Below are 115343 nucleotides of genomic sequence, written 5' to 3'. Positions count from 1 at the left end.
ATCTTTCGTTGTAAGCGGCCCGACCCAATCTTGCTGTTAGGCGCCGCAGCTCTTCGGAAAGCACACCGTCCGCTCGGAACCACCCCGTTTACGCGCCGCTTACACCGCCATTTACCGTTACGTACTTACGCCCGCGCGCATAAAGCGAAAGGCTCCCCTCGCGTCGGCTGACGACGATCGAGATCCGGCGGCATCGGCCGCCCGGCACAAGGGAGACCGCAATGTTGAACGATCCATCGGTGAGGAGCGCGTCATGACGAACTCACTCCCCAAGAAACTGTTTTCGGCAACGGTCGCGGTCGCGATGGCGCTGACGTCGACCACGTTCCTATCTCCGGCCAGAGCCCAGCAGGCAGCGCCGGCAGCCCCTGCTCCAACGACAGAGTCGGCTGCCACGCAGGACACATCCAAGCCCAACATTCTCGTCATCTTCGGCGACGATATCGGCCAGACCAATATCAGCGCCTACTCCTTCGGCTTGGTGGGTTACAAGACGCCGAATATCGACCGCATCGCCAAGGAAGGCATGATGTTCACGGACTATTACGCCGAGAACAGCTGCACAGCGGGGCGTTCGACCTTCATCACCGGGCAGGTTTGCCTGCGCACCGGCCTTTGCAAGGTCGGCATCCCCGGCGCGACGGTCGGCCTGCAGCCGCGTGACATCACCATCGCGCAGGCGCTCAAGCCGCTCGGCTACGCCACCGGCCAGTTCGGCAAGAACCATCTCGGCGACCGCGACGAGTTCCTGCCGACGAAACACGGCTTCGACGAATTCTACGGCAACCTCTATCACCTGAATGCCGAGGAGGAGCCGGAGCGACCCTACTATCCGAAGGGTGACGAGGAATTCGTGCGGTCCAATGCGCCACGCGGCGTCCTGAAGGCGTCGGCGGACGGCAAGATCGAGGATACGGGTGCGCTCACCACCAAGCGCATGGAAACCATCGACGACGAGACGACGTCTGCGGCCATCGATTTCATGGACCGGCAGGTCAAGGCCGGCAAGCCCTTCTTCACCTGGATGAACACGACCCGCATGCATGTCTTCACGCACGTCAGAGACTCGATGAAGGGCCAGAGCGGCATGCCGGGCAACGAGTATGCCGATGGCATGGTCGAGCATGACGGCGACGTGGGCAAGCTGCTGCAGGCGCTCGACGACCTGAAGGTCGCCGACAACACGATCGTCGTCTACACGACCGATAACGGCCCCAACCAGTTCTCCTGGCCGGATGCGGCAACCACCGCCTTCCGCAGCGAGAAGGACACGAACTGGGAAGGCGCCTTCCGTGTTCCCGCGATGATCCGCTGGCCCGGCAAGATCAAGGCCGGCGAAGTGTCGAACGAGATGATGTCGGGTCTCGACTGGTTCCCGACCCTGCTCGCGGCTGCCGGCGATGGCGACATCAAGGAGAAGCTTGCAAAAGGCACCTCGATCAGCGGCAACCAGTTCAAGGTCCATCTCGACGGCTTCAACCAGCTTCCCTACCTCAAGGGAGAGCAACCGAAGTCCGCGCGTGACGAGTTCTTCTACTTCAACGACGATGGCGAACTCGTCGCCTATCGCTACGACAATTGGAAGATCGTCTTCTGCGAACAGCGGCAGCCGGGCGGCTTCGTGGTATGGGCGAACCCGTTCACCTGCCTGCGTGTGCCGAAGGTGTTCAACCTCAGGATGGACCCCTACGAACGCGCGGATGTCGTGTCGGATCAATATTACGATTGGGTGATGAAGAACGCCTATCTCGTGCAGTACGGCGTCTACAAGGTCGCTCCGTTCCTGCAGACGTTCCGCGAATACCCACCGAGCCAACGGCCGGCAAGCTTCAGCGTCGACCAGATGATTTCGGCGTTGATGAACTCGATCGACCAGGGTCCGGGCGCGAAATAGCGGAAAGCCGAAATTGCCGGGCGCGGGAAAATCGCGCCCGGTACATCCCGCCTCTCGCGCGCATTTACGGCCCCACAGCGTAAACGCGACCGACATTTACCGTTGCGTACTTACCTCGCGCGCGCGCCTGCGCGATGCTGTGCCCTCACAATCGGGAGACAGCGATGGCGCTTGCGTTCGAGAAGATCGGAACTTCGGAAGCAGCACCGGAAGGAATGCGCTGGATCGAGGGCGGCACTTTCACCATGGGCTCGGACCAGCACTATCCCGAGGAAGCGCCGGCGCATCCGGTGACGGTGGATGGCTTCTGGATCGATGAAACGCCTGTCACCAACCGCAAGTTCATGGAGTTCGTCAAGGCGACCGGCCATGTGACGATGGCGGAGAAGGCGCCGGACGCGCGCGACTATCCCGGCGCGCTGCCGCACATGCTGCGCGCCGGCTCCCTGCTCTTCACGCAGCCGAAGACGGTCAATGGCACCGACATCTCGCAGTGGTGGAGCTTCAAGTTCGGCGCCAACTGGCGGCGCCCGCTCGGCGGCATCAGCGACCTGCGCGGCAGGCTCGACCACCCCGTCGTCCACGTGGCATGGTCGGATGCGAAAGCCTACGCCGACTGGGCGGGCCTCGAGCTTGCGACCGAAGCCGAGTGGGAGTTCGCCGCGCGCGGTGGATCGGAGAGCGAATATGCCTGGGGCGACGAACTCTCGCCCGATGGCAAGGCGATGGCGAATACCTGGCAGGGCATCTTCCCGACACAGACGACCAAGCCGAAGGGCGAGGAGCGGACATCGGCGGTCCGCTCCTTCCCGCCCAACGGCTACGGCCTGTACGACATGATCGGCAATGTCTGGGAGTGGACATCGGACTACTGGACGACACGCCATCCGGAGCCCGCCAGGCATTCCTGCTGCATCCCTAGCAACCCGCGCGGCGGCGATGCGGAGGCGAGCTACGATCCGCGCCTGCCCGATATCCGCATTCCGCGTCGCGTGCTGAAGGGCGGCTCGCATCTCTGCGCCCCCAATTACTGCCGCCGCTACCGCCCCGCCGCCCGCCATGCCGAGCCCGAGGACACATCGACGAGCCATGTCGGCTTCCGCTGTATCAAGAGAGTTGGCCGCAAGGGAGACGCGCGATGACCGCGATGGGACAATTGCTGACCGCCGCCCGCACCTGCCTGCTCGCCATCACCTTGCTCGCCGCACCTGCGGTCGCGCTTGCGCAGGAGCCCTTGGCCTCGTGGAACGACACCCCTGCCCGGCAACGGATCATCGACTTCGTCAAAGCCACGACGACCGAGGGCGGCGACGGCTTCGTTGCTCCGGATGATCGCATCGCCGTCTTCGACAATGACGGCACGCTGTGGACCGAACAGCCCTTCTATATCCAGCTCGGCTTCATGCTCGATCGGGTGAAGACGCTGGCGCCGGAGCATCCCGAATGGAAGACCAAGGAGCCCTTTGCCAGCATCCTGAACGGCGACGTCAAGGGCATCGCCAAGGGCGGCGAGATGGGGATGGTCGAGCTCGGCATGGCAACGCATGCCGGGATGACGACGGACGAGTTCGAAAAGATCGTGACCGATTGGTTCGCGACCGCGAAACACCCGAAATCCGGCCGCCCCTATACCGAGATGACCTTTGTGCCGATGCGCGAGCTTCTGGACTATCTGCGCGCCAACGGCTTCACCACCTATATCGTCTCCGGCGGCGGCGTCGAATTCATGCGGCCGGTGACGGAAAAGCTCTATGGCATCCCGCCGCAACAGGTCGTCGGCAGCACCATCGCCACCCAATACGCGATCGTCGACGATGTGCCGGTATTGAAGCGCCTGCCGAAGATCGATTTCATAGATGACGGCCCCGGCAAGCCTACCGGGATCAACAAGTTCATCGGTCGCAAGCCGATCTTCGTGGCCGGCAATTCCGATGGCGACTATGAGATGCTGCGCTGGGTCACGGCCAGGAAGCCCGGCTTCGCGCTCATCGTCCACCACACCGATGGCGCGCGCGAATATGCCTATGACCGCCAATCCGCCTTCGGCAAGCTCGACAAGGCCTTGGACGAGGCCGAACGCCGCAACTGGCTTGTCGTCGACATGAAGAACGACTGGAAGAAGGTCTTCGCCTTCGACCAGTGAGCCAGATAGTGTCGCGCGGTCTACTGCACCGCCACCGGCTTGGTGATCGACAGCGGCATCGAGATCGTCAGAAACACCGAGTCTCCTTCTGCGCGGTTCTCGGCGGCGAACTCGTGGTAATATTTGATCCGCGCCGAGATTGGCAACTCGCCGGCCTTGAAGTTCCAGCCGATCGTCGCACCGATCGCCGCAACCCGTCCCTTGAACGGACCGAATGCGCCCTCGCCGCTATCTCCCGTCAGCTGGTCGTAATAGTAGCCGACCAGACCGGCGTCGAACTGCTCGTTGAAATGCTGCACTGCAGCCCATTCGAAGTGAAACTCGGTGCCGGTGCGATAGTTCGTGTCGGGGTTCTCGCCGTTGAAGGTCACGCCGATCGCCGCCGAGAGGTCGAGGCCGATTTCCGGATCGAGCCATGTTCCGGCAGCGCTGACATCGGCACCCCAGCGGTGAAACGCGATGTTCGAGATCTCGCCATCCTGATAATCGCCGATCGGGACGTTGACGAGAACGCCCGTGGTCCAGTGGAAATTGCCGGCATCCCAGCCGAGCGTGCCGCTGACGAGCGGATCGCCGACGGTGAAGATCGTGTCCTTGGTGGCGCCGGACAGCACGCCGCCGCGAGGACCTGAGAGCGTCAGGTCGGCGATCGTCTCTTGCCAGCCGACAGGGATCGTCGCGCCAAGCCCGAGCCGGCCGCCCATCACTTCCTCAGGAATGACCCACATGACGGTCGGCGCCGCGAGCGCCGCCTTGCCCTCGACGCCGACGGCGACGCGGCCACCGGTCGGAAGCTGCGTGCCACCGCCGAGATCGCCCTTGTAGAGCCAGATATCGTTTTGAAGGTAGACGCCCGGTGGCGGAAGGATACCCGCAGCCGGCCCTTTCGAACCGAGCAGATAGAAGCCGGCGCCGCGTTCGGCGGCGGCAGCCATGTGCGCGCAGGCAAGCATCGATGCGCCGGCAAGAAGCGCTCCGGTCAGAAATCTCAGTTTCATGCTCTTCCCCTCATTCGTCCCATGGCCCTGCCTTTCGGCTGCCCCGGACCTGCAACAAACCTTCAGTCCCCCCATTCGCCGTCGCAAGTACGCAACGGTAAATGCACCCGTAAATCACTGCCCCGAAATGCTCGCGACGGCCTCGAAGCTCGCGCCCGCTTTCCCAAGCCCCGTCTCCAGGCTTGTGACGAGCTCCGGCCGAAGTTGCGCCATTTTCGCCGCCTGCCGGAAAGCAGCAACGAACGCCGCCCGATCCGGCGCTGCCTCGCCAAGACGCTGCCCAGCGCTCTCCGCCCCGAGTTCGCCAAGAGCTGCCACGCGAATGGCGCGCGTCAGGATGTCGTTGCCGACGGCCTGCTCGGCAGCAAGCGACGCCGCCGACCACCGGCCGTTCCGGTAGGCATCAAGCGCCAGCACCAGCGAGGCATCGCGCGGCGGCGTTTCCTCCATCGCGACGGCTTCCTGGGCCAGATCGTTCGCCGCCTTGAAATAGCCGGCGGCAAACAGCACGAGGCTGAGCGACGCGGCATTCGCCGAATTGTTGGGATTGAGCGCCATCGCCCTGTTTCCGGCATCGATTGCCGCGTCCAGCCGTCCGCTGGCGAAACGCGTCACCATCAGCGCGCCCTGCGCGCGATCGGAAAGGGGTGCGATGGACGTCGCGGCCTTTGCGAGCTCCAGTCCCTGCGGAATGGTCGCGACATCGCGGGCGTAGAGCCGCGCCAGCATCGCGGACGTGTCGGGATCATCGGGGTCACCCGCCAGCGTCCGTTCCAAACATCCTAGAAGACCCTGCCCGCCGCCGCTCTCGCTGCCATCGAGCATGACTTCAGCCCTGGCAACGCAGGCATTTCCCAAGGCATCGGCAGGCGCCTCCCTCGCCTCAAGTGCGTTGATCACGCCACGCGACGATGCGATCTGACGCGCTACCGCGCCGGCAATCTCGAGCCGGATCGTCGTCGGCTCCTTGCCTTCGGTCTCGATCCGCTCCAGCCCCGACTTGAGCAATGCTCCGCTTGCGGTATCGACAACCTGCCACCACACAGAGCGATCGTCGCTGTCGGCATAATATTTGAGGTCGACCTCGTAGCCCCGGCGGGCCGGCTGCGTCGGCGACCCCGGCCTCGTGACCACGATCGTGTCGAAGGCGGAGAGCGCGGTCAGCAGTGTGTCACGGGCCACACTCGCCTCACCCGCCATGTCAGGCGAGGCGGCGCTCATCAGGATCGTCACGGCAGGCTTCAGTGTAACCACGGGACGATCGATCGCTTTCCACCCCGCCATGCCCGCGAGCGCGAGCAGCCCGACGCAAAGCGCCGCCGGCATCCATCGCGACATTCGCGATGGTAGCGCCGCCACCGGCGTCACCGCGCCATCCGGTGCGGCATCCGCCAGCGCGGAGTTCGGACGATGCGTTAGCAGCGACGGCGCAACCTGAGCGCTGGCGCTCACATCGGCCTGCGGAAACAGCGCGACGTAACTGCCCTTCGGAATATGAACGGAGACGCCCAGTTCGGCGCCGAACGCGGCATAATAGCCGTCGAGCGCGGCTCTGAGACGGCTGATCTCGATCCGCACGATCGGATCGATGGAGGCATCGAAATTGCTGGAGCGCCCAAGCACGTCGAGCGCGATGGGATAGGCTTTCACACCCTCGGTGCATCCGGCGAACCGGCGCTCGGCAAGGTAGCGCAATATGTCCCGCTGCCGGTCCGACACCCGGAAGCGTCCATCCGCAAGGAGCCGTTCCAGCTCCGCCTCGGCCTCTTCGAGGCTGACTTCACATGCCCTCTCACCGTGTACTTCAGCACTCATGGGCTGCCCCCCGATACGCACTGATCACTAAAGCAGAACATGCAAACTATCGCGCACTTAACATTAAGTTGCAATACGAAACGCTAACAAGTCCAATAAATGATACAGTTCGCGGCAAATCCGTCTCATTTCGGCATATGCGAATTCGTGCGTAGGATGTGCTGGGTTACATCCTCCTCGATGCCGGAACAGAGCCCTTCATATTCGCTGGTGCGCGCGAGGTCCCCGCTTCTGCGAAATGTCTCGAGCGCCACGGCGGCGATTTCGTAGGCTTCGAAGAGCTCATCGAGATCATGCGAAAGCGATGCGACAGCCTGCAGCCCCGCACGCAAGCCGGGCAGCTTCAACATCAGGCGCGCGAGGCCCCGCCGCGCCGTGTCGCTGGTCGTTCCGCCTGTCCCTCCCTGCCTGCTCATCGTCGTGAAGGCCTCCCCGCAAGGGTAATCGAGCCAGACTAGAGACAGTGCCGCGGCGTCGGAAGTACGCAACGGTAAACAACGCGACGTTACGCCAGGACGAGCGCGTTTACGCCGCCGTTTACCGTTGCGTACTCCCGCGCACGCGGCCCGCATGCTTCGATGGAGGCTCATTTCGGGAGAACGGCATGAGAAGCTTGATCGTCACCGCCCTCGTGCTCGCTGCGGGCGCCGCATTCGCGCAGGAACACCAGGAGGTCAACGACGCCAACAATCCGCTGACGCCGAAAGTCACGCTCAATCTCCACGACTATTACATCCCGAGCTTCATCGACACGCCGGGCAACCCCCACTCCAACCAGTTCCTGCTGCGCGGCCTGATCCCATCCGACATGTTCGGCCTCCCGGAGCTGTTTCGCTTCACGCTGCCGATCGCCACCGCGCCCGATATACCGAGCGGTTATGTCACGGGGCTCGGCGACCTGACGCTGATGGATATCTTCATCCTGCCCAAGCACGGCGATGTCACCCTCGGCGCCGGCCCGCTTGTGGTACTGCCGACCGCGACCGACACCTCGCTCGGTGCGGGCAAATGGCAGGTGGGTGCCGCGGGCGTTGTTGTCGCGCCACAGGATTGGGGCCTCCTCGGCGGCCTCCTCACTTACCAGACGTCGTTTGCCGGCGTCAGCGACCGCCCGGATGTCAGCCTTCTGACCCTGCAGCCGATCGTCAATCTCAACCTGTCGGATGGCTGGTACCTGCGGTCGTCGGCGACCTGGAACTTCAATCTCGAAAACGGCGCCAAATACATCCCCGTCGGCTTCGGCGTCGGTAAGGTGATCCCGCTCGAAAAGGGCATCACCATGAACGCCTTCATCGAACCGCAATACACCGTCTGGCACGACGGGCCCGGCGCGCCGCGCTGGCAGATCTTTGCGGGCATGAACTTCCAGTTCCCGATCAGGAAGCCGACGGAGTAAGTCCTGTCGGCCTGATGCATCCATCCGCGGATTCCGCGTCGCTCAGTCGCTATCGGGAAACTCCGCCTTCCAGAAATCCGTCGCCTGGAAGGTCCACTCGAACGTCGGCGTAAACCTTTTATCCGGCGTGCTCGCGACCGCCTCGATCAGCCGTTCGGCATCGCGAAGCTTGAGGTTGACGGCATGCTGGCGCAGCTGCGCCAGCACCGCCTCTGCACGCACGCCATCGCCTAGCGCCTTTCGCACGACAGACCGGCAGGTGCGGTTCTTGAAGAACATGTCGCGCGCCGCCGCCTGCAACAGATCGTGCTCCTCGGCGGTGATCAGCGACAGATCCAGGCACCGCGCAAGCGTCGCGCGGACGTTGACGAGCGGCTCGCTCAATGGACGAAAGCCCATCTCCGCCGGCGCGTGCGATTGCGCGACATCCGAATCATCCTCCAGCGCGCCCGAGGCATAGCCCTCGTAGATTTCGCCGATCCCCACCATGCCGAAGGTTGCACACTCGGCTGCCCGCAAGGCGCCCATGCTCGCGGCTCCGTAGATGTGCACGCCGTGCGAAAGGCCGAACAGTATCTCCTTGTGCCATATGGCCGGAACATGTTCGTAGATGCCGTCGATCAGCCCAACGACATTGGCGCCTTGCAGTACGGCCCGATAGAGATCGCCCTGCCGCGCCGGCGGGCGCAGTTCGTAGTCCCCGCTTCGTGGCAGATCCGCACTAAAGAGCGTCGGTCCGGCAAAGATCACTCGCATCTCGATCCCGATCTCATGTTGCACGCCCGAAAGACCATACGTTGTTTCGCGCATTCACTTGCAACCGCCGGCGTGTGACAAGCTGTAGGCGAACGCTTCCGAGCGCGAGGATATTGCAACCTTTGCGTCTCGCAAGTGCGAATGCAGCTGTTGAATGTCGGCGCGCATCGTGACAAACTGCTTGTTGGGACGAGGCGGCGCCCAATAAAAACGGGCTGATCAGGGGTGAAATGACGTTCGTTCTGGAGACCTTTGGAAAGCTGCGGTTGGCCGGCGAGGATGGCAATCCCATCGCCTTGCCCGAGAAGGGGCTTTTGCTGCTTGCCTACCTGCTGACCCTCGACGAGGGATCGGCATATCGAACCACGATTGCCCGCTTTCTATGGGGCGAAACGGATAACGGCGCTTCCGACACGACCTTGCGAAAGCTGCTGTCGCGGTTGAAGGCCTACCAGAGCGAGCTCGGTTCCAGCTTCGTGTCCTTCGAGGGCAGCACGATCGCGATCGACCGTGCTGTGCTGACGTCGGACATCCAGCTTGTCCGGGAAGACGAGGCCGCGGCGCCATTCGCGCGGCTGCGGCGGCTGGTCAAGCTGCTCGATCAGCCCTTCCTAGGCCCGGTCAAGATCCAGAGCCGGGAGTTCAAGAGCTGGGTCGTCGACGAGGGAAACCGGCATGTCGAGCTTCTCGAACGGACGCTGAGGGCAGCCCATGGCGATGCGCAGACCCGCGACGACGCGGAAGTGCTGCGCAAGGCAGCGGTCATTCTCTTCCGTTCCGAGCCGCAGGATCCGGAGACGCTGCAGCTATTGCTGAAGATCTTCAACGCCGAGCAAGACGTTGAATCGCTTCAAAATTATTTCGCGAAACGACGTGGCTCGATCGAGCGCGGCGCCAAATTCTCGGCATCCGACAAGGGTAACGGCGCCACGAAGGTCGCGGCCGAAGCGAAAGCGCCTTCCCGCAATGGTGCGGCCGCCGGCTTGGCCGCCGAAGCGGGCAGCATCGCCCGTGCGATCCCGCGTCTCGTGCTGCTTCCACCGAGCAACCAGACGGTGAGCCCGGATGCGGGCCTCATCGCCTCGTCGCTGATCGAGGACATCACCATCGGCTTTTGCGCCTTCAACAGCCTGCGAGTGATCGCGCCCTACTCCGCGGTCCAGGTCGGCCACAATGTAGAAACGCAGGCCGCCTTCTTCGAGCGCCAAGCTGTCAACTATGTGCTGGAGACGCGCATCAGCGGCAGCGGCGACGACGTGACGCTGTTTGCCCAGCTGATCTTCGTCGACGACGCGCAGGTTCTGTGGGCCGAACGCTTCGGGCTGCGCCGTCTCGATCTGCTGCGCGACAAGCGTGCGATCTCGCGACAGATCGCGCTCTCCGTCTCGCGCGAAATCGCCCGCCATGAAGAGCAGCGCGCCGATATCGAACTCAATCCCGCGGCCTATCACCGCTATCTCGCCGGCAAACGCGACATGGCCAGGATGACGCTTCCCAATCTCCGGCGCGCGCGCAAGGAGATGAAGGCAGCGCTTGCCGCGAGCCCCGATTTCGCGCCGGCGCTGAGCGCCATGGGACGCACCTATTCCAAGGAGTGGCTGCTCACCGCGCGCGGCGATATCGAGCTCCTGAAGCAGGCGGAGAACCTCTCCCGGCAGGCGATCGAGAAGCGCTCGGACTTCGCCGATGGCTACCGCGAATTCGGGGTCGCCAAGCTGCTGCAGGGCGACTTCGACGAGAGCGCCGAGGCGATGGAAGTCGCCGAAGCGCTGGCGCCGCATTATGCCGACGTCATCGCCGACCACGCCGACACGCTGGTACACTGCTCGCGACCCAGCATGGCGCTGCAGAAGATCGAGCGGGCGATCGAGCTGAACCCGCTGACCCCTGACATGTATCTCTGGACGGCGGCCGGCGCCAACTACGCGCTCGGTGAATTCGGCTCGTCGATCGACTACATCGGCCAGATGTCCGACCCGAGCCTGGCGGATCGCCTGGCGGCAGCCAGCTGGGCGATGATGGGGCATGCCGACAAGGCACGCATTCTCGTGCGCCGCGTGCGCGAGGCAAACCCGAATTTCGACGTCGATACCTGGCTGGCGGCAGTCCCCAGCAAGGAGCAATGGCATAAGGACCTCTACCGAGAGGGCCTCAAGAAGGCAGGCTTTTAACAGTTCATCTTAGAGGGAAAGAGAACATGAGCGCAGTCGTTGTCATCAGCATCACCGGCGAAGAAGGTCTTTGGGTCGCCGATCTCCGCGCGGGAACCGTCACCCCGCTCGATCCGCCGGCGGGCAGCAAGCTCAAGGAGGTCGCCGATCTCCGCAAGAGCGGCACGTCGATCACGAAGGACGTCAATTTTGCCGTCGTCGTGAAGTCCGCCAAGGAAGCCGCGTCCGGGCATTACGAAGGCTAATCCGGGCAGGAATATCCAAGTTCGCCAGTTGGTCGGCGCCTTGTCTTGCGCAAGGCGTCGGCTTTGTCGTGCGCGTTGTTTGCGGGGGTGCTCCGTCCCGTTTCCGGCAATCCGTCATCCTGAATCGCCGCCGTTTCCGCTTAGCCAAATCGAGGCCATTGGCTTAGTCATATCAAAATAAGCGCATATCCTCTCGGATTAGATCATTTGATCTAACTTCAGCCAATTCTGCCTAAAATCAGGTGAGTTTGCTCGGCCCGTTCCAGATTACAATCCACGTCGCCATCCCCAGCAAGGAGAACGCCCGTGGAAACCCCTCGCCTCGCCCCATCGCAGACAGCGACAGCATTGTCGAAATTCCGCGACGGTCTCGGAGGCGCCGATGTCATCGCCGCTCTTCGCGACGGGCTGGTCGGAGCGAAAGCGAAGATATCCGGTCCCTACGGCGATAAGAACCTCGTCTACGCCGACTATGTCGCGTCGGGCCGGGCGTTGCACCAGGTCGAGCGTTTCGTTCTCGAAGAGGTTCTCCCCTATTACGCCAACAGCCACACCGAGGCCTCCTATTGCGGTGGCTTCATGACCCGCATGCGGCGCGAAGCCCGCGGATTGATCGGCGGGTTCTGCGGCGCAAGTGCTGATCATGCCGTCATCTTCACGGGCTCCGGCGCGACAGCGGGGATCAATCGGCTGGTCTCGCTGTTCGGCGTGACGGACGCGATTGCGGCGGGCAAGTCCGTTCGCGTCGTGATCGGCCCCTACGAGCATCACTCCAACATCCTGCCCTGGCGCGAGAGCGGCGCGGAGGTCGTCGAGATCGCCGAGCAGGCATCGGGCGGCCCTGACATTGCTCTGCTCGAAGCAGCACTACGCGATGGCGACGCGGATATCACGATCTGCACCCTCTCCGCTGCCTCCAACATCACCGGCATCACCAGCGACGTCGCGAAGATCACCGGCATCGTCAAGGCCGCCGGCGCCAGGATGATCTGGGACTACGCCGGCGCCGGCCCCTATGTGCCGATCGCCATGTCACCGGCGCCTGATGCTGAGATCGACGCCATCGTCGTCTCACCACACAAGTTCATCGGCGGCCCCGGCGCTTCCGGTATCCTGATCGTGCGGCGGGACGCTGTCTCGGCGACCAAGCCATCATGGCCGGGTGGTGGCACGGTGAAGTTCGTGTCGCCCACGACGCATGACTATAGCGACAGCCTCGAGGCCCGCGAGGAAGCCGGCACGCCGAATGTCGTCGGCGACATCAGGGCGGCACTCGCCTTCATCGTCAAGGACGCAATCGGCACGCAGGCGATGGCCGAGCGCAATAATGCGCTTGCGGCGCGTGCTTTCAGCGCCTGGAGAGATATCGAGCGACTGGAAATCCTTGGCCTGCCAGGCCCGGACCGTCTGCCCATCTTCTCGTTCCGCGTTAAGGACGGCAAGGGCGGCTATGTCCATCAGCAGCTGATCACGCGCATGCTGAGCGACCGCTTCGGCATCCAGGCGCGCGGCGGCTGCGCCTGCGCCGGGCCTTATGTCCACCGGCTGCTCTCGATCGACGATCAGCAGTCGGAGGCGATCCGGCAGGCCATTCTGTCCGGCGACGAGATCATGAAGCCCGGCTTCATCAGGTTGAATTTCAGCGTCCTGCTCGATGACGTGAAGGTCCGTTTCATTCTCGATTCCGTCGCCCAGATCGCCGCTGACGCGACCGCTTTCGCAGCGGATTACGATTTCGATCCGAGCCGGGCGATCTTCTTCCCGCGCGCGGCGGCCACGGAGAGCACGGTCTATGCAGCAGCCTGAGGTCGCCGGCTTTCACGATGTGCGCACGGGCAGCATCCAGTATGTGGTGTCCTGCCCGACCACACGCAAATGCGCCATCATCGACCCCGTGCTCGATTTCGACGAGAAGTCGGGCTCGACGGCAACAACGAATGCCGACCGCCTGCTTGATCATATCGCGCGCCATGACCTGACGCTTGAGTGGATCCTCGACACGCATCCGCATGCCGACCATTTCTCCGCCGCCTCCTACCTCAAGAAACGCACCGGCGTACCGACGGCGATCGGCGAGCATGTCGTGCAGGTGCAGAAGATCTGGAGGGAGATTTACAACTGGCCCGACCTCGCCTGCGACGGATCGCAATGGGACCGGCTGTTTTCTGAAGGCGACACCTTCAGGATCGGCGATCTCGAAGCCCGCGTGATGCATTCGCCCGGTCACACGCTGGCGTCGATCAGCTATATCATCGGCGACGCCGCCTTTATCCACGACACGCTCTTCATGCCCGATAGCGGCTCGGCGCGGGCGGATTTTCCAGGCGGCAGCGCCGATAGCCTGTGGACGTCGATCGAGCGCATCCTGGTTCTCCCCGACCAGACCCGGCTTTTCACCGGCCACGACTACATGCCCGGCGGACGCGCGGCCTTGTGGGAAAGCTCGGTGGCCGAACAGAAGCAAAAGAACCCGCATGTCGCCGGTCGTTCGCGCGCCGCGTTCATCGAGATCCGGGAGGCCCGCGACAGAACCCTGCCGATGCCGAAGCTCATCTTGCATGCGCTGCAGGTCAATATCCGCGGCGGCGCGCTGCCGGAGCCCGAGGCCGACGGCCGGCGCTATCTGAAGATCCCGCTCGACGCCCTGCCCGGATCGGTCTGGGGGAGATGACGCCGTGGATGGATCGCTCCAGCATGTCCTTTTCGCGCTCGGCTCCGGCTCGCTGGTCGGCTGCACGCTGGGCCTGATCGGCGGCGGCGGATCGATCCTCGCCACCCCGCTTCTGATGTATGCCGTCGGCCTGCGCGACGTGCACACCGCGATCGGAACCGGCGCGCTTGCCGTCTCCGCCAATGCCTATCTCAACCTCGCCGGCCACGCCGCCAAGGGCCACGTCTGGTGGCGCTGCGCGCTGATTTTCGCGGCCGCCGGCGCGCTCGGCGCCTATCTGGGGTCGAGCCTCGGCAAGCTCGTCGACGGCCAGAGACTGCTCTTCATGTTCGGCTTGCTGATGATGTTCGTCAGCTTCGCCATGCGCAAGACCCGCACCGCTTCCGAGGTCACCGCCCACTCGCTGACCATGGCGGTGCATGGCAAGACGACCGCCATCGCGTTGCTGACGGGCATGTTTTCAGGTTTCTTCGGGATCGGCGGCGGCTTCCTGATCGTGCCGGCGCTGCTGCTCGCAACAGGCATGCCGCTCATCAACGCCGTCGGCACCTCGCTTATGGCCGTCGGCACCTTCGGTCTGACCACCGCCGCCAACTACGCCACATCAGGTTTGGTCGATTGGGCGACCGCCGGCTATTTTATCGCGGGCGGCATTGGCGGCGGTATCATCGGGACGATCGCCGCGACGCGGCTTGCCGACCGGCGCAACACGCTGGCGACGATCTTCCGCGGCGTGATCTTCGCCGTCAGCCTTTATGTGCTGTGGCGCAGCTACATGGCACTTTAGCCGTTCAGGGCCGCTCGGCGATCCCCGAGCCGGAGGCCGGATTGTTCTTTGACTGCGCGCGGTGCTCCCGCCACATGGTGAAGAGACCGGCGCCGACGACGATCGCCGAGCCGAGCAGCATGTTCCAGCTCAACGTCTCCCCGAAGAACATCACCGCGATCACCGCGCCCACCACGAGCTGAAGATAGGCGAGCGGCTGCACCTCGGAGGCCTGCAAAGAGTCATAGGCGCGGATCAGGCAATAGTGGCTGACCGTGCCGCAAACGCAGAGTGCTGCGACCATCGGCCAGTCCGAGACGGCGATCGGCGTCCAGTAGAAAGGACCGAGCAGCGAGATCGCGACCGCGCCACCGACGGCGGTATAGGCGAGGCTCGTGAAAGTCGAATCGTTGCTGCTGACTGCTCTCGTCGCCACGCTATAGGCCGCGAACATGGTGGCGCAGGCGAGCGGCAGCAGAAGATAGAGGCTGAAGGCGCCACCGGTCGGGTTGATGATCATCAGCACGCCGAACAGCCCGGCGACAACGGCAAGCCACCGCCGCCAGCCGACATGCTCGCCCAGAAACGGGATCGACAGGATGGTCACGATCAACGGCGTCGACTGGAAGATCGCCTGGGTGATCGCAAGCCCGGTATGCGCCAGGCCGAACACGAACAGCGCGATCTCCGCGACCAGCAGCACGCCGCGCATCACCTGCATCAGCGGATGCTTCGTGACGAAAGCGCCACGCACGCCGCCGGGCTTGCGCATCGCCAGCAGCATCACGAAGGCCGCGAAAGCCCAGAAGCGGATCATCGTGATCAGGATCGGCGAATAGCGTTCGCCGAGATATTTCGAGAAGCTGTCCTGGACGGCGAAGATGAAAACCGCAGCCAAGGTGAATAGGTAACCCTGCAGCTTGGGGCTGCTACTTTTAATGTTCATCGTCTCCGGCACCGCGTCTGCTCGCTATGGCCCTGGACTAGTCCAGCCCGTGCCGTCGCTCAAGCCACGAAACCCGCCAAATCGGGCACATGTTCATGTTTATTTTGCACTGCGGCATGGCCAGACAAACACTCACCGCACGAAGGTCGAAGATGGCGGCAAGAGGCGTTGATGACCTGCGGGTTCAATGACATAGTGCGGCCCACGCATCCATTTTCCGAGCAAAGACATTAGCATGACCAATCCCTCCGCCTCGCCTTCCCAAAAAACATCGCAGCCCTCTCGCCCACTGGCGAAGATCAGCCTGAAATGGTCGATGATCGAGGAGGACAGCCTGTCCATTCTCGAAAAATTCCAGCTGCTGCGCGACCTTGGCTTCGATGGCGTCGAGCTCGATTCCCCCAACGACTTGCCGTCCCGCGAAGTGCTGGATGCACGCGACAAGACCGGCGTCGCCATTCCGGGTCTCGTCAACTCCATGCACTGGAAGAGCCCGCTGACCGATGCCGATCCCGCTGTCCGTCAGGCCTGCGTGGACTCGATGATCACGGCGCTTGATGATGCCAAGCTCTACGGCGCCGATACCGTGCTCTTGGTGCCCGGCGTCGTTCGCAACAGCCCGACGACCTACAAAACGGCCTATAGCCGCGCGCTGGAGGAAATCGCCAAGATCACCCCTTACGCAGAAAAGACGGGGGTCTCCATCGCGCTCGAAAACGTGTGGAACGACTTCCTGCTCAGCCCGCTCGAAGCCGCCGCTTTCGTCGACGCCTGCGACCATCCGAAAATCGGCTGGTATTTCGATGTCGGCAATGTGCTCCGCTATGGCCGCCCCGCCGATTGGATCGAGGCGCTGGGTCACCGCATCCTGAAGATCGACGTCAAGGAATACAGCCTCGACAAGATGAACAGCGAGGGTCCGTGGAAGGGCTTCGAGGTCGAGATCGGCGATGGCGACTGCGATTGGGCGGCGGTCAACCGCGCGCTCGCCGAAGTCGGCTATTCCGGCTGGGCCTCCATCGAAGTGCCCGGCGGCGATCGCCACCGGCTGGCCGCGATCAAGGAGCGGGTCGATCGCATATCCACGTTGATGGCATCGGCCTAATTTTGCTAGCGCTTGGCGAAAGCCACCCGGCCCCTCTTCATCGTCTCATGAAGCTTGGCCTTAATCAGATCGAAGAGTTCAGGCGGGATCATTCCATAATGATAGCGGTTGGGATCGGACGGTAGCGTCCTGAGATGGATGCCAGGCCACTCGAACCGATTGACCTCGCTGACGCGAATCCAGTTGGCGTCGTCATCGAGGCCGAGTTGGCTGCGCAGGTCCGCCGGAACCTCGATCGAGAGGTCTTCCTCGCCAAGTTCGGGTGGCGAATGCGTGATCGGCACGACAATCGTGTCATTGGTCCGGGAGTGATACACGACAATGGCACAAGGCCGATCCTTGCTACCCAAAGCGAAGCCTTCGCTCTTTTCCTTGTCCCACAGATAATTGTATCGGATGACAAGGCCCGCAACCGGCGTCGGGTAACTCACTCGGAAACTTTTCCGTATTCGGAGTTCATGATCAACGCCATGGTTTCGTCATCCATGTCGCTGACCCGTATCACCTCGCGCTCACGCCTTATCATGTCGTGATAGTGGCTAAGTTCCGCGGCGGACAGAAAGCCTCCGATCGTGCGGTCATGAGCGGTGATCTCAATGACCCCCTCCGACTGCACGCGCTCCCTGAAGGTCGTGAATTTGCGAGCGAATTCCGTCGCAGACACTTTCAAAGCTTGAGTCATGACACATCGGCCTCCATGCAAATGTGTAAAATACGTATTTTACACATTTCGTCAAGAAGGCCGCCGATCGCAGCCCGCAATCTCAGCCCTTGAGTTCGGCAAACAACCTGCGAGCGTTGGCAAGGCCAGTCTGGCAGCCATAGAGCGTTGGCTCGTTCCCTTCATATTCCAGCGAGACGAAGCCGTCGTAACCCGAATCTACCACGCTCTTCAGAAGCGACTTCACCGGCACGTCGCCGAAGCCGAAGACGGAGCCGCGGATAAACTGCCCGTTCAGCGTCTCCAGCCAGCCCGGCCCCGGGCTCTCGGCGCGCACGTAGAAATCCTTGATGTGCACGAAGCTCGCATGCGCGATCGACGCGCGCGTGCCGGTCACCGGGTTTTCGTCGACGCAGAGGAAGTTGCCGACATCGAGCGTCATCTTGAAGTTCGGACTGTCGACGGCGTTCAGCAGGCGCTTGACGCGCTCGCTGGAGTTCATGAAGAAACCGTGGTCCTCGACGCTGGCGATGACGCCAAGGCGCTCCGCATGGTCGGCCACCTCGCGGCAGGCATCGACAATCATTGGGAAGGCCGTCTCGAACTGCGCGGCATTCGTCGCCCGCAGCGACCACGGCACGACATCGTGGCGCAGGAAGCGGACGTCGAGGCGGTCGCAAAGCTCGACATAGCGCTTCACCCGGTCGATCTGCGCCCGTCGGTCGTCGCCGATGAAGTTTCCGGCGATGCAGAGGCCGGAGAGCGGAATGCCGGTCTCGGCGGATGCCTTGCGCAGGCGCTCGATGCTCTCGTCATCCTTGATCAGCTCGTAGTTCAGGTCGTCGCCACCTGGCGCGATCGACAGCGTCGCCAGCTCGAGGTGCTCGCCGCCATTGTCCCTGAGCCAGGTGAACAGGTCCTCGATCTGCATCGAACCATCCAACATCAGCGGGCGGAAACTGTAGGAACTCAAACCGAACTTCATGGGGACTCCTCGCGATCTGTGGCGTCACCATCGGAAACGCGGTTGAGACTGTCAATATCGAGATTGACAATCACCGCGATACATCCTTGTTTGTTATCAAAGAGATGAAGTGCATGGAGCATGCGGGAATGGCAATAAAGTCTGCAGACGTCGTCATTGTGGGAACCGGTCCGACTGGCTCGGCCTATGCCCGGGTCATTCGTAACGAGTGGCCCGAAGCGCGCATCGTGATGGTGGAGGCCGGGCCTCAGATCCTGCCGAAGACAGGCGCACATCTCGACAACGTCGCCGATCTCGACGAGCGCGGCGCGCTTGAGGTTCTCGCCCAGGGCGGCGACCGCAGCCCGCGCATGCCGATTAACAAGGAAGAATGGGAAGCCCGCCGCGCCGGTGGTTTCGACGGCTCGCTGCTGCGCCGCTCTGGCCTGTTCATCGCCAATGACGGTGACCCGCAGGACGAAAACCTGTTCGCCGGCTTCTCGGCCGCCAATGTCGGCGGCATGGGCACAAAATGGTCGACCGGCACGCCGGTGCCGTCCGAGATCGAGCTCGTACCCTTCATCCCAGCCGGCGAGATGCAGGCGGCGCTAGCGACTTCCGCCAAGCTTCTCGGCACCAACACCGATCCGAATGCCGGCGACCCTGCCGCCATTGCACTGCGCGAACGGCTCGGCGCCGTCTTCAATGCGGGCCGCACGCCCGACCGCTTCGTTCAGCCGATGCCGCTCGCGGCCACGCCCGGCCCCGACGGCCTGCATTATCACGGCACCGACGTCGTCCTCGGCGATCTCGTCGATGAGCCGGCCGAGCGCTTCTCCATCCTGAAGGAGACCGCCTGCCGCCGCGTCATCCATGATGGCAAGACCGTCACCGGCGTCGAGCTTGCCGGCACGGGTTCCGGCGACACTTTCGTGGTCAACGCCGGCACCGTCGTCGTCGCCTGCGATGCGCTCCATTCTCCTCAGCTTCTCTATGCATCCGGCATCCGCCCGGAAGCGCTCGGCCGCAACATCAACGACCACTACATCGTCTCGCAAATTTCCGAGATGGACACCGATGTGCCGATGAAGGCGATGAACTGGATTCCGGCCACCAAGGAGCTCCCCTACTCGGTGACAATCGCGCCAGCCAGCCTGCACAGCATGCCGCGTTCGGGCGATATTCTGGGACAGCCGATCGGAATGGGCGTCTTCGTCTCTTCCGATATCAGCCCCGACAACCGCGTCACCTTCGACGACACCCGCACCGATTGGCTCGGCCTGCCCGCCATATCGATCCAGTGGCGTCAGTCGGAAGGCGACAAGGCGCGCCTCGAAGACGCGAAGAGCCTCGCGGTGAAGATTTCCAACATCATCGGCCGGCCCGCTCCTGGCTTTGCCACCTTCGTGCAGCCGGTGGGCTCGTCGCTCCACTTCCAGGGCACCATCCGCATGGGTGAGGCCGACGATGACACCAGCGTCTGCGACAAGACGTCGAAGGTCTGGGGCTTCGATAACCTCTATGTCGCCGGCAACGGCGTCATCCCCACCGCAACCGCGACCAATCCCACCCTGTTCTCGGTCGCCCTTGCCAGCATCGGCGCCCGCGCGATTGCCGAAGCGCGCCGGACGGCGGCCTGATAAACGAGGCGAATGTCATGACAAATCCAAAGCTTAAAGTCCTTGTGGTCGGCCTCGGCCAGATGGGCAAGAGCCACGCGCTCGCTTACCACGCGCATCCCGGCTTCGAGATCGTCGGCCTCGTCAACCGCTCAACGCCGACGCTACCGGAAGAGCTCTCCGGCTATCCGCTGCGTAACGACTATGCCGCCGCGCTCGCCGAGTTCTCGCCAGACGTCGTCTCCGTCGCCACGCATACTAACACACATGCCGACATGGCGGTCGCAGCCCTTGAAAGCGGCGCCCACGTATTCGTCGAAAAGCCGCTGGCCGCCAATGTCGCGGATGCGGAGCGCGTCGCCGCCGCCGCCAAGGCCAATAGCCGCAAGCTCGTCATCGGCTATATCCTGCGTCACCATCCATCGTGGATGCGCATGATCGCCGAATCGCGCAGCCTCGGCGGTCCCTACGTGTTCCGCATGAACCTCAATCAGCAATCGAGCGGCGCTGCATGGGACATTCACCGTTCCATCATGCAGACGACCTCGCCGATCGTCGATTGCGGCGTGCATTATGTCGACGTCATGTGCCAGATCACCGATTCCAAGCCGGTAGAAGTGCGCGGCATGGGCGTCGGTCTGGCGCAGGGCCTTCCCAAGGGCATGTATAATTACGGTCACTTCCAGGTGCTGTTCGAGGATGGCAGCGTCGGCTGGTACGAGGCGGGCTGGGGACCGATGATGTCGGAGACGGCCTTCTTCGTCAAAGACGTGATCTCGCCCAACGGCTCGGTCTCGATCGTCATGGACGAAGGCGCAAGCTCCGCCAGCCTGGACGCCCACACCAAGACGTCGCGCCTGCGCGTCCACCACGCGGGAACCGATGCTGCGGGGGCGTTCACCCGATCGGACGACTGGCTCGACATGCACGACGAGCCCGATCACCAGATGCTGTGCGACCGCGAGCAGGATTTCGTCTATCGCGCCATCACGGAAGATCTCGACCTCGCCCGCCATATGGACGACGCCGTCACCTCGCTGAAGATCTGCCTTGCGGCCGATGAAAGCGTGCGCACCGGCCAGGCCATCAAGCTCTGACGCCTTAGAGCCTTTCCTGGTTAGACGGACGGCCGGCTCACATAGTTTTGACTTGATGAACCGGCCAGAAGGCCCGATGCGGTGGTGGGGAATAAACACGCCAGACACCGGATCGTCTCAATGGTCATCAGCCGCCGTCACTTGCTGCAACTCGCGGGCGTGAGCTCGCTCGCAGCCGCATTCAATCATGCCGTCAAGGCCGAAGCGGGCGCGATGCCGGCGTCAGCCGACTTGCCTTATGGCGTGACCACCGCCGCGCATATCAAGAGCGCAGCACTTCGCGTGCGCGACCTCCCCGGCATGAGCCGTTTTTATCAAGACACGCTGCGCCTCAAGGTGCTCGCAGAAAGCGCCGACGAGATCATGCTCGGCGTGGAGAACGAACCGCTGCTCTACCTGACCAGCGTGCCGGACGCCGGCTTCGAGGATCCGACCTCCGCCGGCCTCTTCCACATCGCCTATCTCATGCCGACGCGGCTCGATCTCGCGCGCTGGCTGGTGCATGCCGCTTTCGCCAAGATCCCGCTCGACGGCTTCGCCGATCACAGCGTCAGCGAGGCGATCTACCTGACCGACCCTGAAGGCAATGGCATCGAGGTCTATTCGGACCGGCCGCGAGACAAGTGGCAATGGAAAGACGGTATCGTCACCATGGGCACCAACGAGCTCGATATCGATGCGATCGCCGCGCTGACCGATATGTCGAAGGACACATATGACGCGGCACCCGAGGGGCTGCGCATCGGCCACATCCATCTGCGCGTCGGCGACGTTGACGAGGCAAACGGCTTCTACCGGGATCTGCTCTGCCTTGACACCACCAGCGCCGAGCGCGACAACGCCGCCTTCCTCTCGTCGGGCGGCTATCACCATCACGTGGCGGTCAACACATGGCGCAGCGCCGGCGCCGGCGGCCGCGACAGCTCCAAGACCGGCCTCAGCTGGTTTTCGCTGACGGTGTCGGAACCCCTGCTCTATGAAAAGCAGATCAAGCGCTTCAACACGGCCGGCATCGGCGGCCATGTTCCCGGCGGCTATATCGCAACGGATCCCTGGGGAACCGAGGTCCGGCTGATCAAGGCCTGACGCCGCTTCGCTGCGGCGCGTCTACCTGATCGCCTCAGCCGGCCATCAGGTGTTCGTAGAGAATGGTCGAGCCGAGAATGATCAGCGCGACGCCGGCCACACCCTCGGCATAACGACCGAAACGCTCGCCGATCAGGCGTCCGACCAGCATCCCGCCCGACGCCATCAGGAAAGTGGCGGCGCCGATCGCCACCGCGATGACAAGAATGTTGACCTCCAGGAAGGCCAGCGAGACGCCCACGGCCATGGCATCGAGGCTGGTGCCGATCGCGGTTGCGATCAGCATCGCAAAGGACATGCCTGGCTTCTTTTCTTCTTCCTGCTCCTTGCTCATCGCGGCCCGAAGCATGTTGATGCCGACCGCGGCAAGCAGGCCGAAGGCGATCCAGTGGTCGACCGCCGTCACGAAGCGGGCAGCGGCGACACCCGCCGCCCACCCGATCAACGGCGTGATCGCCTCGACGACACCGAAGACGACGCCGGTGCGCAGCGTCTCGCTGAAGCGCGGGCGACCAAGCGCTGCACCCCGGCCGACGGAGACGGCGAACGCGTCCATGGACATGCTGAACGCCAGCACGATGATCGATAGCAATGACATGGTTGAACCCTTCAGGAGATTCGTAGCTGAGCCAATTCACCCTGTTTTGGCCAGGTGATGTCCGCCACGGTCTTGCCGAGCCGATCTCGTCGGCCGAACGCGCCACGTGCTCTCGCACGAGTATGTTGACACGCTCCCGCCCTCAGGCGGTGGCTACTCCCCGATGACCGCTGGGTAGGCGACCCGCCTCTTTCTGTCAACAATCAAAGCGGAAAAGAAAACAGAAAAAATCGCTGCTTAACAATGACTTGCAAGTGCATCTTCCAGTTTTTAATGCAGTTGCGAAGCATTCGCAGAATGGGTGCGTTCATCTGCATAGTGGCGGCAGCCCAGACAGGGGCAGCTCACCGCTCGGGCAGGCCAGCCTTGCGCAATCCCTCAGCCATCTCATCCGCCCACCTTGGCACAGCGCGAAAGACCGGCCGGGTGAGATAGCGCTCGATCGTGAAATCCGGCTCTGCAATCAGCAACTTCGCAGCCGCCCAGCGCGCCGTCTCCTCATCCCCCTGCATCGACGCCCAGGCCGTCATCATCCGGTACGGCCACGTCACATCGGGATGCCTGGTGACGACCTCCCGGGCGATCGACACCGCTTCGGAGAGAGAGCCTGCAAGAGCCAGCGCCAGCGCGAAGCCCATCCGCATGTTGAAGGCAAGCGGATCGGCCGGGCTAAGCGTCATCGCGCGCTCGAAGCGCTCCTTGGCGCGATCGGGCTCTCCCCTGTAGCTTGCGACCCAGCCAAATCTCGCCCACGCCCAGGAGTTATTCGGATCGAGCGACAGCGCCCTCTCCAGATAGACCGCCGCGCGCGGCTGATCGCCACAATGGCTGATTGCTCCGCCGACCGCGGTCAGGGCCGTCGGGTCATCGTCGATCGCGCGCGACGCGGCATCGATGGCGGCAAGCGAGAGCGCGAGCTCCCGTTCCGGGTCATCGGTCCAGATGTAGCCGAGGTTCTGGGCGTGACACCATGCCAGAAACGCGTGCGCGCGACCGTAGGCCGGATCGACCGCGATGGCATCCCGAAGAAGCGGAATGGCACGCGCGATGCCGTCCTTGTTGTGGCCCCAGAGGTAGGGACAGGCGCGCATGACAAGGTCGTAGGCACGCAGGCTGCTCGGTGGCTTGCGCTTCGCCAGCTCGATTTCAGCGCTGCGGATGGCCGGATGGATCGCGCCCGCGACTTGCGCCGCAATCCGGTCCTGGAACTCGAAGAGGTCCTTGGTCATGCCCTCGTAGCGCTCCGACCAGAGCTGGGTCCGCCTTTCTGCATCGACCAGCTGGACGGAAATGCGCAACCGGTCTCCGCCGCGGCGAACCGTGCCCTCGACAACGTAGGCGACCCCGAGCTCCCTTCCGACATCACGGACATCGATGAACTTGCCCTTGTAGGTGAAGGCGGACTGGCGGGCGATGACGAAGAAGTCCCGGACACGCGATAGCGCCGCCGTGATCTCCTCAACGACGCCATCCACGAAGTATCCGTCGCTTGGCCCGCTGAGATTGTCGAAGGGCATGACAACAAGCGACGGCTGATCTTTGTCGAGGCGATTGGCGGACCAGGCCGAAGCCACGACCTGATCGTCGCCGGCCTCTTGCGACCAGTCCACGCGAAAGACGGAAATCGGCCGCGGTATGTTCTTCAGGACACGCTCGCCGAGGCTGGCAAGCGCAAACGGAACCTTGCCGTCGAGATGCTCGCGAACGGAGCCGGAGATTGAGATGCCCGACGGGCCGGCTATCTCCTGCAGGCGCGCCGCGATATTGACGCCGTCGCCGAGGAGATCGTCGCCTGCAACCACCACGTCGCCGAGGTTGATCCCGATGCGGAACTCGAGGCGCCGATCGGCAGGCAGGCCTTCGAAATGGCGGTGAAGCTGGCGCTGGATTTCCACCGCGCACCTTGTGGCTTGAACCGCGCTGGGGAACTCCGCGACCAGCCCATCGCCGGCGCTGCCGAAGACGCGTCCGCCGTGCTCGACTACCAAGTCCGCGATATGCCCATGGCACACATGGAGCGACTGGAGGGTGCGCTCCTCGTCAAGCGCGGCAAGCCTGCTGAAGCCGACGACGTCGGTGCACAGGATGGCTGCAAGCTTTCGATCCATCGCGACGGCCGCTCCTGCAAGGACAAGATTGTTGCATGGATATGCGCGCATTCCCTGCAACAACCCTACATCCGCTCGCAGCCGAAATCCATCGTGGCGCCTTGGAGGCCGGCGGCGCGTCCCCCCAGCCGTCTTCTTGCCGCTCAGTAGTCCGCCAGCAGATACTCCGCATCCGGGCTTCCGAAGCGTGGCGCGACGCCGAGCAGTGGCCCGGCGCGGCCGATGATGGACTTGATCATCGGGGCGGCCGTCGAGGCCGCCGTCCGGCCGCCATGCTCGCCCGTCTCAGGCGCATCGATAATCGTCAGCACGATGTATTTCGGCCGGTCCATCGGAAATGCGGCGACGAACGCGTTGAAGTTCTTGTCGCTCGCGTATCGACCATCGACGACCTTGTCGGCCGTGCCCGTCTTGCCGCCAATGTTGAAGCCTTCGACCTGCGCGCTGCGGCCGGAGCCCTTGATGCCGTTCCAGGTGTAGAGGTAGCGCATATCCTGGCTCGTCTTGTCGCTCAGAACGAGCTTGGCAATGTCGCCCGCCTGCTGGTAGCTGCGCGGCAGGAAGGTCGGGGGGAGAAGCTTGCCGCCGTTGATCAGCGAGGCGGCGGCGACGGCCGTCTGAAGCGGCGTCGTCGCGACACCGTGGCCGAAAGAGATCGTCACCGAGTTGATCTTCTTCCAGGTTCGCGGCTGCGTCGGCGTCGCAACGCCCGGCATTTCCGTCTCCATCTTGGAGAGGAGCCCCAGCTTGGTCAGGAACTCCCGGTGCCGGTCGATACCGACCATGTCGGCAACGGCGGCGGTGCCGATGTTCGAGGAATACTGGAAGACCTCGGGGATCGAGAGAACGCGGTTCTTGCCCTTGAAGTCCTTGATGATGAAGCCGCCCATGCGGATCGGCCGGGTGGCGTCGACCATCGAGTTCAGGTTGATCTTGCCTTCATCCAGGCCCATCGCCAGCGTGAAGCTCTTGAAGGTCGAGCCCATCTCGAATGTCGCGTTGCTGATGCGGTTGAACCAGCCCTTCTCGTATTCCTTGTCGACCTTGCCGTTCGCAAGCGTTCGCGACGGCTGGTTGGGATCGAAATCGGGAACCGACGCCATCGCCAGAACCTCGCCCGTCTCCACGTCGAGAATGACGGCGCCGGCGGCCTCGGCCCGGTATTTGACCATGGCTTCGGCGGCCACCTCGCGCACGATGTTCTGCACCCGCAGGTCGATGGAGAGCTTCACCGGCTCCAGCGGCATGTCGCTCGTCAGCCCGGCGGCGCGAAGGTCGAGCAGCCCCTGCTGGTCGAGATATCGTTCCATCCCCGCAACACCACGATTGTCGATATCGACATAGCCGAGAACGTGGGCGGCCGTATTCCCACCCGGATAGAACCGCTTCTTCTCCGGTCGGAATCCGACACCCGGGATGCCCAGCTCGAGGATCTGGCTCTGCTGGCGCGGCGTGATCTGCCGGCGCAGCCATGCAAACCGTGACGATTTCACGGAAAGCTTGGCATAGGTCCCCCGCCGATCGAGATCGGGAAAGATCGTGGCGAGCTTTTCCACGGCATCATCGACATCGACGATCTTGTTGGGCTCGGCGAACATCGAGACGGTGCGAACGTCGGTTGCCAGCAATTGCCCGTGCCGGTCGAGAATGTCGGGCCGCGAGGCCAGCAGCTTGTCGGATGGCAGGATGCCGGATGTCGCCTCTGGATCGCGAGCCCCGTATTCGACGAGCCGAGCGGCACTGGCCGTAAAGCCCATGACGAGCGCCAGCGCGACCAGAAGAACGCGCGTCTTGCCCTGCCTGTAGAGATCGACCTTCTTACGGCGTCCCTTGTTGAGCGCCGAGACGTTGAGATGGCCGCGGCGTTTCGCGAGGATGATTTTCGATACGAGGGTCATCGTGCGCGCGCTCCTGGTATCCGGAGATATCGCGGCGAGGCAGACAGGCTCTTGGGTGCGTTGACGGCTAACAACATCGGGGCTCTCTCTCGAGCAGCCCTGATATCGTCAGGAGATCGTCAGGCTGCTCTGGCTAGTGAATCGGGACGGGAAAGAGCGCCGCCGGCGATCGGCGGCCGATACATGGGATCGAGCGTCCGGCCTTCGAGATGGATCGGGAGATTGGGGTGGTAGCTTATGTCGGCGAGTTCCCAGGCGCTGGGCCAGGCATCGACAGGCGGCCGCCGCGTCCAGTGCTCGGCGTCATGGATATGGCTGACGTCGCGGCTGTCGTCACCGGAGAGCGCATCGCCTTCGGTGATGACTTCGGTCTGACAGGGTGCTGCGAAGGAAGCGCTCGGAAGGCAAAGCTGCGCACTGCCGATCGTGGTCAGCATGATCATCACCACAATGAGGATGCGCCGAATCATCTTCTACCGAGTAAGGCTTCGTTAACGCTAACAAGCCTAGCGCCAGAACCTTACCCAATTCTCAATATTTCAGACGACGCGCATGCAGTCGGGGCCAGTCGTTGGCAGTCGGGGTCGGCAAATCGATGCCGACCCCGTTCATTTTATTCCTGCAGGCTCTCGCGCAGCTTGGCGACATCGCTTTCGGAAACCGCCGGAGCGGCGTTACCCCAGTCGTTTCGGACATAGGTCACGACGTTGGCGATATCCTTGTCGGATAGGTTCCACGCGAAGGATGGCATGGAAGGCCCGGTCGGAGCCGCATGCGTCCCGCCCGACTGGCTGCCGGCCAGTACGGCCCGAATAAGGTTGGTCGCGTCGTCGCCATTGACGAGCGGCGCCTTGGCAAGCTGCGGGAACAGCTTCGGTATGCCCGCCCCATTAGGCGTGTGGCATGCTGAGCAACGGTCGGCATAGATCGCGGCGCCCGCGACCATCCGTCCGTCCGTGGCCGGGATAGGCTGCGGCACGGCCGCCGACTTCGCATCGGTGTCCTTCAGATAGTTCGCCACGGCCTTCAGGTCGGCATCGGTCCAATGCTGGCTCGATTTCTCGACTTCCTCTGCCATCGGCCCGGATGCGATGTCGAAGCGGTTGGCGCCGGTCTTCAGATAAGCGACGATGTCGTCTTCCGACCACGAGCCGATACCCTTGTGGTTATCCGCCGTGATATCCGGCGCATACCAGTTGTCGAGGACACCGCCCTTCAGGAACTCACCGCCATTGTCGCCACCAAGCATGTTCTTCGGCGTGTGGCAGGTGCCGCAATGCGCCAGACCCTGAACGATATAGGCGCCACGGTTCCATTCCTCGGACTTGGACGCGTCTGGCTTGTAGACGCCCTTGTCGAAATTCATCGCGTTCCAGACCGAAAGGCTTGCGCGAACGTTGAACGGGAACGGCAGGAGATTGGTCTCGACCTTGTTATGGACCGGTTCCAGGCTCTGAAGATAGGCGAAGATCGCCTCGTTGTCCTCTTTCGTCACCTTCGTATAGGCCGTGTAGGGCATGGCTCCGTAAAGGTGATAGCCACCCCTGCCCTCGCCTTCGGACATCACCTTCTGGAACTCCTCGGGCGTCATCCGTCCGATACCCGTATCAGGGTCAGGCGTGATGTTGGCGCCGACAAGATCCCCAAACGGGGTCTTCAGCGTCACGCCCCCGGCAAAAGGCTTGCCTCCGGGAGCGGTATGACAGGCGGAACAGTCTCCGAGCGTCGCGAGGTAGCGGCCCTTCTGGATCTGCTCGAAGGAATCTTCGCGGGGGGACTGCGCCCCGGCGGATTGGGCGGCAAGTGTCAGAGCACTTGCTGCAATCAGAAGAACTTTTCTCATGCTTGCACCAGGGGGCCAGGGTTTTTCAGATACTGGTTGCGGATGGCATCGGCCGCCTTGAAGGCGAGCGCGCCGACCGTACCGGTCGGGTTGTAGCCGGGGTTCTGCGGGAATGCGGATGCACCGACGACGAAGAGGTTCGGGACGTCCCATGTCTGCAGGTACTTGTTGACCGAACTGGTCTTCGGATCCGCCCCCATGACGAAGCCGCCGACGACGTGCGACGACTGGTACGGCGCCGTGTTCCAATGTCCCTTCATCGGGTTTTTGACGATCTGCTTGGCACCCATCGCCTGCGCGATCTCGCCGACCTTGTCCGTGCAGTAAGCCGCCATCTTCAGGTCATTCTCGGGGAAGTCGAAGGTGATGCGCAGCAGTGGTCGGCCGAGATGGTCGGTATAGGTCGGATCGAGCGACAGGTAGTTGTTGCGCGTCGTGTAACTCGATGCCTCGCAGCCGACGCCGGCCGTCGAAAGATAGTTGTCGACGGTCGCCTTCTTCCATTCCGAGCCCCATTTCGGCGTGCCTGGTGGCGTTGGACGGTAGCCGATGGGAGCCGCTCCGATCGGCGTGATGCGGATGCTGCCGCCGCCGAAGAAGCCGAGGCCCGAGTGGTCGAAGTTGTCGTTGTTGAACTCGTCGATCCCCATGCCGACGGCGCCGCCGCCGATGAAGGGATTGAAGTTCTTGTCGTCGAAGAACATCTGGACGCCGTTCGCCGTCTGGTAGGCATAGTTGCGGCCGGTGGTCCCGACATTGGTGTTCGGATCATAGGGCGTGCCGACGCCCGAAAGCAGCATCAGACGAACGTTCTCGAAGGTGAAGGCCGTGACGACCACCAGATCGGCCGGCTGTTCCCACTCTTCGCCGGACGAATCCACGAAGACGACGCCCGTCGCCTTCTTGCCCGTCGAATCGAGCGTGATCTTCAGCACCTCGGAATTGGTGCGCGCCGTGAAGTTGGACTTGCGCACCAGGGCCGGAAGGATGGTGGTGATCGCGCTCGCCTTGGAATAGTTGGCGCAGCCGTAGTTCGTGCAGAAGCCGCAGAAGGTGCACGGACCCATCGTGACACCGAGCGGGTTGGTATAGGCCTCGGAGATCAGCGCGGAGGGTACCGGGAACGGATTATAGCCGAGTTCCTTCGCCGCCTTGGCGAACAGCGTCGGGCCATAGGGCTGCCGCATCGGTCCGGTCGGATACTCGTTGGAACGCGGCCCCTCGAACGGATTGCCGCCCTCCTTGATCTCGCCGCGCAGATTTCCGGCTTTTCCGGAGATGCCGGCGATCTTGTCGAAGGCGTCGTAGAACGGCTCCATTTCGTCCCAGTCGGTACCCCAGTCCTGGAGAACCAGTTCTTCGGGTATGGCGTTCGCGCCGTATTTCTCCGTCAGGTGGCTCTTCAGCCGGAATTCGTCGGGCTGGAAGCGGAAGGTGATGCCTGCCCAGTGGTTGCCGGCGCCGCCAGTGCCGTTGCCGGGGTGAAAGGATCCCCAGTTGCGCATCGGCAGCGCCGTCTGCGAGGGATTGTTGCGCGCAGTGATGGTGTTCTGCGCCGTGCGCAGCATCAGTTCCTGACGCTGTGCGTAGCGAAGTTCGTCGGCAACCGACGCGACATTGAAGTCGGCCGCGGTGTCGCGCCATGGGCCACGTTCGAGCGCCACGACCTCGAGGCCCTGGTCGGTCAGTTCGTTGGCGATGATCGCGCCGGCCCAGCCGAGACCGATGACCACGACATCTGTGGAAGGAAGTTTGCGAGCCATGTTCTAGTTCCTTGCTGTCCATTCCGGCCGTCCAGCAATGCTGAGCGGCGGCAGGTCGATCTTCTCGTTGTGACGTTCGACATAGTCGCGATAGTCGTAGCGGGCGCCGGGGAAGCCGATCATCCGCCAGGAAACCATGTCGCGATTGCCGCCGTAGATCGGATCGCCAAAGAAACCTTCCATGGTGTTGGACAAGAGCTGGCCGAAGAACATCTTGGAATCGATACCGTCGAGCTTGATCTCGCCGCTCTCTAGGCCCTTGAGAACGGCGTCCTGGTCGGCCTCGCTGAGCTCAGCAAAGGCCTTCCCATTCGCGCTTCGACAGTGTGCGTTGATTGCCGCGAGACCGATCCGGTAGCGCTGCTGCGGCACGAGTTCGGACTGATCGCCCTGCTCCGGCGTTCCCGCCATGAACGGACCCTTCATGTAGAGGCGCTCAAACGTGCCGTAGGAGCCAGCCAGCTGCCGATCGATGAACACCGCACAGCCCGCATCCTTGCCGGAAACGCTCAAGTTGTCGGCGGGGATGATGCGCGACACCATCGCTTCGACGGCGGTCGCTTCTTCGGCCGTGAAGAAATACCAGCCGCCCGGTCCGAGCGTCTCGGGCGGATTGTAGTCAAAGGGCTTGAAGGGCGCCGCGCCGCGAATGATGGTTGCCCCCGCAGTGCCCGCCGCCGCGACGAAGAACGCCGCCGCGCTGCTTAATAGGAGCTTCCGGCGGCTAATTCCGGTGTGAGCCTTGTCAGTCATCGAACGACCTCTCTGTTACAAATTCAGGCGTGAATTGACAGGATCTGCGTGCAGACCCTGGAGATATGGCGTTCGCGCGCGCGGGGTCGATAGGTCGCGCAGGTGCCACCGGTCGAGATGCGCGCGCGGGCGCACTATTCAGAAAAGGATGATGAGCGGAGGGGAGCCGGCGAAGGCTCTCGCGCTTTTGCGAGGGTTTGTCGCGTCACATTTGCCTTTCAAATTGAAAGATAGTTTGCTAGCTGAATTTCAGCTATGACAGCATTTGAGTAATGTCAACTTCTGGGAGGATGAAGAATGACAATTTCCTACGAGGACATCCGTGAAGCGCCGGGCTTCCTGATCCGTCGATGCCACCAGATTTCAAACGCGATCTTCCTTGAAGAGATTGGCGCAGCAGACCTTTCGCCGACACAATTCTCGGCGCTCGCCACCATCAACTCATCGCCCGGCATCGACCAGACGACGCTCGGCGACGCGATCGCGCTCGATCGGTCGTCCGTGACAAAATGCGTGGAAAGGCTTCAGAAGCGCGGCCTGATTCGGCGCACCGTCAACAAGTCCGACAGACGAGCCCGGAAACTCTCTTCGACTCAAGAGGGCGCAAGCCTTATCCAGCAAGCCGGACCTGCCGCCATACGCGCTGGTGATCGTCTCCTTACGGCGCTGGATCCGGAGAAGGCGGCGATACTGTTGTCGCTGCTGAAGGAGTTGAGCGACAAGCTCAACGCTTCGAGCAGGTCGCCGCTCGACCAGGCATGACACGCTCCGATCGCGCGACCATCTCATCTGCCACTGGGACGAAAGACGTATGCGCAACTTGGGATCGCGCGGCCATTGGTCCTTCTTCTGCTTAGGCGGAAAGATCGATATGCTACCGCGATGAATGTCGTTTCAGTCAAACCGCCCCGTAGGATGTTGCGCCAAAGGCTTACTTTGGCGTGGCAATTCGGCATTGCGGGTGGTCTGGTGCTGGTGCTCGGCATGACGCTCATCGGATTATGGGTGACAAGCCGCATCGAAAGCGCGGCGGTGCGCAACACCGCCAACGCCACAGCACTCTATGTCGACAGCATCATCGCACCCCTCACGCAGGAACTCGCCTCGGGCACCTCGCTCGGCGAGGGCGCCAAGCTGGCGCTGACCGAGACACTGCAGCAGGGTGTGCTGCGCGGCAGGCTCTATTCGTTCAAGATTTGGCGGCCCGATGGGACGGTGCTTTTCAGCAGCGAGCCCAGCCTTGTCGGCAAGCACTTCGAGATGACCGAGGGGCTCGCGACGGCGCTCGCCGGCTCGGTGCATGCCGAGTTCGACGACCTCAGGGGCGAGGAAAACAAGCTCGAGCAAAAAAGCGGCCAGCCGCTTCTAGAAATCTACAGCCCGATCCGCGAGCCCTGGTCGGGCGACATCATTGCTGTTGCCGAATTCTACGAGATCGCCAGCGACCTGCGCTCCGAACTCGCCGTCGCCCGGCTGCAGAGCTGGCTCGTCGTCGGCACCGTCACGGCCGGCATGCTCGCGCTGCTCTTCATCATCGTCGCTCGAGGTAGCCACCTGATCGACGTCCAGCGGCGGTCGCTCGACGCACAGGTCATCGAGCTGTCGCGGATGCTCGACCTAAACCGGGCGCTGCGCCAGCGCGCCGACAAGGCCAACCAGCGCACGGCGACGCTGAACGAGCGCTATCTCCGCCGCATCTCCGCCGAACTGCACGACGGCCCCGCACAGCTGCTCGGCTTTGCCGCGTTGAGATTGGAGGCGATCGCCAAGGGTACGGCCAAGGGCGACGATGAATCGTTGGTCAGCAGTTCGATCACCGAGGCCATCCAGGAAATCCGCAACATCTGCCGCGGCCTCACGCTGCCGGAGCTGGAACAGCTCTCGGGCGACGATGTCGTTCGCCGCGCCATCCAGGCGCACGAGACGCATTCGCGCAGCAAGATCGTCTCGAATGTCGGGCCGCTCGATATCCCGGCGCAGGCCGCCAAGATTTGCGCCTACCGCTTTATCCAGGAGGCGCTGAGCAACGCCACCCGGCATGCCGGCGCGTCGAAAATCTCGGTGACGGCATCCGAGGACGACCACCATGTCACGATCACGGTCGAGGACAACGGAACCGGCTTTGTCAGGTCTGGAGACGAACATGGACTTGGGCTTGCCGGGCTGGAGGAACGGCTGGCCGGGCTCGGCGGGCGCCTCGACATCACGTCGGACGCCAGCGCCGGAACCACTTTGCGGATGATGCTACCGAGGAGACCATCGGAATGACTGCGAACACGCTGAGAGTGGCGATCGTCGACGACCACCCGATCTTCCGTAATGGCCTGGCACGAAGCCTTTCCGACGAGCCGGGTTTCGAAGTGGTCGGCGAAGGCGCCAGCGCTGCCGATGCGATAGCGCTGTTCAGCCAGCATCGGCCCGATGCGCTGCTTCTCGATCTCTCGATGCCCGGCGGCGGGCATCATGCCCTGCGCGCGATCATCAAGGATGACGCGGCCGCGACCGTCATCGTGCTGACGGCTTCCGAGGAGGACAGCGATCTCTTCGACGCGCTCAAGGAGGGCGCGAAGGGTTACATCCTCAAGGGGGTCAACGCCTCCACGCTGGTATCGGCGGTCCGCAACGTGGTGGCGGGCGAAAGCTATGTGTCTCCGAGCCTTGCCGCGCGCATCCTGACGGAAATGAAGGGCGATGGCGCCCAGCCTCACCCAGCCCCGGCGCGCAATCCGCAAGAGGATGCCTTGGCCTTGCTGACGCCACGCGAGGAGCAGATTCTTGGATTGGTCGCCGACGGCAACAGCAACAAGGAGGTTGCCCGCCAGCTCAGCCTCCAGGAAAAGACGATCAAGCACAACATGACGCGCATCCTTCAGAAGCTGAAGGCGCGCAATCGCACGGAAGCCGCGATGTTCCTGCGCGACGCGCGATCACGGTCCTGATCAGTCCCGGTTACAATTAGCGGAAACGGTCGATATCGGTTTTCTTGGCGTCGCGACGGATGACGAGGCGGCCTTCGGGATCGAACAGCTCATAGCGGCCGTTCCTTATGCGCTCGCGCCAGCCGCCATCGAAGGCGCGATCCTCGCGCGGGGATATAGAGCCGGTGCGATCATCCCGGCCGCCATGCCGGCCACTTCCCGAGCGGCTGCCGCCATCGTCGTCCGACGAGTGAGATCCGGATGAGCCTGAGCCCGAGGAGCCGGAAGACCCCGAACCGGAGGATCCGGAATGGTCGGAACCGGACGATCCTGAACCGGATCCCGATCCGCCGCCGCCCGAGCTGCCGCTGCCACTACCGCCCGAGCTCCCGCTTCCGCCCGAACCACCGCCACCGCTTCCCTTGTCCGCCCATGCGGAGACCGGGCCCGCCACGACTGAAATCGTGCAGAGAATGACGGTACAGGCGATTTTCGGCCAGGTGTTCACGATCGATCTCCTTGAGCGGTAGCCCCGGCCCTCAAAGGACCGGGACATGACTGACATCGCGATCAGCGGCGTCCGCCATGATCGTCGCTACCGCCACCGCCGTGGTGATCTCCACCGTGGTCGTCGCCGCCATGATGCTCGTGGCTTGCGGAATCATCCGAGCCGCGTCCACGGGATGAGGAAGAGGATGCCGACGACGCGGACGAGCTGTGGCGGACGTGGTCGGGGCCGTCATCGAGCCCGCGACCGTGGCGCTTGTGCTTGACGAGATCGTCGGCGCCCTGCCGCACGAGTATTGCCACCGGCGGATTGAGCGCGGTGATGCCGGCATTCGGCGACAGAGGTGCGGCGCCGGCCGAGCCAAGCGCCAGAAGTAGCGATCCGGCGGTAACGCAAGTGTGAACGATGATCTTCTTCATGCCTACTCTCCCATGTTTTCCGGCCGGAACGGTTGCGATCTCGTGAAATGCTGCCGGTCGGGTCCCACCAATTCTTACTGATTTCGCGGCCTTTCCTAGCGGCCCCGGCCCTCTACGGCGGCCAATAGGGACTTTAGTCCCCATGGTCAGGACCAACGGCACACGATAAGTGGAGTACGTCAGAATAGTTTTAGCCGGAAGCGCCGGCCGGAGCATTCAGACGCATTGCTAACCAATTCATAGCGACCGAAAACTTGAGCCGATCCGGGCCTGGTTTCGCTCCAATCAGGAGTTTGACATGAAGAAATCCATCAGCCTGAAGCTGGCTTCCGCCGCCGCGCTTCTCGCCGCGACAGCCTTCGTAAACGGCGCGTTCGCGCAGGATGCCGAAGGCATCGTCGTGTACAACGCCCAGCACGAGGGCCTCGGCACTGAGTGGGCCGAAGGCTTCACCAAGGATACCGGCATCAAGGTCACCGTCCGCAAGGGCAGCGACATGCAGTTCGCCAACCAGATCGTACAGGAAGGCGACGCGTCGCCGGCCGACGTGTTCCTGACCGAAAACTCCCCGGCCATGGCGCTGGTCGCCTCCGCCGGCCTCTTCGCACCGGTCGACAAGGAAACGCTGGCCCAGGTTCCCTCGCAGTTCCACCCGGCCGACGGCACCTGGACGGGCATCGCCGCTCGCTCGACCGTTTTCGCCTACGACAAGACCAAGCTCACGGAAGACAAGCTGCCGAAGTCGATGATGGATCTCGCCGATCCGGCCTGGAAGGGTCGTTGGGGCGCATCTCCTGGTGGCGCTGACTTCCAGGCCATCGTTGGCGCGCTGCTGCAGCTGAAGGGCGAGGAAGCGACCGCTTCCTGGCTGAAGGCCATGAAGGAAAACGCAACGCCTTATAAGGGCAACAGCGTTGCCATGAAGGCCGTCAATGCCGGCGAAGTCGAAGGCGCGATCATCTATCACTACTACTACTTCGGTGATCAAGCCAAGACCGGCGAAAACAGCAAGAACGTCAACCTCCACTACTTCAAGAACGAAGATCCGGGCGCGTTCCTCAGCGTTTCCGGCGGTGGCGTGCTGAAGTCCAGCAAGCATCCGAAGGAAGCCCAGGCTCTGCTGAAGTGGATCACGTCCAAGGCTGGCCAGGACGTTCTCAAGAACGGCGATTCCTTTGAATACTCGGTTGCCGGCGATTCCAACGCCAAGCTGGTTCCGATCGCCGACCTGAAGGCACCGAAGGTCGAAGCCTCCAAGCTCGACAACAAGAAGGTCGTCGAACTGATGACCGCAGCCGGCCTGCTCTAAGGTTTTTGAGCCTCCCAAGGCTTTAGAGCCGCGCGTCGAAAGGCGCGCGGCTTTTTCGTGTCTTTGCGTCGCGTGTATTCGTCAAATCAACGGCTTACGCGAATCTTCCGCTTCAGTTTTCCCCGCTCGAAAAACCTTGACCTAGAATGGCGTCGTCCCGTCATCGGATACACCGGCAGGCGTGCCGGCGAGGCGGGATCGGCGCGGAGCGTGAGGGTAAGACGCAAAACCTCATGACCCGGGTCTGCGGAAAATGGTCTCCCTCCGGTGACGGCGGTTTCCCTCGCAAGAGGGTGCCGAGTTGAGCCCGGACGTGCCTGTGAGGCACACATGGTTCCGCCACGAAGTTGGGCGGAAAGGCAGAGAGGTCGAAGTCGCGGATAAAAACCGCCGAACGGGGCGCTGGGAAGCGCCATATTCTACTTACTCAATCGAGGTGATTTCCAGCGCCCCGTCCGAGTGAAGTGCATGGTTGAGACACGGGTGAGAGCCGCGTGGGGATTTGGTGTGTCGGCGGGATACGAGGTTATGGTCGAAAGGTTTTGCCGTGTGTTACCCCCCTCTGCCCTGCCGGGCATCTCCCCCACAGGTGGGGAGATTGGCTGGGCGCAGCCGCTCGCTCCTACCTCGATGTTTGATTGGGGAGCAAGCCGCGAGTCGATCTCCCCCCTTGTGGGGGAGATGTCCGGCAGGACAGAGGGGGGTATCACACGGCAAGACGTCCAAGGGTCATCCAACTACGCCCCCACCGAGCGCTCAAGACGCCGGCGTAAACCGCGCCAACAACGCATGCTTGTCGCCGGGATAGGTAAATCGCACATGGGTAACCGGGCCGACATTGCTCCAGGTCCGACGCTCGACCACGAGGCAAGCCGTATTCCGGGGAATATCGAGCAACGTCGCCGCTTCACTTCCGGCTGCGACCGCGTGGATCCGGTGCTCGGCGCTCGACCAGGGGATCTGATTGATCAGCCAACTGCCCGGCGGAACCGTCGAAAAGTCGGCGTCCTCCACCTCGGGCACGGTGGCAAGGCTGATCAGGCGCTCCTCGAGACAGAAGGGCCGACCGCCGGCCAAATGGATGCAGACCACCTCGATGACCGACGAACCCGGCTGCAGCTCGAGGCGCCTGTTATCGTCGGCATCCGCCTTGCGCCTGGCGCGTCTCGCGACCGAAAACGAATAGGCGAGGTTCAGCGATTTCACCTCGGCGGCGATGTCGTGAATTTCCAACACAGCGGACTGCGCCTGCGGTTGGGTGACGAAGCTGCCGGACTTCTTGCGGCGCTCGATCAGGCCCGCCTTGGCGAGTTGGGTCAGCGCCTTGTTCACCGTCATCCGCGAGCAGTCGTATTCCTTGGTGAGCTCGAGCTCGAACGGAATGCGATGACCCGGCGGCCACTCGCCCGAGACGATGCGGCCTTCGATGTCGTTCACGATCCGCTGATGCAAGGTGATGTCCCTGCCCTGATCCATCGTCGCGCTCCGCTTTTCTCTCGGTCTACCGGCAATACCCGAGTCGGGAAAGGCCGTCAGGCCGCCAGCAATTCGTTCATCGCCTTGAGGAAGCGCCGGTTGATCGCCTCGCGGCCGACATGCCGGCCACTCTCGACCGTCTTCTCGCCCAGCGCCCAGACGCTGTCGACCGCAACACCGCCGGCAAACATCCAGTGGTCGAGCAGCTGGTCGCCTGCGAGATAGGGAACGGCCGATATGTCGAGCGCGACGATATCGGCGTGATGCCCGACCGCCAGCCCGCCCGGCGCCTTCAGCGCCGCGCCGCCGCCCGTGATCGCATGGTCGAAGAGGCTGCGCGCCGTCGAGCCGCCCGATGCGGCAATGACGTTGCGGGCTCGAAGCGCCAGACGCTGAGAATATTCGAGCTGCCGTAGCTCGCCGGGCAGCGAGATCAGCACGTTGGAATCGGAGCCGACGCCATAACGCCCACCCTCTTCGAGAAACAGCGGCGCCGGGAAGGTGCCGTCGCCGAGATTGGCCTCGGTGATCGGGCAGAGACCGGCAATCGCGCCACGCCGCGCCATCTCGCGTGTCTCGCTGTCGGTCATGTGGGTGGCGTGGATCAGGCACCAGCGACCATCGACATCGGCATTGTCGAGCAGCCATTCGACCGGCCGGGCGCCAGACCAAGCGATGCAATCCTCGACTTCCTTCACCTGCTCGGCGACGTGGATATGAACCGGCCCCTCGCCCGCCATCGGCACGACCTTGATGAGCTCTTCCGGCGTCGCCGCCCGCAGGCTGTGTGGCGCGAGCCCGAGCTCGGCGCCGCTGAGTTGCGACGTCACCGTGCGGCAGCCGTCCATCAACGCCGCGAAGCTGTCGAGCGAATTGATGAACCGGCGCTGCCCCTCGATCGGCTCGGCGCCGCCGAAGCCGGAATGGGCGTAGAAGACAGGCAGCAGGGTCAGCCCGATGCCAGCAGTGGCACTCGCCGCGCCAATTCGCTCGGCCAGCTCCGCGATATTGGCATAAGGCCGCCCGTCCTTGTCATGGTGCAGATAGTGGAACTCGCCGACGCGGGAGAAGCCGGCCTCCAGCATCTCCATGTAGAGCTGCGCGGCCACGGCCTCGACATGTTCAGGCGTCATCGACAGGGCGAACTTGTACATGACGGTGCGCCAGCTCCAGAAGCTGTCATTAGCCGGGCCTCTCACCTCGGCAAGACCCGCCATGGCGCGCTGGAAAGCATGGCTGTGAAGGTTCCCCATGGCCGGAACGAGCGTATGATGACGTTCGTCGGCAGGTTCTGCCTGAACCGATGTCTCGATGCGCGATATGCGTCCGCCCGCGAGCGTCAGCCGGACATTCTCCCGCCAACCCTCAGGCAGAAGTGCTGCGCGTGCGTGGAGTGTCGTCGCAACGGTTTGTGCCATGACCGATTTCTCTCCTTCTGGCGGAAGCGTCTCTTTCTTTTCCAGAGATACGCCCAAATTTTCCCTTGTCACCCGTTTATTATGTATATACATGTTGAGGCATAAGGAAAGGCGCAAAGCTGATGAACGGGAACAATTTTTCAGACGAGCAAGCCTCTGCAGAGGTCCGCCCGCACCTGTGGCGCAACGCCCGCCTGGCAACGCTCGACCCGAGCAAGGCCGGCCTCGGCGTCATCGAAAAGGGTGCTGTTGTCGTCGATTCCGGCCGCATCACCTATGTCGGCCCGGAAAGCGAATTGCCGGTTCTGGCGATCGAGCGCGCCGAGATCACCGATCTCGAAGGCCGCTGGGTGACACCAGGGCTCGTCGATTGCCACACCCACATCGTCTATGGCGGCAACCGCGCCCGCGAGTTCGAGATGCGCCTGGAAGGCGCCACCTATGAAGAGGTCGCTCGCGCCGGCGGGGGCATCGTCTCCTCGGTCAAGGCCACCAACGCACTTTCCGTCGACGGCCTCGTCGCCGCCTCGCTTCCACGTCTCGACACGCTGCTGTCGGAGGGGATGACGACGATCGAGATCAAGTCCGGCTATGGGCTCAACATCGAAGCCGAGCTGAAGATGCTGCGCGCCGCCCGCGCGCTGGGCAATATTCGCCCGGTCCGCGTCGTCACGTCCTATCTCGGCGCCCATGCCACGCCGGTCGAGTACAAGGGCCGCAACGGCGATTACATCACCGATGTCGTGCTGCCGGGCCTCGAACAGGCGCATGCCGAAGGTCTGGTCGATGCCGTCGACGGCTTCTGCGAGGGCATTGCGTTTTCCGTCGAGGAGATGCGCCGCGTCTTCGATCGAGCCCAGCAGTTGGGCCTCCCGGTCAAGCTCCACGCCGAGCAACTCTCCAACCTCGGCGGCGCCCGCTTCGCGGCATCCTATCTGGCGCTCTCGGCCGACCATCTCGAATACCTCACCGCCGACGATGCCGTCGTCATGGCCGCGGCCGGCACCGTCGCCGTGCTCCTGCCCGGCGCCTTCTACGCCATCAACGAAAAGCAGAAGCCGCCGGTCAAGGCGCTGCGCGAGGCCGGCGCCCGCATCGCCATCGCCACCGATTGCAACCCCGGCACCTCGCCGCTGACGTCGCTGCTCTTGACCATGAACATGTCCGCCACCCTGTTCGGCCTCACCGTCGAGGAATGCATTGCCGGCGCCACCCGTGAAGGTGCTCGCGCCCTGGGCCTCGTCGACGAAACCGGCACACTCGAAGCCGGCAAGTCGGCCGACTTCGCGATCTGGGATGTCGAGAGCCTCGCCGAACTCGTCTACCGCATCGGCTTCAACCCGCTTCACGCACACGTCTTCAAGGGCGAAAGGATCGACCGTTGACCATCACTCTTCATCCCGGCTCCGTATCGCTGAAGCATCTGGAAACGATCTACTGGACCGGCGAACCTGCTGTGCTCGACCGCTCCTTCGACGCCGGCATCAACAAGGCCGCCGCGCGCATCGCGGAGATTGCCGCCGGCAATGCGCCCGTCTATGGCATTAACACCGGCTTCGGAAAGCTTGCCTCGATCAAGATCGACAGCGCCGATGTGGCGACGCTGCAGCGCAATCTCATCCTGTCGCATTGCTGCGGCGTCGGCGCGCCGCTGCCTGAAAACATCGTCCGCCTCATCATGGCGCTAAAACTCGTCTCGCTCGGCCGCGGCGCCTCCGGCGTGCGGCTTGAGCTGGTGCGGCTGATCGAGGGCATGCTGGAAAAGGGTGTCATCCCCGTCATTCCGGAAAAGGGCTCCGTCGGCGCCTCCGGCGACCTCGCGCCGCTGGCGCATATGGCGGCCGTGATGATGGGCGAGGCCGAAGCCTTCTATAAGGGCGAGCGCCTGACCGGCGCCGCAGCGCTCGACAAGGCTGGCCTGACACCCGTCGTACTGGCCGCCAAGGAAGGCCTGGCGCTGATCAACGGCACGCAGACCTCCACCGCGCTGGCGCTCGCCGGCCTCTTCCGCGCTCATCGTGCAGCACAGGCAGCGCTGATCACCGGCGCCATGTCGACCGACGCCGCCATGGGCTCGTCCGCTCCGTTCCATCCCGACATTCACACGCTGCGCGGCCACAAGGGCCAGATCGACACGGCGGCTGCGCTGCGCGCACTTCTCGACAACTCCGTCATCCGCCAGAGCCATATCGAGGGCGACGAGCGCGTCCAGGACCCCTACTGCATCCGCTGCCAGCCGCAGGTGGATGGCGCCTGCCTCGACCTGTTGCGTTCGGTCGCCCGCACGCTGGAGATCGAAGCCAACGCGGTCACCGACAACCCGCTGGTGCTGTCTGACAATTCCGTCGTCTCCGGCGGCAATTTCCACGCTGAACCGGTGGCATTCGCCGCCGACCAGATCGCCATCGCGGTCTGCGAGATCGGCGCCATCTCGCAACGCCGCATCGCCCTGCTTGTCGATCCCGCCCTCTCCTACGGCCTGCCCGCCTTCCTCGCCAAGAAGCCCGGCCTCAACTCCGGCCTGATGATCGCGGAAGTGACCTCCGCGGCGCTGATGTCGGAAAACAAGCAGATGTCGCACCCGGCCTCGGTCGACTCGACGCCGACCTCGGCCAACCAGGAAGACCACGTCTCCATGGCCTGCCACGGCGCCCGCCGCCTGTTGCAGATGACCGACAACCTGTTCTCGATCATCGGCATCGAGGCGCTGACGGCAGCCCAGGGCGTCGAATTCCGCGCCCCGCTCGCGACCAGCCCGGAACTTTCGAGCGCGATCGCGGCAATCCGCGCCGTGGTGCCGACGCTGGAGGTCGACCGCTACATGGCGGGTGATCTGCAAGCGGCCAACGATCTGGTGGCCTCGGGTGGGCTCAATGCGGCGGTGTCTTCGGGCATTCTGCCTGGGTTGGAGGGGTGATGGTGATGTCGGCACTCGTTGCGTCCCCCTCTGCCCTGCCGGGAATCTCCCCCACAGGTGGGGAGATTGGCTGGACTTACCCGCTCGCTCCAAAGTCAACCGTTCTGCAAGGCGACAACAAAGAGTCGACTTCCCCCCTTGTGGGGGAGATGTCCGGCAGGACAGAGGGGGGTAACTCACCCGCAACCCGTGGAGCATTCAACCCATGACCACCCACGAAACCCGCCAGGGCACATCCGCCCTTATCCTCGGCCTCCCCCACACCGGCACCGACGTGCCGCCTGCCATCTGGGGCCGCCTGAACGACAACGGCAAGCTGCTCGCCGACACCGACTGGCACATCCACAATCTCTATGACGGCCTCATCGATGGCGCGACCACCGTACGCGCCACCTTCCACCGTTACGTCATCGACGCCAACCGCGATCCATCCGGCACCAGCCTTTACCCCGGCCAGAACACCACCGGCCTCGTGCCTGAAACGGATTTCGACGGCCTGTCGATCTGGAAGGATGGCGCCGCACCCAACGAAGCCGATATCGCCGAGCGACTGCGCGATTTCCACGCTCCCTATCACGCGGCGCTTGCAGCTGAGATCGAGCGGGTGAAGGCGATCCATGGCGTCGCCATCCTCTACGACTGCCACTCGATCCGCTCGCACATCCCCTTCCTCTTCGAAGGCAAGCTGCCGGACTTCAATATCGGCACCGACATGGGCAAGACCTGCGACGGCGCCATCGAGCAAGCGGTTGTCGCCGCGACTGCCTCGGCCACCGGTTACGACAGCATCCTCAACGGTCGCTTCAAGGGCGGCTGGACGACGCGGCATTACGGACGGCCAGAGACCGGCGTGCATGCGATCCAGATGGAGCTCGCGCAATCCACGCATCTTCAGACCGAAAAGCCGCCCTTTGCCTACGACACCGCCAAGGCCTACCGCCTGCGCGTCCATCTGAAAGACATCCTGGAGCGCATCGCCGCGATCGCGCCGAACCTCAAGAAATAAGCCTGAAACAACAAGCCATCCAACCCGGATAAGGGGAACCGCAATGACCAGCAATCCACGCCACAACATTCGCGATATCAGAAGCCCTGTTGGCCCCGAGCTCAACGCCAAGAGCTGGATGACCGAAGCGCCTCTGCGCATGCTGATGAACAATCTCGACCCAGACGTCGCCGAAAACCCACACGAGCTGGTGGTTTATGGCGGCATCGGCCGCGCTGCCCGCACCTGGGCCGATTTCGACCAGATCGTCGCGACGCTGAAGACGCTGACGGAAGAAGAGACGCTGCTGGTCCAATCCGGCAAGCCGGTCGGCGTGTTCCGCACCCACAAGGATGCGCCGCGCGTCTTGATCGCCAATTCCAACCTCGTGCCGCACTGGGCGACCTGGGATCATTTCAACGAGCTGGATAAGAAGGGTCTTGCCATGTACGGCCAGATGACCGCCGGCTCGTGGATCTACATCGGCACGCAGGGCATCGTGCAGGGCACCTACGAGACCTTCGTCGAAGCCGGCCGCCAGCACTATAATGGCGACCTCAAGGGCAAGTGGATCCTCACCGGCGGCCTCGGCGGCATGGGCGGCGCGCAGCCGTTGGCGGCCGTCATGGCCGGCGCCTGCTGCCTCGCGGTCGAAAGCGACGAAACCCGCATCGATTTCCGCCTGCGCACCCGCTATGTCGACGCCAAGGCCAAGTCGCTGGATGAAGCGCTTGCCATGATCGCCGAGTGGACGGCGAAGGGCGAAGCCAAGTCGGTCGGCCTGCTCGGCAACGCCGCCGAAATCTTCCCGGAACTCGTGGCCCGCATGAAATCAGGCGGCCCGTGTCCCGATATCGTCACCGACCAGACCTCGGCTCACGATCCGCTCAACGGTTATCTCCCGATCGGCTGGACCGTTGCCGAACACAAGGCCAAGCGCGAGAGCGATCCGAAGGCCGTCGAGGCTGCCGCCCGCGCCTCGATGAAGAAGCACGTTGAAGCCATGGTCGCTTTCTGGGATGCCGGCGTGCCGACGCTCGACTACGGCAACAACATCCGCCAGGTCGCCAAGGATGAGGGCCTGGAAAACGCCTTCGCCTTCCCGGGCTTCGTGCCGGCCTATATCCGCCCGCTGTTTTGCCGCGGCATCGGCCCGTTCCGCTGGGCGGCCCTCTCCGGCGATCCCGAGGATATCTACAAGACCGACGCCAAGGTGAAGGAGCTGCTGCCTGACAACAAGCACCTGCACAATTGGCTCGACATGGCCCGCGAGCGCATCTCCTTCCAGGGCCTGCCGGCGCGTATCTGCTGGGTCGGCTTGGGCGATCGCCACCGCCTGGCGCTGGCCTTCAACGAGATGGTCAAGAACGGCGAACTCTCGGCGCCCGTCGTTATTGGCCGCGACCACCTCGACAGCGGCTCGGTCGCCTCGCCGAACCGCGAGACGGAAGCGATGAAGGACGGCTCGGACGCCGTGTCCGACTGGCCGCTCCTCAACGCGCTCCTCAACACCGCATCCGGCGCCACCTGGGTGTCGCTACATCACGGCGGCGGCGTCGGCATGGGCTTCAGCCAGCACTCTGGCGTGGTCATCTGCGCCGACGGCTCCGACGATGCGGCCAAGCGCCTGGAACGCGTGCTCTGGAACGACCCGGCCACCGGCGTCATGCGCCATGCCGATGCGGGTTATGACATCGCGCTGGACTGCGCCAAGGAGAAGGGCCTGCGCCTGCCGGGGATTTTGGGGAACTGATAGAGCGAGACACCGGGCCTCAGAATGGTATGAGGCCCGGATATTGAAGGATGGTCGAGAGGCGACGATCGGCGTCGCCTCGAACGTCCCCGCTCATTCCTTGTCTGTTACGATCGGCTTGTCATCGAACGGCGTTCCACTCCCCTCCCATTTGCAACCTCCGAAGATCCCATGTCCCGCGCCACAATCCTGACCGCCAACAGCTACCGCCGCATGCCGTGGAAGAACGGTGGTGGGGAGACGGTGGAGATTGCGATTTCGCCGGAGGGGGCGGCACTTTCTGAGTTCGATTGGCGGATCAGCATGGCGACGGTCGCAACCGATGGGCCGTTCTCGATTTTCCCCGGCATCGACCGGACCTTGTCGATCCTCGACGGCGAAGGCATGTCGCTTGCGATCGACGGCCGCGCGCCCTTGCTGTTGACGCAGGAAAGTGCGCCCCTCGCCTTCCCCGCTGACGTTGCGGTGTCCGCGGCGCTCAAATCCGGGCCGATCACCGACCTTAACGTCATGACGCGTCGCGGTGGGCTGTGGCACCGGGTCGAGCGCGTCGTGGTCGATGGCGAGGTGACGTTCGGCGGCGCGGCCGGCACGCTGCTGGTGTTCTGCCATCGCGGCACGCTTAATCTAACCTGGGCGGACGGCCAGGCGTCGCTTGGCGAAGGCGATACGTTGTTGCTGCAGGACGCGGCAGGCATCTCGCTCGAGATGGATGGCCAGGCGCTCTGCTACCTCATCACCATGGATGCCGCCTGACGCGGCAACCACCGACAAGCCGCAATTGTCCGCCCGGCAAATCAGACGCAAAACAATATTGTCGCTATACTCTATAAAATAGATAGTTTTATCTGTGTGCCGCCCATGGCCCGCCGTAGTGTTTTCCCGTCGAAACAAGTTGAGCCGACGCACAAGCGCGGCATTCGGGGGCGAAACATGAATATCAAGGGCATTATCGCAGGACTTACACTTGGCGTGGCAGCCGTGGCAGCGCCGTTCTTGGCGAAGGCAGCCGACAAGAAGGTCGTCGTTGCCTACCAGACGGATGCACTGCCGTCTTCGGTGGCGATCGCAAATGGTGAGTTCGCCAAGGCGACGGGCTACGACATCGATTTCCGCAAGTTCAATTCCGGCGCCGAGATCTTCGCGGCGATCGCCTCGGGCGACGTGCAGGTCGGCTATGTCGGCTCCAGCCCGTTTGCGGCGGCCACCTCGCGCGGGCTTGCCGTCAAGGCCTTCTACCTCTCCTCAATCTCGGGCATCGACGAGGCACTTGTCGTCCGCGACGGTTCGGGCATCAACTCGCTCAACGACCTCAAGGGCAAGAAGCTGGCGGCAGCGCCCGTCTCCACCGATCATTACCAGCTCCTGGCGCTGATCAAGTCGCTCGGCCTCAGCGAGAAGGACGTGCAGGTCTTCGCGATCCCGCAGCCTGAAATCGTCGCCAGCTACAATCGCGGCGATATCGACGGTGGCTTCGTCTGGGATCCGGCGCTGACGGAACTGAAGAAGAAGGGCAAGGTGCTCGTCACCTCGAAGGATGTCGCCGACAAGGGCGCGCCGACCTTCTCCGCCTGGGTCGCAGCCTCGAAATTCGCCGATGAAAACCCTGAATTCCTGAAGGGCTTTGCCGGTGTCATCAACACCTATTACGCCTCCTTCGCCAAGGACAAGAAGGCCTGGGAAGCCGATAGCGAGAACGCCAAGCTGCTCGCCAAGACGCTGGGCGGCACGCCCGAACAGCAGGCGGCGGCGCTGAAGAACCTGACGCTTCTGACGCCCGACGTCCAGGCTTCCGATGCATGGCTCGGCGGCGACGAAAAGGCAGGTGCTGCCAAGATCCTCAAGGACACCGCCACCTTCCTGAAGGAGCAGGGCAAGGTCAGCGAAGTGCTGCCGAGCTACGCCGCCTTCGTCACCGCTGACGCGCTGACCAATCCAAGCAACTAAACCAACTTCGGCAGAAACGCTGGCGCGACACCGCGCCAGCGTCCTCATTTTCAAAGAGACCTGACATGCTCAAAGTCGACCACGCGAGCGTCTATTTCCAGACACGAGACGGCCGAACGGTCCATGCGCTCGACCGCGTCTCGCTCGCCATTCCCGAAAACAGCTTCGTCGTCGCGCTCGGCGCTTCCGGCTGCGGCAAGTCCACCCTGCTCAACGCCATCGCCGGCTTCCTGCCGTTGTCGGAAGGCGCGATCACGCTGGACGGGCGGCCCGTTGCCTCGCCGGGTGCGGATCGCGGCGTCGTGTTCCAGAAGGACACGCTGCTGCCCTGGAAGACCGTGATCGACAACGTCGCCCTCGGCCTGAAGTTCGCCGGCGTGCCGAAAAGCGCCCGCCGCGAGCGCGCCGAACGATTGCTGCACGTAGTCGGCCTCAAGGATTTCGCAGCCGCCTTCCCGTATGAACTCTCCGGCGGCATGCGCCAGCGCGTCGGCATCGCCAGGGCGCTCGCCACCGAACCGGCCGTTCTGCTGATGGATGAGCCCTTCGGCGCGCTCGACAGCCTCACCCGAGAGCAGATGCAGGAGCTGCTGGTCTCGATCTGGAAGGAGACGCATACCCGCATCTTCTTCATCACCCACTCGATCGAGGAAGCGCTGTTTCTCGGCACGCAGGTCGTGGTGATGTCGCCGCGCCCGGGCCGTATCGTCGCCCGCTTCGACCTCGATTTCGTCCGCCGCTTCGCCGAGACGGGGGACGCCAGGGCGGTGAAGACATCGCCTGAATTCGCCAATCTGCGTGAGGAAATCCGCGACATCCTGCATGGATCGGAAGAGCTGAGGAGTGCCGCCGAATGAGCGATTTCACCGAAACCGGCCGCGTCGTCATCGGCTCGCCCGCAGAACAGCCGAAGCTCGTCAAGATGAAGGGCTTCGGCGCCGGCGAAAAGCCGACCGTTCTGATCAGCATCGCGACAGCACTCGTGCTTCTCACCGCCTGGTGGCTGGTCGCAAAACTGGCGCTGGTGCCGCATCTCTTCCTGCCAACGCCGCAGGAGGTCTGGACGCAGGTGGGCGCGATCTACAATGACGGCTACGCCGGCGCCTCGCTCTATGAGCACGTTTCCGCGAGCCTGTTCCGCATCGTCACCGCCGCCGCGATTGCCACAGTCGTCGGCATTCCGGTCGGGCTGCTGATGGGGCTGAACCGCTGGGTCAAGGGCGTGCTCGATACGCCCATCGAATTCTACTGGCCGCTGCCGCCGCTCGCCTATCTGCCGCTGATGATCATCTGGCTCGGCATCGGCGAGACCTCGAAGGTGACGCTCCTGGTGCTCGCCATGTTCGCGCCTATCTGCCTTTCGGCGCAGGCCGGCGTCCGCTCGCTGCCGATCGAACGCGTCAATGCCGCACGCTCGCTTGGCGCCCGGCCCTGGCAAATCCTCGTCAGCATCGTGCTCCCCTCGGCGCTGCCGGAGATCCTGACCGGTCTCAGGATCGCGCTCGGCATCGGCTGGGGCACGCTGGTCGCCGCCGAGCTGATCGCCTCGACGCGAGGGATCGGCTACATGATCATGTCGGCGTCGCAGTTCCTGGCGACCGACGTGGTCTTCGTCGGCATCGGCATCATTGCCGCCTGCGCCTTCTCCTTCAGCGCCGCCATCCGCATCCTGGAAGCCGTGCTGGTGCCGTGGAAGGGGAAGAGCTAGCATCTGCAACAGTTCATCCCCCCTTCGCGGGGATCGGGTACTCTACCCGTGAGCAAGCCTCGGCCGCCGTTGCCAGACGGCCGGCCGATGCCTAGATTGCGATGCCGCAGAACAGACCGAATGGACCGCAGATCGTGAATGTCGACGATACTTTCCCCTCCCCGGCGGAACTGAGCGGCGCTCGCCGCCGGCCGCTGGTTGCCATTATCGGCGGCGGCATTTCGGGCGCGGGGGTTGCCTATCACCTGGCGCTCGCGGGGCGGGATCGACCGCCTGCCATCACCGTCTTCGAGCCGCGCGCCGAGCTTGGCCGTGGCCTCGCCTACGACACGAACGACCCCGCCCACCGTATCAATGTGCCGGCAGCCAGAATGAGCCTTCTGCCGGAGCATCCCGGAGATTTCCTCGAATGGATCGAGCTCAACGATGCGATCGCCGACGACCTCGCCGCACGCCGCGCAGGCGGGGCGATCTTTCCGCGCCGTGAGCTGTTCGGCCGATACGTGGCATCAGCGCTGCGGCCGCTGGTCGAGACCGGGTCCGTTAGGCACCGGCGTGCAATCGTTACCGATGTCGAGCGCGACGGCGCCTTCTGGCGGATCTCAGACAGCCAGGGCGGCCAGACCTTTGCCGACTATCTCGTCATCGCGACAAGCCACCCCTCGCCCTCCCCGCCTTCAGCGTTGATGGCGCTCGCCGGTCATCCGAAGTTCGTTGCTGATTCCACCGTGCCGGGCGCGCTCGACGCCATCAGCCCAGACGATCGTCTCCTCGTCGTCGGCAACGGGCTGACGGCCGCCGATGTCGTGGCGTCGCTCGATAGCACCGGACATCGCGGCCCGGTGACGTCGATCTCTCGACGTGGCTTGAGATCGCGGGGCCATCCGGCGGTCGTGCAGGATTCGTTTGGCGCGTTCGAGACGGTGCCGGTCGAGAGCGCCACCCAGCTCTTGCGCCTTGTCCGCCGTACCATCCGCGAGGCAGAACAAGCGGGGCTCACATGGCATGCGGTGCTGGATCAGGTGCGCGGTCACGGGCATGCGATCTGGCGGGCGCTGCCTGTGTCGGAGCGCCGCCGCATCGTCCGCCACCTTCGCCCCTTCTGGGACGTGCATCGCTTCCGCATCGCGCCGCAGGTGGAGGAGGTTCTGGACCGCGCGGTCGCCAACGGCCGCATGGAAGTGCTGGCCGCCTCCGTTGTGAGCATCAGGCGCGAGGGCGATGACATCAGGGTCTTGCTGCGACAGCGCAACGGCGGGCTGCTGGAACGGGCCTACGATGCGGTAGTCGTAACGACCGGCCCGGCCCATGGCGGCATCCTGAACAGTCAGCCGTGGCTCGCAAAGCTACGCGATCTCGGCCACCTGCAGCTGGACCCGACCGGGCTGGGCATCGCCTGCAATCTCTCATCCGAAGCCCTTGCCGGCGATGGGCGACCGGATCCGACATTGCTGATCTCGGGCCCCTTGGCGCGCGGCACGTTCGGTGAGCTGATGGGCCTGCCACAGATCACCGAACACGCGGTCTTCGTTGCGAGTGAGCTCGATCGAAAAGTCGAGAAAGATCTCGAACAGGATTGATATCGCTTGATAAACGATATCTCCGCTATCGAGCGGCGCCCTCGGCGAATGCCTCAAGCTCCGGATCGAAATCGATCTCGACGACATTGTTGAAGACGGCGGTCGCGATCATGATGCCGGCGAAGGCGACAAGATCGACCAGCGTCTTGGCATCGTAGCGTTGCTTCAACCCGACCCAGATCTCACTCGGGATGGCGTTGGAATCAGCGACGATCGCCTTGCCGAACGCGTCGAGCAGCACCTCCTCCTCGGAGAGCTCAAGCGCATCCGGATCGAAGCCGTTGTTGATCAGCGCGCGGCGGAAGAAGGTGATAGCGATCTTCGATTTGCAGGCTTTCGAAATCGCGTGAGAGAAGATCCAGATCGGCCGGTCGCTAATCGCGGCCAGCTCGGCGCGCAGCGTGAACCATTCCGCATAGATGCGATGCGCCTGAGGCGAATGCAGCAGCGTCCGCTTCATGTTGGTCATCCGACCGCGAACCCTGACTTCCTCGTCGTGGGCCGAGCGGATCCCCTCGGAAGCGGTGTCGTAGTCAATCTGCGGAATATGGCTCATGTCTCGGTGCTCGTTTGATCATGTCGGTGCCAAGCTGTTAGCCCAAAAGCGCATGCCGTGGAAAGCGACAAGCAGCCGCGCATGATCACACATTCAGGAGAAAATTGCCCGTGCCCTAAGCCGCGTGGGTCTGCGACGCAAACGACGGATGCGCTACGCTGAAGCGGTTGCGGCCTCCGCTCTTGGCGGCGTAGAGCGCGCCGTCGGCGGCCGCGAAGATGTCCTTCGGCGCAAGATAGCCGGCGGCTAGCGCCACGCCGACCGAGCCGCCGATGCCGATATGGCGACCATCCTCGTCGCAGGATGCCGCAAGCGCGCTGACGATGGAACTGGCGATGCGGGCCGCCTCGTCGCTCGACCCACAGCGATGGAGCACCGCGAATTCGTCGCCACCGATGCGCGCCACGAGTTCAGCCCCTCCGAGCACGGAGCGCAGGCAATTGGCCGCCACGCGCAGGCATTGGTCTCCGGCCTGGTGGCCGAGCCGGTCGTTGACCTGCTTGAAGCCATCGAGATCGATGAGGAACAGGGCCACGCTCTGTTTCGAGACTTCGGTCGTGCACAGCCTCTCGAAGGTGGATTGGAACTGGACGCGGTTCGGCAGGCTGGTCAGGAGATCGAATTCGGCGAGATAGCGGATCTCGTCGAAGAGCTTCTTCTCGGCCGTGATGTCCTGCTTCATTCCGAAGATGCGGACCGGCTGGTCGCCCTCGCATTCGACCGTGGCGGTGATGCGGATCCAGCGGTGATTGCCCTTGGCCGTGATGATCTCGGCGTCGAGGCTGAAGCCGGATCGCTCCTTGATGGCCCGATCGCGCAGCATGGTCAGCTCGATGCGCGACCGCTCGGTATAGAGCTTGACCGTCTCGTTGCGGCTGAGCGGGTGGCCGATGGGGAGGTCGAACAGCTCGTAGACCATGTCGGTCCATGCCAGCGTCTCGTCCGGGAGATTGCATTCCCACACGCCAATGCGGGCGGCGCGCGACGAGTGATCGAACAGCTTCTTCAGGTGGACGAGTTCGGTGGACTTATCGGCGGAAAACGCGTCGGCGCCGATCTCGGGGCGATCAGGACGAGCGGATAGACGTCCAGTAAGCCGTGACCTGACTTCGCGTACAATCGATGAAAACATTCGCCGCCTCTGCCATGCAAGAAGGCGATCATGCCTTCGACTTTGCATATTCTTCAGCAAAGGTTGACGTTGTACTCCAGCGATCGCTTTCCCACTAAATTATAATGGAAACAGATGATTATGCCTAAAGAAGCCTTAATTCGCGGCTTCGCCGAATGACGACTTCGTGCCGTGGCGGGTCATCTTGCCGAACGGCGCGAGGAAGATGATTTTTCCGGTGTGTCGGACCGATCGTCATGGTCCGCTTCGCGCATGATCCGGCCCATCGTTTTCAAGCGCTCGATCAGGTCGCTGCCATCGGCGGAGGCGCGCGTCCGCTCCAGCAACTGGTACTCGCGGGCCGCCTGTTGCCAATGCTCGCCGCCGCGCCCGTCGGGCCGGCCTTCCGCTTCCCACAGCGCATAGGCACGCTGGTTGATCCAATCGTCTTTACTCAAAAACATGAAAGACCTCGAACAACGGATTATGAAAATCAATGGATCCGAGGCTGACAAATGGAGCTTAGCAAGTCGTTACTTCGGCGCGACTTTCATCGTCCCCGTCGCAATATTATCGGTTAAGCTTGATCGCTATCATCTCTCCTTGCTAACGGGCCTCTTCCGGTAGCCAGGAGCGGTAGAGCGGGTGGTCGGGAAGTATCGGCAGGGAGGTCGGAAGTCCGGTGCGTTGCGAGTGGTAGGCGGCGGTGACCAGTTCCAGCGAGTTGCGCGCGTCGGCAAGCGTCACCGGCGGTTCTTCGTTGCGGACCAGCGACTGATGGAAGAGCTCGAACTGGCGGGTATAGCCGTCCTCCTTGGCCTCGTAGCGGGCGAGCGCCGCATCCACCTTCTCTTGGTGCTCCTCGTTGCCCGCCTTGAAGGTCCAGGGATCGCGACCCATCGTGTAGGGCTCGATGATGCTTTCCGCCACCAGATCGCGGAAGCAAAAGCGCAGGCGCGAGATCTCCTCGCGCGAGCCGAGCGTCATCGACAGGCTGGCGAGCGATCCGTTTTTCATCTTCACCGACAGTGCCGCCGTATCCTCGACCTCGATCGGGTTGACCAGCGTGGCGCCGAAGGAGAAGAGTTCGGCGCAGGGGCCGTGTATGTAGTTCAGCATGTCATGGGCATGGATCGCGTGCCCGAGCAGGCCGCCGCCAAGCTCGGTTGCCCATTTGCCGCGCCAGGGCACCGCGTAATAATCGGGCCCGCGCCACCAGTGGGTTTCGATCGTCGTGAGGAACGCGTCGCCGGTAAGCCCGAGTTCGATCAGCATCTTCAGCTTCTGAAGGCCGGAGCCATAGCGATACTGGAAGATCGGCATCAGCTGCGGCCCGTTCGCCTTGCCGACAATGCCCGCCATCTCGTCCACTTCGGCAATCGAACCGAACAACGGCTTCTCGCAGATCACGTGTTTGCCCGCCTCGATCGCCCTGCGGCAGAGCTCGAAATGCGAGCTCGGCGGCGTGCAGATGTCGATGATATCGAGATCGGCGCGAGCGATCATCGCCTCGGCATCCTGCGTGTATTCAGGGATGCCGAACTCCTCGCAAAGCGCCTTGCCGCGATCGGCGTCGAGCGAGCAAAGAACCACGACGTCGAACAGGTCCTTGTTCCAGCTGAAGCCGGACAGATGGCGCGCGGCGATGCCGGCGCCGATCACGCCGACGCGAAACTTCCTGCTCATCTCAGCGCCCTCCAGCCGGAGCTTGACCTTGGCCGATCCTCACCGCGTTTGCCTGCGCCTCGAGCGACAGCCGGCAGACCTCGTAGACATGCGCCTGCGGCATCGCCGTCTCCGTGCGGTCGCGCACGTCGGCCAGGAACGCCTCGAAGTAGTCGAGCTTCTCGTCGCTGCAATCGATGTGCGTCATCTCCTTGCCGTTGACCAGGAAGAGGTGATCCTTGCCGGGACGGCCGGAGATGTCGATGTACTTGCGTAGCTCGATATAGCCTTCGGTCCCCAAAATGGTCAGGCGACCGTCGCCCCATGTCGGCAGGGCCTCGGGCGTGAACCAATCGACGCGGATGTAGCCGGAGCCCTTGTCGGAGCGCAGGAGCACCTCGCCGAAATCCTGGAAAGCCGGTCGGTCGGGCATGCCGAAATTGCCGATCGAGCTCGCAGCGACGGTGGCCGATGTCGAGCCGGTGTAGAACAGGAACTGATCGACCTGGTGCGAGGCGATATCGACGATGATGCCGCCGAATTTTTCCGGGTCGAAGAACCAGTCGGGCCGTGTCGGCAGCTGCAGCCGGTGTGGTCCCATGCCGAGCGTCTGGATGACCGTGCCGATGGCGCCCGATTGGACGAGCTTACCGGCCTTGACGGCCGATCGCACGCAATGGCGTTCGGAAAAGCAGATGGAGAAGATGCGGCCCGTCTCGGCCACCGCGTCCTTCACCGCCTGCAGCTGCGCCGATGTCGTCACGCCGGGCTTGTCGGTCATCACGTCCTTGCCAGATTTCATGGCGCGGATGGCGAGGTCAGCGCGGTCGGCCGGGATCGCCGCAATGCAGATCACGTCGATAGAGGGATCGGCGAGCAGCTGCTCCCGATCGATCTGTGGCGCATCGGGATAGGTCTTCTCGAACATCTCGCGAATGGCGGGAACGGATGTCTTCGGGCAATAGCCGACGAATTCGGCGCCGGCGGCCAGCAGTCCCTTCACGTGATCGAAGGTATGCCCATGGTCGATCCCGACAACGGCAAATCTCAACATAGAAACGCGTCCTCCTCACTTGCAGCGCGAAGCCCAAATCTATCAGGCTTCACCGCACTCCTCGTGACAAGACAGACAGCGAAAGCGATTTCCTGTCAAGATCGGGGCATGGCGCCGAGTTGATGGAAATGCACCTATGCCAATGATTCCGTTATCTAATATTTTGTATCTAAATAGTTATTTACTCCGCCGAACTTTAGAGGAAATCATCCCGCCTCGGCGTGAAGGTGTCGATCAACAATCCCTTCTCGATGGCAACGACCCCATGCACCAGGTTGGGCGCCACGATGAAGCTGGAGCCGGCGTCGAGCCTTGTAGTGACGCCATCGATGGTGACGTCGAAAGCGCCCTCGGCGACGTAACTCACTTGGGTATGCGGATGCGAATGCAGCGCGCCGATCGCGCCGGGCTCGAAGCGGAAGGCGACCAGCATCGCCTCGGGGCGATGGGACAGCACGGCGCGGCGATTGCCGGGCGCGACTTCGGTCCAGGTGATGTTGTCGGGAAGCGTGTAGTGATCGGCCATTATCATCTCCTATCGGGCAAGCCAGCCGCCATCGACCGGCAGCACCGTGCCATGAACATAATCGGAAGCGCGCGACGCCAAATAGACCGCCGTGCCCACCATATCCTCGGCCTTGGCCCAGCGGGCGGCCGGAATGCGTTTGAGGATATCCGCGCTGCGCTCCGCGTCGGCGCGAAGCGCCTCTGTGTTGTTGGTTTCGACATAGCCCGGGGCGATGGCGTTCACATTGATGCCCTTCGAAGCCCACTCGTTCGCCATCAGCCTGGTGATCCCGGCAAGCCCGCTTTTTGCAGCCGTATAGGACGGAATACGGATACCGCCCTGGAAGGAGAGGAGCGAGGCAATGTTGGTGATCTTCGCCGGCGCTTGGCGCGCGACCGCGGCTTTCGCGAAGGCCTGGCAGAGGAAGAAAACGGATTTCAGGTTGGTGTCGAGCACCGCGTCCCAATCTTCCTCCGTGAATTCCAGCGCGTCGGCGCGGCGGATGATGCCGGCATTGTTGACGAGGATATCGGGCGAGGCGCCGGCGGCAAGGGCGCGTTCGACAACGGCCTTTGCTTCCCCGGTATCGGACAGGTCCGCCTTGAGCGATACGAACCGGCGCCCCGTCGATGTAACCGCATCCGCCGTCTCGTCCATCGCCGAGCGGCCGACGCCGACGATATCAGCGCCCGCTTCAGCCAAGCCAACCGCGATGGCCTGGCCGATGCCGGTATTGGCGCCGGTGACGATGGCCCAGCGGCCGGTGAGATCGAAAAGGCTCATCGCAGGTCTTCCATCGGCACCTTATCCATGTCGGTGAAGCTCATATTATCGCCAGCCATGGCCCAGATGAAGGCGTAGCGGCCGGTTCCGGCACCCGAATGGATCGACCAGCCGGGGGATAGCACCGCATCGTGGTTCTTCAGCACGACATGCCGCGTTTCGCTGGGTTCGCCCATGAAATGGAAGATACGCGTCTGCTCCTGCATGCCGAAGTAGAGATAGACCTCCATTCGGCGATCGTGAACATGCGCCGGCATGGTGTTCCAGACGGAGCCGGGCTCGAACATCGTCAGCCCCACAAGCAACTGGCAGCTGTCGCAGACATCGGGGTGGACATACTGATTGATGGTGCGGGCATTGGATTCCTCCGCGGAGCCCACAACCACCTTCCTCGCCATCTCGCGGGTGATATGCACCGTAGGGCAGGTCCGATGCGCTGGCGCGCTGAGCAGATAGAAGAGCGCAGGCTCGCCTTGATCGCGGCTAGCGAAGCTCAAAGCCCCCTCGCCCATTCCGATATACAGCGCCTCCTGGAAGCCGAGTTCGTAAGCCTTACCTCCTACGCTGACGGTGCCTGCGCCGCCGATATTGACGATGGCAGCCTCGCGCCGGTCGAGAAAGCGCTCCGTGCCGGTCTCGGCGATCGCGGCGATCTCCAGAGGCTTCGCGGTCGGCATGACACCGCCGACGATCATGCGATCGAGATGGCTGTAGGTGAGGTTGGCTTCGCCTGAGCGAAACAGGTTCTCGATCACGAAACCGTCGCGCAGGCCCTGCGTGTCGCGCCTCGCGGCATCCTCAGGTCCGACGACCTGGCGTACTGATACTGAAATGGTCACGGGCTATGCCCCTTCTGTCTGTTGGGTGGGATCAGGTGAGCACGACATATTCGGTCAGCTGGTTGATCGTCGTGTCCGCCTTGTCGACATCGAACACCTTGGTGCCGTGGCTCATGATCACGAAGCGGTCGCAGACCTGATAGGCGTGGTAGATGTTGTGGGTCACAAGCACGCTGGAGACGTTCTCCGCCTTGAGCTTCAGCACCTGGTTCAGGAGCGCTTCGGTCTCGCGCACCGACAGCGCAGACGTCGGCTCGTCGAGAAGCAACACGCGCTTCTTGAAATAGACCGCGCGGGCGATGGCGACGGCCTGCTTCTGGCCGCCGGAGAGATTGCCGACAAGCGTATCTGGGCTGTCGATGCCGGAGATGTGGACCGCGTTCTGTAGCACTTCCATGGCGATCTCGCGCATTTCGCGCTGCCGCAGGAAGCCGAAGCGATCGGTGAGTTCGCGGCCCATGAAGATGTTGCGGGTGATCGAAAGCGAATCCACCAGCGCCGTATGCTGATAGATGGTTTCGATACCGGCATCGGCGGAGTCCGACCGGCAGGTGAACGCCGTCTTCTTGCCGTCGACGCTGAGATAGCCGTCCGTCGGCTTGTGGATGCCTGATATCAGGTTGACGGTTGTCGACTTGCCGGCGCCGTTGTCGCCGAGCAGCCCCACCACTTCGCCTTCGCCGATATGAAAGCTCAGATTGCGCAGCGCGGTCAGCGCGCCGAAGCTTTTCGAGATGTTGTGCAGTTCAAGAAGATTGGGGGCCGACATCACGCAAGACCTCGCCGCTCGATAAGATGGTTGAAGATGGCGGCCAGCACGATCAGCGTCGCGATGAACATGTCGAGATAGAAGCCCGGCGCACGCAAGAGAAGCAGCACGTCGGTGATGGTGTGGATGAGGAGCACACCGAGGAAGATGCCGATGATCGAGCCGCGGCCGCCGCGCAGCGACAGTCCGCCGATGACGCAGGCGGCGATCGCCTGAAGTTCCAGTCCGGCGCCCTGCCCCGGCTGCACGCTGCCGACGCGGGCGGTTGCAATGATGCCGGCCACAGCCGCCATGCCGCCGGCGATCGCGAAGGCCACCAGCTTGACGCGGTTGGTGTTGATGCCGATCGCTTCCGCCGCACCGCGATTGCCGCCGGTGGCGAACACATGGTTGCCGAAGCGGTGACGATGGACGAGGTAGTGGAAGCCGACGACGAAGAGAACGATCCAGATGAAGGCGGCGTTGATGCCGAGCAGCGTGCCTGAGAACAGGCTGGTGAAAATCGGCTCCGGATCGAAACGAACCTGGACAGCGCCGTTATAGAGCAGCACCGCGCCACGCCAGAACAACAGCCCGCCCAGGGTCACGATGAAGGATGGCAGCCCGAAGCGCAGCGTGATGTGGCCGTTGAGCAGGCCGATCATGATGCCGGCCAAGACGCCGAGCGGGGCGGCTATGAAGGCGCTCATTCCGGCGCCGACAAGGCTTGCCATCAGGATGGCGGTAAAGGTGTAGACGGAGCCGATGGAGAGGTCGAATTCCCCCGCGATCATCAGCACGCCGGCGCCAAGCGCCAGGCAGCCAAGCACGGGGATCGCCTTCATCAGGATCGTCAGGTTCTGCGGCGAGAGGTAGCGGAACTGATCGGGATAGAGAAGCGCGCCTGCGATGCAGACGATCTGCAGCGTCATGAAGACGAGGAAGATCGCGCCTGCCGGCATCGCCATGATCTGCCGGATCATTGGTTGTTTCTGCGTCCGCGACCGGGGCGCGGCACTTGTATCAAGAATTGGTGTCACGGTCTGGTACTCGATCGATTGGAGACGGAGAACCTGCCGACATCGTCGGCAGGCTCCCACGAAACGCGGTTAGCGGAAGCTGCCGATCAGCGGCTTGACCGAGCTGATGCGCGACTTGTCGAGGAAGGCGCCCTGCCCTGTGTCGACGTCGGTCGGGGTCAGCCCGTACTTCTTCGAGAGCGCGATCTGGGCGATCGGGTAGTAGCCCTGGAGATAGGGCTGCTGGTCCATGGTCGCGAACATCGCACCGGACTCAACCGCATTGACGATCTCGACCGCGAGGTCGAATCCGCCGAACGGAACCTTGATGCCCGCATCCTTGATGGCGCCCGCGCCGACCGTCGAGGTGACCGAGCCGGTGCCGAACACCGCCTTGACGTTGGGGTTGGCGATCAGGAACTGCGCCATGATGTTCTGGGCCTCGGCCGGATCAAGCCCGGCGCGAACCGTCTCGACCTTGATGCCGTTCTCCTTCATCGCCTTCTCGATGCCGCCGCCGCGCGCGACCGCGAAGCTCGCCTCGGGGATTTCGCGCGGGTTGAAGACAACGTCGCCGGACTTCAGGCCGAATTCCTTGATCATCCGGTTGCCGAGCTCGTAGCCGGAGGAGAATTCGTTCATGCCGACATAGGCTTGGCGGCAATTGCCCTTGGCGCCTTCCAGGTCGTCATTGTTGAAGCCGATGACCACGATGCCGGCCTTCACGGCCGCGCAGATGCTTTCGTCGAAGGCATCCGACGAGGAGATGGCAACGGCTATGCCATCGACGCCTGCTGCCGTGGCGCTTTCGATCAGATCGTTCTGGCGAACCGGATCGTTGTTTGCGTATTGCACGTCGAGATCGACGCCGAACTGTGCCGCCGCGTCCTTGGCGCCCTTCACCACGGGGTTGAAGAACTGGACACTCGGATCGAGATAGATGATCATCGTTGCCTTGACGTCGGCGGCCAATGCCGTAGATGTCATCATCGTGGCGATACCCGCGGCGAGTGCTGCGGTTTTCAACCTGGTCAATTTCATTTGCGTATCCTCCCTTATGGATGTGCAATGTGGGTCGAAAGACCCAAGTCTCGGCTGGCGGGCTCCGACCAAAGATCACGCCGGCCGAGATTTTCCTCCCAGACGCCCCGCCTTCTCCCAAAAGCGGAAACGCCCTATCCGTCACTCCCCTGTCAGCCGAACCACGGCGCCGGTCGCCCGAACGTCACGTGCACGCCCTTGAACTGGGAATATTCATCAAAGCCGTAGCGGCCGAGCTCGCGGCCGAGGCCGCTTTTCTTGTAGCCGCCGATCGGCAGCTCCGGCGTGCCGTCGATGACGCTGTTGATCCAGCAGCGGCCGGCGCGAATGCGGCGGATGCTCTGCATGGCGTTTTCGAGATTGGTGGACCAGACCGAGGCGGACAGGCCGAACTCGCTGGCATTGGCGAGCGCGACGGCCTCGTCCGCGGTCTTGAAGGTCAAGGTCGAAAGCACCGGTCCGAAAATCTCCTCGCGGGCGATCGACATCTCCGGCTTCACGCCGGCAAACACGGTGGGTGCGTAATAGATGCCCGCGTCCTTGCCGACGCGCTCGCCGCCGAGCAACAGTTCGGCACCCGACGCGATGCCGGCTTCCACGTAGGAATGGACTTTGCCGACATGGGCCTCCGAGATCATCGCGCCGATCTTGGTGCGGTCGTTCAGCGGATCGCCGAAGGTCACCTTGCGCGAGATGTCGAGCAGGCGCTCCATCAATGCGTCGCGGATGCCTTCCTGAACCAGGAGCCGGCTGCCTGAAATGCAGCATTGGCCGCCGTTGTGATAGACGCCGTAGGCGATGCCATCGGCGGCAGCCTCGAGGTCGGCATCGGCAAAGACGATCTGCGGACCCTTGCCGCCGAGCTCCAGCCCGACGCGCTTGACGCTGCGCGCGGCGATCTCGCCAAGCTTGGTGCCGACGCGGACGGAGCCGGTGAAGGCAACCATGTCGACGCCGGGGTCTTCGGCGAGCACCTGTCCGGCCGGATCACCATAGCCGGTGACGACGTTGAAGACGCCATCGGGAATGCCGGCCTCACGCGCCAGTTCCGCCATGCGGATGGATGTTCCCGAGGTGAATTCGGACGGTTTGAGGACGACGGTGCAGCCGGCGCCGATCGCCCACGGCACTCGCTCGGAAGCGATGATGAAGGGAAAGTTCCAGGGCGTGATGATGCCGACGACACCGACGGCTTCGCGCAGCACGAGCCCTAAGCGATCGTCGCCGATATTGTTGTGCGCCTGGCCTTCCAACGCGCGCGCCTGGCCGGCGGCATAGGACCAGAGGTCGGCGCAGAAACCGATCTCGCCGCGCGCCTGGGCGATCGGCTTGCCGACTTCGAGGCTTTCGGCCAGGGCGAGCTCTTCCTGATGCTTGAGGATCAGCTCGGCCACCTTGAACATCAGGCGCGAGCGCTCGGCGCCCGACATGCGGGGCCACGGGCCGGTATCGAAGGCCCGGCGGGCGGCGGCAACGGCCAAACGCACATCATCGGCCGAAGCTTCCGGCCAGGTGCCGACCACAACGCCCGCGTGACCGGGGCTGACACGATCAATCGTGCGGCCGGATGCGGCATCCACCGACTTGCCATCGACAAGCATCTGGTAGCGGGATTTAATGTTCAGCCGCGGATCACTGGAATCAGGCGCAATGAAATTGGACAGCACGTTTCCCTTAAAGCCGACACATCGTGCCGGCCCTCCCTTTTTACCCGGTTTCGGACCACCGGATTTATGTTGCGTTTGAATTGTATGGTACTGTATGGTGGTTTAAATTGGATGTCAACGCATGACGGCGACGAAAGACATGAACCTCGAATCCTTGAAGATTGAGACCGGCGAAACCGCTGCGGCCCAGGTGGAACGCGACCTGCGCGAGCAGATCATCAAGCTGGAACTGGCGCCGGGAACACGGCTTTCCGAGCAGGAGATCGCCACGCGCATGGGCGTCTCGCGCCAGCCGGTGCGCGAGGCGCTGATCGCGCTCGGTAGATCGAAGCTGGTCGATGTGCGTCCCAACAGGGGCACGGTCGTCGTCCGGATCTCGGCGCGGCAGATGATGGAGGCGCGCTTCGTGCGCGAGGCGCTGGAGACCGCCGTTGCACGGCGCGCCAGCGAGAGCTTCGACAGCTGGACGCGCCGCCGGATCGACACGATTATCGGCAAGCAGCGGATGGCGATGGAGGCGCACGATCACAACGCATTCCGGCGCGAGGACGAGCAGTTTCATATCGCGATTGCCGAAGGCGCCGGCTGCAGTCTCGCCTGGAGCGCGATCGCCGACATCAAGGCGCATATGGACCGCGTCTGCAATCTGCAGCTCCGCCATCCCGATTCCATGATGCGGCTGATCACCGAGCACGAGGCGATCATCACGGCGATCGACGGACGCGATGCGGATGCCGCGGTTGCCGCCATGCGCGCGCACCTCAATGGGATATTGTCGGATTTGCCGCAAATCGAGGCGGATCATCCCGACCTGTTCGAGTAAACAGTGAACGCGGAAAGGGCGCCAAATCGGCGCCCTTTATGATTTCGGAAAGATCAGCGGCTTGCCATCACCATCTTGCAAAGGCTGACGAGGCCTGCCTCGAAGCCGCCGGAGCGTACAACGTCCTTGCAGCTTGCCTTGGCCTTGGCGCGGTCCCTGGCGGACATGTCGTTGATCATCGCCAGGTTACGGCTGTTGCTGCCACCCGTGTCGCCATTGGCGTTATCGCCGGGATCGGTGCCGGCGCCTGGGCCACCGGGGTTTCCAGGAGTTCCGGGAGCACCAGGGACGCCGGGTGTGCCGGGATCCGTGCCGCCCGATCCGGTGCCGGGGATAGCGAGGCTGATTTCGGCCAGCGTGTTATCACCCAACCCGACATTGGCCATGGCCGCTACACTTGGGCCGGAACCGCCAACCGTCGCGCCAACATCGGCGTTCACGCCGCCCGTACCGCCGATGCTGGCGGTCACGTCAGCGTCGACGAGCCCACCGCCTGCCGAGCCGCTACCGGTGGAGCCACTGCCGATCCCCACGTTGGCATTGACGTCGGCGAGCGTATTGTCGCCCGCGCCAACATTCGCAACGGCACCGACTGTCGCAAGGTTCGAACCGCCGACGGTCGCGCCGACATCCGCGTTGACGCCATTCGTGCCGCCGATGCTGGCGGTCGTGCCGAGGTCGACAATGCTGCCAGTGCCGCTACCGCCGGAGGTGCCGCCGATACCGAGATTGGCGTTGACGTCCGCGAGAGTGTTGTCGCCACCGCCGACATTGACCACGGCGTCCACGTTCGCGAGGTTGGAGCCGCCGACAGTCGCGCCGACATCGGCATTGACGCCATTCGTGCCACCGAGGTTCACGCTCGTGCCGAGATCGACGAGGTTGGGCTGGCTGGTGCTGGAACCGGTCGAGGCTCCGCCGACCGCCAGATTGGCGTTGATGTCGGCAAGCGTATTGTCACCTGCGCCGACATTGGCGATGGCTCCGACGGTCGCAAGGTTCGAAGAGCCGCCAACGGTTGCGCCGACATCGGCGTTGACGCCGCTCGCTCCGCCAATCGTCGCGGTCGTCCCGACACCGAGACCGCCCGACGAATTGCTGCCGCCGACCGCGGTGGCGCTATTGATACCACTGGCGCCGCCCACCGTCGCATTCACGCCAAGGCCGCCGGTCGAATTGCCGCCGACATCGGCATTTACGCCGCCGGTCCCGCCGACGGAGACATTGGCGAGGTTCGAGCCGCCACCGACCGTGGCGTTGACGCCGTTGGCGCCGCCGATAGACACGTTCAGTCCGCCGCCATTGCTGTTGACGCTAATGCCGTTCGATCCTCCGATATCAAACGCCGATGCCTGCGGCGGAACAAGCACACTGGCGCAGCCGGCAGCGAGGATCGCAATTGTCGATTTCAAGTACATCGTCTTTTCCTCCGTTATGTCCTTAAAGGGCATGAGCCCCGGGGCCAAAAGGCCCAGGTCAAGAGCGGAAGTGCGCACTTCAGATCGTTTTGGACGAGATCAAGCGTGATCTACAACCTTCCAACAACCATGTCGTGATAAAGGTCCAAGCTGCCAGTCGGTTCCTAGAACCGGTGCCACACTATCGAATCTGACTAACGAAAGACTAACGGGCCGACATCTGCTGTGCCGATTCAGATGCCGCCGATCCGCGCGTAAACCGCCGCGCCAAAGTTGGCACGAGATATGCATCGTCATCTTCGGGTTCTTTGCTTGGAGGGAAGAATGACGGCTTTGGTCACTGACATCGTGAGTGCCACCGGACAGCTTGAAACCGCCATCCTGAACGCTACGATTGCGTCGCCGGATATATGGATCGGTTCCAAATCCATGAAAACGAAAGCAAAACTGCTTCCGCACGTGCTTGTGCAGCAATATCCCGAACTGTCCGAGATCGAATGCGAGCTGCGCGGACTGTTCGAGACATGCTCAAAGGCGATTGATCGGAATTCGATCAACCCCGTGGTTGCAAAAGCGGCAATCTCGCTCGCTCACGAATATCAGGCAGTCATCGAGGGACTGCGGCGCTAACTTAGAGGCGCGTCCAGATCAGCGAGCGGCAGATGACCTTCATCGTGCAGCCGCGCATCTTCACCGTGTCGCCGGAGACGGTCAGCACGCCGTCAAACGTCTTCTTGCTGTCGGGCTCGATGATCGTGCCGGTGAAATTGCCGTTCTCGCCGGTAAACGAACCGATCTTCTGGCCGGCATGATCGCCGGTCTTCATGGTGATGCAATAGCCGTTGCCGCATTCCGCGATCGTCGCCGTCGTTCCGACCTGCGTCTTCCACACACCGACCACCGGCTCCTGCGCCAACGCGATCGGCGTCAACGCCAGCTGCGTCACGAGCGCCAGGGGCGCTGCGATTGAAAAGAGCGGTTTCATGGGATGCTCCTGTATCGTTCATGCCTAAGCGCGGGGTCGCCAAACAGCTGATCGCGCGAAATTGCGCCCATCCGAGCGCTGCTCCAACCCTTCGTCGGAGCGCTGAGACCGATATAGGTCGAATGGCGGCGAACGCCAGAAAAAAAAGCGGGAATCCGGAGCCCGAATTCCCGCTTTCTCACATCATCCTGGAAGACGATGTATTATGCCTCGAGCCACTTCACCTGTTCCGGTGTCAGCTTGATATCGAGCGCCGAAAGGCTGTCTTCCAGCTCGGCGATCGTGCGTGGTCCGATCAGCGGAATGACCGGGAACGGCTGGGCGATCACATAGGCGAGCGCGATGTGGATCGGGCTGCGGCCGAGCTTGCCCGCCAGCTCGATCGCACGGTCGCGGCGCACGAAGTTGCGGTCGGAATACCAGCAACGAACGATTTCCTCGTCGTCATGCTTGTCGCGACCGGCACGGTCGGTGAAGAAGCCGCGGCCCTGGCTGGACCATGCGAAGTTCGGCACCTGCCGCTCGTTGAGCCATGTCTTCCATTCGTCGGTCGACGACGTCACGCAACCGGCCCAGATCGGGTCGAGCATTTCGGCGAGCGAGTAGTTGTTCGACAGCGCAGCCGGCGCCAGTTTGCCGTTCTTCGCGGCATAGGCCGCTGCCTCATCCATGCGCTCGCGGGTCCAGTTGGAGCCGCCGAATATGCCCCGGATGCGGCCACGCTTGACCTCTGCGTCCATGGCATCGACGAACTCGCCAACAGGCACATCGGTGTTGTCGCGGTGCATGAAGTAGATGTCGACATAATCAGTCTTCAGACGATTGAGCGACTGGTCGAGCTGCTTTGCGATGACATCGGGGTAGACCAGCGGCGAGTGCGCGCCCTTGCCGATCAGCACGATCCCTTCGCGGTTGACATTGCGGCTGGTGTGCCAGTCGCCGAAGATGCTCTCGGTCTTGCCGCCGCCATAGATAAAGGCGGTGTCGAAGACATTGCCGCCGGCTTCATAGAAGGCATCAAGCGTCAGCGAGGCGGCGGCGAAGTTCGGGAAGAACTCGAAGCCGAGCGTGACGACCGAGGCGGGCTTGGAGATGCCCGGGATGGCGCGCTTGGGAATGCTGTTGCCGAGCGTGACCTTGTCGCCGGCAAGATTGTTCACCCGCTTTGCCGCCTTCTCGACGCTGTATTCCAGGCCGATCGACGCGCGCCACTGGTCGAGCACCCGCAGATTGCCGACGGAATCGGCCCAGCCCATGCCGGGAGATGTAAATTCTTGCTGGCCGGCACGGATGGCATCGCCCGCCGCGTCGACTTCGAACGAATAGAGCCAGCGATCTTCCTTGACCTCGATCGTTTGCTGCTCGTTGCCCTTGAAGAGCTCGATCTTGCCGACGCCGCCCTTGTGGCCCGACGCGAACCAGAAGTCCTTGACCTCGATGCGGCCTTCCGAGCCGATGATGCGCAGCGTGTTGTCCTGGTTGGCCATGATCGAGCACGAGACCTCGGCAATGACGCCGCCCGGGAACTGCAGCACGGCGGACGCCCACTCATCGACGCCCGACTGGCCGAGATGGCCGACGCCCGCGACCTTTTCCGGCTCGAGGAACGGCTTGCCTTCGGCAGCACCCGCGATCAGCCGGGCCATGGAGACAGGATAGCCGCCGACATCGAGAATGCCGCCGCCGGCGGTCTCGTTGGCAAACAGGCGGTGTTCCGGGCGGAACGTGCCCATGTTGAAACCGAAGCTGGTGCGGATGACGCGCAGCGCGCCGATGGCGCCGGACTTTACCAGCTCGACGATCTTCGCGGTCTGCGGATGGACGCGGTACATGAAGGCCTCGCCCGCGAAGACGCCGGCCTTCTTGGCTTCATGATAGATGGCGTCGGCATCGTATGAAGTGAGCGCGATCGGCTTTTCGACCAGCACATGCTTGCCTGCCCGGATCGCCTTGATCGCCCATTCGGCATGGCCGGTGTGCGGCACGGCGATGTAGACGGCGTCGATCTCGCTATCTTCAAGCAGCGCCTCGTAGCCCTTGACGATGCGGGCGCCGGGGAAGTTCTCAGCGAGACCCGGCTTTTCGGGATTGCGGGTGGCGATGGCGACGAGCTTGCCGGTGCGCGAATGCGCGATGCCATCGGCGAAGGTGCGCGCAATGGTGCCCGGGCCGATGATACCCCAGCGGATCGGTTGATCTGAGCTCATGGGAAAGTCCTCTTCTTTCATGTCAGTCAGTTGCAAGTCTTGGGATTGAAGTCTTGGGATGGAAAAGATTGGTCAGCGCAGGCGTTTGCCGGCGCTGTCGAACAGGAAGACGCGTTTTGCGGTGAGCCCGACGGTCAGCGTGTCGCGCTCCGCGGCGGTGCGTGATTCCGGGCGCTCGATGATCATCTGCTCGCCGCCTTTCGTGGTGGCGTAGATGTAGCTGGTGTTGCCGAGGTGTTCGGCGACGTCGATGGAGACGGTGAGATCCGTGTCCCCCTGCCCGGCATCGCTGAAATGCTCCGGCCGGATGCCAACCGTGACGTCAGCCCCCTTCTCGACCACCGAGGTGATCGGCAGCGACAGGCGCACGTTCTGCTCGCCGGCGATGGCGACGGTGGCCGCTCCGCCCCCCGTCTCGACCACCTTGGCTTTCAGGAAATTCATCTTCGGCGATCCGACGAAGCCGGCGACGAACTGGTTGGCGGGGTCGTCGTAGAGATCGAGCGGCGCGCCCACCTGTTCGATGTTGCCGGACCGGAGAACTACGATCTTGTCGGCGAGTGTCATCGCCTCCGTCTGGTCGTGGGTGACGTAGATCATCGTGGTGCCGAGCTGCTTGTGCAGTCGCGAGATCTCGACACGCATCTGCACGCGCAGCTCCGCATCGAGGTTGGATAGCGGCTCGTCGAACAGGAAGACCTGCGGCTCACGCACGATGGCGCGGCCGATGGCCACGCGCTGGCGCTGGCCGCCGGAGAGCTGCTTTGGACGCCGCTGCATCAGCTCGTTGATCTGCAGGATGTTGGCGGCATGCTTCACGCGCTTTTCGGTATCCGCTTTGGGATTGCCGTTCATGCGCAGGCCGAAGCTCAGATTCTCCTCGACCGTCATATGCGGGTAGAGCGCATAGGACTGGAAGACCATGGCGATACCACGGTCGGCCGGCTCGACGTCGTTGACGACCCTGCCGCCGATGTTGATCTCGCCGCCGGAGATATCCTCCAGCCCGGCGATCATGCGCAGCAGCGTGGACTTGCCGCAGCCCGAAGGGCCGACGAAGACGACGAACTCGCCATCCTTCACGTCGAGATCGGCGCCATGGATGATCTCGAGCGCGCCGAAGCGCTTGACCACGTTTTTCAAAGAAAGTTCAGACATCAGGCGTTCCCCGACTATTTGACTGCGCCGGCCGAAATGCCGGCGATGAAGTGACGTTGCAGGAACACGAAGACCACGAGGATCGGCGCGGTGAGCAGCATGGCGCCGGCCATGATGCCGCCCCATGAAACCTTGGTGAGACCGATCAGCGATCCGAGCGCCACCGGCGCGGTCATCATTCCGGGCTTGGAATTGATGAGCAGCGGCCAGAGGTAGTTGTTCCACGACGCCAGGAAGAGGATGATTGCGAGCGCCGCCATCGTCGGGCGTGCCAGCGGCAAGGCGATCCGCAGGAAGATCTGCCGCTCCTTGACCCCTTCGACACGCGCGGCATCGAAGAGTTCCGCCGGCATCATCGAGAAGGCCTGACGCATGAACAACACGCCGAGCGAGTTGAACAGCGGCGGGACGATCAGCGCCACCCAGGTGTTGGCGAGCTTGAACTCACGGGCCACCATGATGAACTGCGGGATGACGACGACGGCGAAGGGCAGCGTGATGGTGCCGAGAATGATGGCGACGACCATCGACTTTCCGACGAAGCGGTAGCGCGCCAGCGCCCAGCCCGCCATCGAGGTCAGCAGAACCGACAGGAAGGTATAGACCGAGGCGACCACGACCGAGATGAACATGGCACGCACGAAGTCTGTATCTGCCTGCAGGTTCTTGAAGTTCTCGACGAAGTTCGTCGACGGCCAGAGCACGATGTCAGGGCTGAAGATGCCGTAGTCGGGCATGGTCGAGAAGACGAACATCATCCAGATCGGAAAAAGCCAGACGATGGCGAGCGGCGTCAGCACGACATGCAGCAGCACGGTCTGCAGCATCTTGGATTGGGACTTGGACTTCATTTCTGTTCCCTCCCGACCCAGAGATTGAGCAGCGAGATGGTGATGGCGAGAATGGCCATGGTGTAGGCGATCGCCGACGCGTAGCCGAAGTTCAGCGACAGGAAGCCCTGGCGATAGAGCAGCAGGCCGAGCGTCTCGGTGCCGCCGCCGGGACCACCGCGATTGGTGATCAGGAAGGGTTCCGCGAAGAGCTGCATCGTGCCGATGACAGACAGGATGACGCAGAACAGGATGATCGGCTTCAACAGCGGCAGGGTGATATGGATGAACTGCTTGGTCTTCGACACCTTGTCGAGGGTTGCCGCCTCATAGACATCGTCGGGGATCGATTGCAGACCGGCGAGCAAGATGATGGCGTTATAGCCCGCCCAGCGCCAGGTGACGGCGATGATGACAAGCGCCATCGCGGCATTGGCATTGTCGAACCAAGAGACGGGAGACAGGCCGACCGAGGTGATCAGCTTGTTGACGATGCCGAAATCTATGCTGAACATCAGCCGGAAGACGGCGGCATAGGCCACCTCGCCGACGACGACGGGTGCGAAGAAGGCAAAGCGATAGAGCGGGCGCGCCTTCAGGAGCGGCGAGTTCAAAAGCACTGCCATGAGCGTCGCAAGCGCGATCATGACGGGCACCTGGATCACCAGGATGATCAGCGTGTTATAGAGCGCATTGTAGAAGGCGGGATCGCCGATCAGGCGACCCCAATTCACGGAAGCGCTGAATTTCCAGGGATTTACGCGCGTGTTCTGAAACGAGATCAGAAACGAGCTGATGATGGGCCATAGCCAGAAAGTGGCGAAGACGAGCAGATAGGGCGCAAGAAAAAAATATGCGCTCCGGTTCCGGATCGGCATTTCATTCTCCTCAAAGTCGAAGCGAGAGATGGAAGCCGGGCACCGAAGGGGTGCCCGGCATCGTCACTCATTCCGCAATGGGAAGGCCGGTAGCGGTCTCGATCTGCTTGGCGGCATCGTCGAGCGCCGTCTTCGCATCGGGGTAGCCGCCGGCGAAGTACTTGGTCTGCGTGGCCTTGTAGATGGCGTCAGCATCCGTCTGGAACTGCGTGCCGCGGCTCGGCTTGATCTTCGGCAGGGTCGAGAGAATATCGGCCCAGACCTTCTGGCCGCCCCAATAGGGCTGCGCCTCGTTGACGAAGGGATCCTGCACAGCCGACAGCAGCGACGGCACGAGACCGAAGGACTTCAGCATCGCGACCTGGCCTTCATTGGTGCCGAGCGCGTAGTCGACATAGGTCCAGGCGGCTTCCTTGTTGGCCGAGTTGGCGGCGATCGCCAGCGACGAGCCGCCGAGGTTGGCCGCATGCGGTCCGTCCGGCGTCAGGCTCGGCATCATGTAGACGCCCCACTTGCCCGACAGATCGGGCGAGCCCGAGCGCACGGTGCCTTCATACCAGCCGCCATACATCTGGCTGGCAGCCTTGCCGGCGGTGTTGGCCTGGATCTTTTCGTCCCAGATGGCGGCCGTCAGCGTACCGGCGTCCTTCATCTCCTTGACCTTCTCAAGGGTGGCGACGCAGGCGGGCTGGTTGATGGTGATGTTCTGGCCATCGGTCGAGAAGTAGCCGCAGCCCTGCTCGTTGGAGATCATGCGGAACCATTCGCTGTCGCCGTTGAAGTCAGCCTGCGCCATGACGACGCCTGGATTGGCGGCCGAGATTTTCTTGCCGGCGGCGATGAAATCGTCCCAGGTCTTGATCGATGCCGGATCGACGCCAGCCTTTTCATAGAAGTCGCGACGATAGAAGACGGCGACCGGGCCGGAATCCCAGGGCATGGCATAGGCGACATCGCCCACTTCAAGCTCGGTGCGCTTGAATTCGGGGAATTTCGCTTGAATTTCAGCCGTATAGCCGAGGTCCTTCAAGTTGGCGAAGCAATCCGGGAAGCGATTCCAGAAGATTTCGGCCTCGAAATTTTCGACGGTGACGATGTCAGGAAGACCCTCGCCGCCGGCAGCGCAGGCCGCAAGCATCTTGTCGAAAACCTGTTGGTTTCCAAGGTCTTCCACCGTGACCTTGATATCCGGGTGGAGCTTGTTGAAGCCCTCGAGCGTGGACTTCAGCGCCGATGCGGCGACGTTCCAGCTCCAGATGGTGAGATTGGCGGACTGCGCGAATGCGGAGCCGGATGCAAGAAGTGCAACAGCAGCGGTTGCACCGATAAGTTTGAAGCGCATTGAAAATCCTCCCTTTTCAATTGCCGTCCCTTAGCGAACGTGACTACACTAACCGCAAGGGAGCCGCTGTCTCCTAAAAAGGGAATATGGATTTGGCGGAAAGTAAGATTGAACAGAGGGCTGTCTATCAGCCGGGGGCGAGCAGCATCGAGGGATTGCCGACGGCACTCCAGATGTTTCACAACCATCCGCCGCCAATGCTCATGCCGCATTGGCATGTGCAGGTGGAGCTGAACTACATCATGCGTGGTGAGGTGCACTACCGCATGAACGGCCACGACATCAGCATGAAGGCCGGCGACATGTGCCTGTTCTGGGGCGGACAACCGCACCAGATGGACGAGAGCAGCGATGATTCGATCTATGCCGGCGGGCATCTGCCGCTGGTCTATTTCTTCCGTATGCGCGTGCCGATCAACATTTCGAGCCGGTTGATGAAGGGCGAGATTCTCTTCACGTCCGCCACCGATGCCGCCGACATCGAGAACTTTCCGCGCTGGGTGGCCTATGCGAAATCCGGGGATGCCGCCAAGGCGCAGCATGCCGTGGAGGAGATGCTTCTGCGCATCGAGCGCATCGTGCTCGAGCCCTATTCGATGCTGGCGCCAAACGGCTTGTCGGCGACCGATGATGTCGAGCAGGCCTATCCGCAATCCTCGCGCAGCGTCGCGCGCATGTGCGATTTCATCGCCTTGAACTTCCTGCACGAGATCGATTCGGTCGATATCGCCCGCGCAGCGGACCTGCATCCGAAGTATGCGATGAACCTCTTCAAGAAGACGACGGGCATGACGCTCAGCAAATACGTCAACCTGCTCAGGCTTTCGCGCGCGCAGGCGATGCTGATGAACGAAGAGGCGAATGTGCTGCAGGTAGCGATGGATAGCGGATTTGGCTCGATCAGCGCCTTCAACAAATCCTTCCGCCATATCGCCGGCATGTCGCCATCCGATTTCCGTCGCGACTCGCGCTTCATCTCGCAATATGTTCCGGCCTGAGGAAGCAACACCGTAAACGTTGCCGGAGTAATGTGAGCCGTTTCGCGCGCCGACAATCCGCCATGTTGCCGATGATACTTGGAGGTACCGATCGGCTAACCGCATGACAATACCGCAGCAAAACCAAGGAAAATGATCGTGGTCGAGAAAACACCCGCCTCATCCAGTGACACTGCAATCGACGAGAACGGGGCGCCGCAGCTTCGCTCCCGCGCCTGGTTCGACAACCTCGCCAATCCCGACATGACGGCGCTCTACCTTGAGCGCTACATGAATTTCGGCCTCAGCCAGGAAGAACTGCAATCGGGCCGGCCGATCATCGGCATTGCGCAGACGGGCTCGGACCTGTCTCCCTGCAACCGACACCATATCGAGCTGGCCAAGCGCGTGCGCGAAGGCATCCGCGATGCGGGTGGGATCGCCATCGAGTTCCCGGTCCATCCGATCCAGGAAACCGGCAAGCGCCCGACCGCCGGCCTCGACCGCAACCTCTCCTATCTCGGCCTCGTCGAGGTGCTCTACGGCTATCCGCTCGATGGCGTGGTGCTGACGATCGGCTGCGACAAGACCACGCCGGCCTGTCTCATGGCCGCGGCAACCGTGAACATCCCCGCGATCGCGTTGTCCGTCGGCCCGATGTTGAACGGCTGGTTCCGTGGAGAGCGCACGGGCTCAGGCACGATCGTCTGGAAGGCGCGCGAGATGATGGCGCGTGGCGAGATCGACTATCAGGGCTTCGTCAAGCTCGTCGCCTCCTCCGCACCTTCGACCGGCTACTGCAACACGATGGGCACGGCAACCACCATGAACTCGCTTGCCGAAGCGCTCGGCATGCAGCTGCCGGGTGCCGCAGCCATCCCCGCCCCCTACCGTGACCGCCAGGAAATCTCCTACGAAACGGGCCTGCGGATCGTCGAGATGGTGCGCGAGGATCTGAAGCCATCCGACATCCTGACCAGGGAAGCCTTCATCAACGCGATCAAGGTAAACTCCGCGATCGGCGGCTCCACCAACGCGCCGATCCACCTGAACGCCCTTGCCCGCCATGTCGGCGTCGAACTCTCGGTCGACGACTGGCAGACCCATGGCGAGGAGATCCCGCTGCTCGTCAACCTGCAGCCGGCAGGTGAATATCTGGGCGAGGATTATTACCACGCCGGCGGCGTCCCCGCCGTGATGGGCGAACTGATCAAGCATGGCCATCTCGACACCAAGGCGATGACGGTCAACGGCAAGACGGTCGGCGAGAACTACACGGCCTCGATGATCGAGGACGAGAAGGTCATCCGTCCCTTCGACCGGCCGCTGAAGGAGCGCGCCGGCTTCCGCGTGCTGAAGGGCAATCTCTTCTCCTCGGCGATCATGAAGACCAGCGTCATCTCGCCGGAGTTCCGCGACCGCTATCTCTCCAATCCCGAAGACCCGGAAGCCTTCACCGGCCGCGCCGTCGTGTTCGATGGGCCGGAGGATTATCACCACCGTATCGACGATCCGTCGCTTGCCATCGACGCCGCGACCATCCTCTTCATGCGCGGCGCCGGCCCGATCGGCTATCCGGGCGCTGCCGAAGTGGTGAACATGCGCGCACCGGACTACCTGTTGAAGCAGGGCATCTCGTCGCTCCCCTGCGTCGGCGATGGCCGCCAGTCGGGCACATCAGGCTCGCCGTCGATCCTCAACGCTTCGCCGGAAGCGGCCGCCGGTGGTGGTCTTGCGATCCTGCAGACGGGCGATCAGGTGCGCATCGACCTCAAGAAGGGAACCGCCAACATCCTGATCAGCGACGAGGAGATCGCCAAGCGGCGCGCGGAACTGGTCGCGGCCGGCGGCTATGTCTATCCGGAAAGCCAGACGCCGTGGCAGGAAATCCAGCGTTCCTATGTCGGGCAGATGGAAACCGGCGCAGTGCTGGAGCCGGCGGTGAAGTATCAGCGGATCGCCCAGACCAAGGGCATCCCGCGCGACAACCACTAAGCGGCGACGTATATCATGGGCCGGTGTCTGGACAGGCGCCGGCCCATGAGCATTTTCGGAAATAGGCGATCATTCCCCAGCATTCCGGCCTTGCCCGTCGCAGGCGAATGTGATCGATTTTGCTGCCGCTGGGTTGGAGGGCGGCGCATCCCCTGGATCATAGAGCGCGTCCATCGCTCGCGTGACGGAATATTATCATGCCTCATACCCTTCTCGACGCCGCCGCCTCGGGTGGTCTTTTCGTTGGCCGTGTCTGGAACCCTGCCGCCGAAGGCCCCAGCCTCGTGACAATCCGCGATCAACAGGTGATCGATATCACCTCGAAGGACGTGGCGACGATGAGCGCGCTTTTGGAGCGACCTGATCTCGTCGCCTTCGTCCGCTCGGCTAACGGCAAGTCGCTCGGAACGCTCGAGGATATCGCCGCAAACAGCACCGGCAAGCCGGATGCCTCGCGCCCCTACCTGCTGGCGCCGGTCGATCTGCAGGCGGTCAAGGCCTGCGGCGTCACCTTCGCGCAGTCGATGATCGAACGCGTGATCGAGGAGAAGGCGGCGGGCAATCCTGACCGGGCGGCCGCGATCCGTGAACGCGTCAGCACGCTGATCGGCGGCAGCCTCAACAATCTGAAGGCCGGATCTCCTGAAGCCGCCACGGTCAAGCAGGCGTTGATCGAGGAAGGCATGTGGTCGCAATATCTGGAGGTCGGCATCGGCCCGGATGCGGAAGTCTTCACCAAGGCGCCGGTGCTCTCCTCCGTCGGCTGGGGTGCCGATGTCGGCCTGCATCCCGTCTCGACCTGGAACAATCCGGAGCCGGAAATCGTGCTCGCGGTCAACAGCCGTGGCGAAATCCGGGGCGCCGCGCTCGGCAACGACGTCAACCTGCGCGAAGTCGAGGGGCGTTCGGCGCTGCTGCTCGGCAAGGCCAAGGACAACAACGCCTCGTGCTCGATCGGCCCGTTCATCCGCCTGCTCGATGACAGCTTCGATCTCGATGCGGTACGCAGCGCCGAGCTTGACCTGAAGGTCACCGGCCAAGATGGCTTCGTGCTTCACGGCAAGAGCTCGATGTCGAAGATCAGCCGCGATCCGACCGATCTCGTGCGCCAGACCTGCGGTGCGCATCACCAGTATCCCGATGGCTTCATGCTGTTTCTCGGAACGCTGTTTGCCCCGACGCAGGACCGCGACGCGCCGAACCAGGGTTTCACGCACAAAATCGGCGATGTCGTGGAGATTTCCTCGGCCGGCCTCGGCTCGCTCGTCAACACGGTGCGCCGCTCGAACGACTGCCTGCCCTGGACCTTCGGCATCAGCGCGCTGATGGCCAATCTGGCAAAACGCGGGATGCTTTAGGCGCGCGGCGCAAGCAGCGTTTGATGGCGGTGTAGGCCGCCATCAAAAAACATCCGGGATAAGCCGGTTTCTCCTGTCCATTCCAGGCCGCGACCATATATGCACAGCTCAAGCGAAGCGAAGATGTGAGGGTGCGGTGAAACGGACTGTGGTTGGGATTGTCGCCCTGGTTCTTCTGGCAGGATGCACGACCGGAAAGAACTATTCCGCACCCGGCCTGACGCCGATTCCCGGCAGCATCATCTATAGTGGCCAGCCCCGGACGAAGCTCACCAAGTCGCCGATCGGTTCGACCTTCCCGCACGACTTCATCGACCAGTATGGGCAGCAGGTCGAGGAGACCTACATGATCCAGCCCGACCGTACGTTGAAGATTGTCGACCGTGTGGTCCGGCCGATTCGCTTCGGCGGTAGAGATTGAACTATCCGCACGTATAGAGGGTATCTAAACGCTTTTTAATGACAGATCACCTTATCGTCATAATCCTGAGGTTGAATTTGATCGCTTGCTAAGACAAACTGTTGTTGCTGGATGGAGCCGGTTTGCCGGGGACTGTTTCGCTTTGATTCCGGCATAGGAAATACAGGATGAATGCAAAGACACCGAATGCAATCGATAGCTATGTGGGTTCCCAAGTCAGGATGCGCAGGCAGTTGCTGGGACTAAGCCAGGAAAGGTTGGCCGAACAGATCGGCGTGACGTTCCAGCAGGTGCAGAAGTACGAAAAGGGAATGAACCGGATCGGCGCCAGCCGGCTGCAGCGTATCGCTGAGGTTTTGAACACCACGCCAAGTTTCTTCTTTCAGCAGGATCCGTCGGAGCCTTTGTCGCTCGCCGGTCTCGATCTGACGGCAACGACCGATCCGGTCGCGGAATTCCTGCATTCCAAGGAAGGGCTCGCGCTCAACAAGGCGTTCATCAAGATCACGGACACGCAGCTGCGCGAAAAGATCGTGGCGCTCGTGAAGGCGATGGCGCAGACGCAGGTTGCCGCGGACAAATCCGCCGCCTCATCCAACCAATAGTGGAATTTCGGCCGCCGGCGCATCTGCGCCGCGGCCCGCATCATATAAAAGTCTGCATGACATGAAAGAAGGGGCGCCTGTTGCGGGCGCCCCTTCTTCGTTTCTTGGGAGAATTCGATGCCGAACGACTACTCGTCGAGGTAGCGTTCCGTGAGGCGTGCCCACATTGCAGCACCTGCCGTCAGGCTGTCGTCGGCGAAGTCGTACTTGGCGCTGTGCAGGATCGCCGAGTTCATGCCGTTGCCGAGGCGCAGGAAGCTGCCAGGCTTGTGCTGGAGGAAGTGCGAGAAGTCCTCGCTACCAGGGATCAGCGGGCAAAGCGCGACATTGCCTTCGCCGACCAGCTCCTCGGCCACCATGCGGGCGAACTCGGTTTCCTTCTCGGAGTTGACGACGACGGGGTTGCCGTAGGCGTAGTCGATCTCGACGGTCGCACCGAAGCCTTCGACCAGCGAGGTCGTCAGCGCCCGAATGCGCTTTTCGAGGATCTCGCGGACCTTCGGGTCGAACGAGCGCACCGTCAGAAGCATGCTCGCGCTTTCCGGGATGACGTTGGCCACTTCGCCGGCATGGATCGCGCCGACCGTGACGACAGCCGTCTGCGTCGGATCGACATTGCGCGAGATGACCGTCTGCAGCGAGACGACGAGGTTGCAGGCGACGACGACGGGATCGATCGTCAAATGCGGACGCGATGCGTGGCCGCCCTTGCCCGTGATCTTGATCTCGACCGTGTCGGCCGCCGCCATCAGCGGGCCCGAGCGCATGAGCCAGCTGCCTTCGGGCGCGCCGGGGTGGTTATGCAGGCCGAAGATGGCGTCGAACGGGAAGCGCTCGAACAGGCCGTCGTCGATCATCGCCTGGGCGCCGCTGAAGCCGCCGGCCTCTTCGGCGGGCTGGAAGATCAGGTTGACCGTGCCGTTGAACTTGCGGGTGCGCGCCAGATATTCGGCAGCGCCGAGAAGCACCGTCGTGTGGCCGTCGTGGCCGCAGGCATGCATCTTGCCGGGAACCTGGCTGGCATAGGGCTTGCCGGTCTGCTCGGTGATCGGAAGCGCGTCCATGTCGGCGCGGATCGCGATGCTCTTCTTGCCGGCGCCCTGCGTCATGCGGGCGACGACGCCGTTGCCACCGACGTTGCGGGTCACTTCATAGCCCCAGCCCTCGAGCTTTTCGGCGACGAAGCGTGCGGTTTCCGTTTCTTCAAACGACAGTTCGGGATGGGCGTGCAGATGCTGGCGGATGGCGCGCAGTTCGGCGTCCATGGGCTCGAAATCCGAAAGGCGGGCGAAATCGTTGTCGATGGTCATGTCCGTTCCAATTCTTTGCATGCGTGGTCCGCTACCGGCCCCATGTGAGGGCCGGCCGGGTCTTCGATTGCATCATGAGCGGCGCTCGGCCGGATGAGCTGGACGTTAGAGAAAGCGCGACAGGAAGGCCTGCGTGCGCGGATGCTGCGGATTGCCGATCACATCCTCGGGCTTGCCCTGCTCGACCACGACACCACCGTCCATGAACACCACTCGGTCGGCCGCCTCACGGGCAAAGCCGATCTCGTGGGTGACCACAATCATCGTCAGGCCCTGCTTGGCGAGATCGCGCATCGTCGAAAGCACTTCGCCGACGAGTTCGGGATCGAGTGCCGAAGTCGGCTCGTCGAAGAGCATCAGCTTGGGCTTGATCGCCAGTGCTCGGGCGATCGCCACGCGCTGCTGCTGGCCGCCTGAAAGCTGGCGGGGATAGGCATTCGCCTTCTCCGACAGGCCGACACGCTGCAGAAGCTGCTTGGCGTTTTCGATCGCGTCCTTGCGGTTCTCACCATGGACGCCGACCGGCGCCTCGATGATGTTCTGCAGCACCGTCATGTGCGGGTAGAGGTTGAACTGCTGGAACACCATGCCGATCTTGCGGCGCTGGCGGGCGATCCCGTTGGGCGAAAGTCGCTCCAGCCGATCCTTGCGCACCCGGTAGCCGATCTGCTCGCCATCCACCTCGATGTATCCCTTTTGAATGGACTCGAGGTGGTTGATACAGCGCAGGAAGGTGGACTTGCCCGAACCCGACGGACCGAGAACGACGACGACTTCGCCCGGCATGATGTCGAGGTCGATGCCCTTCAGCACTTCGAGATGATCGAAGGACTTGTGGACATTGCGCGCCTGAACCAGCGGCTTTGAGTTGGAGACGGCGGTCAATGGCTTGCCTCCTCTGCAGCGGCGACAGTGGCCGGCTTGGCGGTCGCGCCGTTGCGGCGTTCGCTACGGCCGTAATAGGCTTCGATGTAGCTCTGGCCGATATTGAGCACCGAGGTGATGAGCAGGTACCAGATGACGGCGACCAGCAGCATCGGAACGATCTCGAAGGTGCGGTTATAGATCGACTGCACGGAGTAGAGCAGATCGGCCATGGCGATGACGCTGACGAGCGAAGTCGCCTTGATCATGCTGATCAGCTGATTGCCCGTCGGCGGAACGATCGAGCGCATCGCCTGCGGGATGATGATCCGCCACAGCGCCCTGCCCTTGGTCATGCCGAAGGCTTCGGCGGTTTCGGCTTGGCCGCGATCGACCGACAGGAGGCCGCCGCGAATGATCTCGGCCATATAGGCCGCTTCGTTGAGCGCGAGGCCGACGATGGCAGCCGTCATCGGCGTGATCACCGCATTGGTGTCCCAGCTGATCAGCGATGGGCCGAAGGGAACTGATATCGACAGCTGCGGAAACAGCGTCGACATGTTGTACCAGAAGATCAGCTGCACCAGCAGCGGCGTGCCGCGGAAGAACCAGATGAACAGCGAGGCAAAGCCTTTCGCCAACCGGTCGTTCGACATGCGCATGATCGCGATGATCAGGCCGAGTGCGACGCCGAGGATCATCGCGATGACGGTCAGGCCAAGGCTGACATAGAGGCCGCTGATGACGGTCGGATCGAAGAAGTATTGGGCAACGACCGGCCAGCCGAAATTCTCGTTGTTGGCGACGATCCAGACGAAATCGATGACGACGATGGCGATGATCGCCCAAAGAACGAGGCGTCCCGTTCTGAACGGCGTATGCGCGGTAACGACGTCGCGGAAGTCAGCACCGCCCGAAGGCGGTGCATTGGTCGTGGTGTTGGTGCTCATTTGGGAAGCTGTCCGCCGAGGTTGAGGCCGGGTTCCTTGATCATGTTGTTCTCAAGGCCCCACTTTTTCATGATCGCGGCATAGCTGCCGTCAGCCATCAGTACCTTGATGGCGTCGATCAGGATAGGTCCGAGCGGCGAACCCTTGGGAACGACGGCGCCCTGGAAGATGTCTTCAAAGCCGTTCTTCTGGCCAACGCCGGTCAGTTCGAGCTGGCCGTTTGCCTGGCTGACGAAATAGGTGAGCGGCGCCTGCGAGGAGAAGAAGGCGTCGGCGCGCTTGGAGCGCACGGCGAGGATCGAGCTCGGCTGATCGGTGTAGGACTGGACTTCGACGCCGCTCTTGCCGTCGGCCTTGCACTTGTCCGACTGGGTCTTGATCACGCGCTCGGCGGAACCGCCGGCCATGACCGAGATGCGCTGGCCACAGGCCGTGTCGAGCGAGGTGATGCCCTTCGGGTTGCCCTTCACGGTCGCGAAGACGACGAACTCCTGAACCCAGTCGACGAAGTCGTTGGACGCTTCGCGATCCTTGTAGTCGCCAACGGGGCCGAAAGCGAACTGATAGCGGCCGGAGTTGACGCCGGCGAGCAGTGCCGGCAGGCCGCCGACCGTCTCATGCTCGATCTTGACGCCGAGGACGGCGCCCAGCGCTTCTGTCAGGTCGGCGCTGGCGCCGGTCATGACGGTGCCGGTGACGATTTCATAGGGAGGGAACGAACCGTTGTTGACGGAGATCATCTTGCCCGAGGTTTTGATGGCATCAGGCAGCTTGTCGTGCAGCGCGGCGTTGAGCGCCGGCTTCGGCAAGGCCGCGTCCTCTGCCATCGCAGCACTGGTGGCCACGGCGCTTGCCAGGACGAGGTAGGTCATTTTCTTCAGCAACATGTTCATTCCCCTTATTAATGCTGTCGTGGTTGCATGCGGTTAGGCGGTGGTACCCGTGCGGCTGCCGTCGGTATCGAACGGGAAGAGTTCCAGAGGGGTCATCTCGCGAGCGAGAATGCCCTGAGCGTGCAGCTCGGCCGAGAAATCGGCGATCATCTTCTCGTTGGCGGCAAGGCCGTTTTCATCCCAGTTCGCAGGGAGTTCGAGGGAGGTCTTCAGGAGCTCGTCGAACATCCACGGCGACGTGTCTGCATATTTGCGGCGCTTGTTCAGCCACATGCGCTGCGATTCCTCGATCAGCTGGCTGAGCTCGGCAATGATCCAGGGGTTCTCTTCCACGATCTCAGCCTTGATGCCGATGAGGTGCATGCCGGGTACATATCCCACCTCGTCGAAATATCGACGCTCGGCGCCACGGAAATCGGACAGAACCTGCCGGAAAGGTGAACCATTGGCAAAATAGCCATCCGGCATGAACGGGGTGAAGATCGCGTCGAGCTGGCCTTCGCGCAGCAGGTCGACCATCGGGCGTTCGCCGGGGGCGGCTTCGATCAGGCCGGGGCGACCGAAGCCGTCAAGCCGATCTACGATCGGATGCGCTTCCGTCAGGCGGCCAGCATACCACATCGCGTCCTCGACCTGAACGCCTTCGCGGCGCACGGCGGCGCGCGTCCAGGTGTTGCCCGAGTCGCGCCAGCCGGTGACGCCGATGCGCTTGCCTGCAAGCTGCGACAGCTCGGTGATCGGGCTGTCCTTCATGGTGATGACGCAGCGATGGCGGAAGCCGCGCATGATGAAGTTCGGAATGCCGACAACGCTGTGGTCGCCGTCGTAACGCAGCTGCGTGTAGCGGCTGAAGGACATTTCGGCTGCATCACAGGTGTCGCTCTTGCCGACATGCGAGACGAGTGTGCCGACGCGCTCGACCTTGACGTCGAGCTTCGACGACGCGACGTCGCCGAGAATGAGAGGGGTCATGTAGTCCCAGTCGCGAAGGGCAAGGCGAAGTGTGATCGGCATATGCATTCACTCTCATTAAAACTTGTCTGGCGCATCGTTAAATGTTCAAATAAGACTGATCAAATGTTATTACGTTATTGAACATTAAATATGGTGCGAAAATGAGCGATAGTCGGGATGCGGCGTGGTTTGCCCAAAAAATAACCGATCGGACGATTCGCGGGATCGCGCTCGAAACGAGCGCCCTGATCCGCGGCGGTGCGCTGCCCGTTGGCACCAAGCTGCCGGCCATTCGCGACCTGGCCTTTGCGCTTGGTATCAGCCCGGCCACGATCTCCGAGGCCTGGAGCGAATTGCGCCGCCAGAAGATCATCAGCGGCCGGGGCCGCAATGGAACATGGGTGAGCGGCGACCGCTTCGTCGCCAAGCCGGAGCGGCTGGCGAGCTCCGGCAATTACGGCGCGGAGGTGCTGAACCTGACGGCTGCTGTGCCCGATGTCACGCTTCTGCCGAGGCTCGAGCAAGCCATGGTCTACGGCGCATCGGCCGAGAATCTCAACAGTTATGAGCGCAACCGCATTCTGCCCGAGCTCGAGGCGGCGGTGAGAGAGACATGGCCCTATGAGCCCGAGGCGTTTCTCGCCACCAACGGCGGCTACAACGCCGTCTACACGCTGATGCATGCACTTGTCATGCCCGGCGCGGCGGTCGCGATCGAGAACCCCACGGCCATGCGTCTGCTTGATATTCTCGAAGATCGCGGCGCGCGCATCATTCCAGTCGAGTGCGACCACGAAGGTCCCCTGCCCTCGTCACTGCGCCAGGCGATGGCCTATCGTCCCGTCGCCTTCATATTCCAACCGCGCATCCATTCAGTCACCGGCCAGACCGTGACGAGCGCCCGCATGCAAAGCCTGGCCGACGTCCTGCGCGGTGCCGATACGCTGATCGTGGAAGATGACGGCGTCGGCGATATCTCCGATGCACCGAGGCAATCGATGGGGAATATATTCCCGGATCGGGTGATCCACATATTCTCCCTGTCGAAGACCCATGGGCCGGATCTGCGTCTGGCCGCTCTCTCCAGCTCGCGAGCGATCGTGGAGCAGATCCAGTCGTTCCGCAGTTTCAGCGCCGGCTGGACGAGCCGTATCCTGCAGGCGGCGGGCGCGTGGCTGATCCGCGATCTCGCCACGCAAGAGACCGTGCGCAAGGCCCGCGCGATCTATGCCCAGCGGCGCTACGACCTGGTGCAGGCGCTGCGCGATCGAAACATCGACGCCGCGCATGGCGCCGGCCTTTCCGCCTGGGTGCCGGTCTCTTCGGAGCCCTTCGCGATGGTGACGCTTGCTGCACGCGGCATCGCCGTGCACCCGGGCGCGAAGTTCTCGCTGGTGCCGGGAAACTACCTGCGGGTGGCGACCGCCACTTTGTCCGATCGTTGTATCGAAGTCGCGGATTCGATCGCGCTTGCGGCATCGCATGATTGAATTGACTATCAGGTCCGGCGTCAGGCGAGTTCGCGGCGCGCTCGCCGCCGCTGGCGCAGAAATTTCTTCGCGTAGTGGCCTATACAGGCATAGGTACCGACGATCGCCATGTTGCGCGCGAGGAAGCCGAGCGTATCCGCCTCGAAGTCCCAATAGAAATCGAGGGATATCCGGGCGCTGAGACGGGTGCCCATGGCCATGACGAACGAGCTTTCGACGCCATAGCAAAAGACGGCTAAGGCCAGGATGCGTAGAACGAACGTTCGCACCGCGCTGTCCCGCGTGATGCCAAGCAGGCGGCGCACCGCGTTGAGCACGGTCGTCCACTGCAGGCCGACGTGAAGGCCGACAATCACCAATGCCCAGTAGGCGACGAGGATGTGAACATCTCTGGCGATGGTTCCGCCTGCTTGCGGCACGAAGGTGGAGAGGCTTTGCGAGATCATCACGCTGGTGACCAGCAGTATGATCATCAACAGCAGAAGCGAGAGGTTCAGCGCCTTGCCGCCAAGGCCGCGCCGCAGCCTTATGCTGGTTGCGATCGTGCCATACCAGGCTCGATTGAAAATGTTGTGCGTGATCAAGAGCAGGAACATGCCGGCACCCATCAGCTCGTGCGCCAGATTGCCGGTGCCCCAATAGGCCAGCCCTGCGATCAGAAGCACGGCCGCCAGCAGATCAAGCGTCAGGCGCATGAAAAAGATCGGTCTCATCGCTTATTTCCGCGCTGAACCGGGATTGCATCCGTCATTCGATCGCCGTGCCGTTGAAGGACTGTACGCTACCGTGGCTGAACATGAACTCCTCGTCGGCGCGCGAGCTGTGACAGGACTGACAGCGAGCGGTGTTCTCGGCGAGATTGATCGTCCGATCCGGCTTGAACCACTGGAACTGCCAGTCGCCGGTCCGCCGGCTCTCAGGAAAATCAGCGCCCCAGTTCTCGCCTTTCTCCATCACGAAATAGCGAAACACCTCGCCGCCACGGTAGTCGACCAGCACCACATGGGTGCCGAGCGGCACGGACTGGCCCGATTTGATGGCATCGATGGCTGCCTGGCTGGTCAAAAGGTGCTCGGTTACCTCGCCCCGACGAACCGTTGCGTAATGCACGAGCTCATCGATATTCTCGGGAAAGGTCGTCTTGTTGGCTTCGGCATGTACCTGCCATCCAACAAAAATAGTCGTCGCCATAATGAAGGCGGCGGCTGCCGCAATGATCCCACGTGACATCGTCTTCCCCTACCGGCCGATATTCTTGCGCAGGAAGCTAGGACGCCGTGCATGGATTGATTACGACGCCACGACAGATAGCACCTATATCCCTCATTCATGAATACGATAGACGCGAGAATAGCACTTTGAATCAACTATTTATGCGAGTTTGCAGGACGCGGGTCGGCTGTTCAGCGAGTATAAAAACAATGTGATTGCGCCGCCGCGGCCGCAGCGAGCGTGCTTAAGCCTCGCATTCTTCGTCCACGATCACCTGTATATGGTTTCGCGAACAAGTCTCGACACGCGCGTCGACACCATACACGCGGCGAAGCATATCGGCGGTAACAACATCTGCGGGCTTCCCAAAACCATGAAGACCGCCCTCCGACAGAACCGCGACATGATCGGCATGCCGCGCGGCCAGCCCGACATCATGCAGCACAGCGACTGTGATCAGCCCTTGCGCAACGGTCAAATCGCGCACCTTGCGCATGATGCGTGTCTGGTAGCGCAGGTCCAGCGCGCTGGTCGGCTCGTCGAGCAGCAGAACAGCCGGGCGCCGCGCAATCAGCTGCGCAAGGCCGGCGAGTTGCCGCTGGCCGCCGGAAAGCTCCGACAGCGGTCGGTTGGCGATGTCCGCGATGGCAATCGCGTCGAGCGCTGCATAGGCTTCGAGCATGATCTCGTTGCCCGACAGACGGGGAAGCCCATGCGGGGCGGACGCGCGCAGCGTCGCGATAACGGAATCGAGAACCGTCAGCTCGATCGGCGGCGGCAGGGTTTGGGGCAAATAACCAAAGGTCGATGATCGGTCGGCGATGGCCATCGTAGCGGCATCGGCACCATCGAGCGTAACCTTGCCCGTCAAAGAACCCAGGCCGGCAAGCGCGCGCAACAATGTGGACTTGCCCGCGCCGTTGGGGCCGATGAGGGCCGTGACCGTGCCGCGCCTCAGGCTGGGCAGCGTGAAATCGCTCACGACCTGGCGGCGGCGATAGCCGACATTGACGCCGGTCAGGCGCAGTCCATCCATTTCAAACGTGCTCATGCCCGCCCCCGACGCAATACAAGCACGACGAACAGCGGCACGCCCACGAGAGCGGTCACGATCCCAACCGGTATCGTCACGCCCGGAATGATCGACTTGCTGGTGACCGATGCAAGCGACAGGATGAGCGCTCCGATCAGAGCGCTGACCGGAAGCAGAAAGCGCTGATCCTCTCCGACACATAGACGAGCAATATGCGGACCGACAAGACCGACGAAACCGATCGGTCCGACGCAGGCCACGGAAATGGAAGCCAGCAAGCTGATGCGGATGAGCGACAGAAAGCGCAACCGCCGTACATCGACACCCGAGCTCGCCGCCCTGTCCTCACCGAGACGCAGGACCGTCAGCTTCCAAGCGGAGCCTATCGAAAATGGCGTCACCACGGCGAGTGTCAACGCCAACAGGCCGACCTTTTCCCAATCGGCGCGCGCGATGCTGCCCAGCGTCCAGAATACGAGCTGCTGCAGAACGTCTTCGGGGGCGACAAGCTGCAGCAAGGCAACGATGGCATTGCAGGTGAAGACCAGCGCAATACCGAGAAGGATGATCGTTTCGCGCCCGCCCGCCGCCAGTTTCGACACCGCCTGTAGCAGAAGGACCGATCCGAACGAAAAGACGAAGGCCATGAGCGAGACGATCCAATTGGCCGAAAGCCCGGGCATAACCAGATTGAAGCTGATCGCGAGCGATGCTCCGACGGCTGCCGCCGACGAGACGCCGAGCGTGAAGGGGCTTGCAAGCGGATTGTCGAGCACGGTCTGCATCTCCGCGCCGGCAAGAGCAAGTGCTGCGCCGACCATAACCGCCATGACCGCATAAGGAAGCCTGACGTTCCACACGATCACCCGCGTGACCGCGTCCAGCGATGCCGGATCGATGATCCCTTGCAGGAGATCGGAAACTGGCAGGTTGGAGGCGCCGGTCACGAGATCGATGGCAGCAGCGGCGGCCACACAGAGGGCCGCGACCGCTACGACCAGCGCGCGGCGCAGCAGCAGCCGGCGATAGACCGCGACGGCAAGTGCCCTATCGACGGTGATCTCGGCAGGCGATTGCCTGCCGAGATGCGACCGATCGATGGCCTCAGGCAAGCGTAGCTCGCTCAACGCTTGGCTGCCGTATCGATCCAGTAGGTACCGGTCTCGTCCAGCGGCAGGAAACTCTTGTAGAGTTCGTGCTTGGTGGCTTCAGGATCCAGATCCTTGAAGAGGTCGGGATGGGTCCACTTAGCCAGCGCCTCGATGGCGAGGATGTTGTAGGGGGTGTTGTAGAATTCGTGCCAGAGGCCGTGGCTGCGTCCCTCGCGGATCGCGCGCAGGCTGGAGAATTCCGGACGCGTCATAAGGTCCGTCATCGTCTTTTCCGCAAGAGGCCGGTCGATCTGCGCACCGAGCTGCACGCCCGGCGCCCTGTTTCCGGTGGCGACATAGATGTCGGGATCGGATTGCAGCGCGTATTCGACGCTGATGTCGCCGATCGCGCCCGGCACGACGCCCTCGGCGATGTTGCGGCCGCCGGCTGCTGTGATCATCTCGCCGAGACCACCATTGCCAGTGGTGTGGCCAGGCGTCTTCCAGATGCCGGCGAGAAGCTCGAGAAACACCTTCGGACGTCCCTCGGGCGGCAGATCCTTCACGGCATCTGAAATGCGTGCCAGATGCGCATTGTAGAAATCAAGGAAGGCCGTCGCTTCCTTTTCACGCCCCAGCGCGGTCCCGAGCGCCTGAATGCTGGTGCGGGTGCCGGCGATCGGATGGACGCGAAAATCGACGAAGATGACGGGGATACCCGCCTTGGCGAGCACGTCGGCGATCGGGCTGTGTTCGCCCGGACCGTGTCCTGCAATGCTGAAGACCGCGAGATCGGGCTTCAGCGACAGGATCTTCTCGACGCTGACGCTTGCTTCGGAGGTTTCGCCGATGAGCGGGATATCCTTCGCCTGCGGATACTTCTGCAGATACCCTTCGAAGGTCTTTTCGTCGAGCTTGCGCAGATCGTTCTGCCATCCGACGATCCGGCCGAACGGGGCATTGTGATCCAGAAGCGCCATCGCATAGAACAGCCGGCCTTCGCCCAGAACGACGCGTTGGACGTGATCGGGGACATTGACCTTGCGCGACAGGACATCGGTGACCTCGGCGGCCCGAAGCGGCAGTGCGAGAGTGAAAAAGGCCGATGCCAGCGCTGCGGCGCGCAAGAGGCGTGAAACTGGGCGGGCAATATGCATGTCGTAAGATGCTCCTGATCAAATGTCCACGAGGGGTCCGAAGCCGCGCAGCCGATGGAACCGGCCTTCTCGATACTTGAGTGCAACAATCAGATTAATTCGTAATGCCGGAAGCGATCGTTGAACGGAACTGATAATTGGACATCTTGATATGCATCAAGGACATACTGTAGGTGCCTTATGTTAATCCTACACATATCGCTGCTTACGTACCGGACCTTCCATGCTTCGACCGAGCATCAACAATCTCGATCTCAATCTGCTCAGAGTTTTCGACGCGATCTATCACGAGGGTAATATCCTGCGCGCGGCGCAGCGCCTGGGGATGAGTCAACCGACGGCAAGCCACGCGCTGGCGCGGCTTCGTCATGCACTCAGGGATGACCTCTTCGTGCGTTCGGCGACGGGCATGATGCCGACTGCGCACGCCGAGCGGCTGGCCGAGCCGGTGCGCCAAGCCCTGACCCTACTGGAAGTCGGCCTTCGGGCGGATACGTTCGATGCCGCCGTATCGGAACAAACCTTCCGCGTGGCCTTCGACAATCTCTGCGCGATCGCGATCACGGAAAGCCTGCTGGAGGAGGTCGAGCGCGTCGCGCCGCATGTGCGGCTTGAGGTCTGGCCTAGTGGAACGATGGACATCGATCGCGCGATCGATTCGTCCGAGATCGATCTTTTCGTCGGCAAGAACGCGGAGAAGAGAGAACGTTTCGCATCCGAGGAAATCGCGCGAGCGGACTTCGTCGTCGTCGAAAAGGCAGGGCTCGACGCTGTCGAGACCGCCATGTCACCGGACGAATTTGTCGCGCGGCCGCACCTGCACATCTCGTCGACCGGCGACGATATGGCATTCATCGATCGTTGGCTTTCCCAGCAGGGCCTGAGCCGCACGGTTCGTCACAGCGTGCCGTTGCTCGGATGCGTCCGCCTTGTCGGGCGTCTGGATGCGCTCATCGTCTTGCGCCGGCCGATTGCCGAAGCGCTGGCGACGATCGCGCCGCTCACGATCCGGGAGCTTCCCTTCGCCTCGCCCATGAACTCGATCTGCATGCGTTGGCACCGGCGCCTTGACGCGCAGCCGGCACAGGTCTGGCTTCGAGGCTGCGTGCGCTCGGCATTTGCCCGCCTGCGGGCAACTGCCGGCGGTCGCGATCAGTCGGGTATCTTGCGCTCATAGAGTTCGTCGGGCAGGTTATCGGGATCCGGGCCTCCTCTTTCCCCGCGATCAAGCGCATCGATCGCCGCACGATCTTCCGCCGACAATTGAAAATCGAAGATGGCGAAATTTTCCGCGATACGATCGGGATTTGACGAGCGCGGAATGACCGAATTGCCGATCTCGATCTGCCAGCGCAGGATGACCTGTGCGGGCGTCCTGCCGTATTTCGCGGCAAGCTGCAGGATCAACGGATGGGTCAGCGGATCGTCAGAGGGGGCCTTGTCGTCTCCCCAGTAGCGCATCACGCCGCCGATGGGCGACCACGCCTGCGTCAGGACATTGTGCCTGGCGTCATGCTCTCGAATGGCCTGCTGCGTAAAGAAGGGATGCAGTTCGACCTGGTTGATCTGCGGCGCCATGCGCGCGCCGCCAAGCAAGACATCGAGATGGTTCGGGCCGAAGTTGCAGACACCGATCGCACCGACTTCCTTGTCAGCGACCATCTGCTCCATCTCGCGCCAGGCTTCGATCATTGCGGCCGGGTCTCGCACACCCGGTTGGTGCATCAGGAAGACATCGACCGTCGTCCCGAGCTTGCGCTTGCTGCGCTCAAGCGCGTGGCGAATGCCCTGCTTGCTGTAGTCGCTAACCCAGGCCTTGGTCTGAATGACGATCTCGTCGCGCGGGATGCCACTTTCAAGAACAGCCCGGCCGACCTGCTCCTCGTTGAAATAGGCCGCCGCCGTGTCGATCATCCGATAGCCGACATCGAGCGCGGTTTTGACGGCCTCGGCCGTTGCTTCCGGCTTGATGCGGTACACGCCATATCCGAGCAGCGGCAGCTGCAGTCCCGACGCCAGACGAGTGGTTTCTTGCGCTTGCTTCATCGGAAGCTCCAAGGCTTGAGTGATGTTTCACCTGAAGCTAAGCCGTTGAGATTTGCACAACAATATCCTAAAACTTTCACAGGCTGTTCGAAAGTCTTCATCAATGGCGCTGTATGATCTCGCATCCCTGAAAGTTTTCATGACGATCGCCGAACTCGGTAGCTTTCGTGCCGCGGCGCGCAAGCTCGGCATGTCGCCATCGGCGCTCAGCCACTCCGTTCGCGAGCTTGAGGCGAAACTGGCGGTGCGCCTTTTCAACCGCACCACACGCTCGGTTGCATTGACGGAAGCGGGGCAAAGGCTCGTGCACAGCGCCGCGCCGGCCATTTCCTCGCTCGACGATGCCATCCAGGATATCGTCAGCGGCGGAACGCGACCTTCCGGCCGACTGCGTATCACCTCGCCGGATGGCGCGGCGAGCTTCCTCGTCAGGGAGGTTTTGCCCGATTTCCAGCACGACTACCCCGATATCCAGATCGAAATCGTCACAGACAAGCGGATGGTCGATATCGTCAGCGAAGGCTTTGATGCCGGCATTCGGTTTCGCGATGCGATACCGAAGGACATGATCGCGATCAGACTGGGTCCCGTCGCCCGGGCTGCCGTTGTGGGCGCTCCTGATTACGTCAAGAGCCACCCGCTGCCCGAGGAGCCGATGGACCTGATGGCGCATAACTGCATCTGCCTCAAGTTCGATAACGGCCGCCCTTACAAGTGGGAGCTATCGAAGGGGAACGAGGCGGTTGAGCTCGACGTTTCAGGCCAGTTGACCGTGACGGATATGTCCGTTGCGGTGGACGCGGCCCTGGCCGGCCTCGGCCTCGCCTTCGTTCCGGAAGCTCTTGTAACGGATCATATCGCCAGCGGTCGCCTTATCAGGGTGCTTGCGGAATGGACACCGGCGATTGATGGGTTCTGGATGTATTACCCGCAAAACCGGCATCCCCCTTCAGCACTTCGCGCGTTTGTACAAGCTGTCCAGCTACACTCGCGCGGTTCCGAGGGATTTGTCTAGCATCGATTTGACTGGCATCTGAACAGCCCTCCTACCCATCCCTATGGATTGAACGCCTGCGCTTTCGCACGTGTCGCCAAGCGTGCAACCGCGCGCGCCGTTCGACTTGCTTGACACAAAAGAAAAGTGACTTAATCTAGTCGACGGATCGGAGGAGGCCCGTTGTTGTGGAGGCAGCGGCTCGGAATGGGATCCTGAATCGGGAGGAAATACTGGTGAAGAACAAGGCAATCATGCTCGCCCTTCTGGCGGGTTCGTTCCTGGCCGCGCCTGTTATCGCGGCGGCTCAGGATCTGATCACGGGCGACATCGTCGGCAAAGCCGACGCGCCCAACAAGCTCATTTTCCGCATGACGACAGACGGGCCGCGCAACAACGAGCCTGTTTACGCCGAGGGTTACAGCAAGCTCTTCAACGACTTCATCGCCAAGCGCCCTGACTGGCAGATCGAGCTGCAGATGATGTCTGGTGATATCGGCCAGGAGCAGGCGCGCATGCTCGAGCAGGCCAAGTCCGGTTCCGCGCCCGACTGCGCTGCGGTCGATTCCTTCGTGCTGCCGCTCTTCAAGAAATCCGGCGTGCTGCAATCCTTCTCGCCCTACTTCAGCAAGGAAGAGATCGGCCAGCTGTTTCCCTTCATTCGAGAGGGCATCACCGGTGACGACGGCAACATCTATGCCTGGTGGTGGTCGACCGACCTGCGCGTCCTCTACCGCAACAAGGAGATCGTCCCCGACGCGCCCCAAACCTGGGACGACCTGAAGAAAGCCGCCCTGCACTCCGTCGACGAGGGCATGGAGGGCATTCTCTTCAACGGCAGCCGCTACGAGGGCACGACCTTCGACTGGCTCGCCAACTTCTGGGGCCAGGGCGGCAAGCTGGTCGACGACCAGGGTAAGCCGATCTTCGGTGAGGGCGAAAACCGCGAGAAATTCATCAAGGCGGTGAACTACTATCGTGATCTGGTGGAATCGGGTGCTGCGCCCAAGCGCGTCGCGACGCTCGGCAGCTATGACGACTTCAATGCCGCTGCGGCAGCCGGAACGACGGCGCTCTTCGTTGGCGGCAACTGGCAGTATGCGCAGCTGAAGACCGCGCTCGACGAGGAGGAGTTCGCCAAGTGGACCTTCTCTCCCCTTCCCGGCCCGACCACCAATGAGCGCTCGACCGGCACCGGCGGCTGGACCGTCGCGGCCTTCAGCAAGGATGCCGCCAAGGTGAAGGTCTGCGCCGACCTTGCCCGCGAAGTCTATATGGGGCCGGCCAACGCGCTGCAGGAACAGCTGCCGACGCGCGCAGACCTCTACGACAAGTACGAAGTCTTCTCGACGCCGGCAAACAAGACCTTCGCCGAAGCCCTCAAGGTCGGGCAGGCGCGGCCGGGGGCTGCCGTCTATCCCGAAATATCCAACCAGATCCAGATCATGATGGGCAAGGTGCTGACAGGCACGCAGGCGACGGAAGCCGCCGTCGACGAGGCCTTCACCGCTTCGCTCAGCGCCTTCAAACGGAGCTGAGCTGATGATCGGTGGCGCGGGGTAACCTCACCCGCGCCACCGATACCGACTGCCTGATCTCAATGACACATGACCGGACGGATCGATGACCAATCTCAGCATTGCGGCCGAGACTGCGCCTACCGGAAGCAGGCTTGCCGCGCGAAAATTCTACCCCTCGCCCGCGCCCTGGCTGATGCCGCTGATCCTGGTTCTCGGGGTCTTCTATCTCTATCCGCTGATTGACGTTTTCCGCTTTGCCTTCACCAACATTTCGCTCGTCGGCAATGACGAGGAATACACGCTGCGAACGATCGCCAACACGCTTTCAAAGCCCGAGCTGCTGGAGATCCTTTGGGTGACGCTTGTCTTCACCGCCTCCAGCGTCGTTGCCCAACAGGTGCTCGGCTTGTTCATTGCGCAGGTCGTCGTGCGCAGTGAAAAGCGCGGCCTGTTCGGCTCGACCATCGTGCGCACCACGGCGCTGGTCGCCTGGGTGGTGCCGGGGATCGCCGGCGGCATCATCTGGAAGATGCTGTTCAATGAGGCGCCCTTCGGCGGCCTCAACAGCCTGCTCCGAATGCTAGGCGCCTCGCCCGTTCAGTGGTTGTCCGATCCGAACATGGTCATGTGGTCGGTCGTGATCTCCAACGTCTGGCGCGGAACGGCCTTTTCGATGGTCGTCATGTACGCCGCCATCAAGGCGATCGATCCGGAGCTCTACGAAGCCGCCGAGATGGATGGCGCCAATCCCTGGCAGCGGATGATCTACATCACGCTGCCACAACTACGCGCGGCGATCCTCGTCAACATGATCCTGATCACCATTCAGACACTGAACACTTTCGATGCGATCATCTCGCTGACCGGTGGCGGACCTGGCCGGGCGACCGAGGTTCTGTCGCTCTACACGTTCAACGTCGTCTTCAGGAACTACGATCTGGCGGCCGGGGCGGTGCTGTCTATCCTGATGCTCGTCATCAGCCTCAGTCTGGCGCTCGTCTATGCCCGCTTCCTGCCGAAGGGAGAACCCCAATGATCAATTCGAGACAGGAACGCATCGGCGATCTTTTCAGCTATCTCTTCATGCTGATCACCTTCCTTTTCTTCGCATGGCCGCTGGTCTGGCTGCTGTCGCTGGCGCTGCGCACCCGCAAGGAAGTGTTTCTCGGCGTATCCAGGCTGATCCCCAAGTCGCCGACACTCGACAATTTCATCGCCATCCTCTCCTCCGACAAGTTCGCGGGCTATCTCTGGAACGCGCTCATCCTGTCGACCTCAAGCGCGATCGGCTGCCTGATCGTGGCATTGCCGGCGGCCTACGCCTTCTCGCGCTTTCCGTTCCGCGGCAGGGGCCCGTGGATGATGGTGCTGCTCGCGTTCCAGATGATCTCGCCGCTCGTCATCATGGTGCCGCTATACCGCTACATGGCGAAGATCGGTCTTACCGACAGCCATTTCGGCGCGACGATGGTCTATATCGCGCTTGCCGTGCCGATGGTGACGTGGATCCTCAAGGGCTTCATCGACGGCATTCCGCGCAGCCTCGACGAGGCGGCGCTGATCGACGGATGCAGCCATTTCGGCGTCTTCTGGCGGATCATTCTGCCGCTCTCGACGCCGGGGATCGCATCCGCCTTCATCATCTCCGTCATCGCCGGCTGGTCGCAATTCCTCGTGCCCTTCCTGCTGATCAGCAAGGAGGCGCTGATGCCGATCGGCGTCGGCATCTTCCAGTATGCCGGCACTCAGAACGATAGTTCCATCCAGCTGCTGGCGGCCGCCTGCCTCGTGTCTGTCGTGCCCGCTATCGTCGCATTTCTTTCGCTCCAACGCCTCATTCTCGGCGCCATGACGGCCGGTGCTGTCAAGGGCTGATGTCTTTTCAAACCTCAGGATATGATCATGTCGCTTACGCTTGCCCAACGCCTCGACCGCATCCGCGTCCGCATGTCGGAACTCGAATACTGGCGCGCCCGTGAAACCGTTCAGATCAGCGATTGGACCTTCGACGGCGAGCCGATCGCGATCGGCGCCGCATGGCCGCGCAAGGACGGCACGGTGAGCTTCACCGCCTCGGCGCGCGTGCCGGAACATTGGCCGGTCGGGGAGGCACGGCTCAGTCTCAATCTCGGCGGCGAAAGCCTGATCACCATCACCGACGAGGCCGGCAACGAAACGCGGCTCGGGCTCGACCCCTATCACCAGGAATTCCGCCTGACGTCGCCCCGGATCAAAATCTCCTCGGAAACGGTCGCACGCCTGCCGTTCGGCGAGCCGGTCCGCGCGCCCCGGCTCGAGCGGGCGAACCTCTTGTGGCTGGACGGGCCGGTCGACCGGCTGTGGCTCCTCCTGCGCCAGATCTCGGAGGCGGTCGACACGCTGGAGGGCCATGAGGTCATTCCGCATCTGATCGATATCGCCGAGGCCGCCATGCGCGGGCTCGACTGGCCCTCGTCGACGGCAGCCTATATAGCGCGCATGTCGCCATCGGTCGGCCAGCAGAAGATCTGGCAGCTGCCGGAACTCGAAAGCGCTCCCGAAGGCCTCAACCAAGGGCAGCGCGCCAGCGTGGTCGCGGCTTACGACACGCTGATCAAGGAGCTGAAGCAGCTGCGCGAACGCTTCCCGCCGCAGGGCGAGATCGCGCTCACCGGTCACGCGCATATCGACCTTGCCTGGCTGTGGCCGTACCGCGAGACCCGCCGCAAGATGCGCCGCACCTTCCACACGGCACTCTCGCTGATGGAGCAGTCCTCCGACTTCCGCTTCAACCAGTCGACGGCGCATTATTACAACCAGATCGCGGAGGACGATCCCGAGCTCCTGAAGCGCATCGTCGAGCGCGTGAAGGAAGGGCAATGGGAAACGCTCGGCGGCATGTGGGTCGAGCCCGACACCAACATGCCGACGGGCGAGAGCCTCAGCCGGCAAATTCTCTACGGCCAGCGCTACTTCGAAAAGACCTTCGGCGTTTGCCACACCGTCTGCTGGCTGCCGGATTGCTTCGGCTTCTCCGGTGCCCTGCCCCAGCTTCTGCGCCAGGGCGGGATGAAGAGCTTTTTCACGATCAAGGTGAACTGGTCGGAGACCAACAAATTCCCGGCCGACCTCTTCTGGTGGGAAGGCCTCGACGGCAGCCGGGTGCTGACGCACACCTTCGATAATCCGATGCATGGCTATAACGGCTTCGTGCAGCCGGATTGCTTCGTGCCCACATGGAGGAACTTCCAGCAGAAGGACAAGCACGAGACGACGCTTCTGGCCGTCGGCTATGGTGATGGCGGCGGCGGCGTGACGCCGGAAATGATTGCCCGCGAAGAGCAGCTGCGCGCCTTCCCGGCACTGCCGGCCGCACGCTGGACAAAGGTGCACGACTTCTTCGAGGGGGCGCACAAGAGTGCCGCCGAAAAGGAGCTCACGACGTGGCAGGGCGAGATCTATCTCGAGCTGCACCGCGCGACGCTGACCAGCCAAAGCGTCGTCAAGCGCCTGCACCGCAAGGCCGAACGCAGCCTGATCACCGCGGAAACCCTTGCCGGGCTGGCGCACCTCATGGGCGGCGAGAAGCCGGCATCGCTGGAGAACGAATGGCGCGTCGTGCTGAAGAACGAGTTCCACGACATTCTGCCGGGTTCCTCGATCGCCGAGGTCTATGCCGACAGTGCTGAAGAACTCGACGGCGTGATCGCCGATGGCCAGGCCGCGCAGGCTAGCGCCCTCGCGGCCATCGCCAAGCAGTTGCCGTCGGGAAGCGGCAGCAACGTGCTGGTGGTCAACCCGTCGCTGGATGAACGGCCCGTGCGGCTGACGCTCGCCGATGGCAGCCACGTCGCTTCACGCGACAGCATCGCCCCGCTCGCCATCGCCGTCATCGACATTGCCTCGCTGAAGGCGCAGCCGGGCCTTTCGGCGAGCAGCAGCCACCTTGAGAACGACACGCTGAAGGTGACGCTGGCCAAGGACGGCTCGATTGCGAGCATTCTGCACAGGCCGAGCGGCCGCGAGGCGCTGGAAGGCGCCGGCAACCGGCTGTTCGTCTACCCGGCCGACAAGCCGCGCAACTGGGACGCCTGGGACGTCGAGGAGGACTATGCCGCGCGCGGCGAGGAGATCACCGCGCTTGACAGTATCGAGCTGATCGAAAACACCGCGCACCGCGCGGCGATCAAGATCGTGCGCACCTGGCGCCACTCGCGCATCACGCAGATCCTGTCGCTCGGCGCCAATGCCCGCCGGCTTGACATCCAAACCGAGCTCGACTGGCACGATCGTCGCGCGTTCCTCAGAACGCTGACAGCGGTTGCCGTGCGCAATGCGCGCGCCACCTGCGAATGCGCCTATGGCGTCGTCGAGCGGCCTACGCATTCTAATACGTCATGGGACGCGGCGATGTTCGAGGCGCCGGCGCATCGCTTCGCCGATCTGTCGGAGCCGGGCTTCGGCGTCGCGATCCTCAACGACGCGAAGTATGGGCATAGCATCCGCGGCAACGTGCTCGGCCTCTCGCTGCTGCGCTCGCCCATCTATCCCGACCCATTGGCCGATGAGGGGTTGCAGAGCTTCACCTACTCGCTGATGCCGCATGAGGGTTCGTGGTACGAGGGCGGCGTGCGCGAGGAAGCCGACGACCTCAACCAGCCACTGCTGGCGATGGCCGTGTCGGACCGCGCCGTCGGGGCGTGGCAGCCGATCAAGGCTGAGGGTATCGATGCCGCTCTCTCGGCGATCAAGCCGTGCGAGGATGGCGACGGCCTGATCCTGCGCGTCTACGAGCCTGCCGGCCGTCGCGGCGCCTTCGGCCTGACGCTGCCGCAGGGATGGCGCAACGAGGGAACGGTGAGCATTCTGGAAGAGCCGATGCGCGATGTGCCGGTCGAGGGATTGATGCCGTTCCAGGTCAAGAGCTGGCGCATTTCGCGCTAGCCGACTTCAGCGGATGGTCGAAGCCCAGCCACCGAGCGGCTGGGCTCTTTCCGTTTACAGCACAATGACTTAGACTCGATAGGTCTTGTGGCGGTTCAACATATGCGACACCTAAGAGGAGAAGACGGAAGTTGCAGGTTTCGGGCTCCAATCCTGAGCAGGCGGCGGCGGCCAATCGGGCCATGATCCTGAGCGCGATCCATCGCGGCGGGCCGATTTCGCGCACCGAGTTGGCAGCGCGATCGCGGCTGACCAAGCAAGCCGTGACGCGTATCGTCGAGCGCCTGCTCGATGAAAGCCTCGTCATGGAGGCGCGGCGCCGGCACGGGTTGCGCGGGCAGCCGGCGATCGAGCTGGAGATCGATCCGGAAGGCGTGTTTTCGATCGGCGCCAATATCGACCGCGATCACCTGACCATTGTCGCCGTCGACGCCGTCGGTACGGTGCGCGGCCGCATTCATCACGAGGCGCGCTTTCTGTTGCCGGATGATTTCGTGGCGCTGATGGCCGATGCGCTGTCTTCGTTCCGAAGGCGCAAGGTCATCGAGGAAAGCCGGCTGGCCGGGATCGGACTCGCTATCCCGGACTGGCTAGGCGAAGTGCCCGTTATCGGCTTTCCGCCGGAATACCGACGCTGGAGCGGCTATGATATGCGCGGCGCGCTCGAAGCGATCTCCGATCACCCTGTTTTCATCGACAATGACGCCAACGCCGCGGCTCTGGGCGAAATCGAATACGGGCTTGGCACCGAGATCGGCAGCTTCTTTTATATCCTGGCGAATGCCTGTCTGGGTGGCAGTCTTGTGATCGATGGCATCCGCCACAAGGGCGCCAGCGGGATCGGCGGCGAGATCGGTTGGTTGCCGGTGCTGTTCGACGACGGCCCATTTGCCGGCAGCACCCAGCCGCTTGGAGAGATGTTTTCACTGTTCATCCTGCTCGATCACCTGAAGCGGAGTGGTGTCGAGGCTTCCACGCCGGCCGACCTCTTGACGCTGGATGCAAGCGGGCGCGCGATCATCAGCGCATGGCTGCGCAAGGTCAGCGTCAAGATCGCCCAGGCGATCGTTCATATCGGTATGATCGTCGATCCCGAGGGTGTTCTCATCGGCGGGCGCTTTCCCGTCCGCATCATCGATGAGCTGCTGCTCTACGTTCACGAGGAGATCGGCCGCCTCGGCGCCAAGGCGCCGTCGCTGCATCGCGCGGCCGGCTCGGAGGATGCAGCAGCACTCGGCGCGGCGGCCATTCCGCTCGCGCATCGTCTCGGCCTGCCATCGGCCGAACCGGCGCAGCGGTTCCGCAATCCGATCGGTGGTCTCACGAACAGTCTGGAGAGATGGCCTGCGGCAGCGCCAGCGGTCGCGGCCGGGTAACACGGTCAGGCGGGAAACAGCGTCTCGTTGAAAGGCCGAAGGGCAGCGCCCAGCACCACGCCGTCTTTTGGATGGGTCGCCGGTTGCACCACCGGGATCCAGGGAGCGATCACCAGATCGCGAATTTTCTCTTCCCGCTCCCGCGCCATGCTCGATATCACCGAGGCTAGGATTTCGTCAGGCAATGATCCGCCGATGAGAATCGCGCCTGGCGCGATGAAGCCGGAGATCGCCAGAACCGCTTCGTGAAGGTGGCGTGCGGCCACCGTGATCCAGGCATCCGCTGAGGCGTTTCTGGCCGCCATGTGACGCTCAAGCGAGGGCAGTGTAGCGACCTCATTCAGCGTCGCGCCATCCACGCCCGACCGCATGTCACCGATCTGGCCGGCAAGCCCATGAATGCCGCGAAACGGTCGGCCGCCGATGAGAAGCCCCGCGCGAACCGTATCGTCGATCAGGATCGTGACCAGTCCGCCCTCCGGATCGCCGATCCCCAGCGCGCGTTCCGCGCCGATCGCGGCTTCGCTGTCATCGAGCACGTGAAGCGCCCCCACCATCTCGCTGATGCAGTCCTCAAGCGTTGTGCGATCAATGGCCGTCCCGGGCGCGAGTGCGACACCGCAGCCGACGAGCTTGCCTGAGGCGACATGCCGGATGCTCTCGATAGCCTCACCGATCTCCTTGACATCGGTGAAGCCGATGCGCGCGCGGATCGCGCAGGAAAGGTCGATGAGAACGATTTCGCCTCCCTCCGGAGCAATGGAGATTCCGAGCGAGAAGGCCGCGTCGGGACAGAGCGCGAACTCCAGCGCCGCGTAGCGCGTCGTGCTGGCGCGCTTGCGCCCGGCGACCAGGCCTGAAGTCGCCAGGCGCTGTACGATCCCGGCAATCGCCGGTTCCGTCAGCCCGAGGCGTCTCGACAATTCCTGCCGTGTCAGCGGGCCGAAGCGGCGCAGAAGGCCGAGCGTCGTTCGCGAGTTGTGATCGGCGATATCCACGGGGCTGATGCCGGGACGTGCGTCCGACGGATCACGCGCCCTGGGAGAACCGGAAACTGAAAGCCGCCGCGCCGTCTTCAACCGCGATATCCTTGAACCATGTTCTTGGCGCAGGTCACCAACAGCCTCCCTCGTGTGCGCAATCCAGTCCGTTGAAATATCGCGCAATTTTCGATGCGCAGCAAGAAAGCCGCCATCGATATGCCACCCGACGCCCGAAAAATGTCGAGCAAAGCGCGGCAAGTCGCCGCTTTTGACGAAAAGAAATGTGACAGGCCTTGTTGTTTCCATAGTCGGCTCATAGATGAGCCTCCGAAACGACCACTCATTTTTTAAGGGTTTTCTGGTTTAGTCTTTGCGACTGGACTGGTGCGCACCCCGAGAATGTCAATGGTCTACCGCCCACCATCGTCCGTAGAGATCGACATGGCCCATCGATAAGGGCCGGTCGTCGCATTTCGATTTTCCGCCAGGGTCACGAACATTGAGTCAAAGAGCTGCCATCAACCCCGTGGCCAACCCGCTGGTGGAAAAACGCGTCGTTCTGCATTTCCCCGGTTTCGAGCCACTCGATTCAAAGGCCCACCATGCGCGCTATGCACGGTCCGCCAAGCTGAGCGCCAAGGCCTGGGACCTCGATCTCCATGTCGGCGCCTTCAAGGATGGCGGTTCGTTCGACGTCAACTGCGGCTCGCAGGGGGAGAGAACGTCGAGCCGCGTTTTCGTCTTCGACCACAACGAGCTCGTCCGCAAATATAGCGACAAGAGCCTTCTACAGCGTCTCGCCTCCGGCTATGCCAGCGCCGCCAGCGTCATTTTCCAGGGCGGTTTTGTCGGCTATTTCCGGCATGCCTGGCGCTTCGGCCTGTTCTTCGTGTTTCCGTTCGCGCTGGTTCTGCTGGCACTTCTTCTCAGCGCCACGATCGCGGCCGCTCCTTATCTTCTCGGCCTTCAGCGCTGGAACTTCCTCTGGAGCGTGCTGCTTGGGGTGATGTTCTTCCGCTTCGTCTTCCTGCCCTTCGCCGCAAGGTTCCATACGCTGCATCTCTTCGCGGACTGGGATCTAGCCGTGGCGCTGGCAAAGCTCGACGACCCCGCCATCGTGCAGTGGCTCGACCGATGCAAGGCGCGGGTGCGCGAGGCGCTGCGCGAGGATGCCGACGAATATCTGATCACCTCGCACAGCATGGGATCGAGCGTCGCCAGCCATGTCATCGGCATGCTGGTCGAGGAGGAGCCCGCGCTTTTCGCCAATAAGCAAGTGGTCTTCGTCACACTCGGCGGCGCCATTCTGCAATGCGCCCTGCTGCGACCGGCAAAGAGCCTGCGGGCACGGGTTGGCGCGATTGCGCGCTCACGCCAGATTTTCTGGCTGGAGATCCACTGTCTGACAGACGTGATCCATTTCTACAAGTCGCGCGTCGTAGCGCTTTGCGGGCACACCGATGCGCCGCAGGCCTCGATCGCAACGATCCGCATGCGCCACATGCTAACGGGCGAGCACTATCGCAAGATCCGTCGCGATTTCCTGCGCGTGCATCGGCAGTACGTGCTGGGCTCCGATCTGCGCTCCGCCTTCGACTTCACGCTGATGACCGCCGGCCCGCTTCCCGCCGCCTCCTTCGCCGATTTCGACCAGAATTCGATGCCGAAGGCTTAAGCGCTTGCCCTGAAAGAGAAATGCGCGGCCGACACTTTGTCCGACCGCGCATGCTTCAAGCTCATTGCAGCACTGTTTTCCCGCCGATCACGGGATCGCCGACATCGCCTCGGCCACGGCCGCAGGCGATGTCGCTTGCGATGTGCCCGGCTCCTGACCGACGAGGCAGCGGATCAGCTCGCCCATGCTGACGCTGCCGATCTCCTGACCGTCACCAGACACGACTGAGGCAGAGGATGCGTTGGCGGCCGATAGCTGCCGCAGGGCTTCCTCGACGGTCGTCCCAGTGGGAATGCGAACGCCGGACTTCACCGACGCTGACGGCGGCGCCATGACGGCGTCGACATGGATCACCCTGGCGCGGTTCACTTCCTTGACGAAGGCGGTGATGTACTCGTCGGCGGGCCTGAGCACGATATCGGCCGAGGTGCCCTGCTGGATCACCTCGCCGTCCCTGAGGATGGCGATCCGGTCGCCAAGCCGCAATGCTTCGTCGAGGTCGTGCGTGATGAAGACCACGGTCTTCTTCAGCTCCTTCTGCAGGTCGAGCAGCACCGTCTGCATGTCGACGCGGATCAATGGATCGAGCGCCGAATAGGCCTCGTCCATCAGCAGGATTTCGGCATCGTTGGTCAGCGCGCGGGCAAGGCCGACACGCTGCTGCATGCCGCCCGAGAGCTGATTGGGGTAGTGGTTGGAAAAGCCGTCGAGGCCGACGCGCTTGATCCAATGCTGCGCGCGCTCCTCGCGCTCGCCCTTGCCCACGCCTTGAATTTCAAGACCGTAGACGGCGTTCTGCAACACGTTTCGATGCGGTAGCAAGCCGAACTTCTGGAAGACCATCGCGGTCTTCTTCTGGCGGAATTGGCGGAGCTGCTCCTTGTCCATGCGACAGACGTCGACATCGCCATAGCGAACCTCGCCCGAAGTCGGGTCGATCAGGCGGTTGATGTGGCGGATCAGCGTGGATTTGCCCGAGCCCGACAGCCCCATGATGACGGTGATGCCGCCGCCGGGGATGGTGATGTTGATGTCCTTCAGGCCGAGGACATGACCGTGCTCCCTGTTGAGCTCGGCCTTCGACATTCCCCGCATGACGGGTTCGACGAAATCGCGAGCGCGTGGGCCGAAGATCTTGTAAAGGCTGCGAATATCGATCGACTGGCTAGCCATGGACGACCTCCCGGTGCTTCTGCAGACGCAGACCGTAAGCCTGGCTGATGCGGTCGAAGATGATGGCGATGCCAACGATGGCGAGACCATTGAAGACGCCGAGCGTGAAATACTGGTTGGCGATGGCCTTCAACACCGGCTGGCCGAGACCCTGCACGCCGATCATCGACGCGATGACCACCATGGCGAGCGCCATCATGATCGTCTGGTTGATGCCGGCCATGATCGTCGGCAACGCCAGCGGTAGCTGGACATTGCGCAGCTTCTGCCAGCTCGACGACCCGAAGGCGTCGGCTGCCTCGAGTACATCGCGATCGACCATGCGAATGCCGAGATTGGTGAGCCTGATCATCGGCGGCAGCGCATAGATGACGACAGCAATGACGCCGGGCACGCGGCCGATACCAAGCAGCATGACGACGGGAATGAGATAGACGAAGCTCGGCATCGTCTGCATGACGTCGAGGATCGGATTGACGATCTTCTGCAGCCGGTCCGAGCGCGACATGGCGATACCGATCGGGATGCCGATCGCGATCGAAAGCACGGTGCAAACGAAGATCATCGAGACCGTCTTCATCGTGTCTTCCCACATGTCGAAATAGCCGATGAGCAGTAGCGTGACGATACAGCCGACGACGATCCGCCAGCTGCGCGTCGCCAGCCACGCGATTGCGCCGATGAGCGCGATCACCAGCGGCCATGGCATGCCCGTCATCAGGCGTTCAGCCCAGATCAGAAAGCTTTGCAGCGGGCTGAACAGATTTTCGATGCCGCTGCCATAGCCGCGCGTGAAGGCGCGAAAGCCTTCGTCCACGCTCTTTTTCAAGGCGCGCAGCATATCCTCGTCCATCGACGGAAATTTCCAGAGCCAATCCATGTCGGTTCCCCATGACCAAATCGGCGGCGGCGTTGATTATTGTTGGCCGTCTCGCCGGTGTGTAAGCGGGCGGCCATCCCGTAAGGGCCGCCCGCTGTCGATGCGGCGCTTAGAGCGAAGCCTTGATCTTGGCGGCAACCTCGGGCGAAACCCAGGCTGTCCACATTGCTTCGTTGTTCTTCAGGAAGTACTTCGCACCTTCTTCGCCGCTGGCCTGGTTGTCCGACATCCAGGCGATCAGCTTGTTGACGGTGTCGTTGGTCCAGGCGCGCTTGTTGAGGTAGCCGACGACATCAGGACCGGCGCGATCGGCGAAGGTCTTGGTGACCAGCGTCTCGACATTGTCGGCCGGCCACGCATTTTCCTTCGGATCGGCGCAATCGGCAACCGAGGTGCAACGCTTCCATTCGGCGGCGTCATATTCGGCGCCGTAGCCGAGCTTCACCATCTCGTACTTGCCGAGGAGTGCTGTCGGCGCCCAGTAGTAGCCGACCCATGGCTGCTTGGCTTCATAAGCCTTGGCGATCGAGCCATCGAGACCAGCGGCAGAGCCGGTATCGACGAGCGTGAAGCCGGCCTTTTCGCCGCCGTAAGCCTTGAAGAGCTGCGCGGTCACGACCGTGCCGCCCCAGCCCTGCGGACCGTTGAAGACGGCGCCCTTGCTCTTGTCTTCAGGCGCCGGGAAAAGCTCCGGATGCTTCATCAGGTCGGGGATCGTCTTCACGTCAGGATGCGCGTCGGCGAAATACTTCGGAATCCACCAGCCCTGGATGGCGCCATCGGAGAGAATCTTCGCGGCCTTGATAAACTTGCCGTCGGTCAGGCCGCGGTTAACGATCTCGGGCTGCAGGCTGACCCAGGCCTCGGGCGCGATGTCGGGCTGGCCCTTTTCTGCCATGGAGGTAAGCGTCGGGACGGTGTCGCCGACAACCAGTTCGGCCTTGCAGCCATAGCCTGCCTCAAGGATCAGCTTGTCGATGTTTGCCGCCACTTCAGCGGATTGCCAATTCATGTTGGCAATGGTGACATCACCACATTCGGCGGCGGATGCCGCACCGCCAAGGCCAAGCAGGCCGGCGGCGAGGACGGTGGAAGCCAAAAGCATTTTCATTTTCTTGTTCCCTCTGGTCGCGGTGCAACGTGAACCCGGGCGCCGGCAGCACCGCGTCCGCCAGCCTCCCCATTGAGCCGTCATTGGCCCGGCATGCGCCATTCCGATTGCGTCAAAAAATGGCGCATTGGAGCTTTCTTTCAATGTTCTCATGTAACGACAGTCGCAATAAGATCATCCTTGTCGCACCTGATCTCAAAGAAGTGATGCGAAGCGGAAGGCTTCGTAGATCGCAGCGTGGATATTGCGGCTCGCCACCGCGTCACCGATTCGAATAAGATCGAAGCGGCCCTCCGGATTACGCTGCCGCAAGGGCGCTCGCCTCGCGATCAGGGCGCCGTAATCGACCGCCCCCAGATTGCGCGACAGCGGCTTCAGCTCGAAGTAGAGATCGGCATTGGCCATGGTGCCGTGCTCGACGACCACCTGCGACACCCGGCGCTCCCACGCGCTCGCTTCGGCGTAGTCGGAACCGAGGACGGCGACCAGCTGGTTGCCATCGCGGCGCACGGACTTCAGCCGCGTGTTGATCGTGACCTTGACGTTCTTCTCGGCGAAAACCTTGGCGTAGGGCACATGGTTCATGCCGCCGATCTCGGGCGCGAAGAAGCGCTCCGGCGACACCAGTTCCAGATCGGCGCCGGCACTCGCGATCACTTCGGCCGCCGACATGCCGGGATGGGCGCCGTTGTCGTCGAACAAAAGCACGGTCTCGCCCGGCTTCGTCGAGCCGGCCAGGATATCCCATGTCGAGGTGACCAGTTCATCGCCAGCATCGAGCGCCGGCGACTGCGCGACGCCGCCAGTCGCCACCACCACCAGATCAGGCTCGAAGACCAAAACGTCGTCACCACCAGCAAAGACGTTGTAGTGGATCGTGACACCGAGCCGTTCAAGCTCCTCCAGGCGCCAGTCGATGATCCCGACCATCTCGCGCCGCCTTGGATTGCGGACCAGCAGATTGATCTGACCGCCCGCCTCGCCACTCGCCTCCAGAATGTCGACCGTGTGCCCACGCTCGGCCAGAACACGCGCGGCTTCGAGCCCGGCCGGCCCTGCCCCCACGACCACCGCACGGCGCGGCGACGCGGCCGGGGCAATCTCGTGCGACAGTTCCGTTTCGCGGCCCGTCACCGCATTGTGAATACAGAGCGCCTCGCCACCCTCATAGATGCGATCGAGACAGTAGGTCGCGCCGACACAAGGGCGGATGCGCGCCTCCTCGCCGGCTTCGATCTTTCTGACGATGTGCGGATCGGCGATATGGGGACGCGTCATGCCGACCATGTCGAGCTTGCCCTCGGCGATTGCGTGACGGGCCGTCGCGACGTCGGAGATACGGGCGGCATGGAAGACCGGAAATTTCGTTGCGGCCCTGATATCGCCGGCGAAATCCAGATGCGGGGCCGACGGCATGCCCTGGATGGGGATGACGTTGTTGAGCGCCGCATCGCTGTCGATATGGCCACGGATGACATTCAGAAAATCGATCGCCCCGCCGGCCACGAGCCTTTTCGCGATCTCCACGCCCTCCTCGCGCGACAGTCCCTTGTCCCACTGCTCGTCTGCGACAAGACGGATGCCGACGATGAAATCGGGACCGACCGCCTTGCGCACAGCCTCCGTGACCATCGTCGAAAAGCGCATGCGGTTCTCGAGCCCGCCACCGAACTCGTCCTCGCGGAGGTTTGTGGCCGGCGACCAGAAGCCGTCCATCAGGTGGCCGTAGGCCTCGAACTCGATGCCATCGAGGCCGGCGGCCTGCATGCGTTGCGCAGCCGAGACATAATCGTCGACGATCCGCTCGATATCCCACTCTTCCGCCTCCTTGGGAAAGGCGCGGTGGGCCGGTTCGCGAATGGGGCTTGGCGCCAGCACCGGCAGCCAGTCGCCCTTGTTCCAGCCGGTGCGGCGGCCGAGATGGGTGAGCTGGATCATCACGGCCGTGCCGTGCTCGTGACAGTCGTCGGAAAGCCGCTTCAGCCACGGCACGATCTCGTCGCGGTAGGCGTGCAGGTTGCCGAATGCCGGCGGTGAATCCGGCGAGACGACCGCTGAACCGGCCGTCATGGTCAGCGCGATGCCGCCCTTGGCCTTTTCGAGATGATAAAGCCGGTAGCGATCGGTCGGCATGCCGTCTTCCGAATAAGCCGGCTCATGCGCGGTCGACATCAGCCGGTTCTTCAGCGTGAGGTGTTTCAATTGGAATGGTTGAAGTAGGGGATCCTGCGAAGCCATCGATCTGCACCACCAATAAGAGAAAGGCCGATCTTCACCCAAAACGATGCCGGGTGCGATGAACAAAAACGCCATGAAACGCCCCCAATGCGTCGCGCGGTGATTTTTGCGCGACACGATGCTCGCCGACCGGTCGCTATATGAGCATCACCTCATCTGACATTGGCATCGGAACCAAATCCTTCGGCCCGCGTTTAGGCCGCCGATGAGGTGATGCATGACTGATGAAAAGCTCTGGAAGAGACCACTCACAATCGCGATTGGCTCTGTGAAATACGTGGTGAAAAGCGCGCGCGACGCGGCCTGGCTGCTAGCCGACAAATGGCCGGTTTTGACCGGTGAATCCTTTGTTCGCGCACTCAGGGCCTGCGCCGCTGTGCTCGAAGGAAAGCGTGGCGGCGGGCACGCGAGGCAGGCGCTGATCGCTGCAGCGCGAGATGCCAACCTTCAGATCGAAGGCTGATTTTCACGTTTAATTGAATCGAAGGCGCCAGCCGAAAACACGGCTGGCGCTTTTTCTTTGCGCATTAAGATCTCGGCTAGCGGTGTCCCGCCGTCGTTGGCTGTGCTCGATGATCGAGCAGCCTGACGCCGAGCGACACGATGGCGAGCAGTCCACCGAGAACGGTCACGGCAGGCCATGCACCATAGCCCCATGCAAGGGTCGCAAGTGCTGATCCGGCGGCACCGCCGAGAAACATGCCGGTCATGAAGATGGTGTTCAGGCGGCTGCGGGCCTCGGGGTCCAGCGCGTAAATGATATGCTGGTTCGACACCAGCGCGCTCTGGATGCCGAAATCAAGCACAATGACTCCGATGATCAGAGCGGCGATCGACCACCAGACGCCGAAGACGATCCAGGCCACAAGCGTCAAGAGAGCGCCGAGCCACACCACGAAATGCGGGCCGCGTTTGTCCGCGATGCGACCCGCCACCGGCGCCGCGAAGACGCCGACCGCGCCAACGATACCGAACAGACCTGCGACATCAGCACCTAGACCGAAACGCGGGCCTTGCAGGTAGAGCGCAAGGATCGTCCAGAAGCTGGTGAACGACGCGAAAAGCGCTGCCTGTACGAAGGTCGCCGTGCGCAGCGCCGGATGCTGCTTCCACAGGTGAGCGAGCGAACGGATCGCGTTGTGATAGCGCATGCGCGAGGTCGGGCGATGGTTCGGCAGGGCGGCGAACATCATGGCTGCGGCCACGAGCGCCATAGGGACGCCGATCCAGAACATCGCGCGCCAGCCGGCATGCTCGCCGACAAAGCCGGACAGGGTGCGGCTGAACAGGATGCCTGAGAGCACGCCGGCCATCACCGTACCGATCGTGGCACCTCGCTTTTCAGGCAATGCCAGCGATGCCGCGAAGGGCACGATCTGCTGGGCGACGGTTGAGCTCGCGCCGACGACGAGAGACGCCGCAACCAGTGTCCACGCCGTGGGCGCGATCGCCGCTAGCGCCAGCGCGACGGCGAGTATCAGGAACTGACCGATGATCAGACGCCGACGGTGGACGAGATCGCCAAGCGGCAGCAACAGGAACAGGCCGAGCGCGTAGCCAAGTTGGGTCGCGGTCGGGATCAGCCCGGTCGCGGACTGGCCGGGAAAATCGGCTTCGATGATCCCTAGCATCGGCTGGTTATAATAGATGTTGGCGACGGCGATGCCGCTGGCTGCTGCCATGGCGAGAAGGCCGATCTGGCCTATGCCGGCCGATGTGGCAGCCCCCGGCGTTTCGATTGTGGTGACGGTGGTCATGCTGTTTGCCTTTCTGGCTTCAGAAGATGAGATCTATCTATTATTTTCTCGTATCTCGCGGTACTGATCTAAAATGTTCAGCCTGAATATCGAAAGTCGATATAATGAATACCGAGGACATCAGGGTTTTCGTCGTTGCGTCAGCCGCGGGCAGTCTCTCGGAAGCAGCGCGGCGCCTTGGGATCGCGCCGATGGTGGCGACCCGCCGTCTCGCCTCGCTTGAGGCGGCGCTCGACGTACGGCTGATGCACCGCACCACGCGATCCCTTTCGCTGACGCCGGAGGGCGAGACCTTCCTGCCGTTTGCACAGGCGCTGGTGGAAAACGAGGATGAGGCCAGAGCCCGTCTGCGAACTGATGGTAAGGGCGCGGCGGGGTTGCTGCGCGTCTCGGTCCCCATTGCCTTCGGCCTGAAACTCGTCATGCCGCTGGTGCCGAAGCTGCTGGACGACAATCCGGATCTCAGGATTTCCGTAGACATGAATGACGGATTGCCTGACCTCGTTGCCTCGGGCACCGATCTCGCGCTCCGGATCGCGCGACTGAAGGACAGCAGCCTGATCGCCCAGAAGCTCGCCGACAACACGCGGTCGCTGGTGGCCGCACCCGCTTACCTCGAGCGGCGCGGCGCCCCGGTGAACACGCACGATCTGCTTGAGCACGATTGCCTTCCGATGACCGGCATCACGCACTGGACATTCATGCGTGGGGGCATGCAAGGCGATGAGGAAGCGCATGTGCGATTGAATTCCCGCTTCTCGTCGAGCAGCATAGCCGGTTGCCACGCCGCCTGCCTTGCCGGCGGCGGCATCACGCTTCTGTCCGACTGGAATGTCGAAGACGATATCCGCGCCGGCCGCCTGGTTCGCATCACGCTTGAGGATGCCGTGCCGGAGACCAACGCGATTTGGGCGGTTTACCCGACGACCCGGCTGATCCTGCCAAAGGTGCGGGTCTTCATCTCCGCAATCCGATCGGCGCTTGCCGAACAGGCCGCCTGATCTCGCTGCCGGATGCCCCGGCACCGGTGGCAATGGTGTCGAGTGCATCATTGGTCGCCGCCCCGTGCGTTAGAGACCGCGGTCAGACAGGCAGCGCAACCTCATATTCCACAGCTTCGCGTCTGGCGGCAGGGCGAAGGCGGAAGCGGCGCCAGGCGCTGGGGGTCGTGCCGGTTGCGCGGCGGAAAATCCGCGAGAGGTGGGCCTGATCGGCAAGGCCGCAATCGAGCGCGATCTCGCATAGGGGCGCATCGGTGGAAAGCATCAGCTGTTTGGCACGCTCGACGCGCTGGGCGATGACGTAGCTGTGCGGAGACAGACCGAAACTCGTCTTGAAGGCGGCCGAGAAATAGCTGGTGCTGAGCCGTGCCAGTTCCGCCAGTTCGTCGATCGCAACGGTCCGCGACATATTCTCGGAAACGTAGCGCTTGACCCGCGCCACCTGCCACGGCGCCAACCCGCCCGATGCCGCCCTTTCGCGCGATACCGCATTAGCCGAGACGGCAGGGGTTGGCTTCAGCAGCATGGAGGCGCGTTTGACCAGATCGATGGCGATCGCCTCGTCCTGATCGACGCAATGGATGGCGCGTGCGAGCAGCCGCGATACTTCGGAAGACGCTTGCTGAATGACGCCGAGAGCGCCGATGTTCGGCTCATGGTGGTCCATCGTAATCATCGCGGTCGCCTGCATCGTCAATCTCCGTCCTGAAACCGTTGAAGTGTGATTTGCTGGGTTCATTCTGGTGACGGGACCGCGCCGGCGGAATCCTACTATGATCAAGTTTGCATAGACCTGGGTCTTGTGGGGGCATACCTGGGTATAGTTGCCCGCGCACGGAACGACTGCATAAGTCTTGTGAGGACGCATCGAATCCCCCATGCCATGCGCGGGAAGCCCCTGATCGCGGGCTCGCAGGAAGCGATTGCCAACAGCCGAAGTCGCCCGCATAAATTGAGGTAACGAGAGGAAGAACCATGTCGCATACTTGCAAGCATGTTCGCCTGGTCCGCGATGTCCGCCCAAGGACGCGCGGTTGTGAAGAGTGCCTGGCGATCGGTCAGGCCTGGGTGCATCTGCGGCTGTGCCGTGAATGCGGCCATGTCGGCTGCTGCGACCAGTCGATCGGCCGACACGCCACCGGCCATTTCCATGAAACCGGTCATCCCGTCATGGAGGGCTATGATCCGCCGGAGGGGTGGGGATGGTGCTATGTGGATGAAATCATGGTTGACTTGCCGGATCAAACCGAACAGGTAGGGCCGATCCCGCACTTCTACTAGGTCTTGCCAAGGCCCTTGTTGATCCCGCGCTCTTCAGACCGATCCGGCCCTGGATCTCACGCATTCCGAATTCAGATGGGAGCCCATACATGGCCAAGGTGCTCGTGCTCTTCGCCCACCCCGGACAGCGCCATTCGCGCGTCAATATCCTGATGGCCAAGATCGCCGGCAGCATTGAAGGCGTGACGTTCGTCGATCTCTACGCCGAGTATCCCAAGCTCGACATCGACATCGACGTCGAACAAGCCCGGCTGCTGAAGCACGACGTCATCATCTTCCAGTTTCCGATCTACTGGTACTCGACGCCATCAATCCTGAAGGAGTGGCAGGACCTAGTGCTGGAATATGGCTTCGCCTATGGCCACACCGGCGACAAGCTTGCGGGCAAGCTGTTCCTGCCTGTCATCACCGCCGGCGGCCCGGATCATGCCTATACCGAGGAGGGCCGCAACCATTTCCGTCTTCGGGCGCTGCTGTCGCCGCTGGAGCAGACGGCCAATCTCTGCCGGATGCGCTTCGTTGCGCCGTACGCGCTGTTTGCCGCGCACGAGGCACGCGGCGATGGCCGGGCCGAGCCGCATCTGGAGGGCTACCGCCGGCTGCTGGAGGCTCTGCGCGACGAAACCTTCGACATCGACGCCGCCACCGGTATGGAATTGCTGAGTGCCGAGACGCTTCCGCTTCGTGAGAGCACGCCCCATGAATAGCTTCATCTTCCAGGCCTTCATCTATCTGCTGGCCGCCGTCGTCTCCGTGCTGATCGCAAAGCGACTGGGGCTCGGCTCCGTGCTCGGCTATCTCATCGCCGGCATCGTCATTGGCCCGGCCCTGCATCTTGTTGGTAACGAGACGCAGGATCTGCAGCATTTTGCCGAGTTCGGCGTGGTGATGATGCTGTTTCTCGTCGGCCTCGAACTACAGCCGCGCGCGCTGTGGGAGATGCGCTCCAAGCTGCTCGGGCTTGGCGGGCTGCAGGTGATCGTCACCTCGCTGGTGGTGATGGGCTGCGCCATGCTGCTCGGCCAGGTCTGGAGCGTCGCGCTGACGATCGGCTTCATCTTCTCGCTGTCTTCGACCGCGATCGTCCTGCAAACGCTGGGTGAAAAGGGTCTGCTGCGCTCGTCCGGCGGGCAGGCGAGCTTCTCGGTGTTGCTGTTCCAGGATATCGCCGTCATTCCCATGCTGGCCTTCATTCCGCTGCTGGCGCTGCCGGAGCTTGTGCGCCATCCGCTCGGCAGCAATGCCGAGAGTGGCGGCCACCACTCCTTCAGCCTCGTCGAGGGATTGCCGGGCTGGCAGGTGACGCTGGTGACGATCGTTGCCGTCGCCTTCGTCATCGCTGCCGGCCACTATCTGTCGCGCCCGATCTTCCGGCTCATCGCCCGCTCGAAGCTGCGCGAGATCTTCACCGCCGCGGCCCTCCTCCTGATCATCGGTATCGCGCTGCTGATGACCGTGGTCGGCCTGTCGCCGGCGCTGGGCACGTTCTTGGCCGGCGTCGTGCTCGCCAACAGCGAATTCCGCCACGAGCTCGAAAGCGATATCGAGCCGTTCAAAGGATTGCTGCTCGGCCTGTTCTTCATCACCGTCGGCGCCAGCATCGATTTCTCGCTGCTCTACGCACAGGTCTGGTCCGTGCTCGGGATTACGCTGGGCGTGATGGTGCTGAAGGCGATCGTGCTGTTGGCGCTCGCCTTCGTGTTCAAGCTGCGCGGCACCGACCGCTGGCTTTTCGCTCTGGGGCTGGCGCAGGCGGGCGAGTTCGGCTTCGTGCTGATCTCGTTCACCGTCCAGAGCGCCGTGCTGCCGCCCGATCTGGCGGCGATCCTGTTGTTGGTCGTCGCCGTTTCGATGTTGTTTACTCCGGCGCTTTTCATCATCTTCGACAGGCTGATCGTGCCGCGCTTCGATCGCCGGCAGGAGGAAGACGCCGACGAGATCCCCGAGCCGGGCTCCGTCATCATCGCCGGCCTCGGCCGTTTCGGGCAGATCGTCAACCGCATGCTTCTCGCCAATGGCTACAAGACCATCGTGCTCGACCACCAGGCCGATGTCATCGACGGCCTGCGCAAGTTCGGCGTCCGCTCCTTCTTCGGCGACGCCAGCCGGCCGGACCTTTTGCATTCGGCAGGGCTTCACGAGGCGAAGGTCCTTGTCGTCGCGATCGACGATCCGGAGCGGGCGATCGAGATCGTCAAGCATGCGCGGCGGGAGAACCCGCATATCCACATCATCGCCCGCGCGTTCGACCGCACCACCGTCTACCGGCTCTATGAGGCCGGCGCGCACGATATCGTTCGCGAGGTGTTCGACAGCTCCGTGCGCGCAGCCGGCTACGCGCTGAAGGGGCTCGGCATGCATCCTTACGATGTGGAAAAGAGCAAGGCCGTGTTCGTTCGCCAGGACGTCCGGGGCCTTCGCAAACTCGCGCCGCTGTGGCGGGAAGAGGTCGCGGTGTTCGACAACAAGGAATATATCGCCAAGGCCAAGGAAATCGCCGACCTGCTCGAGCAGGCGATGATGGGCGACCGCAGCGCGCTCGGCGAAAAGGCCGAACGCGGCTGGACGCCGCCCGATATCGCGGCGGAGCAGCTGGAAAAGAATATCGACTGAGCGATCAGTGAGCCGGCGTTCGCGCCGGGCTCGCTGCGCTTATCGCGCAGCCGTGGCGTTGAGTTCCGGCTCCTCATGCTCGGCGTGGCGCTGGCGCTCCAGGAACTGGTGGATCGCGGCGATCACCACAGACCCTTCGCCGACAGCCGAAGCAACGCGCTTGACCGAACCGGCGCGGACATCGCCGACCGCGAAGATGCCGTCCTTCGAGGTCGCATAGGGCGAAGGCGGGGTGTCGCCCACGGCGGTCATGCCGCTCTTGACGAAGCCGTGCTGGTCAAGATCGAGGCAGCCGTCGAGCCAGCCTGTGTTCGGGGACGCGCCGATCATGACGAAGATGCTGGTAACAGGCAGTTCGTGGCTCTCGCCGGTGCGGTGATCGATCCAGGTCACGCCATTCAGCGTCTTGTCGCCATGGAGCGCGGTGATCTCAGCCTGCTGGTAGAGGCTGATGCGCGGCGATCTTTGAATGCGCTGGACCAGATAGTCGGACATTGTCGAGGCGATACCGCTGCGCATCAGCATATGCACGTGCTTGACCGTTCGCGACAGAAAGACGGCGGCCTGTCCCGCTGAATTGCCGCCGCCGACCACCACGATGGTTTCATCCGAGCAAACCTGCGCCTCCATGGCAGTCGCCGCGTAGTGGATGCCCTGCCCTTCGAACTTGTCGTAGTTCAGCACATCGAGCTTTCGATAGCGCGCGCCTGTCGCGATCACGATGGAGCGGGCTCGCAACGATGTCTCGTCGTCGAGAAGGAGGCGGTAGGGGTGCGAGGAGCAATCGAGCTTCATGACCTCATGGGACACCGAAATTCTGGCGCCGAACTTCTGCGCCTGTATATGGGCCCGGCCGGCGAGCGCCTGGCCGGAGATACCCGTGGGGAAGCCGAGGTAATTCTCGATCTTGGACGAGGTTCCGGCCTGCCCACCCGGCGCCAGAGTTTCCAAGACGATGGTGCTCAGGCCCTCTGAGGCGCCATAGACCGATGCGGCGAGACCGGCCGGCCCGGCGCCGACAACGGCGACGTCGTAGATCGTATCTCTCTCCGGCGACTCGTTGATCCCAAGCAGATCGGCAAGCGCGGCGTTGGACGGGCGCGACCAGACTTTCCGGTCAGGCGTTATCACGACGGGAAGCGCATCCGCTGTCACTGCCAGGCTCTGCATCAACGGCACAACCGGCGGCTCGGTCGCGGGATCGACGACGGCAACAGGATAGAGATTGCGCGTCAGGAAACGTTGAATCCGGAGGACGTCGGCATGGTGCCGGTCTCCGATCAACACGACGCCACCCTCGGAATGGCGCACGAAACCGGCGCGGCGCAGGATATAGGCGCGAATGATCGTCTCGCCGATATCGGGCTCGCCGGTGATGAAGGCATGAAAATCCCGGTTGGTGATCCGCAGCAGACGGGAGCCGGATTTAGCAAGGCCCGACAAGAGCATGGGCCGCTTGGTGAAGATGTTCTGTTCGCCGGAAAACTGGCCGGGATGATAGGTGAAGACCAGACGCCGACCGCGCCTGACATCGTCGATGAACAGCTCTATCTCTCCTTCCAGCACCAGGAAGAAATCGATCCCGCGCTGGCCGCGTTCGAACACGAAAGTGTCCTCCGCCATCACCTCTTCGCGACCATATGTCTTCGCGCGCTCGATCATCTCGGCCGAAAGAACCGGGAATGTCTGCGCCTGGCGCAGCCATGGATCAGTCGGGTCGATGGGCGTGGCAATCATCATCCGTCTCCGTCGCGATGGACATCCCTGTTTCCGGGATGCCGCGGCTTCCATTCAGGCGGTCGGTCACCGACCGCCGCCACGCAGCATAAAGCGATTGCCGGCGCAGGATTGTACGAATGGATCGTGTTTGCATGGATCGGGACAATGACGCGCCATCGCACGCCGGCAGACGATGCCAACGCATATTCCGCAATCAGCCCTTGTCGTCGCCTTTCTGCTCCATCGATTCCCACCGGCGCTGCTTGCTTGACTTGGGTTTCAAGCTCTTCCAGGTCCGATCCAGGAAGCGAAGGAAGCGGGTGACATCCATCAGGCGATCGACGATCGAACTCAGGTTGCCGAGCCGCTCGTCGATGATCTCGTTGGCGGTGAGCTCGATATCAGCGGGTGTGAATTCGGGAAAGTGCGCGGAGAGATCCGCATAGGGGTTGGACGCGTCGCGCCCGACAATGTTGATCTTGCCCTTGCGAAACATCAGGCGCAGCAGCACCTGTTCGAACGTCCAGTCGTGAACATCGAGAACCTTATAGCGCTCGCTGCGCTTCGACGAGAAGCCGGCAAGCGTTATCCTGGTGCCAAGATTGAGCGTTGTCAGCCAGAAGCAGAGCGCAAATCCCGTCGTCGGCACGCTGGCGCGAGGGTAGAACGGCGTGAAGACATCAGTCAGATCGAGGTGCCGGACATGAACATCGCCGAAGTCGGACGCCGGGCTGAGCTGCTCGTCGGGCCCGGCTTTGATGTTCACGACACCGTGGAAGGTGCGCGTGTCGAAATAGGGCAGAACCTTATCGACCTTGCCGCTCTTGACGAGATTGGCGCCCAGCGTTCCGCTTCTCGAAAACAGCATGGAATGGCG

General features: G+C 62.7%; 105 protein-coding genes, 1 pseudogene and 1 riboswitch. Of the genes and pseudogenes, 47 read left to right on the top strand and 59 right to left on the bottom strand.

Annotated features, from left to right (window positions below; translation table 11 throughout):
• Nucleotides 1–253 precede the first annotated feature (253 nt).
• From D460_RS0126825 to D460_RS0126815, 3 genes are all read left to right on the top strand, one after another.
• Nucleotides 254–1894: an arylsulfatase gene (locus tag D460_RS0126825; protein ID WP_018901701.1), complete on the top strand. Its 1641-nt coding sequence runs from the start codon at nt 254–256 to the stop codon at nt 1892–1894.
• A 164-nt stretch (nt 1895–2058) separates the two neighbouring features.
• Entirely contained in the window at nt 2059–3036 is a 978-nt protein-coding gene (locus tag D460_RS0126820; RefSeq protein WP_018901700.1) for a formylglycine-generating enzyme family protein, read from the top strand.
• A complete protein-coding gene (locus tag D460_RS0126815) occupies nt 3033–4037 on the top strand; it encodes an HAD family hydrolase (protein ID WP_018901699.1) in 1005 nt (334 codons plus the stop codon). Before D460_RS0126820 ends, D460_RS0126815 begins: the two co-directional genes overlap by 4 nt.
• A 20-nt stretch (nt 4038–4057) precedes the next feature.
• Here D460_RS0126815 and D460_RS0126810 read toward each other — a convergent pair whose 3' ends face one another.
• The 3 genes from D460_RS0126810 to D460_RS0126800 all read right to left on the bottom strand — a co-directional run bounded on the left by D460_RS0126810 (nt 4058) and on the right by D460_RS0126800 (nt 7266).
• The gene (locus D460_RS0126810; RefSeq protein ID WP_018901698.1) at nt 4058–5035 is read right to left on the bottom strand and encodes a transporter; all 978 of its coding nucleotides are present in this window, start codon (nt 5033–5035) and stop codon (nt 4058–4060) included.
• A gap of 114 nt (nt 5036–5149) precedes the next feature.
• Entirely contained in the window at nt 5150–6850 is a 1701-nt protein-coding gene (locus D460_RS0126805; RefSeq protein ID WP_026283585.1) for a hypothetical protein, read from the bottom strand.
• Nucleotides 6851–6975: 125 nt separating this feature from the next.
• Nucleotides 6976–7266: a hypothetical protein gene (locus tag D460_RS0126800; RefSeq protein WP_018901696.1), complete on the bottom strand. Its 291-nt coding sequence runs from the start codon at nt 7264–7266 to the stop codon at nt 6976–6978.
• Between the two features lie 188 nt (nt 7267–7454).
• Here D460_RS0126800 and D460_RS0126795 point away from each other — a divergent pair, with 188 nt between their 5' ends.
• Nucleotides 7455–8246: a hypothetical protein gene (locus D460_RS0126795; protein WP_018901695.1), complete on the top strand. Its 792-nt coding sequence runs from the start codon at nt 7455–7457 to the stop codon at nt 8244–8246.
• 42 nt (nt 8247–8288) lie between these two features.
• Here D460_RS0126795 and D460_RS0126790 read toward each other — a convergent pair whose 3' ends face one another.
• On the bottom strand, nt 8289–9056 hold the full coding sequence (locus D460_RS0126790) for a TfuA-like protein (protein ID WP_018901694.1): 768 nt from the start codon (nt 9054–9056) through the stop codon (nt 8289–8291).
• A gap of 176 nt (nt 9057–9232) precedes the next feature.
• On the opposite strand from D460_RS0126790, the gene D460_RS0126785 reads away from it, so the two are divergent.
• From D460_RS0126785 to D460_RS0126765, 5 genes are all read left to right on the top strand, one after another.
• Nucleotides 9233–11173, top strand: a complete 1941-nt coding sequence (locus tag D460_RS0126785) for a hypothetical protein (RefSeq protein ID WP_018901693.1) — start codon at nt 9233–9235, stop codon at nt 11171–11173.
• A 26-nt stretch (nt 11174–11199) separates the two neighbouring features.
• Nucleotides 11200–11418: a hypothetical protein gene (locus D460_RS0126780; protein ID WP_018901692.1), complete on the top strand. Its 219-nt coding sequence runs from the start codon at nt 11200–11202 to the stop codon at nt 11416–11418.
• A gap of 306 nt (nt 11419–11724) precedes the next feature.
• Complete coding sequence (locus tag D460_RS0126775) at nt 11725–13224, top strand: aminotransferase class V-fold PLP-dependent enzyme (RefSeq protein WP_018901691.1); 1500 nt, start codon at nt 11725–11727, stop codon at nt 13222–13224.
• Nucleotides 13211–14089 (top strand): MBL fold metallo-hydrolase, encoded by an 879-nt coding sequence (locus D460_RS0126770; RefSeq protein WP_018901690.1) that lies wholly within the window; start codon nt 13211–13213, stop codon nt 14087–14089. The genes D460_RS0126775 and D460_RS0126770 overlap by 14 nt, the downstream gene beginning before the upstream one ends.
• Before the next feature lie 4 nt (nt 14090–14093).
• Nucleotides 14094–14876, top strand: coding sequence for a sulfite exporter TauE/SafE family protein (locus D460_RS0126765; RefSeq protein WP_018901689.1), 783 nt, complete (start codon nt 14094–14096; stop codon nt 14874–14876).
• Nucleotides 14877–14880: 4 nt separating this feature from the next.
• Here D460_RS0126765 and D460_RS0126760 read toward each other — a convergent pair whose 3' ends face one another.
• Entirely contained in the window at nt 14881–15801 is a 921-nt protein-coding gene (locus tag D460_RS0126760) for a DMT family transporter (RefSeq protein WP_018901688.1), read from the bottom strand.
• A gap of 235 nt (nt 15802–16036) precedes the next feature.
• On the opposite strand from D460_RS0126760, the gene D460_RS0126755 reads away from it, so the two are divergent.
• Entirely contained in the window at nt 16037–16906 is an 870-nt protein-coding gene (locus D460_RS0126755; protein ID WP_155947863.1) for a sugar phosphate isomerase/epimerase family protein, read from the top strand.
• A 5-nt stretch (nt 16907–16911) separates the two neighbouring features.
• Here the strand turns inward: D460_RS0126755 and D460_RS0126750 are convergent, their stop codons facing one another.
• From D460_RS0126750 to D460_RS0126740, 3 genes are all read right to left on the bottom strand, one after another.
• Nucleotides 16912–17337, bottom strand: coding sequence for a hypothetical protein (locus tag D460_RS0126750; RefSeq protein WP_018901686.1), 426 nt, complete (start codon nt 17335–17337; stop codon nt 16912–16914).
• Nucleotides 17334–17588, bottom strand: a complete 255-nt coding sequence (locus tag D460_RS0126745) for a hypothetical protein (protein ID WP_018901685.1) — start codon at nt 17586–17588, stop codon at nt 17334–17336. The genes D460_RS0126750 and D460_RS0126745 overlap by 4 nt, the downstream gene beginning before the upstream one ends.
• 82 nt (nt 17589–17670) lie before the next feature.
• The gene (locus tag D460_RS0126740) at nt 17671–18552 is read right to left on the bottom strand and encodes a sugar phosphate isomerase/epimerase family protein (protein WP_018901684.1); all 882 of its coding nucleotides are present in this window, start codon (nt 18550–18552) and stop codon (nt 17671–17673) included.
• A 128-nt stretch (nt 18553–18680) separates the two neighbouring features.
• Here D460_RS0126740 and D460_RS0126735 point away from each other — a divergent pair, with 128 nt between their 5' ends.
• The 3 genes from D460_RS0126735 (at nt 18681) to D460_RS0126725 (ending at nt 22333) form a co-directional block, all read left to right on the top strand.
• Nucleotides 18681–20171 carry a GMC oxidoreductase gene (locus D460_RS0126735; RefSeq protein WP_018901683.1) on the top strand — a complete coding sequence of 497 codons (1491 nt, stop codon included), beginning with the start codon at nt 18681–18683 and terminating at the stop codon, nt 20169–20171.
• 17 nt (nt 20172–20188) lie between these two features.
• Nucleotides 20189–21247: a Gfo/Idh/MocA family oxidoreductase gene (locus D460_RS0126730; RefSeq protein ID WP_018901682.1), complete on the top strand. Its 1059-nt coding sequence runs from the start codon at nt 20189–20191 to the stop codon at nt 21245–21247.
• A gap of 120 nt (nt 21248–21367) precedes the next feature.
• The gene (locus tag D460_RS0126725) at nt 21368–22333 is read left to right on the top strand and encodes a VOC family protein (protein WP_018901681.1); all 966 of its coding nucleotides are present in this window, start codon (nt 21368–21370) and stop codon (nt 22331–22333) included.
• Between the two features lie 34 nt (nt 22334–22367).
• Here D460_RS0126725 and D460_RS0126720 read toward each other — a convergent pair whose 3' ends face one another.
• From D460_RS0126720 to D460_RS0126690, 7 genes are all read right to left on the bottom strand, one after another.
• Complete coding sequence (locus tag D460_RS0126720; RefSeq protein ID WP_018901680.1) at nt 22368–22931, bottom strand: manganese efflux pump MntP family protein; 564 nt, start codon at nt 22929–22931, stop codon at nt 22368–22370.
• Between the two features lie 78 nt (nt 22932–23009).
• Nucleotides 23010–23105: riboswitch (yybP-ykoY riboswitch) on the bottom strand.
• Between the two features lie 170 nt (nt 23106–23275).
• On the bottom strand, nt 23276–25039 hold the full coding sequence (locus tag D460_RS0126715) for an adenylate/guanylate cyclase domain-containing protein (RefSeq protein ID WP_026283582.1): 1764 nt from the start codon (nt 25037–25039) through the stop codon (nt 23276–23278).
• 143 nt (nt 25040–25182) lie between these two features.
• Nucleotides 25183–26796: a penicillin-binding protein 2 gene (locus D460_RS0126710; RefSeq protein WP_245267813.1), complete on the bottom strand. Its 1614-nt coding sequence runs from the start codon at nt 26794–26796 to the stop codon at nt 25183–25185.
• Between the two features lie 260 nt (nt 26797–27056).
• Nucleotides 27057–27374, bottom strand: coding sequence for a hypothetical protein (locus D460_RS0126705; RefSeq protein ID WP_155947862.1), 318 nt, complete (start codon nt 27372–27374; stop codon nt 27057–27059).
• 176 nt (nt 27375–27550) lie between these two features.
• Entirely contained in the window at nt 27551–28780 is a 1230-nt protein-coding gene (locus tag D460_RS0126700) for a cytochrome c (protein ID WP_018901675.1), read from the bottom strand.
• Nucleotides 28777–30543, bottom strand: a complete 1767-nt coding sequence (locus D460_RS0126695; RefSeq protein ID WP_018901674.1) for a GMC family oxidoreductase — start codon at nt 30541–30543, stop codon at nt 28777–28779. The genes D460_RS0126700 and D460_RS0126695 overlap by 4 nt, the downstream gene beginning before the upstream one ends.
• Nucleotides 30544–30546: 3 nt before the next feature.
• Nucleotides 30547–31296 carry a gluconate 2-dehydrogenase subunit 3 family protein gene (locus tag D460_RS0126690; protein ID WP_018901673.1) on the bottom strand — a complete coding sequence of 250 codons (750 nt, stop codon included), beginning with the start codon at nt 31294–31296 and terminating at the stop codon, nt 30547–30549.
• A gap of 297 nt (nt 31297–31593) precedes the next feature.
• Between D460_RS0126690 and D460_RS0126685 the strand changes: the two genes are divergently transcribed.
• From D460_RS0126685 to D460_RS0126675, 3 genes are all read left to right on the top strand, one after another.
• Nucleotides 31594–32058: a MarR family transcriptional regulator gene (locus D460_RS0126685; RefSeq protein WP_018901672.1), complete on the top strand. Its 465-nt coding sequence runs from the start codon at nt 31594–31596 to the stop codon at nt 32056–32058.
• A 174-nt stretch (nt 32059–32232) separates the two neighbouring features.
• Entirely contained in the window at nt 32233–33564 is a 1332-nt protein-coding gene (locus tag D460_RS0126680; RefSeq protein WP_018901671.1) for a sensor histidine kinase, read from the top strand.
• On the top strand, nt 33561–34235 hold the full coding sequence (locus tag D460_RS0126675) for a response regulator transcription factor (RefSeq protein WP_018901670.1): 675 nt from the start codon (nt 33561–33563) through the stop codon (nt 34233–34235). The genes D460_RS0126680 and D460_RS0126675 overlap by 4 nt, the downstream gene beginning before the upstream one ends.
• A 16-nt stretch (nt 34236–34251) precedes the next feature.
• On the opposite strand, the gene D460_RS36560 is transcribed toward D460_RS0126675, so the two are convergent.
• Both D460_RS36560 and D460_RS0126665 read right to left on the bottom strand, forming a co-directional pair.
• Complete coding sequence (locus D460_RS36560; protein ID WP_051110838.1) at nt 34252–34722, bottom strand: hypothetical protein; 471 nt, start codon at nt 34720–34722, stop codon at nt 34252–34254.
• A gap of 62 nt (nt 34723–34784) precedes the next feature.
• Complete coding sequence (locus D460_RS0126665) at nt 34785–35141, bottom strand: hypothetical protein (protein WP_018901669.1); 357 nt, start codon at nt 35139–35141, stop codon at nt 34785–34787.
• 298 nt (nt 35142–35439) lie between these two features.
• Between D460_RS0126665 and D460_RS0126660 the strand changes: the two genes are divergently transcribed.
• The gene (locus D460_RS0126660) at nt 35440–36450 is read left to right on the top strand and encodes an iron ABC transporter substrate-binding protein (protein ID WP_018901668.1); all 1011 of its coding nucleotides are present in this window, start codon (nt 35440–35442) and stop codon (nt 36448–36450) included.
• A 554-nt stretch (nt 36451–37004) separates the two neighbouring features.
• Here D460_RS0126660 and D460_RS36930 read toward each other — a convergent pair.
• From D460_RS36930 to D460_RS0126650, 3 genes and pseudogenes are all read right to left on the bottom strand, one after another.
• Nucleotides 37005–37157 (bottom strand): annotated as a pseudogene (locus D460_RS36930) (riboflavin biosynthesis protein RibD); the annotation flags it as partial.
• A 49-nt stretch (nt 37158–37206) separates the two neighbouring features.
• Nucleotides 37207–37926: a histidine utilization repressor gene (hutC, locus tag D460_RS0126655; protein ID WP_018901667.1), complete on the bottom strand. Its 720-nt coding sequence runs from the start codon at nt 37924–37926 to the stop codon at nt 37207–37209.
• 56 nt (nt 37927–37982) lie between these two features.
• Nucleotides 37983–39344: a formimidoylglutamate deiminase gene (locus D460_RS0126650; RefSeq protein ID WP_018901666.1), complete on the bottom strand. Its 1362-nt coding sequence runs from the start codon at nt 39342–39344 to the stop codon at nt 37983–37985.
• Nucleotides 39345–39466: 122 nt separating this feature from the next.
• On the opposite strand from D460_RS0126650, the gene hutI reads away from it, so the two are divergent.
• The 9 genes from hutI (at nt 39467) to D460_RS0126605 (ending at nt 50234) form a co-directional block, all read left to right on the top strand.
• Nucleotides 39467–40729: an imidazolonepropionase gene (hutI, locus tag D460_RS0126645; RefSeq protein WP_018901665.1), complete on the top strand. Its 1263-nt coding sequence runs from the start codon at nt 39467–39469 to the stop codon at nt 40727–40729.
• Entirely contained in the window at nt 40726–42261 is a 1536-nt protein-coding gene (gene hutH / locus D460_RS0126640; protein ID WP_018901664.1) for a histidine ammonia-lyase, read from the top strand. Before hutI ends, hutH begins: the two co-directional genes overlap by 4 nt.
• A 205-nt stretch (nt 42262–42466) precedes the next feature.
• Nucleotides 42467–43267, top strand: coding sequence for an N-formylglutamate deformylase (gene hutG / locus D460_RS0126635; protein ID WP_018901663.1), 801 nt, complete (start codon nt 42467–42469; stop codon nt 43265–43267).
• A 43-nt stretch (nt 43268–43310) separates the two neighbouring features.
• Nucleotides 43311–44999: a urocanate hydratase gene (hutU, locus tag D460_RS0126630; protein ID WP_018901662.1), complete on the top strand. Its 1689-nt coding sequence runs from the start codon at nt 43311–43313 to the stop codon at nt 44997–44999.
• 171 nt (nt 45000–45170) lie between these two features.
• Nucleotides 45171–45755, top strand: a complete 585-nt coding sequence (locus tag D460_RS0126625; protein WP_018901661.1) for a HutD family protein — start codon at nt 45171–45173, stop codon at nt 45753–45755.
• A 177-nt stretch (nt 45756–45932) separates the two neighbouring features.
• A complete protein-coding gene (gene tauA, locus D460_RS0126620) occupies nt 45933–46946 on the top strand; it encodes a taurine ABC transporter substrate-binding protein (RefSeq protein WP_018901660.1) in 1014 nt (337 codons plus the stop codon).
• 65 nt (nt 46947–47011) lie between these two features.
• The gene (locus tag D460_RS0126615) at nt 47012–47803 is read left to right on the top strand and encodes an ABC transporter ATP-binding protein (protein ID WP_018901659.1); all 792 of its coding nucleotides are present in this window, start codon (nt 47012–47014) and stop codon (nt 47801–47803) included.
• Nucleotides 47800–48654, top strand: coding sequence for an ABC transporter permease subunit (locus D460_RS0126610; protein WP_018901658.1), 855 nt, complete (start codon nt 47800–47802; stop codon nt 48652–48654). The genes D460_RS0126615 and D460_RS0126610 overlap by 4 nt, the downstream gene beginning before the upstream one ends.
• Before the next feature lie 101 nt (nt 48655–48755).
• A complete protein-coding gene (locus D460_RS0126605; RefSeq protein WP_018901657.1) occupies nt 48756–50234 on the top strand; it encodes an FAD/NAD(P)-binding protein in 1479 nt (492 codons plus the stop codon).
• Nucleotides 50235–50259: 25 nt separating this feature from the next.
• On the opposite strand, the gene D460_RS0126600 is transcribed toward D460_RS0126605, so the two are convergent.
• The 12 genes from D460_RS0126600 to D460_RS0126540 form a co-directional block, all read right to left on the bottom strand.
• Nucleotides 50260–50790, bottom strand: a complete 531-nt coding sequence (locus tag D460_RS0126600; RefSeq protein ID WP_018901656.1) for a hypothetical protein — start codon at nt 50788–50790, stop codon at nt 50260–50262.
• Nucleotides 50791–50905: 115 nt separating this feature from the next.
• Nucleotides 50906–51922, bottom strand: coding sequence for a diguanylate cyclase (locus D460_RS33915; protein WP_018901655.1), 1017 nt, complete (start codon nt 51920–51922; stop codon nt 50906–50908).
• Nucleotides 51923–52101: 179 nt separating this feature from the next.
• Nucleotides 52102–52365 carry a DUF2934 domain-containing protein gene (locus D460_RS0126590; protein WP_018901654.1) on the bottom strand — a complete coding sequence of 88 codons (264 nt, stop codon included), beginning with the start codon at nt 52363–52365 and terminating at the stop codon, nt 52102–52104.
• A gap of 142 nt (nt 52366–52507) precedes the next feature.
• Nucleotides 52508–53587: a Gfo/Idh/MocA family oxidoreductase gene (locus tag D460_RS0126580; RefSeq protein WP_018901652.1), complete on the bottom strand. Its 1080-nt coding sequence runs from the start codon at nt 53585–53587 to the stop codon at nt 52508–52510.
• 1 nt (nt 53588) lies between these two features.
• Nucleotides 53589–54620 carry a Gfo/Idh/MocA family oxidoreductase gene (locus D460_RS0126575; RefSeq protein WP_018901651.1) on the bottom strand — a complete coding sequence of 344 codons (1032 nt, stop codon included), beginning with the start codon at nt 54618–54620 and terminating at the stop codon, nt 53589–53591.
• A gap of 196 nt (nt 54621–54816) precedes the next feature.
• The gene (locus D460_RS0126570) at nt 54817–55146 is read right to left on the bottom strand and encodes a cupin domain-containing protein (RefSeq protein ID WP_018901650.1); all 330 of its coding nucleotides are present in this window, start codon (nt 55144–55146) and stop codon (nt 54817–54819) included.
• Nucleotides 55147–55155: 9 nt separating this feature from the next.
• Nucleotides 55156–55911, bottom strand: coding sequence for a 2-dehydro-3-deoxy-D-gluconate 5-dehydrogenase KduD (gene kduD / locus D460_RS0126565; protein WP_018901649.1), 756 nt, complete (start codon nt 55909–55911; stop codon nt 55156–55158).
• Entirely contained in the window at nt 55908–56750 is an 843-nt protein-coding gene (kduI, locus tag D460_RS0126560; protein ID WP_018901648.1) for a 5-dehydro-4-deoxy-D-glucuronate isomerase, read from the bottom strand. The genes kduD and kduI overlap by 4 nt, the downstream gene beginning before the upstream one ends.
• A gap of 31 nt (nt 56751–56781) precedes the next feature.
• Entirely contained in the window at nt 56782–57519 is a 738-nt protein-coding gene (locus tag D460_RS0126555; RefSeq protein ID WP_016554332.1) for an ATP-binding cassette domain-containing protein, read from the bottom strand.
• Nucleotides 57519–58538 (bottom strand): ABC transporter permease, encoded by a 1020-nt coding sequence (locus tag D460_RS0126550; RefSeq protein ID WP_026283578.1) that lies wholly within the window; start codon nt 58536–58538, stop codon nt 57519–57521. The genes D460_RS0126555 and D460_RS0126550 overlap by 1 nt, the downstream gene beginning before the upstream one ends.
• Nucleotides 58539–58607: 69 nt before the next feature.
• A complete protein-coding gene (locus tag D460_RS0126545) occupies nt 58608–59558 on the bottom strand; it encodes a substrate-binding domain-containing protein (RefSeq protein WP_018901646.1) in 951 nt (316 codons plus the stop codon).
• A 152-nt stretch (nt 59559–59710) separates the two neighbouring features.
• The gene (locus D460_RS0126540; protein ID WP_018901645.1) at nt 59711–61225 is read right to left on the bottom strand and encodes an aldehyde dehydrogenase family protein; all 1515 of its coding nucleotides are present in this window, start codon (nt 61223–61225) and stop codon (nt 59711–59713) included.
• A 121-nt stretch (nt 61226–61346) separates the two neighbouring features.
• Between D460_RS0126540 and D460_RS0126535 the strand changes: the two genes are divergently transcribed.
• Nucleotides 61347–62048, top strand: a complete 702-nt coding sequence (locus tag D460_RS0126535) for a GntR family transcriptional regulator (protein WP_018901644.1) — start codon at nt 61347–61349, stop codon at nt 62046–62048.
• Nucleotides 62049–62101: 53 nt separating this feature from the next.
• On the opposite strand, the gene D460_RS36925 is transcribed toward D460_RS0126535, so the two are convergent.
• On the bottom strand, nt 62102–63466 hold the full coding sequence (locus D460_RS36925) for a hypothetical protein (protein ID WP_018901643.1): 1365 nt from the start codon (nt 63464–63466) through the stop codon (nt 62102–62104).
• Nucleotides 63467–63790: 324 nt separating this feature from the next.
• On the opposite strand from D460_RS36925, the gene D460_RS0126525 reads away from it, so the two are divergent.
• On the top strand, nt 63791–64096 hold the full coding sequence (locus D460_RS0126525; protein WP_018901642.1) for a hypothetical protein: 306 nt from the start codon (nt 63791–63793) through the stop codon (nt 64094–64096).
• Nucleotide 64097: 1 nt separating this feature from the next.
• Here the strand turns inward: D460_RS0126525 and D460_RS0126520 are convergent, their stop codons facing one another.
• The 6 genes from D460_RS0126520 to D460_RS0126495 form a co-directional block, all read right to left on the bottom strand.
• Nucleotides 64098–64451 carry a DUF2147 domain-containing protein gene (locus D460_RS0126520; protein WP_018901641.1) on the bottom strand — a complete coding sequence of 118 codons (354 nt, stop codon included), beginning with the start codon at nt 64449–64451 and terminating at the stop codon, nt 64098–64100.
• 203 nt (nt 64452–64654) lie between these two features.
• Nucleotides 64655–66658, bottom strand: coding sequence for an aldo/keto reductase (locus D460_RS0126515; protein ID WP_018901640.1), 2004 nt, complete (start codon nt 66656–66658; stop codon nt 64655–64657).
• A gap of 72 nt (nt 66659–66730) precedes the next feature.
• Complete coding sequence (gene ugpC / locus D460_RS0126510) at nt 66731–67816, bottom strand: sn-glycerol-3-phosphate ABC transporter ATP-binding protein UgpC (RefSeq protein WP_018901639.1); 1086 nt, start codon at nt 67814–67816, stop codon at nt 66731–66733.
• 14 nt (nt 67817–67830) lie between these two features.
• Nucleotides 67831–68667, bottom strand: a complete 837-nt coding sequence (locus D460_RS0126505) for a carbohydrate ABC transporter permease (protein ID WP_018901638.1) — start codon at nt 68665–68667, stop codon at nt 67831–67833.
• Nucleotides 68664–69524 carry a sugar ABC transporter permease gene (locus tag D460_RS0126500; RefSeq protein WP_018901637.1) on the bottom strand — a complete coding sequence of 287 codons (861 nt, stop codon included), beginning with the start codon at nt 69522–69524 and terminating at the stop codon, nt 68664–68666. The genes D460_RS0126505 and D460_RS0126500 overlap by 4 nt, the downstream gene beginning before the upstream one ends.
• A 67-nt stretch (nt 69525–69591) precedes the next feature.
• On the bottom strand, nt 69592–70866 hold the full coding sequence (locus D460_RS0126495) for an ABC transporter substrate-binding protein (RefSeq protein ID WP_018901636.1): 1275 nt from the start codon (nt 70864–70866) through the stop codon (nt 69592–69594).
• Nucleotides 70867–70952: 86 nt separating this feature from the next.
• Here D460_RS0126495 and D460_RS0126490 point away from each other — a divergent pair, with 86 nt between their 5' ends.
• The 5 genes from D460_RS0126490 to D460_RS0126470 all read left to right on the top strand — a co-directional run bounded on the left by D460_RS0126490 (nt 70953) and on the right by D460_RS0126470 (nt 76222).
• The gene (locus D460_RS0126490; protein ID WP_018901635.1) at nt 70953–71864 is read left to right on the top strand and encodes a helix-turn-helix domain-containing protein; all 912 of its coding nucleotides are present in this window, start codon (nt 70953–70955) and stop codon (nt 71862–71864) included.
• Nucleotides 71865–72041: 177 nt separating this feature from the next.
• Nucleotides 72042–73838, top strand: coding sequence for an IlvD/Edd family dehydratase (locus D460_RS0126485; protein ID WP_026283576.1), 1797 nt, complete (start codon nt 72042–72044; stop codon nt 73836–73838).
• Nucleotides 73839–74035: 197 nt separating this feature from the next.
• Entirely contained in the window at nt 74036–75196 is a 1161-nt protein-coding gene (locus D460_RS0126480; RefSeq protein ID WP_018901633.1) for a fumarylacetoacetate hydrolase family protein, read from the top strand.
• 136 nt (nt 75197–75332) lie between these two features.
• Nucleotides 75333–75617, top strand: coding sequence for a membrane lipoprotein lipid attachment site-containing protein (locus D460_RS0126475; protein WP_026283575.1), 285 nt, complete (start codon nt 75333–75335; stop codon nt 75615–75617).
• Nucleotides 75618–75784: 167 nt separating this feature from the next.
• Nucleotides 75785–76222 (top strand): helix-turn-helix transcriptional regulator, encoded by a 438-nt coding sequence (locus tag D460_RS0126470; RefSeq protein ID WP_018901631.1) that lies wholly within the window; start codon nt 75785–75787, stop codon nt 76220–76222.
• A 128-nt stretch (nt 76223–76350) separates the two neighbouring features.
• Here the strand turns inward: D460_RS0126470 and D460_RS0126465 are convergent, their stop codons facing one another.
• The 5 genes from D460_RS0126465 to D460_RS0126445 all read right to left on the bottom strand — a co-directional run bounded on the left by D460_RS0126465 (nt 76351) and on the right by D460_RS0126445 (nt 81253).
• Nucleotides 76351–77532: a M20 aminoacylase family protein gene (locus D460_RS0126465; protein WP_018901630.1), complete on the bottom strand. Its 1182-nt coding sequence runs from the start codon at nt 77530–77532 to the stop codon at nt 76351–76353.
• 105 nt (nt 77533–77637) lie between these two features.
• Complete coding sequence (locus tag D460_RS0126460) at nt 77638–78417, bottom strand: amino acid ABC transporter ATP-binding protein (protein ID WP_018901629.1); 780 nt, start codon at nt 78415–78417, stop codon at nt 77638–77640.
• The gene (locus tag D460_RS0126455; protein ID WP_018901628.1) at nt 78414–79346 is read right to left on the bottom strand and encodes an amino acid ABC transporter permease; all 933 of its coding nucleotides are present in this window, start codon (nt 79344–79346) and stop codon (nt 78414–78416) included. Before D460_RS0126455 ends, D460_RS0126460 begins: the two co-directional genes overlap by 4 nt.
• Nucleotides 79343–80233, bottom strand: a complete 891-nt coding sequence (locus D460_RS0126450) for an ABC transporter substrate-binding protein (RefSeq protein WP_026283574.1) — start codon at nt 80231–80233, stop codon at nt 79343–79345. Before D460_RS0126450 ends, D460_RS0126455 begins: the two co-directional genes overlap by 4 nt.
• Nucleotides 80234–80272: 39 nt before the next feature.
• Nucleotides 80273–81253, bottom strand: coding sequence for a nitrate ABC transporter substrate-binding protein (locus D460_RS0126445; protein WP_026283573.1), 981 nt, complete (start codon nt 81251–81253; stop codon nt 80273–80275).
• Nucleotides 81254–81354: 101 nt separating this feature from the next.
• Here D460_RS0126445 and D460_RS0126440 point away from each other — a divergent pair, with 101 nt between their 5' ends.
• Nucleotides 81355–82683: a PLP-dependent aminotransferase family protein gene (locus D460_RS0126440; protein WP_018901625.1), complete on the top strand. Its 1329-nt coding sequence runs from the start codon at nt 81355–81357 to the stop codon at nt 82681–82683.
• Nucleotides 82684–82703: 20 nt separating this feature from the next.
• On the opposite strand, the gene D460_RS0126435 is transcribed toward D460_RS0126440, so the two are convergent.
• The 5 genes from D460_RS0126435 to D460_RS0126415 all read right to left on the bottom strand — a co-directional run bounded on the left by D460_RS0126435 (nt 82704) and on the right by D460_RS0126415 (nt 87176).
• On the bottom strand, nt 82704–83396 hold the full coding sequence (locus D460_RS0126435) for a DUF4405 domain-containing protein (RefSeq protein ID WP_018901624.1): 693 nt from the start codon (nt 83394–83396) through the stop codon (nt 82704–82706).
• A 34-nt stretch (nt 83397–83430) separates the two neighbouring features.
• Nucleotides 83431–83913, bottom strand: a complete 483-nt coding sequence (locus D460_RS0126430; RefSeq protein WP_018901623.1) for a cytochrome P460 family protein — start codon at nt 83911–83913, stop codon at nt 83431–83433.
• A 226-nt stretch (nt 83914–84139) separates the two neighbouring features.
• Complete coding sequence (locus D460_RS0126425; protein WP_026283572.1) at nt 84140–84946, bottom strand: ABC transporter ATP-binding protein; 807 nt, start codon at nt 84944–84946, stop codon at nt 84140–84142.
• Nucleotides 84943–86040, bottom strand: a complete 1098-nt coding sequence (locus D460_RS0126420; protein WP_018901621.1) for an iron ABC transporter permease — start codon at nt 86038–86040, stop codon at nt 84943–84945. The genes D460_RS0126425 and D460_RS0126420 overlap by 4 nt, the downstream gene beginning before the upstream one ends.
• An 11-nt stretch (nt 86041–86051) precedes the next feature.
• A complete protein-coding gene (locus D460_RS0126415; RefSeq protein WP_018901620.1) occupies nt 86052–87176 on the bottom strand; it encodes an ABC transporter substrate-binding protein in 1125 nt (374 codons plus the stop codon).
• 223 nt (nt 87177–87399) lie between these two features.
• On the opposite strand from D460_RS0126415, the gene D460_RS33910 reads away from it, so the two are divergent.
• Nucleotides 87400–88353, top strand: a complete 954-nt coding sequence (locus tag D460_RS33910) for a LysR family transcriptional regulator (protein WP_018901619.1) — start codon at nt 87400–87402, stop codon at nt 88351–88353.
• On the opposite strand, the gene D460_RS0126405 is transcribed toward D460_RS33910, so the two are convergent.
• The gene (locus tag D460_RS0126405; RefSeq protein ID WP_018901618.1) at nt 88329–89222 is read right to left on the bottom strand and encodes an aldo/keto reductase; all 894 of its coding nucleotides are present in this window, start codon (nt 89220–89222) and stop codon (nt 88329–88331) included. The two genes, D460_RS33910 and D460_RS0126405, sit on opposite strands and share 25 nt — an antisense overlap.
• A gap of 139 nt (nt 89223–89361) precedes the next feature.
• On the opposite strand from D460_RS0126405, the gene D460_RS0126400 reads away from it, so the two are divergent.
• From D460_RS0126400 to D460_RS0126375, 6 genes are all read left to right on the top strand, one after another.
• Entirely contained in the window at nt 89362–90237 is an 876-nt protein-coding gene (locus D460_RS0126400; protein WP_196809378.1) for a LysR family transcriptional regulator, read from the top strand.
• 233 nt (nt 90238–90470) lie between these two features.
• Nucleotides 90471–91754 carry an extracellular solute-binding protein gene (locus D460_RS0126395; protein WP_026283570.1) on the top strand — a complete coding sequence of 428 codons (1284 nt, stop codon included), beginning with the start codon at nt 90471–90473 and terminating at the stop codon, nt 91752–91754.
• Nucleotides 91755–91839: 85 nt separating this feature from the next.
• Nucleotides 91840–92772 carry a sugar ABC transporter permease gene (locus D460_RS0126390; protein WP_018901615.1) on the top strand — a complete coding sequence of 311 codons (933 nt, stop codon included), beginning with the start codon at nt 91840–91842 and terminating at the stop codon, nt 92770–92772.
• The gene (locus tag D460_RS0126385) at nt 92769–93611 is read left to right on the top strand and encodes a carbohydrate ABC transporter permease (protein WP_018901614.1); all 843 of its coding nucleotides are present in this window, start codon (nt 92769–92771) and stop codon (nt 93609–93611) included. The genes D460_RS0126390 and D460_RS0126385 overlap by 4 nt, the downstream gene beginning before the upstream one ends.
• 27 nt (nt 93612–93638) lie before the next feature.
• Nucleotides 93639–96659: a glycoside hydrolase family 38 C-terminal domain-containing protein gene (locus tag D460_RS0126380; protein WP_018901613.1), complete on the top strand. Its 3021-nt coding sequence runs from the start codon at nt 93639–93641 to the stop codon at nt 96657–96659.
• A gap of 182 nt (nt 96660–96841) precedes the next feature.
• Complete coding sequence (locus D460_RS0126375) at nt 96842–98035, top strand: ROK family transcriptional regulator (RefSeq protein ID WP_081619987.1); 1194 nt, start codon at nt 96842–96844, stop codon at nt 98033–98035.
• Between the two features lie 5 nt (nt 98036–98040).
• On the opposite strand, the gene D460_RS0126370 is transcribed toward D460_RS0126375, so the two are convergent.
• Nucleotides 98041–99114, bottom strand: a complete 1074-nt coding sequence (locus D460_RS0126370; protein WP_026283569.1) for an ROK family transcriptional regulator — start codon at nt 99112–99114, stop codon at nt 98041–98043.
• Nucleotides 99115–99517: 403 nt separating this feature from the next.
• Here D460_RS0126370 and D460_RS0126365 point away from each other — a divergent pair, with 403 nt between their 5' ends.
• Nucleotides 99518–100693 carry a hypothetical protein gene (locus D460_RS0126365; protein ID WP_245267812.1) on the top strand — a complete coding sequence of 392 codons (1176 nt, stop codon included), beginning with the start codon at nt 99518–99520 and terminating at the stop codon, nt 100691–100693.
• Nucleotides 100694–100780: 87 nt separating this feature from the next.
• On the opposite strand, the gene D460_RS33905 is transcribed toward D460_RS0126365, so the two are convergent.
• The 4 genes from D460_RS33905 to D460_RS0126345 all read right to left on the bottom strand — a co-directional run bounded on the left by D460_RS33905 (nt 100781) and on the right by D460_RS0126345 (nt 106095).
• Nucleotides 100781–101866: a glycine betaine/L-proline ABC transporter ATP-binding protein gene (locus tag D460_RS33905; protein ID WP_018901609.1), complete on the bottom strand. Its 1086-nt coding sequence runs from the start codon at nt 101864–101866 to the stop codon at nt 100781–100783.
• Nucleotides 101859–102746 carry a proline/glycine betaine ABC transporter permease gene (locus D460_RS0126355; RefSeq protein ID WP_018901608.1) on the bottom strand — a complete coding sequence of 296 codons (888 nt, stop codon included), beginning with the start codon at nt 102744–102746 and terminating at the stop codon, nt 101859–101861. The genes D460_RS33905 and D460_RS0126355 overlap by 8 nt, the downstream gene beginning before the upstream one ends.
• A gap of 109 nt (nt 102747–102855) precedes the next feature.
• Complete coding sequence (locus tag D460_RS0126350) at nt 102856–103857, bottom strand: ABC transporter substrate-binding protein (protein ID WP_018901607.1); 1002 nt, start codon at nt 103855–103857, stop codon at nt 102856–102858.
• Nucleotides 103858–104052: 195 nt separating this feature from the next.
• Nucleotides 104053–106095, bottom strand: a complete 2043-nt coding sequence (locus D460_RS0126345; RefSeq protein ID WP_026283568.1) for an NADH:flavin oxidoreductase — start codon at nt 106093–106095, stop codon at nt 104053–104055.
• Between the two features lie 217 nt (nt 106096–106312).
• Here D460_RS0126345 and D460_RS0126340 point away from each other — a divergent pair, with 217 nt between their 5' ends.
• A complete protein-coding gene (locus tag D460_RS0126340) occupies nt 106313–106558 on the top strand; it encodes a DUF982 domain-containing protein (RefSeq protein WP_018901605.1) in 246 nt (81 codons plus the stop codon).
• A gap of 76 nt (nt 106559–106634) precedes the next feature.
• Here the strand turns inward: D460_RS0126340 and D460_RS0126335 are convergent, their stop codons facing one another.
• Nucleotides 106635–107852: an MFS transporter gene (locus D460_RS0126335; RefSeq protein WP_018901604.1), complete on the bottom strand. Its 1218-nt coding sequence runs from the start codon at nt 107850–107852 to the stop codon at nt 106635–106637.
• A gap of 104 nt (nt 107853–107956) precedes the next feature.
• Between D460_RS0126335 and D460_RS0126330 the strand changes: the two genes are divergently transcribed.
• On the top strand, nt 107957–108853 hold the full coding sequence (locus tag D460_RS0126330) for a LysR family transcriptional regulator (protein ID WP_018901603.1): 897 nt from the start codon (nt 107957–107959) through the stop codon (nt 108851–108853).
• Between the two features lie 82 nt (nt 108854–108935).
• Here the strand turns inward: D460_RS0126330 and D460_RS0126325 are convergent, their stop codons facing one another.
• Nucleotides 108936–109544: an AraC family transcriptional regulator gene (locus D460_RS0126325; RefSeq protein ID WP_018901602.1), complete on the bottom strand. Its 609-nt coding sequence runs from the start codon at nt 109542–109544 to the stop codon at nt 108936–108938.
• Nucleotides 109545–109828: 284 nt separating this feature from the next.
• On the opposite strand from D460_RS0126325, the gene D460_RS0126320 reads away from it, so the two are divergent.
• The 3 genes from D460_RS0126320 to D460_RS0126310 all read left to right on the top strand — a co-directional run bounded on the left by D460_RS0126320 (nt 109829) and on the right by D460_RS0126310 (nt 112747).
• Entirely contained in the window at nt 109829–110134 is a 306-nt protein-coding gene (locus D460_RS0126320) for a UBP-type zinc finger domain-containing protein (RefSeq protein WP_018901601.1), read from the top strand.
• Nucleotides 110135–110223: 89 nt separating this feature from the next.
• A complete protein-coding gene (locus D460_RS0126315; RefSeq protein WP_018901600.1) occupies nt 110224–110841 on the top strand; it encodes an NAD(P)H-dependent oxidoreductase in 618 nt (205 codons plus the stop codon).
• Nucleotides 110834–112747, top strand: a complete 1914-nt coding sequence (locus tag D460_RS0126310) for a monovalent cation:proton antiporter-2 (CPA2) family protein (protein ID WP_018901599.1) — start codon at nt 110834–110836, stop codon at nt 112745–112747. The genes D460_RS0126315 and D460_RS0126310 overlap by 8 nt, the downstream gene beginning before the upstream one ends.
• Before the next feature lie 39 nt (nt 112748–112786).
• Here the strand turns inward: D460_RS0126310 and D460_RS0126305 are convergent, their stop codons facing one another.
• Together D460_RS0126305 and D460_RS36550 are read right to left on the bottom strand one after the other, a co-directional pair.
• Nucleotides 112787–114484 carry a cyclic nucleotide-binding domain-containing thioredoxin-disulfide reductase gene (locus tag D460_RS0126305; protein WP_155947860.1) on the bottom strand — a complete coding sequence of 566 codons (1698 nt, stop codon included), beginning with the start codon at nt 114482–114484 and terminating at the stop codon, nt 112787–112789.
• A gap of 196 nt (nt 114485–114680) precedes the next feature.
• The coding region (locus D460_RS36550; RefSeq protein WP_018901597.1) for a hypothetical protein at nt 114681–115343 on the bottom strand (663 nt) is incomplete at its 5' end.

The sequence above is a fragment of the Rhizobium sp. 2MFCol3.1 genome, from assembly GCF_000377565.1.
In the GTDB taxonomy this organism is placed as follows: Bacteria; Pseudomonadota; Alphaproteobacteria; order Rhizobiales; family Rhizobiaceae; genus Rhizobium.
Note: the sequence above shows the minus strand (reverse complement) of the source record. Positions and strands in the feature narration are given on the sequence as shown.

Excerpts from the sequence above, each read along its gene's own strand:
- D460_RS0126825 (WP_018901701.1), top strand. The coding sequence starts at position 254 with ATGACGAACTCACTCCCCAAGAAACTGTTTTCGGCAACGGTCGCGGTC.
- D460_RS0126820 (WP_018901700.1), top strand. The coding sequence starts at position 2,059 with ATGGCGCTTGCGTTCGAGAAGATCGGAACTTCGGAAGCAGCACCGGAA.
- D460_RS0126815 (WP_018901699.1), top strand. The coding sequence starts at position 3,033 with ATGACCGCGATGGGACAATTGCTGACCGCCGCCCGCACCTGCCTGCTC.
- D460_RS0126810 (WP_018901698.1), bottom strand. The coding sequence starts at position 5,035 with ATGAAACTGAGATTTCTGACCGGAGCGCTTCTTGCCGGCGCATCGATG.
- D460_RS0126805 (WP_026283585.1), bottom strand. The coding sequence starts at position 6,850 with ATGAGTGCTGAAGTACACGGTGAGAGGGCATGTGAAGTCAGCCTCGAA.
- D460_RS0126800 (WP_018901696.1), bottom strand. The coding sequence starts at position 7,266 with ATGAGCAGGCAGGGAGGGACAGGCGGAACGACCAGCGACACGGCGCGG.
- D460_RS0126795 (WP_018901695.1), top strand. The coding sequence starts at position 7,455 with ATGAGAAGCTTGATCGTCACCGCCCTCGTGCTCGCTGCGGGCGCCGCA.
- D460_RS0126790 (WP_018901694.1), bottom strand. The coding sequence starts at position 9,056 with ATGCGCGAAACAACGTATGGTCTTTCGGGCGTGCAACATGAGATCGGG.
- D460_RS0126785 (WP_018901693.1), top strand. The coding sequence starts at position 9,233 with ATGACGTTCGTTCTGGAGACCTTTGGAAAGCTGCGGTTGGCCGGCGAG.
- D460_RS0126780 (WP_018901692.1), top strand. The coding sequence starts at position 11,200 with ATGAGCGCAGTCGTTGTCATCAGCATCACCGGCGAAGAAGGTCTTTGG.
- D460_RS0126770 (WP_018901690.1), top strand. The coding sequence starts at position 13,211 with ATGCAGCAGCCTGAGGTCGCCGGCTTTCACGATGTGCGCACGGGCAGC.
- D460_RS0126760 (WP_018901688.1), bottom strand. The coding sequence starts at position 15,801 with ATGAACATTAAAAGTAGCAGCCCCAAGCTGCAGGGTTACCTATTCACC.
- D460_RS0126755 (WP_155947863.1), top strand. The coding sequence starts at position 16,037 with ATGACCAATCCCTCCGCCTCGCCTTCCCAAAAAACATCGCAGCCCTCT.
- D460_RS0126745 (WP_018901685.1), bottom strand. The coding sequence starts at position 17,588 with ATGACTCAAGCTTTGAAAGTGTCTGCGACGGAATTCGCTCGCAAATTC.
- D460_RS0126740 (WP_018901684.1), bottom strand. The coding sequence starts at position 18,552 with ATGAAGTTCGGTTTGAGTTCCTACAGTTTCCGCCCGCTGATGTTGGAT.
- D460_RS0126735 (WP_018901683.1), top strand. The coding sequence starts at position 18,681 with ATGGCAATAAAGTCTGCAGACGTCGTCATTGTGGGAACCGGTCCGACT.
- D460_RS0126730 (WP_018901682.1), top strand. The coding sequence starts at position 20,189 with ATGACAAATCCAAAGCTTAAAGTCCTTGTGGTCGGCCTCGGCCAGATG.
- D460_RS0126725 (WP_018901681.1), top strand. The coding sequence starts at position 21,368 with ATGGTCATCAGCCGCCGTCACTTGCTGCAACTCGCGGGCGTGAGCTCG.
- D460_RS0126720 (WP_018901680.1), bottom strand. The coding sequence starts at position 22,931 with ATGTCATTGCTATCGATCATCGTGCTGGCGTTCAGCATGTCCATGGAC.
- D460_RS0126715 (WP_026283582.1), bottom strand. The coding sequence starts at position 25,039 with ATGGATCGAAAGCTTGCAGCCATCCTGTGCACCGACGTCGTCGGCTTC.
- D460_RS0126710 (WP_245267813.1), bottom strand. The coding sequence starts at position 26,796 with ATGGGCTTTACGGCCAGTGCCGCTCGGCTCGTCGAATACGGGGCTCGC.
- D460_RS0126705 (WP_155947862.1), bottom strand. The coding sequence starts at position 27,374 with ATGCTGACCACGATCGGCAGTGCGCAGCTTTGCCTTCCGAGCGCTTCC.
- D460_RS0126700 (WP_018901675.1), bottom strand. The coding sequence starts at position 28,780 with ATGAGAAAAGTTCTTCTGATTGCAGCAAGTGCTCTGACACTTGCCGCC.
- D460_RS0126695 (WP_018901674.1), bottom strand. The coding sequence starts at position 30,543 with ATGGCTCGCAAACTTCCTTCCACAGATGTCGTGGTCATCGGTCTCGGC.
- D460_RS0126690 (WP_018901673.1), bottom strand. The coding sequence starts at position 31,296 with ATGACTGACAAGGCTCACACCGGAATTAGCCGCCGGAAGCTCCTATTA.
- D460_RS0126685 (WP_018901672.1), top strand. The coding sequence starts at position 31,594 with ATGACAATTTCCTACGAGGACATCCGTGAAGCGCCGGGCTTCCTGATC.
- D460_RS0126675 (WP_018901670.1), top strand. The coding sequence starts at position 33,561 with ATGACTGCGAACACGCTGAGAGTGGCGATCGTCGACGACCACCCGATC.
- D460_RS0126665 (WP_018901669.1), bottom strand. The coding sequence starts at position 35,141 with ATGAAGAAGATCATCGTTCACACTTGCGTTACCGCCGGATCGCTACTT.
- D460_RS0126660 (WP_018901668.1), top strand. The coding sequence starts at position 35,440 with ATGAAGAAATCCATCAGCCTGAAGCTGGCTTCCGCCGCCGCGCTTCTC.
- hutC (WP_018901667.1), bottom strand. The coding sequence starts at position 37,926 with ATGGATCAGGGCAGGGACATCACCTTGCATCAGCGGATCGTGAACGAC.
- D460_RS0126650 (WP_018901666.1), bottom strand. The coding sequence starts at position 39,344 with ATGGCACAAACCGTTGCGACGACACTCCACGCACGCGCAGCACTTCTG.
- hutI (WP_018901665.1), top strand. The coding sequence starts at position 39,467 with ATGAACGGGAACAATTTTTCAGACGAGCAAGCCTCTGCAGAGGTCCGC.
- hutG (WP_018901663.1), top strand. The coding sequence starts at position 42,467 with ATGACCACCCACGAAACCCGCCAGGGCACATCCGCCCTTATCCTCGGC.
- hutU (WP_018901662.1), top strand. The coding sequence starts at position 43,311 with ATGACCAGCAATCCACGCCACAACATTCGCGATATCAGAAGCCCTGTT.
- D460_RS0126625 (WP_018901661.1), top strand. The coding sequence starts at position 45,171 with ATGTCCCGCGCCACAATCCTGACCGCCAACAGCTACCGCCGCATGCCG.
- tauA (WP_018901660.1), top strand. The coding sequence starts at position 45,933 with ATGAATATCAAGGGCATTATCGCAGGACTTACACTTGGCGTGGCAGCC.
- D460_RS0126615 (WP_018901659.1), top strand. The coding sequence starts at position 47,012 with ATGCTCAAAGTCGACCACGCGAGCGTCTATTTCCAGACACGAGACGGC.
- D460_RS0126610 (WP_018901658.1), top strand. The coding sequence starts at position 47,800 with ATGAGCGATTTCACCGAAACCGGCCGCGTCGTCATCGGCTCGCCCGCA.
- D460_RS0126605 (WP_018901657.1), top strand. The coding sequence starts at position 48,756 with ATGCCGCAGAACAGACCGAATGGACCGCAGATCGTGAATGTCGACGAT.
- D460_RS0126600 (WP_018901656.1), bottom strand. The coding sequence starts at position 50,790 with ATGAGCCATATTCCGCAGATTGACTACGACACCGCTTCCGAGGGGATC.
- D460_RS33915 (WP_018901655.1), bottom strand. The coding sequence starts at position 51,922 with ATGTTTTCATCGATTGTACGCGAAGTCAGGTCACGGCTTACTGGACGT.
- D460_RS0126590 (WP_018901654.1), bottom strand. The coding sequence starts at position 52,365 with ATGTTTTTGAGTAAAGACGATTGGATCAACCAGCGTGCCTATGCGCTG.
- D460_RS0126580 (WP_018901652.1), bottom strand. The coding sequence starts at position 53,587 with ATGAGCAGGAAGTTTCGCGTCGGCGTGATCGGCGCCGGCATCGCCGCG.
- D460_RS0126575 (WP_018901651.1), bottom strand. The coding sequence starts at position 54,620 with ATGTTGAGATTTGCCGTTGTCGGGATCGACCATGGGCATACCTTCGAT.
- D460_RS0126570 (WP_018901650.1), bottom strand. The coding sequence starts at position 55,146 with ATGGCCGATCACTACACGCTTCCCGACAACATCACCTGGACCGAAGTC.
- kduD (WP_018901649.1), bottom strand. The coding sequence starts at position 55,911 with ATGAGCCTTTTCGATCTCACCGGCCGCTGGGCCATCGTCACCGGCGCC.
- D460_RS0126555 (WP_016554332.1), bottom strand. The coding sequence starts at position 57,519 with ATGTCGGCCCCCAATCTTCTTGAACTGCACAACATCTCGAAAAGCTTC.
- D460_RS0126545 (WP_018901646.1), bottom strand. The coding sequence starts at position 59,558 with ATGAAATTGACCAGGTTGAAAACCGCAGCACTCGCCGCGGGTATCGCC.
- D460_RS0126535 (WP_018901644.1), top strand. The coding sequence starts at position 61,347 with ATGACGGCGACGAAAGACATGAACCTCGAATCCTTGAAGATTGAGACC.
- D460_RS36925 (WP_018901643.1), bottom strand. The coding sequence starts at position 63,466 with ATGTACTTGAAATCGACAATTGCGATCCTCGCTGCCGGCTGCGCCAGT.
- D460_RS0126525 (WP_018901642.1), top strand. The coding sequence starts at position 63,791 with ATGACGGCTTTGGTCACTGACATCGTGAGTGCCACCGGACAGCTTGAA.
- D460_RS0126520 (WP_018901641.1), bottom strand. The coding sequence starts at position 64,451 with ATGAAACCGCTCTTTTCAATCGCAGCGCCCCTGGCGCTCGTGACGCAG.
- D460_RS0126515 (WP_018901640.1), bottom strand. The coding sequence starts at position 66,658 with ATGAGCTCAGATCAACCGATCCGCTGGGGTATCATCGGCCCGGGCACC.
- ugpC (WP_018901639.1), bottom strand. The coding sequence starts at position 67,816 with ATGTCTGAACTTTCTTTGAAAAACGTGGTCAAGCGCTTCGGCGCGCTC.
- D460_RS0126505 (WP_018901638.1), bottom strand. The coding sequence starts at position 68,667 with ATGAAGTCCAAGTCCCAATCCAAGATGCTGCAGACCGTGCTGCTGCAT.
- D460_RS0126500 (WP_018901637.1), bottom strand. The coding sequence starts at position 69,524 with ATGCCGATCCGGAACCGGAGCGCATATTTTTTTCTTGCGCCCTATCTG.
- D460_RS0126495 (WP_018901636.1), bottom strand. The coding sequence starts at position 70,866 with ATGCGCTTCAAACTTATCGGTGCAACCGCTGCTGTTGCACTTCTTGCA.
- D460_RS0126490 (WP_018901635.1), top strand. The coding sequence starts at position 70,953 with ATGGATTTGGCGGAAAGTAAGATTGAACAGAGGGCTGTCTATCAGCCG.
- D460_RS0126480 (WP_018901633.1), top strand. The coding sequence starts at position 74,036 with ATGCCTCATACCCTTCTCGACGCCGCCGCCTCGGGTGGTCTTTTCGTT.
- D460_RS0126470 (WP_018901631.1), top strand. The coding sequence starts at position 75,785 with ATGAATGCAAAGACACCGAATGCAATCGATAGCTATGTGGGTTCCCAA.
- D460_RS0126465 (WP_018901630.1), bottom strand. The coding sequence starts at position 77,532 with ATGACCATCGACAACGATTTCGCCCGCCTTTCGGATTTCGAGCCCATG.
- D460_RS0126455 (WP_018901628.1), bottom strand. The coding sequence starts at position 79,346 with ATGAGCACCAACACCACGACCAATGCACCGCCTTCGGGCGGTGCTGAC.
- D460_RS0126450 (WP_026283574.1), bottom strand. The coding sequence starts at position 80,233 with ATGTTGCTGAAGAAAATGACCTACCTCGTCCTGGCAAGCGCCGTGGCC.
- D460_RS0126445 (WP_026283573.1), bottom strand. The coding sequence starts at position 81,253 with ATGCCGATCACACTTCGCCTTGCCCTTCGCGACTGGGACTACATGACC.
- D460_RS0126440 (WP_018901625.1), top strand. The coding sequence starts at position 81,355 with ATGAGCGATAGTCGGGATGCGGCGTGGTTTGCCCAAAAAATAACCGAT.
- D460_RS0126435 (WP_018901624.1), bottom strand. The coding sequence starts at position 83,396 with ATGAGACCGATCTTTTTCATGCGCCTGACGCTTGATCTGCTGGCGGCC.
- D460_RS0126430 (WP_018901623.1), bottom strand. The coding sequence starts at position 83,913 with ATGTCACGTGGGATCATTGCGGCAGCCGCCGCCTTCATTATGGCGACG.
- D460_RS0126425 (WP_026283572.1), bottom strand. The coding sequence starts at position 84,946 with ATGAGCACGTTTGAAATGGATGGACTGCGCCTGACCGGCGTCAATGTC.
- D460_RS0126415 (WP_018901620.1), bottom strand. The coding sequence starts at position 87,176 with ATGCATATTGCCCGCCCAGTTTCACGCCTCTTGCGCGCCGCAGCGCTG.
- D460_RS33910 (WP_018901619.1), top strand. The coding sequence starts at position 87,400 with ATGCTTCGACCGAGCATCAACAATCTCGATCTCAATCTGCTCAGAGTT.
- D460_RS0126405 (WP_018901618.1), bottom strand. The coding sequence starts at position 89,222 with ATGAAGCAAGCGCAAGAAACCACTCGTCTGGCGTCGGGACTGCAGCTG.
- D460_RS0126400 (WP_196809378.1), top strand. The coding sequence starts at position 89,362 with ATGACGATCGCCGAACTCGGTAGCTTTCGTGCCGCGGCGCGCAAGCTC.
- D460_RS0126395 (WP_026283570.1), top strand. The coding sequence starts at position 90,471 with ATGCTCGCCCTTCTGGCGGGTTCGTTCCTGGCCGCGCCTGTTATCGCG.
- D460_RS0126390 (WP_018901615.1), top strand. The coding sequence starts at position 91,840 with ATGACCAATCTCAGCATTGCGGCCGAGACTGCGCCTACCGGAAGCAGG.
- D460_RS0126385 (WP_018901614.1), top strand. The coding sequence starts at position 92,769 with ATGATCAATTCGAGACAGGAACGCATCGGCGATCTTTTCAGCTATCTC.
- D460_RS0126380 (WP_018901613.1), top strand. The coding sequence starts at position 93,639 with ATGTCGCTTACGCTTGCCCAACGCCTCGACCGCATCCGCGTCCGCATG.
- D460_RS0126375 (WP_081619987.1), top strand. The coding sequence starts at position 96,842 with ATGATCCTGAGCGCGATCCATCGCGGCGGGCCGATTTCGCGCACCGAG.
- D460_RS33905 (WP_018901609.1), bottom strand. The coding sequence starts at position 101,866 with ATGGCTAGCCAGTCGATCGATATTCGCAGCCTTTACAAGATCTTCGGC.
- D460_RS0126355 (WP_018901608.1), bottom strand. The coding sequence starts at position 102,746 with ATGGATTGGCTCTGGAAATTTCCGTCGATGGACGAGGATATGCTGCGC.
- D460_RS0126350 (WP_018901607.1), bottom strand. The coding sequence starts at position 103,857 with ATGAAAATGCTTTTGGCTTCCACCGTCCTCGCCGCCGGCCTGCTTGGC.
- D460_RS0126345 (WP_026283568.1), bottom strand. The coding sequence starts at position 106,095 with ATGGCTTCGCAGGATCCCCTACTTCAACCATTCCAATTGAAACACCTC.
- D460_RS0126340 (WP_018901605.1), top strand. The coding sequence starts at position 106,313 with ATGACTGATGAAAAGCTCTGGAAGAGACCACTCACAATCGCGATTGGC.
- D460_RS0126335 (WP_018901604.1), bottom strand. The coding sequence starts at position 107,852 with ATGACCACCGTCACCACAATCGAAACGCCGGGGGCTGCCACATCGGCC.
- D460_RS0126330 (WP_018901603.1), top strand. The coding sequence starts at position 107,957 with ATGAATACCGAGGACATCAGGGTTTTCGTCGTTGCGTCAGCCGCGGGC.
- D460_RS0126325 (WP_018901602.1), bottom strand. The coding sequence starts at position 109,544 with ATGCAGGCGACCGCGATGATTACGATGGACCACCATGAGCCGAACATC.
- D460_RS0126320 (WP_018901601.1), top strand. The coding sequence starts at position 109,829 with ATGTCGCATACTTGCAAGCATGTTCGCCTGGTCCGCGATGTCCGCCCA.
- D460_RS0126315 (WP_018901600.1), top strand. The coding sequence starts at position 110,224 with ATGGCCAAGGTGCTCGTGCTCTTCGCCCACCCCGGACAGCGCCATTCG.
- D460_RS0126310 (WP_018901599.1), top strand. The coding sequence starts at position 110,834 with ATGAATAGCTTCATCTTCCAGGCCTTCATCTATCTGCTGGCCGCCGTC.
- D460_RS0126305 (WP_155947860.1), bottom strand. The coding sequence starts at position 114,484 with ATGATTGCCACGCCCATCGACCCGACTGATCCATGGCTGCGCCAGGCG.